Annotated in this window: 87 protein-coding genes, 1 rRNA gene, 1 pseudogene and 1 riboswitch (1 of these 90 running past the window's edge); of the genes and pseudogenes, 26 read left to right on the top strand and 63 right to left on the bottom strand. The window is 54.2% G+C overall.

Annotated features, from left to right (window positions below):
• From BN2591_RS22295 to soxR, 4 genes are all read right to left on the bottom strand, one after another.
• Positions 1-1,032 carry the 5' portion of a Na+/H+ antiporter gene (locus tag BN2591_RS22295; protein WP_065369873.1) on the bottom strand. It extends 615 nt beyond the left edge of the window, so the window shows 1,032 of its 1,647 coding nt (coding positions 1-1,032); the start codon lies at positions 1,030-1,032; the stop codon falls past the left edge of the window.
• A gap of 172 nt (positions 1,033-1,204) precedes the next feature.
• Positions 1,205-2,554, bottom strand: a complete 1,350-nt coding sequence (gene ghxP, locus BN2591_RS22290; RefSeq protein WP_086873947.1) for a guanine/hypoxanthine transporter GhxP — start codon at positions 2,552-2,554, stop codon at positions 1,205-1,207.
• A 299-nt stretch (positions 2,555-2,853) separates the two neighbouring features.
• Positions 2,854-3,522, bottom strand: coding sequence for a glutathione S-transferase family protein (locus BN2591_RS22280; RefSeq protein WP_086873946.1), 669 nt, complete (start codon positions 3,520-3,522; stop codon positions 2,854-2,856).
• A 267-nt stretch (positions 3,523-3,789) separates the two neighbouring features.
• Complete coding sequence (gene soxR, locus BN2591_RS22275) at positions 3,790-4,248, bottom strand: redox-sensitive transcriptional activator SoxR (protein WP_017459479.1); 459 nt, start codon at positions 4,246-4,248, stop codon at positions 3,790-3,792.
• Between the two features lie 81 nt (positions 4,249-4,329).
• Between soxR and soxS the strand changes: the two genes are divergently transcribed.
• Positions 4,330-4,653, top strand: a complete 324-nt coding sequence (gene soxS / locus BN2591_RS22270) for a superoxide response transcriptional regulator SoxS (protein WP_017459478.1) — start codon at positions 4,330-4,332, stop codon at positions 4,651-4,653.
• Positions 4,654-4,660: 7 nt separating this feature from the next.
• Here soxS and BN2591_RS22265 read toward each other — a convergent pair whose 3' ends face one another.
• On the bottom strand, positions 4,661-6,232 hold the full coding sequence (locus BN2591_RS22265) for an EAL domain-containing protein (protein WP_086873945.1): 1,572 nt from the start codon (positions 6,230-6,232) through the stop codon (positions 4,661-4,663).
• A gap of 346 nt (positions 6,233-6,578) precedes the next feature.
• On the bottom strand, positions 6,579-7,979 hold the full coding sequence (locus tag BN2591_RS22260; protein ID WP_086873944.1) for a GGDEF domain-containing protein: 1,401 nt from the start codon (positions 7,977-7,979) through the stop codon (positions 6,579-6,581).
• Positions 7,980-8,506: 527 nt separating this feature from the next.
• Between BN2591_RS22260 and BN2591_RS22255 the strand changes: the two genes are divergently transcribed.
• Positions 8,507-8,788: a YjcB family protein gene (locus BN2591_RS22255; RefSeq protein ID WP_086873943.1), complete on the top strand. Its 282-nt coding sequence runs from the start codon at positions 8,507-8,509 to the stop codon at positions 8,786-8,788.
• Between the two features lie 304 nt (positions 8,789-9,092).
• On the opposite strand, the gene BN2591_RS22250 is transcribed toward BN2591_RS22255, so the two are convergent.
• The 5 genes from BN2591_RS22250 to BN2591_RS22230 form a co-directional block, all read right to left on the bottom strand.
• On the bottom strand, positions 9,093-10,214 hold the full coding sequence (locus BN2591_RS22250; protein WP_086873942.1) for a hypothetical protein: 1,122 nt from the start codon (positions 10,212-10,214) through the stop codon (positions 9,093-9,095).
• 85 nt (positions 10,215-10,299) lie between these two features.
• Positions 10,300-11,121, bottom strand: coding sequence for an ABC transporter permease (locus BN2591_RS22245; protein ID WP_086873941.1), 822 nt, complete (start codon positions 11,119-11,121; stop codon positions 10,300-10,302).
• Positions 11,121-11,951, bottom strand: a complete 831-nt coding sequence (locus tag BN2591_RS22240; RefSeq protein WP_086873940.1) for an ABC transporter permease — start codon at positions 11,949-11,951, stop codon at positions 11,121-11,123. Before BN2591_RS22240 ends, BN2591_RS22245 begins: the two co-directional genes overlap by 1 nt.
• 62 nt (positions 11,952-12,013) lie before the next feature.
• Positions 12,014-13,162, bottom strand: coding sequence for an ABC transporter substrate-binding protein (locus BN2591_RS22235; RefSeq protein WP_244173050.1), 1,149 nt, complete (start codon positions 13,160-13,162; stop codon positions 12,014-12,016).
• Complete coding sequence (locus BN2591_RS22230) at positions 13,153-14,184, bottom strand: ABC transporter ATP-binding protein (RefSeq protein ID WP_086873939.1); 1,032 nt, start codon at positions 14,182-14,184, stop codon at positions 13,153-13,155. Before BN2591_RS22230 ends, BN2591_RS22235 begins: the two co-directional genes overlap by 10 nt.
• A 152-nt stretch (positions 14,185-14,336) precedes the next feature.
• On the opposite strand from BN2591_RS22230, the gene BN2591_RS22225 reads away from it, so the two are divergent.
• The 3 genes from BN2591_RS22225 to BN2591_RS22215 are packed head-to-tail and all read left to right on the top strand — an operon-like array spanning position 14,337 to position 16,892.
• The gene (locus tag BN2591_RS22225) at positions 14,337-15,095 is read left to right on the top strand and encodes an MBL fold metallo-hydrolase (protein ID WP_086873938.1); all 759 of its coding nucleotides are present in this window, start codon (positions 14,337-14,339) and stop codon (positions 15,093-15,095) included.
• Positions 15,092-16,114 (top strand): LacI family DNA-binding transcriptional regulator, encoded by a 1,023-nt coding sequence (locus tag BN2591_RS22220; RefSeq protein ID WP_086873937.1) that lies wholly within the window; start codon positions 15,092-15,094, stop codon positions 16,112-16,114. Before BN2591_RS22225 ends, BN2591_RS22220 begins: the two co-directional genes overlap by 4 nt.
• A 10-nt stretch (positions 16,115-16,124) precedes the next feature.
• Entirely contained in the window at positions 16,125-16,892 is a 768-nt protein-coding gene (locus tag BN2591_RS22215; protein ID WP_086873936.1) for an inositol monophosphatase family protein, read from the top strand.
• Positions 16,893-16,915: 23 nt separating this feature from the next.
• On the opposite strand, the gene BN2591_RS22210 is transcribed toward BN2591_RS22215, so the two are convergent.
• From BN2591_RS22210 to BN2591_RS22175, 8 genes are all read right to left on the bottom strand, one after another.
• Positions 16,916-17,263: a cupin domain-containing protein gene (locus tag BN2591_RS22210; protein ID WP_086873935.1), complete on the bottom strand. Its 348-nt coding sequence runs from the start codon at positions 17,261-17,263 to the stop codon at positions 16,916-16,918.
• Between the two features lie 206 nt (positions 17,264-17,469).
• Positions 17,470-26,037, bottom strand: coding sequence for an invasin domain 3-containing protein (locus BN2591_RS24940; protein WP_086873934.1), 8,568 nt, complete (start codon positions 26,035-26,037; stop codon positions 17,470-17,472).
• A gap of 50 nt (positions 26,038-26,087) precedes the next feature.
• Positions 26,088-33,629 carry a Tc toxin subunit A-related protein gene (locus BN2591_RS22200; RefSeq protein WP_086873933.1) on the bottom strand — a complete coding sequence of 2,514 codons (7,542 nt, stop codon included), beginning with the start codon at positions 33,627-33,629 and terminating at the stop codon, positions 26,088-26,090.
• 1,169 nt (positions 33,630-34,798) lie between these two features.
• Positions 34,799-35,224, bottom strand: coding sequence for an immunity 26/phosphotriesterase HocA family protein (locus BN2591_RS22195; RefSeq protein WP_086873932.1), 426 nt, complete (start codon positions 35,222-35,224; stop codon positions 34,799-34,801).
• Positions 35,221-39,363, bottom strand: coding sequence for an RHS repeat-associated core domain-containing protein (locus tag BN2591_RS22190; RefSeq protein ID WP_143468278.1), 4,143 nt, complete (start codon positions 39,361-39,363; stop codon positions 35,221-35,223). The genes BN2591_RS22195 and BN2591_RS22190 overlap by 4 nt, the downstream gene beginning before the upstream one ends.
• 10 nt (positions 39,364-39,373) lie before the next feature.
• Positions 39,374-39,502, bottom strand: coding sequence for a hypothetical protein (locus tag BN2591_RS24895; protein ID WP_020456137.1), 129 nt, complete (start codon positions 39,500-39,502; stop codon positions 39,374-39,376).
• Entirely contained in the window at positions 39,499-41,052 is a 1,554-nt protein-coding gene (locus BN2591_RS22180) for a hypothetical protein (protein WP_086873931.1), read from the bottom strand. The genes BN2591_RS24895 and BN2591_RS22180 overlap by 4 nt, the downstream gene beginning before the upstream one ends.
• A 12-nt stretch (positions 41,053-41,064) precedes the next feature.
• Positions 41,065-43,284, bottom strand: a complete 2,220-nt coding sequence (locus BN2591_RS22175) for a type VI secretion system Vgr family protein (protein WP_086873930.1) — start codon at positions 43,282-43,284, stop codon at positions 41,065-41,067.
• A 621-nt stretch (positions 43,285-43,905) separates the two neighbouring features.
• Here BN2591_RS22175 and BN2591_RS22170 point away from each other — a divergent pair.
• Genes BN2591_RS22170 through BN2591_RS22160 form a run of 3 tightly spaced genes read left to right on the top strand, consistent with a single transcriptional unit; the run spans position 43,906 to position 46,145 of the window.
• Positions 43,906-44,601: an amino acid ABC transporter permease gene (locus tag BN2591_RS22170; protein WP_086873929.1), complete on the top strand. Its 696-nt coding sequence runs from the start codon at positions 43,906-43,908 to the stop codon at positions 44,599-44,601.
• Complete coding sequence (locus tag BN2591_RS22165; protein ID WP_086873928.1) at positions 44,579-45,349, top strand: amino acid ABC transporter ATP-binding protein; 771 nt, start codon at positions 44,579-44,581, stop codon at positions 45,347-45,349. The genes BN2591_RS22170 and BN2591_RS22165 overlap by 23 nt, the downstream gene beginning before the upstream one ends.
• 22 nt (positions 45,350-45,371) lie before the next feature.
• Positions 45,372-46,145, top strand: a complete 774-nt coding sequence (locus BN2591_RS22160; protein ID WP_086873927.1) for an amino acid ABC transporter substrate-binding protein — start codon at positions 45,372-45,374, stop codon at positions 46,143-46,145.
• 327 nt (positions 46,146-46,472) lie between these two features.
• Here the strand turns inward: BN2591_RS22160 and ssb1 are convergent, their stop codons facing one another.
• Complete coding sequence (gene ssb1 / locus BN2591_RS22155) at positions 46,473-46,997, bottom strand: single-stranded DNA-binding protein SSB1 (RefSeq protein ID WP_061498794.1); 525 nt, start codon at positions 46,995-46,997, stop codon at positions 46,473-46,475.
• A 261-nt stretch (positions 46,998-47,258) separates the two neighbouring features.
• Between ssb1 and uvrA the strand changes: the two genes are divergently transcribed.
• A complete protein-coding gene (uvrA, locus tag BN2591_RS22150; RefSeq protein WP_086873926.1) occupies positions 47,259-50,084 on the top strand; it encodes an excinuclease ABC subunit UvrA in 2,826 nt (941 codons plus the stop codon).
• On the opposite strand, the gene BN2591_RS22145 is transcribed toward uvrA, so the two are convergent.
• Complete coding sequence (locus tag BN2591_RS22145; protein ID WP_086873925.1) at positions 50,085-50,438, bottom strand: MmcQ/YjbR family DNA-binding protein; 354 nt, start codon at positions 50,436-50,438, stop codon at positions 50,085-50,087.
• 234 nt (positions 50,439-50,672) lie between these two features.
• Between BN2591_RS22145 and BN2591_RS22140 the strand changes: the two genes are divergently transcribed.
• Complete coding sequence (locus BN2591_RS22140) at positions 50,673-51,428, top strand: response regulator (protein ID WP_244173049.1); 756 nt, start codon at positions 50,673-50,675, stop codon at positions 51,426-51,428.
• A 50-nt stretch (positions 51,429-51,478) separates the two neighbouring features.
• Here the strand turns inward: BN2591_RS22140 and BN2591_RS22135 are convergent, their stop codons facing one another.
• The 8 genes from BN2591_RS22135 to dnaB form a co-directional block, all read right to left on the bottom strand.
• Positions 51,479-52,369, bottom strand: a complete 891-nt coding sequence (locus tag BN2591_RS22135; RefSeq protein WP_086873923.1) for a GNAT family protein — start codon at positions 52,367-52,369, stop codon at positions 51,479-51,481.
• An 80-nt stretch (positions 52,370-52,449) separates the two neighbouring features.
• Positions 52,450-52,866: a secondary thiamine-phosphate synthase enzyme YjbQ gene (locus tag BN2591_RS22130; protein ID WP_086873922.1), complete on the bottom strand. Its 417-nt coding sequence runs from the start codon at positions 52,864-52,866 to the stop codon at positions 52,450-52,452.
• A gap of 69 nt (positions 52,867-52,935) precedes the next feature.
• Positions 52,936-53,643: an acid phosphatase AphA gene (gene aphA / locus BN2591_RS22125; RefSeq protein WP_086873921.1), complete on the bottom strand. Its 708-nt coding sequence runs from the start codon at positions 53,641-53,643 to the stop codon at positions 52,936-52,938.
• A 188-nt stretch (positions 53,644-53,831) separates the two neighbouring features.
• Complete coding sequence (gene tyrB / locus BN2591_RS22120; protein WP_086873920.1) at positions 53,832-55,025, bottom strand: aromatic amino acid transaminase; 1,194 nt, start codon at positions 55,023-55,025, stop codon at positions 53,832-53,834.
• 99 nt (positions 55,026-55,124) lie between these two features.
• Complete coding sequence (locus BN2591_RS22115) at positions 55,125-56,129, bottom strand: AAA family ATPase (RefSeq protein ID WP_086873983.1); 1,005 nt, start codon at positions 56,127-56,129, stop codon at positions 55,125-55,127.
• Entirely contained in the window at positions 56,126-56,683 is a 558-nt protein-coding gene (pnuC, locus tag BN2591_RS22110) for a nicotinamide riboside transporter PnuC (protein ID WP_208616158.1), read from the bottom strand. The genes BN2591_RS22115 and pnuC overlap by 4 nt, the downstream gene beginning before the upstream one ends.
• A gap of 12 nt (positions 56,684-56,695) precedes the next feature.
• Positions 56,696-57,775, bottom strand: a complete 1,080-nt coding sequence (gene alr / locus BN2591_RS22105) for an alanine racemase (protein ID WP_086873918.1) — start codon at positions 57,773-57,775, stop codon at positions 56,696-56,698.
• A gap of 142 nt (positions 57,776-57,917) precedes the next feature.
• Entirely contained in the window at positions 57,918-59,324 is a 1,407-nt protein-coding gene (gene dnaB / locus BN2591_RS22100; RefSeq protein ID WP_086873917.1) for a replicative DNA helicase, read from the bottom strand.
• A gap of 59 nt (positions 59,325-59,383) precedes the next feature.
• Between dnaB and BN2591_RS22095 the strand changes: the two genes are divergently transcribed.
• A complete protein-coding gene (locus BN2591_RS22095; protein ID WP_086873916.1) occupies positions 59,384-60,367 on the top strand; it encodes a quinone oxidoreductase in 984 nt (327 codons plus the stop codon).
• Between the two features lie 188 nt (positions 60,368-60,555).
• Here the strand turns inward: BN2591_RS22095 and pspG are convergent, their stop codons facing one another.
• Positions 60,556-60,798, bottom strand: coding sequence for an envelope stress response protein PspG (gene pspG / locus BN2591_RS22090; RefSeq protein WP_086873915.1), 243 nt, complete (start codon positions 60,796-60,798; stop codon positions 60,556-60,558).
• A gap of 133 nt (positions 60,799-60,931) precedes the next feature.
• A complete protein-coding gene (gene dusA, locus BN2591_RS22085; protein ID WP_086873914.1) occupies positions 60,932-61,969 on the bottom strand; it encodes a tRNA dihydrouridine(20/20a) synthase DusA in 1,038 nt (345 codons plus the stop codon).
• 270 nt (positions 61,970-62,239) lie between these two features.
• Here dusA and ycaC point away from each other — a divergent pair, with 270 nt between their 5' ends.
• Positions 62,240-62,863, top strand: coding sequence for an isochorismate family cysteine hydrolase YcaC (gene ycaC, locus BN2591_RS22080; RefSeq protein WP_086873913.1), 624 nt, complete (start codon positions 62,240-62,242; stop codon positions 62,861-62,863).
• Between the two features lie 77 nt (positions 62,864-62,940).
• On the opposite strand, the gene BN2591_RS22075 is transcribed toward ycaC, so the two are convergent.
• Positions 62,941-64,257 carry a conjugal transfer protein TraF gene (locus BN2591_RS22075; protein WP_086873912.1) on the bottom strand — a complete coding sequence of 439 codons (1,317 nt, stop codon included), beginning with the start codon at positions 64,255-64,257 and terminating at the stop codon, positions 62,941-62,943.
• 281 nt (positions 64,258-64,538) lie between these two features.
• Here BN2591_RS22075 and zur point away from each other — a divergent pair, with 281 nt between their 5' ends.
• Positions 64,539-65,054 carry a zinc uptake transcriptional repressor Zur gene (zur, locus tag BN2591_RS22070; RefSeq protein WP_020456115.1) on the top strand — a complete coding sequence of 172 codons (516 nt, stop codon included), beginning with the start codon at positions 64,539-64,541 and terminating at the stop codon, positions 65,052-65,054.
• Positions 65,055-65,364: 310 nt separating this feature from the next.
• Here the strand turns inward: zur and BN2591_RS22065 are convergent, their stop codons facing one another.
• The 4 genes from BN2591_RS22065 to BN2591_RS22050 all read right to left on the bottom strand — a co-directional run bounded on the left by BN2591_RS22065 (position 65,365) and on the right by BN2591_RS22050 (position 68,263).
• Positions 65,365-65,574, bottom strand: coding sequence for a CsbD family protein (locus tag BN2591_RS22065; protein ID WP_007372427.1), 210 nt, complete (start codon positions 65,572-65,574; stop codon positions 65,365-65,367).
• A 178-nt stretch (positions 65,575-65,752) separates the two neighbouring features.
• Entirely contained in the window at positions 65,753-67,087 is a 1,335-nt protein-coding gene (dinF, locus tag BN2591_RS22060) for an MATE family efflux transporter DinF (protein ID WP_086873982.1), read from the bottom strand.
• A gap of 81 nt (positions 67,088-67,168) precedes the next feature.
• On the bottom strand, positions 67,169-67,786 hold the full coding sequence (lexA, locus tag BN2591_RS22055) for a transcriptional repressor LexA (RefSeq protein ID WP_017459437.1): 618 nt from the start codon (positions 67,784-67,786) through the stop codon (positions 67,169-67,171).
• 108 nt (positions 67,787-67,894) lie between these two features.
• Complete coding sequence (locus BN2591_RS22050; RefSeq protein ID WP_086873911.1) at positions 67,895-68,263, bottom strand: diacylglycerol kinase; 369 nt, start codon at positions 68,261-68,263, stop codon at positions 67,895-67,897.
• A gap of 129 nt (positions 68,264-68,392) precedes the next feature.
• Between BN2591_RS22050 and plsB the strand changes: the two genes are divergently transcribed.
• Positions 68,393-70,816: a glycerol-3-phosphate 1-O-acyltransferase PlsB gene (gene plsB / locus BN2591_RS22045; RefSeq protein WP_086873910.1), complete on the top strand. Its 2,424-nt coding sequence runs from the start codon at positions 68,393-68,395 to the stop codon at positions 70,814-70,816.
• Positions 70,817-70,856: 40 nt separating this feature from the next.
• Here plsB and ubiA read toward each other — a convergent pair whose 3' ends face one another.
• The 5 genes from ubiA to malK all read right to left on the bottom strand — a co-directional run bounded on the left by ubiA (position 70,857) and on the right by malK (position 76,086).
• A complete protein-coding gene (ubiA, locus tag BN2591_RS22040) occupies positions 70,857-71,732 on the bottom strand; it encodes a 4-hydroxybenzoate octaprenyltransferase (RefSeq protein WP_086873909.1) in 876 nt (291 codons plus the stop codon).
• A gap of 12 nt (positions 71,733-71,744) precedes the next feature.
• A complete protein-coding gene (gene ubiC, locus BN2591_RS22035) occupies positions 71,745-72,242 on the bottom strand; it encodes a chorismate lyase (RefSeq protein WP_086873908.1) in 498 nt (165 codons plus the stop codon).
• Positions 72,243-72,422: 180 nt separating this feature from the next.
• On the bottom strand, positions 72,423-73,367 hold the full coding sequence (malM, locus tag BN2591_RS22030) for a maltose operon protein MalM (protein WP_086873907.1): 945 nt from the start codon (positions 73,365-73,367) through the stop codon (positions 72,423-72,425).
• A 108-nt stretch (positions 73,368-73,475) separates the two neighbouring features.
• Positions 73,476-74,801, bottom strand: coding sequence for a maltoporin (locus tag BN2591_RS22025; protein ID WP_086873906.1), 1,326 nt, complete (start codon positions 74,799-74,801; stop codon positions 73,476-73,478).
• 175 nt (positions 74,802-74,976) lie between these two features.
• Positions 74,977-76,086 carry a maltose/maltodextrin ABC transporter ATP-binding protein MalK gene (gene malK, locus BN2591_RS22020; RefSeq protein WP_086873905.1) on the bottom strand — a complete coding sequence of 370 codons (1,110 nt, stop codon included), beginning with the start codon at positions 76,084-76,086 and terminating at the stop codon, positions 74,977-74,979.
• 370 nt (positions 76,087-76,456) lie between these two features.
• On the opposite strand from malK, the gene malE reads away from it, so the two are divergent.
• From malE to malG, 3 genes are all read left to right on the top strand, one after another.
• Positions 76,457-77,647: a maltose/maltodextrin ABC transporter substrate-binding protein MalE gene (gene malE, locus BN2591_RS22010; protein ID WP_086873904.1), complete on the top strand. Its 1,191-nt coding sequence runs from the start codon at positions 76,457-76,459 to the stop codon at positions 77,645-77,647.
• 189 nt (positions 77,648-77,836) lie between these two features.
• Positions 77,837-79,381, top strand: coding sequence for a maltose ABC transporter permease MalF (gene malF / locus BN2591_RS22005; protein WP_086873903.1), 1,545 nt, complete (start codon positions 77,837-77,839; stop codon positions 79,379-79,381).
• 14 nt (positions 79,382-79,395) lie between these two features.
• Positions 79,396-80,286, top strand: coding sequence for a maltose ABC transporter permease MalG (gene malG / locus BN2591_RS22000; protein ID WP_086873902.1), 891 nt, complete (start codon positions 79,396-79,398; stop codon positions 80,284-80,286).
• 338 nt (positions 80,287-80,624) lie between these two features.
• Here malG and psiE read toward each other — a convergent pair whose 3' ends face one another.
• On the bottom strand, positions 80,625-81,035 hold the full coding sequence (psiE, locus tag BN2591_RS21995; protein WP_017459426.1) for a phosphate-starvation-inducible protein PsiE: 411 nt from the start codon (positions 81,033-81,035) through the stop codon (positions 80,625-80,627).
• A gap of 136 nt (positions 81,036-81,171) precedes the next feature.
• Here psiE and BN2591_RS21990 point away from each other — a divergent pair, with 136 nt between their 5' ends.
• A complete protein-coding gene (locus tag BN2591_RS21990; protein ID WP_086873901.1) occupies positions 81,172-81,687 on the top strand; it encodes a GNAT family N-acetyltransferase in 516 nt (171 codons plus the stop codon).
• Between the two features lie 9 nt (positions 81,688-81,696).
• A complete protein-coding gene (locus BN2591_RS21985) occupies positions 81,697-82,158 on the top strand; it encodes an acyltransferase (RefSeq protein ID WP_086873900.1) in 462 nt (153 codons plus the stop codon).
• Between the two features lie 221 nt (positions 82,159-82,379).
• Here the strand turns inward: BN2591_RS21985 and BN2591_RS21980 are convergent, their stop codons facing one another.
• The 5 genes from BN2591_RS21980 to pgi all read right to left on the bottom strand — a co-directional run bounded on the left by BN2591_RS21980 (position 82,380) and on the right by pgi (position 88,248).
• Positions 82,380-84,476: a YjbH domain-containing protein gene (locus BN2591_RS21980; RefSeq protein WP_086873899.1), complete on the bottom strand. Its 2,097-nt coding sequence runs from the start codon at positions 84,474-84,476 to the stop codon at positions 82,380-82,382.
• Between the two features lie 2 nt (positions 84,477-84,478).
• On the bottom strand, positions 84,479-85,216 hold the full coding sequence (locus BN2591_RS21975) for a capsule biosynthesis GfcC family protein (protein WP_086873898.1): 738 nt from the start codon (positions 85,214-85,216) through the stop codon (positions 84,479-84,481).
• On the bottom strand, positions 85,216-85,851 hold the full coding sequence (locus BN2591_RS21970; RefSeq protein ID WP_086873897.1) for a YjbF family lipoprotein: 636 nt from the start codon (positions 85,849-85,851) through the stop codon (positions 85,216-85,218). Before BN2591_RS21970 ends, BN2591_RS21975 begins: the two co-directional genes overlap by 1 nt.
• 64 nt (positions 85,852-85,915) lie before the next feature.
• Entirely contained in the window at positions 85,916-86,158 is a 243-nt protein-coding gene (gene yjbE / locus BN2591_RS21965) for an exopolysaccharide production protein YjbE (RefSeq protein ID WP_007372406.1), read from the bottom strand.
• 440 nt (positions 86,159-86,598) lie between these two features.
• Positions 86,599-88,248 carry a glucose-6-phosphate isomerase gene (gene pgi, locus BN2591_RS21960; RefSeq protein ID WP_086873896.1) on the bottom strand — a complete coding sequence of 550 codons (1,650 nt, stop codon included), beginning with the start codon at positions 88,246-88,248 and terminating at the stop codon, positions 86,599-86,601.
• A 362-nt stretch (positions 88,249-88,610) separates the two neighbouring features.
• Positions 88,611-88,836, top strand: a riboswitch (Lysine riboswitch).
• 91 nt (positions 88,837-88,927) lie between these two features.
• Here pgi and lysC point away from each other — a divergent pair.
• The gene (lysC, locus tag BN2591_RS21955; RefSeq protein ID WP_017459419.1) at positions 88,928-90,277 is read left to right on the top strand and encodes a lysine-sensitive aspartokinase 3; all 1,350 of its coding nucleotides are present in this window, start codon (positions 88,928-88,930) and stop codon (positions 90,275-90,277) included.
• 221 nt (positions 90,278-90,498) lie between these two features.
• Here lysC and BN2591_RS21950 read toward each other — a convergent pair whose 3' ends face one another.
• The 3 genes from BN2591_RS21950 to BN2591_RS21940 are packed head-to-tail and all read right to left on the bottom strand — an operon-like array spanning position 90,499 to position 93,657.
• Positions 90,499-91,284 (bottom strand): nucleotidyltransferase domain-containing protein, encoded by a 786-nt coding sequence (locus BN2591_RS21950; RefSeq protein WP_086873895.1) that lies wholly within the window; start codon positions 91,282-91,284, stop codon positions 90,499-90,501.
• A 14-nt stretch (positions 91,285-91,298) separates the two neighbouring features.
• On the bottom strand, positions 91,299-92,525 hold the full coding sequence (locus BN2591_RS21945; RefSeq protein WP_086873894.1) for an RtcB family protein: 1,227 nt from the start codon (positions 92,523-92,525) through the stop codon (positions 91,299-91,301).
• On the bottom strand, positions 92,515-93,657 hold the full coding sequence (locus BN2591_RS21940; RefSeq protein ID WP_086873893.1) for a slipin family protein: 1,143 nt from the start codon (positions 93,655-93,657) through the stop codon (positions 92,515-92,517). The genes BN2591_RS21945 and BN2591_RS21940 overlap by 11 nt, the downstream gene beginning before the upstream one ends.
• A gap of 472 nt (positions 93,658-94,129) precedes the next feature.
• On the opposite strand from BN2591_RS21940, the gene rtcR reads away from it, so the two are divergent.
• Entirely contained in the window at positions 94,130-95,716 is a 1,587-nt protein-coding gene (gene rtcR, locus BN2591_RS21930) for an RNA repair transcriptional activator RtcR (protein ID WP_086873891.1), read from the top strand.
• Positions 95,717-95,973: 257 nt separating this feature from the next.
• Positions 95,974-96,915, top strand: a complete 942-nt coding sequence (panS, locus tag BN2591_RS21925; RefSeq protein WP_086873890.1) for a ketopantoate/pantoate/pantothenate transporter PanS — start codon at positions 95,974-95,976, stop codon at positions 96,913-96,915.
• Positions 96,916-96,963: 48 nt separating this feature from the next.
• Here the strand turns inward: panS and BN2591_RS21920 are convergent, their stop codons facing one another.
• Together BN2591_RS21920 and BN2591_RS21915 are read right to left on the bottom strand one after the other, a co-directional pair.
• Positions 96,964-97,302, bottom strand: a complete 339-nt coding sequence (locus tag BN2591_RS21920; RefSeq protein ID WP_086873889.1) for a helix-turn-helix domain-containing protein — start codon at positions 97,300-97,302, stop codon at positions 96,964-96,966.
• A complete protein-coding gene (locus BN2591_RS21915; protein WP_086873888.1) occupies positions 97,299-97,655 on the bottom strand; it encodes a type II toxin-antitoxin system RelE/ParE family toxin in 357 nt (118 codons plus the stop codon). Before BN2591_RS21915 ends, BN2591_RS21920 begins: the two co-directional genes overlap by 4 nt.
• 177 nt (positions 97,656-97,832) lie before the next feature.
• Here BN2591_RS21915 and BN2591_RS21910 point away from each other — a divergent pair, with 177 nt between their 5' ends.
• On the top strand, positions 97,833-98,105 hold the full coding sequence (locus BN2591_RS21910; protein ID WP_086873887.1) for a YjbD family protein: 273 nt from the start codon (positions 97,833-97,835) through the stop codon (positions 98,103-98,105).
• Here the strand turns inward: BN2591_RS21910 and rluF are convergent, their stop codons facing one another.
• The 5 genes from rluF to metH form a co-directional block, all read right to left on the bottom strand.
• Positions 98,106-98,969: a 23S rRNA pseudouridine(2604) synthase RluF gene (rluF, locus tag BN2591_RS21905; protein ID WP_086873886.1), complete on the bottom strand. Its 864-nt coding sequence runs from the start codon at positions 98,967-98,969 to the stop codon at positions 98,106-98,108.
• Positions 98,970-99,106: 137 nt separating this feature from the next.
• A complete protein-coding gene (locus BN2591_RS21900; RefSeq protein ID WP_086873885.1) occupies positions 99,107-100,738 on the bottom strand; it encodes a Na/Pi cotransporter family protein in 1,632 nt (543 codons plus the stop codon).
• Positions 100,739-100,909: 171 nt separating this feature from the next.
• Entirely contained in the window at positions 100,910-101,377 is a 468-nt protein-coding gene (locus tag BN2591_RS21895) for a hypothetical protein (RefSeq protein WP_086873884.1), read from the bottom strand.
• Positions 101,361-102,170 carry a DUF8093 domain-containing protein gene (locus BN2591_RS21890; RefSeq protein WP_482793318.1) on the bottom strand — a complete coding sequence of 270 codons (810 nt, stop codon included), beginning with the start codon at positions 102,168-102,170 and terminating at the stop codon, positions 101,361-101,363. The genes BN2591_RS21895 and BN2591_RS21890 overlap by 17 nt, the downstream gene beginning before the upstream one ends.
• Before the next feature lie 229 nt (positions 102,171-102,399).
• On the bottom strand, positions 102,400-106,086 hold the full coding sequence (gene metH / locus BN2591_RS21885) for a methionine synthase (protein WP_086873882.1): 3,687 nt from the start codon (positions 106,084-106,086) through the stop codon (positions 102,400-102,402).
• A gap of 243 nt (positions 106,087-106,329) precedes the next feature.
• Between metH and BN2591_RS21880 the strand changes: the two genes are divergently transcribed.
• The 3 genes and pseudogenes from BN2591_RS21880 to BN2591_RS21870 form a co-directional block, all read left to right on the top strand.
• A complete protein-coding gene (locus BN2591_RS21880) occupies positions 106,330-106,992 on the top strand; it encodes a hypothetical protein (protein ID WP_086873881.1) in 663 nt (220 codons plus the stop codon).
• A gap of 123 nt (positions 106,993-107,115) precedes the next feature.
• Positions 107,116-107,940 (top strand): glyoxylate bypass operon transcriptional repressor IclR, encoded by an 825-nt coding sequence (gene iclR / locus BN2591_RS21875; protein ID WP_086873880.1) that lies wholly within the window; start codon positions 107,116-107,118, stop codon positions 107,938-107,940.
• A 25-nt stretch (positions 107,941-107,965) separates the two neighbouring features.
• Positions 107,966-108,169: pseudogene (locus BN2591_RS21870) on the top strand (phosphatidate cytidylyltransferase); the annotation flags it as partial.
• A gap of 1 nt (position 108,170) precedes the next feature.
• Here BN2591_RS21870 and aceK read toward each other — a convergent pair.
• The 6 genes from aceK to rrf all read right to left on the bottom strand — a co-directional run bounded on the left by aceK (position 108,171) and on the right by rrf (position 115,226).
• Positions 108,171-109,919 (bottom strand): bifunctional isocitrate dehydrogenase kinase/phosphatase, encoded by a 1,749-nt coding sequence (aceK, locus tag BN2591_RS21865; RefSeq protein WP_086873879.1) that lies wholly within the window; start codon positions 109,917-109,919, stop codon positions 108,171-108,173.
• A 54-nt stretch (positions 109,920-109,973) separates the two neighbouring features.
• On the bottom strand, positions 109,974-111,278 hold the full coding sequence (aceA, locus tag BN2591_RS21860; protein WP_025263767.1) for an isocitrate lyase: 1,305 nt from the start codon (positions 111,276-111,278) through the stop codon (positions 109,974-109,976).
• A 154-nt stretch (positions 111,279-111,432) separates the two neighbouring features.
• Complete coding sequence (gene aceB / locus BN2591_RS21855) at positions 111,433-113,034, bottom strand: malate synthase A (RefSeq protein ID WP_065369827.1); 1,602 nt, start codon at positions 113,032-113,034, stop codon at positions 111,433-111,435.
• 246 nt (positions 113,035-113,280) lie between these two features.
• Positions 113,281-114,210, bottom strand: a complete 930-nt coding sequence (gene metA, locus BN2591_RS21850; protein WP_086873878.1) for a homoserine O-acetyltransferase MetA — start codon at positions 114,208-114,210, stop codon at positions 113,281-113,283.
• 134 nt (positions 114,211-114,344) lie between these two features.
• On the bottom strand, positions 114,345-114,773 hold the full coding sequence (locus BN2591_RS21845) for a YjaA family stress response protein (protein ID WP_086873877.1): 429 nt from the start codon (positions 114,771-114,773) through the stop codon (positions 114,345-114,347).
• A gap of 337 nt (positions 114,774-115,110) precedes the next feature.
• Positions 115,111-115,226: ribosomal RNA gene (rrf, locus tag BN2591_RS21840) — 5S ribosomal RNA — on the bottom strand.
• Positions 115,227-115,343: the final 117 nt, after the last annotated feature.

Genomic DNA, 115,343 nt, shown 5'->3' with positions numbered 1-115,343 from the left:
ACGCTGGCTGAATCTCTTCATCGTCCACAGCCAGCCAAAGCGCACCAGCATCAGCGCGGCGTAAATCAGCACAATATCGGTAAAGAGCATCCAGGTTTCGACGTTCGGATCGGCTTCTGCCGCCACCAGCGAAGACTCCAGAATGCCCGGCAACTGCAAGCCTAACAGCAAGAACACCATGCCGTTAAAGACGAACTCCAGCATCGCCCAGGTGCTGTTGGCGCGCAGACGCATCGCCAGCGGCGCGGTGCGCATCACGCCGGAACGGGTAATGGTCATCCCTGCCGCGACCGCCGCGAGGATGCCGGAAAAACCGATATGTTCCGCAATCAAATAGGAAGCAAACGGCAGCAGAAACAGCAATACGATTTGCGTTGCCGGTTCATCGCCGCCCCAGCGGCTGAGAAAACGCAGCGAGCGGCCATACAGCCAGCTCACCACAAACCCGGCGAGCAAACCACCAATCGCTACTTTGAAAAATTCAAACGTCGCGCCGCCCACGGTAAACACCATGGTGCCCATCACGACCGCCACGGCGAATTTCAGCGACACCAGGCCCGAAGCGTCATTCATCAGCGCCTCGCCCTGCAAAATGCCCATGATTTTCTTCGGAATGCGCCCTTCCCCGACAATGCCGGAAAGCGCGACTGCATCGGTTGGCGACAGCACCGCCGCCAGCGCAAAGGCGGGCACCAGCGGAATGCCAGGCACCATCCAGTAAATTAAGAAGCCGATCCCGACCACGGTGACCACCACCAGCGCCAGCGCCAGGCCAAAGATTTCGCGGCCATGTTCGAGGAACTCACGCGTGGGCGTTTTCCAGCCATCGGCGAACAGCAGCGGCGGAATAAACAAAACCAGGAACAGTTCCGGGTCGAATTCCACATGCAGGCCAAAGGTGGGAAAGGCCAGCAGAGCGCCGATGGCGATCTGCATCAGCGGAAGCGGGATTTGAAATGGAAGAACACGAGTCACGACGCCAGAAAGCGAGACGACAAGGGTCATGATGAGAATGGTAAAAAATATTTCCATGCGTTCCCTGTTTGCGATGTGTTGTTATAAAAGGCCTCAGACCTTGATGCCAGAGCCTTCAGCTTAACGCAAAGAAACCGGGCTGTGGGCAAAAAAATGGGCAACCGAAGTCGCCCATTGTGTAAAGGTTTACGCTCAACGTCCTCTGCCCACAGGAAGAGGAAACGCGATGTCAGATTGCCCAGCCGCCCGCATAGAAAGCCACCAGCGCGATGGCAATCACCACGGTGCCGATGTTCAGCTTGCGCCACTCACCGGACACCACGCGGCCAATCACCAGCGACGCAAAACCGATCATGATGCCGGTTACGATGTTGCAGGTCAGCACGATAAACACGGCAGTAATCAGGCCTGCCATCGCGTCGACAAAGTCGGCAAAATCGATTTTCGCCACGTTGCTCAGCATCAACAGGCCAACGTACATCAGCGCCGGTGCCGTTGCGTAAGCCGGAACCAGGTAAGAGAGCGGAGAGAGGAACAGGATCAGCAGGAACAGCACGCCCACGGTGATCGCCGTCAGGCCGGTTTTACCGCCTGCAGCCGTACCTGCCGCAGACTCGATATAGACCGCCGCTGGCGCCGCGCCAACTAAACCGGAGAAAACGCTGCTCAGGGAGTCGGTGGTCAGCGCTTTGCCGCCATCGATAATCTGGCCATCTTTGCCCAGCAAGTTTGCCTGGCCCGCGACCGCACGGATAGTGCCAGTAGCGTCAAACACCGCCGTCATCACCAGCGCCAGCACGCTTGGCAGCACGACCGGGTTCAGCGCGCCAACGATATCCAGGCTGCCGATCAGCGAGTTGCCTTTGTCATCGCTCAGCGACGGCATGGCGAAAATGCCAGAAAAGTGTACGCTCGGGTCGAAAATCAGACCGACAATCGACACGCCGATAATGGTCAGCAGAATGCCACCCGGCACTTTCAGTTTTTCCAGGCCGATAATCACCGCCAGACCAATCAGCGACATGATCACCGGGAAGCTGGCAAAGTGTCCAAGCGTAACCGGCAGGCCGTCCAGCGGATTCTTGATAACCAGACCCACGCCGTTCGCGGCGATCAGCAGCAGAAACAGACCAATACCGATACCGGTGCCGTGCGCAACGCCCTGCGGCAGGTTGCGCAGGATCCAGCTACGGATGCCGGTGGCAGAGATAACCGTGAACAGCACACCCATCAGGAACACCGCGCCAAGCGCGACCGGCACGCTGATGTGTTGGCCCAGCACCAGGCTGAACGCGGTAAAGGCGGTCAGAGAGATAGCGCAACCGATAGCCAGCGGCAGATTCGCCCACAGGCCCATCACGATAGAACCGACACCGGCCACCAGGCAGGTGGCGACAAACACCGCCGCAGGTGGAAACCCGGCTTTACCCAGCATGCCAGGTACGACGATGACCGAATAGACCATCGCCAGGAAGGTGGTTAAACCGGCAACGATTTCCTGACGAACCGTGCTGCCACGGGCAGAAATTTTAAACAGTGCGTCAAGCGAACCGCCGGTACGCGCAGAAGGCGTAGACATAGAAACATCCCCTGAGAATTTTATTGTGCGTTGGTGTGCGTGGTGGACAGTCCACTGCCGGTTAAACGTCATCTCCCTGTGCTGCGTTGTGACAAGGGGCCACAAAAAAGCAAACGTTTAACTCCGCGCATACAACGGTTGGTCGAAAAAAGGCAAACGATTATCCAGCGTTTATATGGCGCTTTTCAACTGAACTTTGCCGCTTTTCGCTAAATTTCGCGCGAAGCGGCGAAGAAGTGGACGGCGGATGCGCAAACGTTATCGTCGATGCGCAACTTTGCAACATTTGCCGATCAATTTTAGCTGCCTGGCAGATCAAATGGCCCGCCCTGCACAATGGCCCGTTGCCAGGCCGGGCGCATCTCTACCCGTTTTTTCCACGCGCGTAAGTTGGGTAAATTCTCCACGCCGCCGCGAGCCAGCAACGCGAACACCGGGAAACTCATCTGAATATCGGCCATGCTCAATTGGTTCCCGGCAAACCAGCTTTTCTGCGCCAGTTCGCCTTCGATAAAGCGCGCATGGTTTTCAATTTGCTGTTTCAGGAACGCTTTATCGACACCCTTCGCGAGGAGTTTGCCGACACTGCGTATCCCGAACGGCACCGGGGGTTTACCCAGGCTGTTCATCACCAGTTTCATGAGTAGCACGGGCATGAGCGAGCCTTCGGCATAGTGCAGCCAGAAGCGGTAATCCCGCTTCTGTTTGGTCTCCTGCGGTTTAAAGCGCTGCTCAGGGTCGTACGTTTCCTGCAAATATTCGAGGATCGCTCCGGATTCGGCGAGGATCAGTCCTTCATCCTCCACGACGGGTGACTTGCCGAGCGGGTGCACTTTTTTCAGGGATTCCGGCGCCAGCATCGATTTTTCCCGCTGGTAACGGACAATTTGATACGGCACGCCCAGTTCTTCTAACGCCCAGAGTACGCGCTGGGAGCGCGACTGATTAAGGTGATGCACCGTAAGCATGTTTTTCTCCAGAAAATTCAGACACATTAACTATAGAAAACCCCTACTTACAGCGGTGAAAAAAAAGACAAAAATAATTGCTCAAAAAAGTAGCAATTATGCGGCGGTGGCCTACACTAAAAGTGTCGGTACAACCCGGAACCTGTAACATACGCAGGGGTGCCGATGTCGGGGGAAACCCTCCCGTAACCGAGCGGGATAGAGAGAAAGACAAAGACCGGAAAACGACTAAAGCGCCCCAACGGGCGCTTTAGTTTTTTGTACGTTTCAATCGTCTTCCAGCAAGCGCGCGCCGGTGCCCTGCTGCCCAAGCTGATCGCCGGGGTTACGCAGTGGACAATCGCTGCGTGACAGGCAGCCACAACCGATACAGCCATCCAGTTCATCACGCAGAGCCACCAGCGTATGGATACGCCGGTCCAGTTCTTCGCGCCACTGTGACGACAGCTGTTTCCACTCTTTCTTGCTTAGCGTATGCCCTTCCGGCAGCACACCAAACGCGTCGCCGATGGTCGCCAGCGGAATACCAATGCGCTGAGCAATCTTGATGATCGCCACATAGCGCAGCACATCACGCGTATAGCGCCGTTGATTGCCGGTGTTACGGGTACTTTTGATTAAGCCTTTACTCTCATAAAAGTGCAGCGCGGAGACGGCAACCCCGCTGCGCTTCGCCACTTCACCGGGGCTGAGTAAGGCTTTAATACGTGGTGTTTTCTTTTCCATAAAACCTCTTTACCTCAAGTTAACTTGAGGAATTATACTCGCTTCCAGACAAAACGACGAATCGGGAAATGAGGAAGCCATATGTCCCATCAGCAAATTATTCAGACACTTATTGAATGGATTGATGAACATATCGACCAACCAATGAACATTGATGTAGTCGCCAGAAAGTCAGGTTATTCGAAGTGGTATCTACAGAGGATGTTCCGCACCGTGATGCATCAAACGCTGGGTGACTACATTCGCCAGCGCCGTTTACTGCTGGCAGCGGAAGCGCTGCGAACCACGCAGCGACCTATTTTTGATATCGCGATGGATTTGGGATATGTCTCGCAGCAGACGTTTTCACGCGTCTTTCGCAGGGAGTTTGATCGCACCCCCAGCGATTACCGGCACCAGGCGTGATGCCCTTTCACTTTAATGAAGGCGGCTGCTGTACCCAGCGTTTAAATTCCTGTGACGGCAGCGCCTTTGCAAAGTACCACCCCTGACAGAACTGCACGCCGCGTTTTAACAGCCACGTGACCTGCTCCGCGGTCTCAACGCCTTCCGCAATAATCTTCAGACGCAGGCTCTGCGCCATCTCAATGATGTGTTCAGCAATCAGATGGCTGGTGCTGTTGGTCGTCAAGGTATCAATAAACGATTTGTCAATTTTCAGGATATCGACGTTCAGCGAGTACAGGTTGTGCAAATTGGAATAACCGGTACCGAAATCATCAATCGCCACCTCATAACCCGCCTGGCGAAACGCCTGAATAACCGGCGTGGTTTTCGGCACATCAATAAACCCGCGCTCGGTCACTTCAATCTTAATCTGCTCGGCACGCACCGCATGCATCTTGGCTTTATTGGCAATCAATGAAATCAGGCGCGAGGAGTGGAAATCTGCAGCGGAGAGGTTAATCGAGATATAAAGTTGCGGCGCCATTGCCAGGAAATCGCCCAGATCGCTGAACAATTCGTCGACGACATAATCGGTAATACGCTCAATCATGCCCTCTTTTTCTGCCAGCGGAATAAACTCCGCCGGGCTCATGACCGGTCCATTAAACCCCGGCCATCGCAACAGCGCTTCCGCGCCAACGCAAGTGCCATTTTTGATATCGATAATAGGTTGATAATGAAGGCGAAGCTGGCGTCGGGTTAACGCCCGGTGGAGCATACGGCGTGGAGAGTTAAACTCCTGCCGTGTTCGCGACCATATTAATAGCAAAATAACGCTACCAATCACGCCCAGCGGCAACGTTAATGTGACCTGGTGATAAAGCGCCTGAAAATAGTGGTCACTCGATGTCGAAACAATAATCGCGATCGGACGATTATTCGAACGTGCAATGGTATAAAAGCGCTGGTCCTGCTGGAATGTTAAATCATCTGTGCGTAACAGCTTAGCTAACTTATCAACGCGGGCATTCTGGCTAACAGAAAAAAACTGGTGCGTCACGGTGTCGTAAATACCGTAAGCCAGATCAGTATTGTCTGATGCCACATCGCTGTAAGTGAGCGGATTAATCACCGCGACATAATTTCCACGCTGCATGTACACCATCTTGTAGCCCGCGTAAAAAGGCGTATCCCGATAGTAATAAATAGCGATATCGGGCGCGCGTTTATAATCCGCTGGTGAAATAGCATACGATTGCGCGGGCGTTATTACGCTCGAACATAAAAAGTGGTCGCCACGGGCATAAATTAAATCCGAAACATACATGCTGCCGCGGACGATATTGAGCATGGCCGTTCGATGTTCCGGCGCGCAAATTTGTCCGCGGTATTTTTCCGCCGCGCTGCGAACCGTATCCACTTGCTGGATAACGCGCTCCGTTTTATTTAGCGCTAATTGGGCAAACGATTGAAGCTGGGCACTCGTTTCTTTCACCGCACGAATATGCGCAAACCATAGCGACAACATCAGCGGCAGAAGAACTACCGTGATGAGCACGACGACGCTGAGCATCTTGCGACGCACGCTATGATTCATATCCGCCTATATCCATGCATTTAAAGTGCCTTTTTTAATGTTTGGCAGGATGCTTTGATAAACAGGTGATTACGTTGCATGAATCAAACGACATTAGCAACTGACTTTTCTCATTAAAAACCTAATATTTGGTTATGACCGAAATACGCGACCATAAAGCAAACTCAGAGTGTGCCCAATGTTTATATTAAGGAAAATATTAATCCATTCGCATGGGGGTGTTTTAACTTAATACAACAGAGTATCGCTGATTAAGCCAAACTGGCCGCAGGATAAAAAAATGGCGCGCCATTCGGGTATTTTTTCATCTGTAGCCGAGCCGCTTTCATCATTTCTTCATTATTTATTAAAAAGCGCCAACCACCACGGTTTGGCTGCGTCCTGCGCGTTTCGCATCGTACAAGGCGTTATCCGCAAGCGTTAGTAAAACTGAAGTATCAGACTCTTCGCCGGTGACGAATACTAAACCAGCGCTAAAGGATAAGGCTATCTTTTCACCATTGCTAAACAATGGATTTCGCGCCAGCGACGCGCGAACCTTTTGGCTAAAACGCAGCGCCATCTTACTGTCGGTATGCGGCATTAAAATCAGAAATTCCTCACCGCCTAAACGACCAAAAATATAGGACGGATCGCAATGTTCACGGATCTGATCGCAAAAGTTGATCAGTGCGGCGTCACCCGTTAAATGCCCCCAGCGATCGTTAATATTTTTAAAATAATCAAGATCCAGCATCAGAAGGCTAAAGTGGCTGCGCGGCTCGTCTGGCCGACACGCCACCAGCGCCTCTTTTAACTTCCGCAGCATAGCAAAACGATTATAGCAGCCGGTCAGATCGTCAATGGTGGCTTTCATTTCCAGCTGCCGCTCCGCTTTTTTACGCTCGGTGATATCAAGCCCAATACTGAGCACCGAGTGATCCGGCAGTTGAATATTCGACCAGAGCACCGTCAGCACCTGACCATCACGGCGTACCGGGTGCCATTCGTGCATGTCGACGGCTGGCGATGTATTAACCGAAGCGCGAACTTTTTGCCGAACCTCGGGATCGGGGAAAAATAATGCTAATGGATCGGCCTGCTGATTGAGCTCATTAATGCTCCAGCCAAATACACGTTCGCACTCCCCGTTCCATAATATGCAGCGATTGGTTTTGTCAAAAGCGTTCATTAAAACCGGTGCGCGTTCAAATAACGCTTTATATTGCGTGACAATGCGCTGCATCTCTTTCGCAGTACGTTCTCTGGCGACAATTTCAGCAAGATAATTTTTTAATTTTTCGACCAAAACAATAACGACATTTTTCACGATGGATAAAGCGTGCAAGGATTGCGGAAATGCCAAAAAGAAATAACCTTCGAGCCCAGACTCTTTATAATTTAATTTACACAAAATGCCGCTGCGTAATTTACTGGCTGCTATTTGCTGATGAGGAAATAATAAATCACCAGCATGTCGCCGCCAGCAAATGACTCGCCAGGCGCGCTGATGTCGTTGCAGTTGAGACTGTTCAAGAAAAGCGTGCACATCCTGCAATGTGCAGCCCGGCGTACCTGCGCTGACGAGCTGCCACGCATCGTCCTGCCGGATAACCACCCACGCAAGCGTGGAGCCGAGTGCTGTATTGATCGCGCGTAATATCTCTTCCATTGAGCGTTGCGCGGTGAGCCAGGGCATCAGCCTGGCCAGAACCGACAACGCCGCATCAGCGTCCTCAGGCGGCACGGCGGAATTTTCTATTTTCATATTTTTTCATTCGCAGGTTATAAGACGCGAAACCAGCTTAAAATGACGTTATCAGGAAAAAAGAAGAGGCGGCCATCAATTCAGTTAGCGCAACTGCACGCACAAATATCTTCCTCACGCATAAAGAACGTGATGAAAAAAATATATCGATAAAGATCAAAACCCTGAATCATCATTCACAGGCTAATAAGATTTTCCTTAAAAGCATAATATATGCGACACAACCTGTAAACGTTGTGGCAATTAGGATGCTAAATATCACTCAAATGTATTAGATAGAAAAAGCATTAATTCCCCCGGCACATAGAAATATATTGGCGATATATTTTCGTGTGAAACAGCACCAACACGCTGCAAAAAGCACGATTTTTGTACTGGCGAATAAATCAGCAAATGTGATATAGTTCACACATTCTTGAAACGGGAAACACCGTTTCAATTCGTTGTGTTATTCGCGGATCTTCAGCATTGCCACTCGCGCAGCGTGCTTATCCGCCTGGTATTCGGTTCTTTCTGAGGATGGTTTGATGGCTACCTTTACCGCCAGCGTCGTGCTTCTCCGCTGGCAGTTACTGAGTGCAGTGTTGATGTTTATGGCCAGTACGCTGAACATTCGTTTCCGTCGTGCTGATTATATTGGCCTGGCGGTGATCAGCAGCGGCATGGGCTTAGCGGCGGCGTGCTGGTTCGCTACCGGGTTGTTGGGCATTACAGTGATGGATCTCGCCACGACCTGGCACAACCTGGTCGTCGTGATGGAAGAGATCGCGCAAAAAGCGCCACCCGAGTGGCCGATGATCGTAACGTGATTGCTTAAAGCGCCTGCGGGCGCTTTTTTATTTCCTCGGGTGCTCGCTTTTCTACGCCACGCACCTTCGCATAAATATAAACAACAGATCGGCGCCAACCGCCGATCTTTCCCGCCCGCGGTAGCCGCGTAAAGAGACTAGCAGCCTTTCGCTGACAACACTGTTCGGGCGGAGAAGCCGCATTTGATTACCTGCGGGCTCGCTAAGCGGGAACGCCCACTTACCGAGCCAGGGCGTAAAAAATGCAGATGCCCGAAAAGATCCGGCTTAGCGGGCATCGGTGTTTTACGTCAGCACAACGATTTTACTCAAGAATGCGGGCTTCCCATGGTCGCCAGAGCGGGTGGAATTTCTGTGGCTGATAGTGCGTCGTTTCGCGTTCGCCGAAATGGAACAGTGCATCCATCTCATTTTTGATGACGACAATATTGGAGCCATCCGCGCGCCCGCCAATGGTCACCGAACCGTGATAGCCCTTTACCGGCACGCCGGTATAATTCGCCAGTTTTTGTGCGAAAGCATCAATCCCGCCTTCGCCACTGTGGCAGCTTAAGCAGCGGATATTTTTAAACTTCACCTCCCCGGCAAGTTCCAGCGTATCCATTGCCACATCAAACGGCGCTTTAACGCCACCGGCGACTTGCAGACCCGTGGTGCTGTCACCCTTTGGCGTAAACACACCGTGGCCGATGATATTCAACCGCGGTTCACCTTTATACGTATCCGTGAAAAACAGGTACAAATTTTCGTTATTCAACCCCGCATCCCGGCGAACAATATTGATCTCACCCGACAACGTCACCGCGCCCATTTCTCTCTCGCCGACATCCATGCCGACTTGATAAACCTCCGCTAACCTGGCGCTGTCTGTTTTTGCCGTTGTAGATGTAGCAACCCCCCCTTTCCCTTCCGGCAGAACAACGTGTATCGCATCCGGCCCGGAAACATCAGCAGCGGCATGGCTTAATGACCGTATACCTGGCGTATTTTCCTGCACAAGGGAGGTGAAGGATTTCGCTGCCGCGCTTGCCGGTTCAGCCAGCGCGGTTTTGTTTTGCAGATGCGCATTTTCAAGCGCGCTGGCGGGTCGTTCTGCAAGACGCCCGGCACCAGCACCGGCAAAGGCACGCGACGCACCGGGGAATTCCGGCAGCGGCCCGCCCAACACCGCGCCGAGGAAAATCTCCTGCAAACTTTCGCCCAGCGTGGGCAACGGTATTTTGCCTTCATCTTTGGGTACGCGGGAAAGATCGGCCTGTTTATCACCGGTTCGCCATGAGTAATGCCGCTGCTGAAACGCCTGGAAAGTCTCTTTTGCTGGCGTATAGGCAGGCTCCAGCTGCACCGCTCTTAGCGTTTTGTCTGCATAAGGCGAAATATCATAGGGTTTAAATACATCAATTGCTGCCGGTCCTTTAATGTCCATGCGCGCTCCTTTAATAGCGGTTATCTGACTTCATTGCCGTTGATTAAGTGGCTCGATGGACGACTTTCGCGGCGTTAAGGCGCAATTATTTCCCCAGTTTCGACAACATTTCCGGGCGCATAAATTTATGGATAACCAGCATAAACAGTACCGATGGCACCAGCAGGATCAGCGCGGTGATGGACGACACCTGGTAGTTGCCCGACATACTGGCGGTATAGAGCAAAATGGGCAGCGTGGTGATATCCGGCGCGCCAACAAAAAAGGTGGCGGTAAACTCGTCTAATGATTCCAGAAATACAAAAATGCTGGCGGCAATCAGCCCAGGCGCGGCCTGCGGCAAAATGATATGGAAAAATGTATAGACCGGCCCGGCACCCAGATTGCGCGAAGCGCGCGCCAGCAACGGATCAAGCGCCGAGAACGCCGCCACGCTAATCCAGATCGAGTACATCAGGCCATGAACGCTATGCACCAGTACCACGCCCGCAATCGTGCCGTTTAGCCCCCACTGATAAAAGAGCCGCGCCACGTTCATATACACCGTCAGGTTGGGAAACGCTTGCGGGATAAGAAACAGCAGCATAAAAAAGGCGCGACAGGGCATGGATCGGTGCGACAGCGCGTAACCCGCCGGAATGGAGATCAGCAGACAGACAATGACCGACAACACCGCAATGAATACGCTGATTGAGAGCGAACCGGAAACATCACTGTAGGGGCTAAACACCTGGCTCCAGTATTTTAATCCCCACTGGCTCGGCAAGGTGTGCGGGAAAAACCAGCTCTCCGCCACCGTCCAGATAATCAGGTTCAACAGCGGGCCAAACAGCGCCAGCACCAGAAAAGTGAGCAACAGGGTTTGCAGCAGAAAACTGCCGTGGAGTTTTTGGCGAAACGAGGTCATCACTGCGCTCCTTTGGCATGCAGGCTGTGACGTAAATAGAACCAGGAGAGCGCCGCGCAAATCAGCCAGGAGATCACCCCCATCGCGTTCGCCACCGGGTAATCGCCGTACGAATTCACGCGAAACGCCATATCGACGGTCATCATGGTTGGCGTGCCGGTGCCAATCATCAGCGGTACGGAGAGCACCGACATCATCGTTACCGTGGAGAGCACCATCGCCACGCCAATCGTCGGCAGCACCTGCGGCAAAATAATGTCGAACAGGATACGTAAACGCGACGCACCGAGGTTTTTCGCCGCCAGTATATGCGACGGATCCACCGCCGACATCGCGCCGCAAATCAGTAATGTCGAGAACGCCATCTGCTTCCAGACGAAAGTGATGATGATGCCGCTCCAGCCCAAAAGCGAGGTGGTGTCCATCGGTGTTAACAGCCCGCTCGCCACCAGCACATTGTTCATCAGGCCATTTTTGGCGAGGAAGGTGCGCATCATCTGCGCGGTAACAATAAAGGGAATAAACAGCGGCAGACGGTATAAAAAGGCCAGCGTCTTAACGATGCGGCGAAACGGCGACAGCACGATAATGGCGGAAATCGTTATCGACAGCAGCGCGAGGATCACCAGTGAAACCAGCACGATAAGCACGGTGAAGAGAATATCGTTCGAGTAAAGCGCAAAGACTTTCGCAAAATGCGCAAGTGTAAAAGGCTGCGTATCGCTGGTGAACGCCGAGATCAGCGAAAAGCCCAGCGGCCAGAGAAAAAAGACGGCTATCAGCAGCGTCGCCGGGCCAACCAGTAAGCAGTATTTAAAGGCGTGTCGCATGGTGAACCTGAATAATCACAGCAAAAAAATGCCCGGGCGAAATGCCCAGGCATATCCGTTAATCAGTTAGAAACCTGGCTCTCATAGCCCTCTTTGATATCGTCAAAGTACGGCGTGATCGGGAAACTTTTGCCATAGTTGGCTAAATCATCCGGCGAGATTTCCGCAAACAGCTTCTGCCAGGTGGCCGCGTCCAGCTTCGCTTTCACATATTTCGCGTCAATGCCCGGATACCAGTTGAACTGCTTCACAATGCCCTGCGCCTGCACCTCCGGGCTGGTCGCCAGCGCGATAAACTCCTGCGCCAGTTTGCCCTGCGCGGCGTGTGCCGGAACGACGTAATACATCGGCTGGCCCGGCATCCCCGGAGAGATTAACGCCAGTTTGATCGACGGCGGCACTTTGCCCTGATCTTTCCAGCTATAGAACATATCGACCCACACCGGTCCCATGGTGATTTCGCCCCGGCTCAGCATATCCAGCGTGCCAGCGTTACCCGGCGTGGAGGTGACGTTTTTGTTGAATTCCTTCAATTTGGCGAACGCCTGGCTCCAGCTTTTTTCCACGCCTTTGTCATACGGCAGCGCGGAAAGACGCGCCGCGTCGGTGCCGTAAGCGTAGATCCAGCCGACCACAAAGCTGACGCCGGACATGCCGTTTTTAATGCCGTTATAGCCAAAGGCTTGCGGGTTTTTCGCCGACCACTGCACCAGTTCGTCGTAGGATTTCGGCGGGGTTTTAATCAGATCGCTGTTATACGCGATAGCGGTCTGGCTTAAAAACATCGGCATCACGTAGCCGTCAACGTTCACGCCAAGCGCGTTTTTGGCGTTCCCGGCCGTCACCATCGAACCGGTGTTTATAGCGTGGCGATATTTCTCCAGCAGCCCTTTTTCCACCAGTTGACCACCGGCCGCCTGGTGCACTACCGCAACGTCGATATCCCAGCTTTTCGCGCCGCTCTGCTGTTGCGCCGTCAGTTTCTCGACAATCTTGTTGGAACCCGCATCACCCGGCCCGGTGCCGACCACCTGCACTTTCACGCCCGGATGGGCGGCTTCAAACTTTGGCCCCAGCCAGGTTTTAACGTAGTCGACCATATTTTGATCGCCCGCCGTCGCCACATTGAGCACCGTTTCGGCACTGGCGGTCTGGACGCCATAACCCAAACAGAGTGCGGCTATCACAGCAAGTTTCGTGTTTACGGACATGATGTTTCCCCAGAAAAAGAGTGTGTTGGTTGGCTTGATGCAAAAGAGGCAAAAACATGCAGCGCCGTTTCCGGCACATGCAAAATCACCGGCGTTCGGGCGGGCCAGAACTGAGTGGAATCCGCGAGAAAAATCTGCCCATCGCAGCGCACGCTGTGACGATACTGATGGCCGAGAAACGCGCTCTCTTCCACCACGCCATTCAGCACCAGGCCCGGCTGCTCCGGCTGCGTTAACGGGCGGTGCATGTTGACGTCCGAACTGCGGAAATAGAGCGTTTCCCCGCCCGCATCAGCACGCGTTATGCAGTTATCCGCGCCCATAAAATCGGCGACAAACGGCGTTGCCGGGCGGTGATAAATATCTTCCGGCGTGCCCATTTGTTCGATACGCCCGTTGTTCAGCACTGCAATTCTGTCGGCCATCACCAGCGCCTCTTGCTGATCGTGCGTAACGATTAACGAGGTAAACCCAAGTTTTTTCTGTAGCGCTTTGATCTCATGGCGCACATTGAGGCGCACTTTGGCGTCCAGGTTCGACAGCGGCTCATCCAGCACCAGCACATCCGGCTCAATGGCTAATGCGCGCGCCAGCGCCACGCGCTGACGCTGGCCGCCGGAAAGCGCGGTGACTTTAATATCCGCATAATTCTCAAGATTGACGATTTTTAATAATTCCTGCACCCGCTGCGCGATCGCCTCTTTTTTAACGCGGCGGACTTTTAAGCCATAACCAATATTTTGCGCGACGGTAAAATGCGGCCATAAAGCATAACTCTGAAACACCATGGTAATATTTCGCTGCTCCGGCGTGCTGTGCGTAATATCCCGACCATTCACGGCAATAACGCCGGATCGCACCGGAATAAAACCGCATAACGCGTTGAGTAGCGTGGTTTTTCCGCAGCCAGACGGCCCAAGCAGCGCAATCATTTCGCCCTTTTCCACGGCAAGATGAATATCGTGAAGAACGATATTTTCGCCATAGCCAATTTTCAGTTTTTCAATCTGTAAATAACTCACGGGCGTTCCTTTCTTCAGCGTTTCTTTCTTCGATGAACACGTGTTCATTTATTTGTAAAAAAAATGCAACGTTGCACCGACATTATGTGAGCCTACTTTGTCGGCTATTTGTGACAATTTGATTAAGTCCGCGATAATTTTGGTGAAGCGAAATGAAAATAGATGTTCTGGGCTGTGGTAGCGCGTTCTCGATGCAGCAAAACACCTCGGCAATTCGCGTTATCGACAAGGAAAACCGCCAGCTGCTGATCGACTGTGGCCCGACAATCCCGCGCGCACTGTGGCAGCACGGCGGCGACGTAAACGACATCGACGCCATTTACTTCACTCACGTCCACCCGGATCACTGCACCGGGCTCACTGCGCTGCTGAATCACTGGAAAAGTTTTCAGCGCCGTAAACCGCTTATTATCTGGTCGCAGCGCGAACAGCGCCCGGTACTGATAAAACTGGCGAGCCTCGCTAACTGGCCGGAAAACGATCTCTGCTTCGACATTGACTGGCGCGACAGCGAACCCGCCTGGCAGTGGCATGGCTGGCAGATGCGCACCGCGTTTACCCATCATGAACTCGCCAATCTCGCCCTGCGAATCGAAGCAGACGGCCACACCCTTTTCTACAGCGGCGACGGACGCCCGACGCCGGAAAGCATCGCGCTGATGCACAATGCCTGCCTGGCGTTTCAGGAGTGCGCTTCGGCAACCGCGCTACCTAATGACGCCTCGCATGGCGATTTTCCCGGTTGCCTGGCGCTGTTTGAGCAACTGTGCTTACCGCGCCTGGGTTTGTACCACTGCAACGACGCCGCGCTGCCCGTGCTTGAACAGGCTTGCGCGCCCTATCCGGGCTTGTTTCTCAGCCACGATGGTTTCGCCACCGATCTCAGCCGTCGTGCGGAGAGGAAAGGGTGAGCCAGAGTTTACGCAAACAAGCGGTGACCGCCGAAGATGTGGCCAAACGCGCGGGCGTTTCCCGTGCCGTGGTGTCACGTGCGCTCAGCAGCAACGGCAGCATTTCGCCGGCGACCAAAGAGAAAGTGCTGCGTGCCGCGCAGGAGCTCGGCTACCAGGTCAATTTCCTCGCCCAGGGGCTTAATCGCCAGCGCAGCCACTTGATTGGCGTGATTGTCGCGCGTATTGGCGACCCGTTTCGCAGCAGCCTGCTGGAAAGTTTGCTGCATGAAATCCAGCGCCGGGGCTACCAGGCGCTGGTCACCGAAATCACCGGCGAACAGGATCTGGTCGCCACCCTGCGCCGATTTACCCAGTTTCGCGTCTCCGGCGTGATCGTCACCTCAGGCCAACCGCCAGAAGCGATTGTTAACGAGTGCGTCAGCCAGCGCATTCCGGTGGTCGGGATCAACCGCCACCCGGATATCCCGTTTGTCGATTTTGTCTGCTCCGACAACGTATCTGGCGCGCGCCAGGCCGCCGAACAGCTTTATGACTCCGGCTGCCGCCGTTTTGGCTGGCTCAATAACTGCGGATCGACCTGGGCGGGCATTCAGCGCGGCGAGGCGTTTTTTCAGGCGTTGCAACAACTTGGCGTTGATACTCAGCAGCAAGTTCGTTGGTTTGATGCGCGTGAAGAGGGTTACGACGGTGGTTTTCAGGCAGCGCTGGCCTGCGACGACACATTGCCGGAAGGGATTTTCTGCGCCAATGCGCAGTTAGCCTGCGGTTTTCTCGACGGTATGCGAAAACGCGGCAAATCCGCGCCAGCCGATTTTCACTTGATAGGCTTTGATAACACGCCGCAGAGCGGCCAGTTCAGCTACCAGTTGACCACGCTGCATCAGGATGTGGCGGAAATCGCGAACCGGGCGCTGACGCGCTTGCTGGAGCGGGCGAAAAATCCTTTACAGCCTTCCCGCGTTGAGTGGGTTAAGGTGGCACTGATTCACCGACAAACCTCGCCACAGATTGGCTAAGAGTCCAGATATGAGAGAAGAGTTTACCCAGGCGCTGTGCGCGCTGATTCGTCGTCTCGGTCAGCAGGCGAAACAGCTCCGTGACAACGGGCTGACCATCGAACAAAAAGGCCGCCAGGATTTTGTCTCCCAGGCGGATGTGTATGTTGAAACCGAATTACGCGCCTGGCTGAAAGCCGAACGCCCGCAGGACGGCCTGCTGGGTGAAGAGCGCGGGCTGGAGCCGGGCAGCGACGGCATATGGGTGATCGACCCGATTGATGGCACCACCAATTTTATTCTCGGCATGGATTACTGGTGCATTTCGGTTGCTTACGTGCGCGATGAAGCCATTAAGCTGGGGGTGATTTACGCCCCGGATCGCGACGAATTTTTCTTCGCCGAAAGCGGTAAGGGCACGTTCTTAAATGATAAACGCTTAACCCTCACCGAACCCGCCGCCGACGCGGTGGTGCTCGGCATTGGTCGCTCCAGCCGCAGACCGCCACGCGAATACACGCACACCATCGAAACTCTGTTTGAACACGGCGTGGAGCATCGCCGTTTCGGCGCGGGGGCATTAATGCTGGCGCACGTTGCCGCCGGCCTGGTGCATGGTTATTTCGAAGCACACCTGCACAGCTGGGATGCGCTGGCGGGGCTGATCCTTATTAAAGAGGCGGGCGGGATGCATAACGATTTTCTCGCCAACAATGGGCTAACGCAGGGCAATAACGCCTGGGCGGCAACGCCGCACGTGTGGCAGCGTCTGCAACCGATTTTGCTGCCAAAGGGTTAAACTCGGTGGCTAAGGGAAACGACTCATTCGGGCAGTTCTCCGTCCGGGTATTCGTAGTGAACCGCTAACCAGATGGTCGGCGGTTCCGCACGTGTCCAGTTCACCCGGTGACGGCAATGCGCGGGAATATTTACAAAATCCCCCACCTGCAATACCCGCTCTTGCGCTTCGCCTTCAAGTTGTAAACCGGCGGCCCCCTGCAGTATCAGTACCCATTCGCTCTGCGGCTGGCAGTACCAAAAGTCAGGCGGGCTGGCCTGCCCGGTAGAGACAATACGCTCGATTTTCACATCCGGGCGCAATAGCACAGCTTCGAACGTTTCCGCGTCATTTGCGCTGGCGGGGAGATCGCGCAGCAAGTTGCTTAGCATCGATTCTGCTCCATTCGGTCGAAAATTGTCGCCAGCATGGCAGGGCGTGCTCGCTGGCGCGAGCGCGGGGAAATAATACTTAACAAATGGCGCTCACAGGACACCGCATTTTCAGCAAACGCGCACAATATGACATTTTTACCCTGCTCAACATTGCGGTGGGAACAGTAAACAGCTCAAATGAGCTGTTTACTGAAGGGTGAAAATTACTCCGGCGTAATCGTCAATATAGCAGGCCATATTGCAAGAATATTACCGTCTAAAAATGCAGTTATCTGAACGGTTCCAGAGGTCGTAGAGCTCACATTACGGACGTAGATACCGTCATTGTTATCTAAAGGCACAAAGATCGTCGTCTTACCGTCCAAAACCCATGAGTATCGCACGTTTCTCCCGGTGAGCGGATTGCCATATTGATCCTTCAATGTGAGCGTAATAGTTGCTTCATCTGCGCCGTTTGCAGGAATAGTGTCTGGCGACACAGTCAGCGATGACAATCTGGGCGATGGCGTGCCAGAAGGGAGCACCTCCTCAAAGACCACCGTGACAGGTTCGATATAAAAACCAATGCCATAAATAACAATGCCAACCTGTACACTTCCGGCAACAGCGCTTGTCAGCTCGAAGGTGTAAGTCCCGTCTCCTCTATCCGTAGGTTCACCTGTTTCTCTCGTAGAAGGAGATTCGCCGTTATCCGTAACGACATTTCTTAATCTATCAAAAGAGAATGTCACGGGCAGCTCAGGAACCGGCGTTCCGTTTTTATCCTTCACTGTCAGCGTAATGATCGATACGTCCTTATCATCTGCTATAACGATATCTGACGAGGCAGTCAGGGTGGATGATGCAGGGTCTGGCGCACCGGGCACCACCTTGATGGTCACGACGATATGATGCACAGCAAAATCAGAACCATTCACCATTGCCGAGATCTCAGCCTGCCCGGCGATGGTGCTGCTCATCTGCGAGACGTAAGTCCCATTATGTTTATCTACCGCATTGCCACTCAGCGTAACGCCTGGCAGGCTACTGCTAAATGCCACAGTCTGCCCGGTCATCAAGTCGCCATCTTCATCCTTCAGTGTCAATGTGATGGTCGTTGTATCGGTGCCATTTGCCTTAATAGTGAGGTTCGACACATTCAGTGTTGATAATGTTGGACTTGGCGCACTGGGATAAACCGACTCGCTGACTTTCACCGTGACAGGCGTTAAAGCAAAATCAACACCGTTCACGATCACCTTGACTTCAGCATTTCCGGTCACAATGCTGCTCAGCGTCGCGACGTACGTCCCGTCATTGTTATCGACTACGCTACTCAGCGTCGCACCCGACATAGTACATATGAAATCCACGTACTGCCCGGGTCTCAGCACTTCATCACCATCTTTCAGCGTCAGCGTAATGGTCGATGTGTCCGTGCCATTTGCCGTAATGGTGTCTGTCGACGCACTGAACGTTGACAATGCAGGGCTGAGCTCGCCTAAATTCGACGTATTGACGAGCGTGACAACCGCAGGCGTTACTGCAAAAGCAGCACCATTCAACGTTACGCTAACTTTATTGTTGCCGGAAATATGGCTGCTCAGTTGTGCAAAGTAAGTCCCGTTACCATTGTCCACAACCTTACTGATCGTAATACCACCGCCGTAGAGGCTGTTGGTAAATACCACGGATTGGCCCGGCGTCAAATTACCGCGAATATCCCTGAGCGAGAAGTTGATCATCGCCGTTTCGATGCCATTCGCCAGAATGGTTTGTGGCACAATAGCCAATGTTGATAATGTCGGGCTTAGATGAGCAAGATCCACCGCGAAAGTCGTTGTCAACGAGCTTGTAACCCCACCCGCTGACACCATCACCGTATGCCGCCCCGCAACCTCACTGCTAAACGCCACAATACTTTCGCCAATGAGATTCGTCACATCAGACGTGGTATCGAATATCACACTCTCGTCACTGCTGTATTCCACATAGATGCCTGGCATCAGGTCACCAAACTGATCATGAACGAATACTTTGGCATAGTTGATAGCCAGGCCGTCAGAGAGCACATTATCCTGTTCCAGGATGAACTCTATCGATGAAACGACGCGAGGTTCTGCCAGGTACTGCAAGCCGACAACGTAATAGGTGTTATACGGTGCATCGGGAGTGGCATCATACTTGTTTCCACCCGAATTAAGACTCACATTCAAATGCAAGCCGCGAGGATCCAAATCTGTCACCCAGCAGTAATAATCAGACGTAACGCCGGTTCCGGGGTTGCGGGATAGATCACCCCATTCCGACCACAAGTACAACCCTGCCTTGCGGTACCTATTTGCCAAACCAGGATATGTGATATCGGACACCGCTGGCATCTGTAACCCATTTTCTTCGCACCAGGTAACGGCGCTCTGCCAATCGGTTTTCAGTGTCCCGGCCGTGATAAACCATTTTTTCAAGGTGAAGGTGAAGGCATACATCGGCGTACCTGTATCGATAGGGATTGCCGAAATCGTGGCGGTATTATTGGTGGTATCCGGCGTACCGATAAACTCCACATTGCCTGCACTGTCAACGCTCATCCAGGGCTGATCGGATCCCCACTGGTAGAGGCTGTTATTCGAGGCGGAGCCTTCAAACAACACCTGGAATTGCGCACCAAGAATGCCCGTATTTGGGAAACCGTTGGCTGGCCGGAAGAAAGGATAATCGTTAGGGTTGAAAATCGTCGTATTTGGCATCGTCTGTCTGATCGGTGTCATATTCACCACAAAGGTGATACCGTCCAGGACAGTGCCATTCGCACTCACCGTCAGGGTGGTTGTGCCAAGCACATTGCTGGTGAGTTTACAGGTGTAAGAACCGTCACCGTTATCCACCACTTCCGACAGGGTTACGTCTGTTACGCTGCTAAGAATGGACACACTCTGACCCGGAGCCGGGTTGCCGTGGATATCCTTCAGAATGAAGGTGACCGTCGCAGCATCGGTGCCAATCGCCTGAATACTTTTCGGCGTAGCCGTCAATGTTGATAACGTCGGGCTTAAATGCGCAAAGTCGACAACAAAGGTGGTCGTCAATGAGCGACTAATTTGACCCGCAGTGATGGTAATAGTATGTGCTCCTGCAACCTTACTTCTAAACGCAATAATACTTTTGCCATCGGGATTCGTCACATCTGACGCAGACTCTAATACGACGCTATCGTCACTGCTGTATTCCACAATCTGATCGCGCATAAGATTACCGAACTGGTCATAAATGATGGCCTTGGTATAGTTGACATCCTGTCCATCAGCGACCGCATTATCTCTTTCAAGGGTAAACGTCACCAACGAAGGAACAGGTTCCTCTACCAACTGAAGTTTGCCCACAACGTAATATGTGCGATACGGTGCATCGGCGGTGAGATCAAGGCTGTTTCCGCCTGAATCAAGCGCCACATTCTGATGTAAGCCGCGCGCATCCAGATCCGTTACCCAGCAGTAATAATCAGACGTAATGCCGGTTCCAGGGTTGCGGGATAGATCACCCCATTCGGACCACAGATACCGCCCTGCATGGCGTTGCCTTTCCGACAAGTTAGGGTAATCAATATCCGTTATTGCCGGTATTGATAACCTACGCTCCCGGCACCAGATAACGGCATTTTCATAGTTGGCCTTTTGCGATCCAGCGGTGATAAACCATTTTTTCAAGGTGAAGGTGTAGGCATACATCGGCGTTCCCGTATCAATGGGGATTGCCCAAATCGTGCCAGTATTATTCGTGGTATCAGGCGTACCAATAAACTCCACAGTGCCTGTACTATCGACACTCATCCAGGGTTGATCGGATCCCCACAGATAGCGACTGTTATTCGAAGCGGAGCCCTCAAACAGCACCTGGAATTGTGCACCAAGAATGCCCGTATTTGGGAAACCGTCGGACGGCCCGAAAGGATAATCGTTAGGGTTGAAAATCGTCGTATCTGGCATGGCCTGTCTTTGCGGCGTCATATATACCGTAAAGGCGATGCCATCCATGATATTGCCATTCACGCTCACCGTCAGAGTGGTTGTGCCGACAACATTGCTGGTGAGTTGACAGGTGTAAGAGCCGTCACCGTTATCCACCATTTCCGACAGAGTTACGCCTGCGACACTGCTAAGGATGGACACACTCTGACCCGGAGCCAGGTTGCCGTGGATATCCTTCAGAATGAAGGTGACCGTTGCCGCATCGGTACCAATCGCCTGGATATTTTTTGGCACAACCGCCAATGTTGACAATGTCGGGCTCAAATGTTCAGTATCGGCCGTGAAGATTACCGTTATCGTACGGCTTCGCCCGCTGCAAGATACGGTCAACGTATGCTGTCCTGCTATAACACTCGTTAAAACAGCCGTAACACTGCCATCGGCGTCGGTGTTCCCACTGGCTTGTTCAAGGGTTACATCGCTATCAGCGCTGAATGTCACGAGTTGATCGGCCATCGGCACACCATACTGATCATAAACCGTGGCTCTTACACTATTAGAAGAGGTGTTATCCGCCATAGCACTGTTAGTAACCGCGACCAGTTCAATCGACCACACAAGCCTGAACTCCGTCAAATCGTTTTCATCTTCGCTGACCACAAACCACGGCGTATAGAGTGTCCGGCGCAAATACCCTTTTGCCGTTAAGACCTGTATATCACGCCCGATAGGATCGTAATAATGGGTGTCGGCATATAAATCTTCACGCGCGCTGTCATCCACCACCCACTGCCAGCTATTCAGAAAATAGGGTTGATACGTGCGAATCGCCTGTCCTTTATTGTCATATTCTGTGCGCCCGCTTACTGCCCAGCGTGTCGTCGTCTGCACCACATCGGTAATAAGCGTGCCATCATCTGTACGTTGCCAGGCCTCCCCGGCTTCGAAACGGACAGCAGTTTGTAGCTGCCGCCCAAAACCATCACTAAAAAGCACCGACTGGCGGATCTGCTGTTCATCACTGTCGTCATAGCGATCGGTAACCAGCGTCACTACATGCGGCGGTATCCCCGCACCATTTTGCCAACTGTCAGTCACATAAACCTGACACTGGGCGACGGGTAACGGCGCCGTCAACGCCAGAGCCTCTTCCGCACCAGCAGGCTGGTTGAATACAGTATTGCTATACCCGGCAGCCACCCCGTTCTCGGTACCACTAAAACGTTGGCTGGTCACTCGACCTAAGGCATCAAGCGTTACCTGATGAATATTGTTGTTCACATCGATAATTTTAACGGGGGTTAAGAACCGCCAGTCATATTCCGCCTGCGTGGTAAGCCCTGCGGCATCAATAACTTTCGTGATCACGCAGTTGTACACGTCGCGAATCAGGATTGTCGCTCCCGTTAATTCCGAATCACGCACCATTTGTGGCAACCAAAAATACTCTGCCGTGCCATAGGTGGTGAGATTACGATGCACGACCCACGCCCCGAGGAACGAGAGCCAGACATATCCGGCCTGTTGCAGCACACTGTCGGTCAGATCCTCTTTCAGCTCGGCGACCATCTCGTCGTCAAGTACCGCCGTTTCAGTAAAGCCGATACGTGGCGGAAAAGCTGGCAGCTCTGAAGTGGGGCTGTCATTGCCATCCAGATACCATGGCTGATACCAGCCCGCGAACGCCTGGCTGGCTGGCGTACCCAGCGGCGCGCCAGAGTGTGTGAGATCCTCCAACGTTAAGCCTGTATCCGGTGCAGAAGAGTAGAGATAAACGTCACTTCTCACCGCATCAACCAGGCCGTTTACCCACCTTCCTGAGGCCATGTCATCAATGCTATACCAATGGTTTTCCTGCCGGGTTACCACCAGTTGCTGCTGCTGGTCGTCGTAACTGGAATCAAATAGCGTCTCCGGTAGCGTATCCGGGTAGGGGCTAGTCGCCGGTTTCGCACGGCGTGGATAATTTAGCGTGAAGGCAAATAACGGTTGACCATACTGATCGCTGGTCAACGTCACCTGCTGGCTGCATTGCGGATCGTTGCTTACCCGCTCATAGGTATAAGTACGTGTTTCTGCCGTAAGGGGCAAAACAATCGGATACCCTCCCTCACCCGCTGCTGCTACCAGACGCACCTGAGGCCGGGATTCGCTGACTTGATACGGCACGATTTGTTGTTTGCTAGTGTCTTGACCATAGAGTTCACTGCGCAACAACATGCCTTTTGTGCCACGGCGTAGCCAGAAGACTTCACTATCGTCCGGAATATAAGGCTGTTCATTGTCCGCGTACCCCGAGGTGAAGCGGGGAGAGAAATGCGCAAACGCTGCACTATCGCCAGTCCACCAGTTCGCCGCCAGTTGATCATCTATGGCGGGTAAACCCGTGGAAAACCACTGCCGCGAAATTGATGGCTGGCTAATTTCTGTAGTGGTTCCCTCACTTTCCTGCGTATCGGTATCCTGGATTTCGACAAAACCAAAGCCACGAAACTCGCGCTCTTTCCCATCCCAGGCACCATAACGGTAACGGGCGGTACTCACCAGACGATTACCGGTAATTTCGTCAGTAATATCCGTACGCGATAATAAATGAAGAACGAAGGGCAAATAGCTGACCGGAACCGGCGCACCCGCTGCCGCTGCATCTTGCTTTTCATCCAGCCAGAACTGCGCGGAGCTGCGGTAGGTGAAGTTATGTCTTTGCCCCATATTGTTGCGCATTTGGTTCAACAACCAGGGTTTGATACTTGATAAATGGCAGACATAGTGGCGGGGCTCAGGATGAGGCACGGTCAGTACCAGACTGGCAATGCCCAACCCCTGAATGTCTGCAACCTGGAGATCACAGGTATTGTCATAACGCACGCCTTCCGGCAACAGAACTTCAAAAGGCTCCGAGAAACTGTTCCCGCTTTGATTGATATATACCAGGAATTTTTTACTGAGCGCATATACCACATCCGTGGTGCCTGAGCCGTCGATATCCGCCAGATAGAGTTGCTGCGGGTTAAAAATACCGCCCGGCGCTGTCCAGCCGGACATGACTACGGGCGTGCCAAACTCCCCGTGACCTTTATTAGGCCAGTAACGTACTTGATCCTCTTTAATCTCTACCAGATGTTGTTGCCCGCTCCCTGCCATATCGCTGAAAGCCACCAGCACATTACCATCTGAGCCAGCAACTGGCAGCGTGACGCCATCGGGTTGTATCACATTGCGGGCCTTTTCCCAGCCTTCGCCGGTGCCGATATACAGACGAACGCTTTTCGGACCAATTAACACTAAATCAGCTAAGCCTGATCCTGATGCATCCGCAAGCTGAGCGCGAGGGTGCTGATATTCGACAGGAAAGGCGGATAGCGGAGAAAAATTCAACCAGCCCCGTTCCGGCGTACGTGCATATACACCATTTACACCGGCTGAAGAGACGACCCATTCCATATAACCATCGCCGTTAATATCGATCAGCATCCCTCTGTCGCGCAAAGCAGGAATGGCGGGTAATGGCGCGGGTTTATCCCAGATGACGGCATCCGCATCTTTGCCTGGCTTACGCACAGGAGCACGGTACCACCACGCTCCACTATCCTGATACAGAACCCCAGCCAGCCCTTCACCGTTCAGATCCACCAGTTGGTAGGGCTGCCAGGCATTCAGATTGGCTAAATCTTCCCGTTCCTGCCAGGAGGTTTCTGGCTTCGTGATAAACGTATTCCAGTCAAACACCATCGGAGGAAGCGAGGTCAGCGTACCGTCCGGCTCCAGCCCCACCTGCTGAATGGATGCCAGCGTCGTGACAGCTGGAGAATCGTTATAGGTCAGAATAAGACGGGAAACTTGTTCTGGCGCACTCTCTGACGCACCTGCCAATGCCTGCGTAAAATGATAACCCAGCACCTGGCGGCAGAATCGGCGTGTGCGCATTTCAAAACCGTACTCCCAACTGGAAAAGCAATCCTGGCGGCACAGCCAGTCGCCTGAACCGGGAGCCACCCAGGCCGGAGTGGTCATAAGATCAACGCTGCGCTCACCATAATCCAGCACCACCAAAAACAGCCACTCACTGATGGCTGTCTCCGTCATCAGACCAGGGAGCGTTCTCCCTGCTACGCGGTTACCGTAGTAGACAGCCGTCAGATAGCGCTGTGCGGTCGCATGCGGATGGGCTGTTGTTTCGGCGGTTTCGCAGCCTGTATTATCTTCCGCACGATACAGCCAGTACATCTGCTCACCCGTTGCCGATACTGACGACTCCAGCAGCCAGATAGCCGTATTATCCGGGTTTTCTGGGTTACTCACCCGCGCCTGCGCAGTGCTGCCGAACAACAGCACTTGTCCGTCTGGATTGTAATACAGCCAAAAATCACGCGCTCCAGTGCCGGTTGAAGACCAATACTCCAGCCGACTAAAATCACTTTCCACACGCGAACGATAACGGTGAACGGTAAAGCTGTTACCCAGGTTCACACCAAGCAGCGACGTGGCTGTGCGGGTGTCGCCCGAACTCAGTACCAACACTTCGCCATTTGGCCCAACGTATTCATCCTGGTCGTCGTAGTTTGGCGTCCCCTTTTTCGTCCGGCGACGGATAGCCGGTGTATCCACACTCCAGCCCATTCCAAAGGGGCCATTGCCTGAGCGACTGCTATAGCTAAGCGCCAACGAAGGCGCATAACCTCTCCCTGAATTGATGGGTAACGGAATAACCAGAGTATTTGCCCCATCTGGCCCTGCGCTTGCAACATCGCCTTTTAAGCCACTGATCGCACCGCCACCTTTCGGTAAAGAAGGCGTTTCAGGTCTGACATTATCTGTATTTTGCATCGTAGCGCTCCCACGGGCGCCCACCGGGCGCCCGAAACAGATACATAGTGTTAGCCGGTAATGGTGTAGCGGATATGCAAAATGATATCCGTCAGCCCGATCAGCAGATCTTTTTGCTCGCCAGCAATGTCTGGAAAACTCAGCGTCAGCGTACCGCTGTCATCCACTGGGATCCCTTCAAACGGCAACGCGCGTTCATCATTAAAATCGAGCTGGAACTGGCCGCTGTCATTCATTCCGTGTGAAACAGCCAGTGCGTTGCACCCCTGCGGAAGCACCACGCTGCCGCCATAACTGAGCACCGCCCGGATATCCTGATAGGGTTCAACTTGCAACGGTAGCGTGACACTGACCTGCTTGATGCGCCGGATTGCCCCCAGCGACGCCGGATAGTCAGAAAGAATGTTCAGATCGGCAAGCTTAATACTCGCCTGTAGTTCTCCGTTGGCCACAGACAGTGTGTTACCCCCGCTGCCCGCGCTGCCCGTCCCGCTACTCACCAGAGAGGCTGCCTGGTCCGCCAGGGTAAAGGCTCCCGTCGATAACCCGCTGTAGACCTCTTTGAGTGAAACAGTTCTACTGATCTCAGCCATGCGTGAATCTTGATTAATCCACGCCTGCTCCATACTCGCCAGGCTCAGCAACAGCGTTTCGCCGCTCATAAAACCCAGCCAGTTCGCCTGCCAGGCTCCCGGCTTGATAAACGTGGTGGCATCATCATTGAAGCGCCATTGCCAGGCGCGTTGCGCCTGAAGACACCGGGCGATGGCCACGTCATAGAACTGATAGTAAATCGAGGCCAGTGTGCCGCGCAGCCAGCTGTACAGCGCCGGCCCGGTGAACTTGCCCTGCAGCCAGTCAAGCTGTGCCTGCGTCTGCGCCAGTTGCGTCTCCACCTGCGCTTTCTGTAGCACCACGCCCTCACGGCGCACGCCCAGTGACGCCAGTTGCGCATCTATCTGCTTCATTTCCGCTTCCGCACTGTTGCGCTGGATCTCCCACTCCTGGCGGCGGCGGCGATAAATTTCCGACTGGGCGATTTTAGTACCTGAAAGTTGCACACGGTCGGCAGCAATCTGAACGCCAAATCCTACGGCTGACAGAATAGCGCCATAGCGGGATCCACCACTCGCCAGACCATAAACATTGGGCAACATATCCAGCGCCGCAGCGCCCATATTGAGCGCAGTGGCCGCTTCAGAGACCACTGATGCAACGGATAGTAAATCCATCACCTGGGCTTCACCGGCATTGACATTTTCATCGTACAGTTTCTTGTAGCTGTTGCGCCTCTCCTCCGCGCCCTGTCGGCTGGCCGTCAGCGCATCTTTGTCTGCATCCAGCTCGGTCAGGGCATGCTCCTGTACCGCAATGCTCTGGCGCAGCAGCGCCAGACCCTGGTTCTGCAACAGCAGGGACAGTGCTTCCGCATCCTGACGTTCGGTAATTGACAGCATGGTGTTACCAAACTGGGTGAGCTGGAATACCAGACCCCGCGCACTCTCCAGCAGCGCCGGGAAGCGCAGCAGTGGCAGGGCGACCGCAGGCAGGGAATCCCCGCCGCTGGCGGATATCGCCGCCGCACTCAGCAGCGCCGACGGGCTGGCCGCAGCGGCATACACCGGCAGGTAAAGTGGCTGGCCGTCAATCGACAGGTTATGCCGCAGGTTGTACAGCCGCTGGCGCAGCGTCTGCCAGTAACCGCTCAGTCTGTCGTTCATCTGCGGGTAGAACAGCCCCAGCAGTGAGTTCGCCGTGCGGGTCTCTGCATCCGTTACCGTCGCTTCGCGGATGTTTATCATCTCCAGCTGGAAGGACTCTTTCAGTGTCAGGCTGGCGGCATCTCCCAGTACCGGGTTCGACCAGCCGCCGTTGACCAGCGAGTCGGCAGGCTCATCGCCCAGCAGGTTCAGCGCCTGCACGTACCACATTTTGGCTTCGTTAAGGGTATCGCGCTCCAGCAGCCGGTAGGCCGCGTCGCCGCGGGCAATCAGCAAATCCAGCACCCGCATAAAAAAGGCGACTTTGTAGTGCATCGGGTCAGACTGCGCCACCGCGTCCGGGTCGACGGAATCGAGCGGATCCGGGTTCCATGAGGTGTCCTCCTCCAGCGGGCGCACGTTCCACGTCCACGGCGCGGGTGTGCCGTCAGTGTTGTAGTACCCTGCCGGGTCCCAGATGTATTTCATCCACGTGGTGGCGTCATCGAACTTGCTTTCGTGCAGCAGGCGCTGGAACACCATTGAGGGTACGTAGAAGAACATCTCCCAGAAGTAGAGCGCGTTGGCACCGGCGAAATCCATCGGTTCGGTGTCATTGCTCAGAATATCGACGCTCTCGAACATGCTCAGATCCGATTTAGGATTCATCACCACTGTCGAGTTGTAATCATTACTATCGCTGTAAATGAAATGCGCGCCCCTGAAGCCTTCGTTAGCATGCTCAACCGGCATGTTAGCGTAAGCCATAAATATCTGTGCTATAGAACCGGGGCTAAACGGCACATCAGAAAAGGGTACAAACACCCTGACAGTGGTGGATGTATCGGCAAATGTTCCCGAATAGTAGGGGAATTTAGTCCAGTCATCGACAACAAGCGTAAGGTAGAAAGAAAATGCGCGGCTATTACCATGCACACTGGCATTGTAGGGGGGGATCACAAAGTCGCAATATAAGCCTTTGCCCAGTTTCGGCTCCTGCAGTTGCTGGGTTTCCATTGATAACACCGCATCCAGCCCCAGGTTCGCGCGAGCCACTAACTGCCGGGCAAACAGCGTATTAATACGTACCCGGTAAACATCACGCTGTAGATACTGAGCTCCTGTATCGGTACGCGAGAACGTTAATTTCCGCACATCCTCCCGCTGGGAAATGGTCATGGTGGCAGTCTCTCTTCCCAGGGATTGCCCCAGTGAATTTTTTGCATAAAAACTAATCGTCAGTTCCAGTATTCCGTTCCTGAACTCAGATACCGGGAAGGTTAACGTTTTATTTGTAAAGCTGTAGGTGGTTTCCCAACCCGGCGTGGTCATATCGGATGAACCTTGACCAGAAACAGAATATCCACTGGCGGCTGTTACAGAGTAACCGACATCTTCCGGCTTAACGATAGTGGAATATTCAACAGGTGAGCCGAAAAGCTGTAATAAATGAAAATCATCGTCGGCATAGAGACTTACAACATTATCAAGTTGACCATGATCATCGGAAAAGTAATACCAGTCCGTCCCCCATAGACCCAACGGATTATTTAGGCCATACATCTTAATCTTGGTTCCATCTTTCATTTCAGCGCCAAGCGTTGCCGTACCGCGTTCAGTTTTCAGCAAGCTTCTAATCGGATTCCCATTATAATTAAGAATGTCGATAGCAATTCCTTTATTTTCCGTTTCGCCATAAGCGTATATAAACGGCTGTCTATAAATAACATACTGACAATTCAAATCGCCTGAGAATCTAATTAAATCCATCCAATTCCTTCTGTTATTACCAAAGCTACCGCCGTTATAACCATTAAATACATAGCGAACGTTCATATTGCAGTTAATATGAATAACACCTTCATCTGCATCCAAAGTAACACTACTGATTTTATAACTGCCACCACTCATAATGGATAGATCTTCATAGCCCCAGCCATAATCCAGACCGCCAGCGGTAAACGCTAGCTCCGCCATAAATAAGAAACTAACCTGTTGTTCACTTTGCGTGTCATATTGCCGCCAGCAAAAAGAGTGGTAATAGTCTATTTTGGTTGAGGCGGATATTTCATGTTCGACTGAAATGATTAATCCTGATACTGTCTGGTTCTGATTAGCCGCCTCGCTGGCGGCGGGCGTATAAAAGATCGCCACAATCTCCGGATCGCCTTCATTACTGTTGGTACAGTAAAAATGTTTCGATGACATCGCACTGATATCTTCTGACGGCAGAAATCCCGACAGTTTTGCGCTCAAAGGCGAGCTCCAGCTACCGTCATGACGCATGTAAGCGAAGCTCAGAAAATAATCCGTCGATTGTGCCACCGTGCCGCCGTCGTCCGTCGTCGCCACAGGCTGCTCCGTCACCCACACCACATACAGCCGGTCATTAAACACCACCGGCCGCACCATGTTGTTGTACGCCGCGATACCCGAGCCGATTTCCAGCCACTCGCTCCACGCCGTCGCCGGGTATTTTCCGTCTGTCAGCATGTTCTGCTGCAGCGAACGCCAGTAATACCGCTCGCCGTCCACCAGCGATTTGCCGATAAACCAGGTTCGCCCTTCTCCCGTGCTCACGTTGTCATGGTAGGCGCTGACGATGTCCAGGTTCGCCACCTTCTCAAACTGCGTCATGTACCCACGGAACGCATCCCCCACCGTGTCAGCACTCAGCGCGCTCTGCCCGATGGTGTTCAGCATGTCGTCCATCATGCTCGTCTGCCCCGTCCGCACCGTCGGGTCAATATAGTTTTCCGGGTAGTACGCCAGCTGCGACACCCCCGCCCAGGTGCTGTAGCGCTTGTTGTACCGGTCCCAGTCCGTGAAGAACTGCCGCGTCAGCACCGGGCGCAGTATCTCCGCTTCCAGACCGTTCTGGCTGCGGTTCACGTACAGCTGCAGACTCGCTATCGCTTCCGCCACCCGCGTGGTGGTCACCTGCGAGGACACCTGCCCGTCCACCAGCAGCCAGACATACAGCTGCTCGCGGTTTGTCACCTCCGCGTTGCCCGAGGTCTGGATGTAGTACGTGCTCAGCGCCGCGCTGGTCCGCTCCTCCAGATGCTGCTGCAGCTTCCTGGTCTGCTCCGGACTCAGCCCCGCCTGCAGCAGGTTACTCACACCCACCCAGTCCGCGTACGCCGGTGAATTGCCCGCCGTGATATTGATGTATTTCAGCGCCACCAGCGACGCCACCGTCTGCGGTGAACAGTTCAGCGCCGCAGAGAAATCCAGCCACTGCAGCGTCACATCCAGCGTTTTCAGCGTGGTTATCGTGTTCCCGGGCCCCGACAGCGCCAGCGCCTGGCTGACCGACAGGCTGCTTTCACCCAGCGCCTGCGCCAGCAGCGCCGGGCTCAGCCCCCCCTCCACCAGCGCCGTCAGTATCTGCTGCGCGTAGCTCCCGGTCTGCATGATGCGACGGTTCACCCGGCTCAGCCGCTGTACCGTGTCCAGTGTCAGCACCGCGACTGTTGTCCCGCTGGCCACCAGCGCCGGGTTCGCCACCAGCGCCGACAGCAGGTAATCGCTGATACCCGTTTTACGCACCAGCAGCGTCAGCTGCCCCAGTATCTGGCAGAACGTCACCAGGCTTACCGTCTCGGCCTCCGTACGGTTATCTTTCAGTACCAGCGTGGCAAAGCCCTTCACATCGGTGCCACCCGGTTTTAACTGGTCAAGCCAGAGCAGGATACTCTGCGCCTGGCCGGAATGACCCAACTGGCAGGCCGCCGCGACGGCGGGCGCCAGCCGGGCAATCAGCGCGGCAGAAGAGAGGCTGGTCAGGTTATCCGCACTGACGGCACCGCGCAGGGTGGTCATCAGGGTCTCAATTTCCGGTGTCATCGCCGTGCTGTAACTCGTCGTCACCATCAGGTACAGCTCACTCACCGTCCAGTCCAGCGCTTTCAGCCAGCGGGTCATGCCGTGAAGCCAGGTCACCAGCGTGGCAAAATCGCCGGCATCCAGGGAGCCGAGCGGCGCCTGGCTCCAGGCCGAGACGGAGAGCAGCATCCGCAGTTCACTGGCCGTGAGCTGGTGCACCTCCGCCAGCAGTTGTGTGCGGTACAGCAGCGCCAGATTCTCTGCCGTCGCGGTGAATACCGTGCTGCCCGCCGCCAGCTGCCACAGGGTATCCAGCCCCGAACGACTCACCCGGCAGCCACGCTTGATGACGCTGGTACGGAACACGCTGTCTGCATCCGTGGCATTCCAGTCCACCGTGGCCCCGTCAGCAAAGAATTCGCGGTTATTGAGTAGCGGCGTGTTGAACAGGGTAGTGAAGTAGGTAACCTGCCCTTCCACGCTGATATTGCTGATATGCCCGCCCGCCAGCACCAGCGCGTCCTCAAAACGCAGGCTGTAGTGCTGCTGATAGAAGAGACTGAGAAAACTCAGTTGCAATATGTTGGCATCAAATAAAAACGAATGGGGGTCGTTATACATCAGCAGATACATCTGCTCCGCCGTCAGTCCGGTGGCTTTATACAGACGGATGATTTTATTGAGGTACAGCAGGTACTGCTCTGATGGCAGGTTGAATTGCCGAAATTTGGCATTAGCAAAATAATAGGCTCCCGTATCGAGCCTGATCCTTGATATACCAATCTCGACACCTTGTTGTACTTTCTCTGCCGGGATGGTGACCGGGATACTGTAATGCTGATTTGACTGCGGGGCGAGCATCCCGGTATAGAGATCAGAAGAATACCCGCTTTGTGTGCCGATATAGAGTTTTTCCCCCGGGGCCCACACGGACTTGAAGTTAAAATTGACCAGATAGCTGTCACCACCCAGCGGCAATAGCTCCAGATAATTGAGTTGAGAGCTGATACTTTGGCGGTAAATGTCAACGACTTGTCCCACTGAGCTACCATCGGTCGAAACCAGCGTGGTCAGCGAACCACCACGGTAATACTGAATCGGCTCGGAATAATCACGGTGCCCCAGCAGACTAGTCAGGATAAATATGTCATCAGCGGGAATATCATAATACCCGGCAAGCTGGTAAGCATTGAGCAAACTGCCTGTACTCCGCGAGCCAAAATTTCTCGTGTATAACGTCGAAGCATTGGATTCAGTGATAGTCTCGGTCAGAATGGCATACAGTTCCGGCGAGATATCTGCGACGATAGCCAGCAACGAAGACAAATCAATTTGCTGAGCGATATCCGGGTTCGACTCAAGCGCCGCCAGCATCGGATCTTGCAATAATATTGCCTGCCGCGCGCCTTCATAAGGCAGATGGTACGGCGTATTACCGGACAGCCGCCAGGTGGAAAGTTTCTCCATTATCGTATCGCTGTCCGTTCCCTCGATGCTGACAAGGTTGCTGAGCACAATGTCATTGGCTATCGACAGTGTGCTGACCTCTGCATCCATATTGTCCTGGCTCAGCGCCAGCCGGGTTAGATCCGGGCGACGCTTATCCAGATGACGCGCATTGTCGGTGGCGTGCAGATCACGGGCTTCACGATAGAGTTCAGTCAGGTAACCGGCCGGCGAGAACATTGAGGCCACCGAGCCCGGCGCAACATACTGCTGTGCCCGGTTACCGAACTGTGCATCATAATCCCGTAGGTTCTGGCTCTGGGTTAGGGTCGTATTCTGAGAAATACCCAATTGGATAGCGCGGGTCAGTTGCGGGTTGGCGCGGCTCAGAATTCGTGCCTCGGTTTCTTTATTTTTTTTCTGTGCGTCGCGGACAGCCCGGCTGAGGTACTTCGCCTCGCCCCAGGTTAACACGTCCTGATAGCCGGCCCAGATCTCGGCGAAGGAGTTAGGCATCAGCGAGGCAAGCAGGGAATTGGCGTCCACCACCGTCGAGCGGGTGCCGGAGGAATTGATTTTGCTTAAGATCGTCTCGATATCGTAATAGGAGTCGTACATAAAGGTATCCCCTCAACTTTTTAAATAGAGAAGTTGGTTTGAGACAGACGAAATTCTTTAAACAGCAGATAACCGCGCCATCATTAAAAAATGCTGGCGGAGTAAACCTCAGGAAAAACATGCTTTTTCACAACATGCCGGGAAAGACAGACGCGTTGTTTAACCGCTTTAACACTGGATTAGTTTCATTACCTCATAAATAAGGCGGGCAGCGAAACAGCCCGAAAGAGGAAGTTGAAATAGAGCGTAGAAGATCCTTTTACATCACTCCAACCAGAAATTCTGCGGTGCGAAATAGGGAAAAAATGTAATAACAAAGGCGATTTCAAAAGGATAGGGGAAGGAATAGCCAGAAATAAAAAGTTCCTTCAGAACTTTATTCTGGATTTATTAAATAAAAAAAGCGTTACAAACCGCATGTGAAATTTAATTTCCCATAATTATCTAGGATTCTTCATAAATAGAAAAAAAAGATAAATAAGATTAATCATGAAAAAAAATAAATCCCCAGGATTATTCATGATCTTTTTGTGCGTAGATATATCTTCTGAAGTTCAAAAAAAGTTAAAAAAATAAAAAGAGGTTAACGAAGGATATATATTATTCATGGATTGAGGGTTATTTAGCGAAGCGCTGATGGATCGTTTCGTTAGGGTGGGAGGATTGTCTTTATGGGGTAAAAGCCCACTGGTGGCAGTGTGTCAGATTTCTACTATAGTTCCCTATCCTCGCCGGTTAAGTAACAGAATTTAATATTTTTTAGCGTCCTATGACCGGTAAAAACGCAGCGGAATTAACACCTGCGATGCACAACTCTTCAATGCTGCGATTTTTCTCAAGGAAAGCGAAACCCCGTAGCGCTTTACGCTTTTCAATATCGATCTTCTAATTTCTCAATAATGAGAACCTCTTATTTACCACCCGCTTTTGTGATCTATAAAAGTTGCGATTTTTTGGCCACATTAAATTCAAGAATCATTTTTAAACAGAGTATGGTTATTTTTTAACTTCGCCATTATGTAACGCGGTGAAAGATCGCCACCGTCCAGCGCCACATGGAAAAAAGAGATATGCAAAAGCGGCAATACAAATAAAAAGAGGTAAGACACGCCTGATGAGATAATGAAATTAAAAAGAAGTGAAGCGCAGCGTCTTCACTTCTTCAGGGATTAATGTTGCGCCAGATATTGCTGCACCAGCTCGTTACCGGCCACGCCCATCACATTGAATTGCTTGTATTCGCTCTTATCAAGCACTCTGACGTATTCATCGCCATTGTATAAATGGCCGGCACTGTGGAATATTTGCAGCTCTTTTTTCCAGTCCGTCAGCGGGATATTACCGATAATTTCCCACTCACCACTTTTGAGGCTATCCACCGCCGCAAAGATCACCTTAGTGATGCCTCGTGAGTTTTTAAATTGCAGAAACTCATCGTGTTGCGGAATGCTTTTATCAGACTGAATGCTTAGCACGCCAAATGCGAAAGCCTTTTTAAAACGCCCTTTTAACGCACAGACGATCTGACACACAGCAAACCGACCATCGGCGGTTGGGATCAGAAAGATATCACCTTCCTGGTATTTTTGACTCATATGCTACCCCTTATGATAGACAGCGCGTCTTGTAAGATTTCTTTACCCCATGCTGAGCTATCGCCAGCGATTTTATACGTGGGTGCGTTTTTATTTCCGGGGCGGTAAGACCGGATATCGTTCAATAAATTCGTTAATGGATTCATCGACTTAGCACCACCATGCATACCTATAAGTTTTTCTTCCAGAAATTTAGCTTCAGCTTTGGTTAAGTTATTGTCAAAAATGATCAGCTGTTCCAGATGCGATTTACCCGGCGTTTTGGCATGGGCGTTTAAACGAGTTGGCGCATCACCGCGCCCAACGTAACGGATTTTGCCATTCTCATGCAGAATATATAACCCTTGCCCTTTGGCGCGGTTGTATTTCTTCCTTGAGCCACCGGGCGGGCGCGTAGAAGGCAGCCCAAGGCAGCGCTGCAAGCCGAGCGGATCGCTCCATGCCAGCGGATTTGGCGCGTACTGATACACGCTAACTCCCGCCACCATCCCCACGGGATCCTGGCTGATATAAGCCGCTATGTTCGGGTCGTAATAGCGGTAGCGGTTGTAGTGCAACCCGGTTTCCGCGTCGTAATACTGCCCCTGAAAACGCAGCGGGTTATCAATGCGGCTGGCGTAAACCTGCCCTTTCTCGCCCCAGATGCCGCTTTTCTCCGACCAGACAATCTCCCCTTCTGGCGAGGTCAATCTTACCGGCGCGCCGTTGGGATCGCAGTGGTAGTGCCAGCTCTGTTTTACGCCGTCCTCTTGCGTCAGTAGCGCCAGCGGCCAGAAACTGTCCGGGTAGTAGATATATTCCCGCATCTCACTGAACAGTTTGGCCTGCGCTTTCTGCCGTTTTAACCTGCCGCCGGTATCGAAAATACTGAGCGCGGCCAGGGGCTCCTGTCGCGCGGTGACTGTTTCACCCGCCAGCACCTCATCCTGCCAGTAGAACCAGCGTGTTTCGCTCGCCGTCTGCTTGAATACCCGTCGCCCCAGGCCGTCATAACCATAGCGCACCAGACTGTCGCCTTTACGCACAGCGATCAGTTGCCGGTTGTCATCCCAGACAAAATCCTCTTTTTCGCCTTCGCACTGGCTATCCCGCCGCTGGCGTAGCTCACCGGCGCGGTCAAACACATAGCGCACGCCGTGATGAATGCCTTCGCGAAACCATCCCCCTGCGCTGTCATTCACCTCGCGCGTTTGCGTCTGCAACTGATTACCGGCGGCATCCTGCACAAATTGACGGAGCGCGCCATCGGGTGCCGTGTGCGCCATCAATCGTCCCACCGGATCGTAGCTGTAGCGATCGCTGCCCCACTGGCTATCTTCCCGTAACGTCAGATTCCCGGCGCGATCGTAAGCAAACCCGCAGGCGAAGAGCGGTAAATCCTGTTGCAGCACCTGCTGGGAACTTAGCCGCCCAAGCCTGTCGAAACGAAAGGTACGCAGGACATCATTGGAGAGCTGTTCGCTCACACATCGTCCGGCCTCGTCGTAGGTAAACAGAATGGGCGCATCGTCGTTAAGCTGTATCTGGCTCAGCCGTTCATGCGCATCAAGGTGATAACGCACCTGGTGACCACTGTCGCTTTCGCGTTTGATCAACACACCGCGTTCGTTGTAACCGTAGCGCAGTTGAAAACCATCCTGCTCTTCCAGCAGCACACGCCCGGCATCATCGTAGCGCCAGCTCAGCCGCCGCCACGGGTTTTCACACAGCACCAGCCGCCCGCAGGGATCGTAGTGGTATTTCACCTGTAACGTGTCGCCGCTGCGCCGCTCAGTCAGCCGTCCCCTTTTGTCATAGCCATAGCGCACTTCACGCCCCAGCGGATCCTCACGACGTATCAACCGGCTGGCCTTATCCCAACCGTAACGCGTCACTTGCCCCCAATAATCATGCTCTTCCGTCACTCGCCCGAGCGCATCGCGCGTCAGTTGCCAGCGTTGACCATTTTGATTTTCCACCGTCACCAGCCGATCTTCCGCATCATAAAGGAAGCTCAGCGTCGCGCCGTCCGGGGTTGCGCACGACGTCAACATGCCGCTGCCGTTATAGCGAAGCTGCGTCGTTCGCCCCAGCTCATCGGTGTAACTAAGCGGGTCATCTTCGCGATCGTAGACAACGCGTATTTCACCGCCGGCCGGATCGGTGGTCGCCACCAGACGGTCTTTCATATCCCAGTGAAAGCGAGTCGTCCCCCCGCTTTCGTCAATACGCTCCAGCAGCGTTCCCCGTACCGAGTGGCGAAGTTGGATCGCGCCTGCGCCCGCCTGTTCAATACGTTGCGGAAAGCCATACCGATCATAGAAATAGCGAGTGGGCGAAATGCCGGGCACATTCGCCGCGCAAAGCTGGCCAAAAGCGTCGTACTGATACGCCGTGGCGACACCGGTGGGATCGATTTCGCGGGTAAGATTGCCAGCCTCACTGTATTCCGATCGCCAGACCGCGCCTTTCTCATCAGTCAGCGCCAGTAATTGCCCGTCATCGTCATAAACCGCCTGAATCACGCCACCATCGGGCAGTTTTTCGGCGGTCATGCGCCCCTGTTCGTCATACTCCCAGCGATGGGTACTGCCATCTGGTTCGGTCACTTCAACCGTGCGGCCAAAATCGTCATAGCGGAACACGGTATTGCCGCCTAACGGATCGATTTCTGAGACGGGCAGGCCATTTTCGTCAAAGGTGATACGCGAAATCGCGCCCTGCGAGTCGGTGACTTCCACTTCGTTGAGCAGCGCGTGGTATGCAAAGTGATAATCCCAGACTCCGCCGTCACCCCACGCGTGGATCACCTGCCAGGCCTCGTTGTACTGGTAGTGAAACCCCTGTCCGTTGCGATCAATATGGCTGACCATACGGCGCTGCTGATAAACAAAACGGCGCGGATGCGACAGCGCATCGATCTCGGCGCTCAACTGGCGGTGGGTGTCATACTCGTAGCGGGTAAGCGGTGTAATTTCGCCGTCCAGCGCATTATGCAGACGCAGCGTGTGCAGACGGTTTCGCTCCTGCGTGACGAGGATGTCGCGCCCGGTCATCCCCGCATGGGTGAACTCGCGAATTTGCCGTAGTTCGCCCGCTTCCCGCTCAAATCGCCAGCCGTTACCGCTACGATCGACAATCTCGCCAATCGGCAGGGCACCCTGTTTACCGTTAAAGTGCAGCAGTGGGCCACTTTCCTGGTCTACTCGCCACAGCACCTCGCCATCACGGGTTTCCCGCCACAGGCAGCTGCCCTCAGGCAAACCGCTAATGGCATGTTCGCGCCCGTCGCTCTGCGGCAGTGCGGCAAACAGTGTCATCCCTTCCGGCTGCGTCAGCATCGCGACGCCCTCTTCCGCCAGCACATCCAGGCGGATATCGGCCGGCGTCGACCAGCCAAAGCCGCACAGCCCTTCGATCTCAATATCTGCCGACGAATAGGTTCGCACCCACGCCAGCGGCAGACGGCCCGCTAACAGGAAATCCTGCTGTTCCAGGCTGACGCTGCCGTCGCGAATATCCACTGGTTCAGCGCGTAGCACGCGGCACTTGAGGAAGCCGGAGTCCATATTGCGAAACAGCTTCTGGCGCAGCTTGCGAAAGCGGCGCATAAACAGCCGCCACTTCGGCGTTTTCTTCAGTTTCTTAAAGCCCTTGCCCAGCCCGCTTAATCCGGCGCGCATCAACAGCGCCATCAGGTTGATGGTCGGCGGGCCGCCAACGACGACGTTATTGGGAATGGCGAGGTTAAAGGTGAGCGGCAGGGTGAGAGAGAGCGGTTTTGGCTTGGCGGCGCGCTTGAGACGAAACGGCGGCACCAGACCAATAATGTTGCAGCTCAACACCGGCATGCCGATGCGCGAGAACGGTTCGCCGTCCACCGAGACGGTTTTGCTGCCCATAAACAGCTCGTCTTCAATTTGTGGGCCGCCCGGCGCGCGCAGCGGCGGCACCCAGACGCCGCCGACCGGAATATGTACCGCGATGCCGCCCGTTCCGGCACTCGCGCGTTTGATGCTGTTGACGTGCACCGTGGTGCCAATCAGCGGCAGATAATCGAACACGTCAAAAACAATGCCGATATGCGGCGTTGGCAGCGGCCACGGGTAGGTATGAATATCCAGCCCGAGCTGCGGATCGAAGTGCGCGCCGGAGTGCATAAGTCTGGCCTCAGAACATGGCGCGCAACAGCGCGCGCAAGAACGTTCGAACCTCTGTCGCCAGCTCGCTATCAGACAGGCTTAAAAACAGCAGCGCGAGCAGCGTGACGACAACAATAATGATGATGCGATTTTTCATAGCGGGTTGCTTCCTGCAGTGTCAGATAACGATGCGTCATGGTTTCCCCACTCGGGCAGGGTTTGCCACTCGCCGGGGGGCGCATCAAAGGGGTGAGCGATCTCCGGCAGGCCATTCCAGTGCGGGTGTAATTTTTCCCGCGCCAGCCGGATAACGCGGCGAAAACTCTCATCACCGCGACGAATCAGATTTTCCCGCTCCTCACGGATCACGGTAAACATTGCCTCAAGTTGTAACTGCAAGCGGCTCTCGGTCTGCTTAACTTGCGTAACGGTCGGCTCGGCGGGCAGCGCCGCTTCGGCCTGCTGGATCAGCCGCTGTTTTTCACGTTGCCAGCGCGCGGCGCAGGCTTCGAGCGCCTCGGTACGCCGCTTATCGTGTATACGCAATAAATCCTGAAACACCAGCGACAGCGTGGTCTGGCTGCGTTCTGGCAGCGGCACGCTTTCCGCCGCCTGCACGGCACGCGCGTACTCCTCCATCGCCGTCGGTCGATGCCCGGCGAGCCACAAACAAAAACCGGACATGCGCCAGCCTTCCATTTCAAATACCGGATGGGGAATGGCCTGCGCTTCCAGCGCCGCCTGGCGATAGCCTTTCGCCGCTTGCAGGTGATCTTTTTTCGCGAACCACGCGCCCGCTTCACCGAAGGTGCTTTGCGTGCGCAACTGCCCTTTCAGCGCCGGATCCGGGATCTCGCCAGAGAGATGTTGTGCCTGCCGGTAGTGGGTGACGGCCTGCGCGTGATCGCCCCCTTTTAACCAGCCACCGGCTATCAGGTTGTGCATCATCGCTTGTTGATCCGCCCAGCCGCGCCGCTGCGCAATGCCCAGCGCCAGCTCGCCGCGCGCGGCGACTTGTGCGCTACTGCCTTTTTCCAGCAGCAGCATCGCATCCGCCAGATAACGGCGAAACAGCAACCGGTCAGCATCGGTATCCGTCTGCTGCTGCGCGGTCTGGTGCATCACCCGCATACCATCCACCTCGTCGACAATGAGCTGCACCACGCGCGGATGCGCCTCATATAACGGCTGCCAGATCGGTTGTTCCAGCGTATCAATGAGCAGCAATCGCGCAGCGTCCGCGCCCTGTTCCAGCCAGCCTTGCAACCAGCGCGTCAGCGCGCTTTCATCGCTGACGCCGGAGGGTTTAAGCACCAGCACCAGGTAACGGAGATCCCCGGCAAACGCCTGCGCGAAGCTCTGCAACAACGTGTGCAGTTGCGCCGGGGAGTAACAGGGCAACCAGGGTTCCGCGTCCCAGGCGGCGGCATTTTCGGTGGCTTCGTACTGTTCGACAAACTCGCGCCCCAGCGCCTCGCTGTAGCCATAACCGGTTTCGAAAGGGGTATTCAGACCAAGAAACAGATCCGGCAGTGTGCGGCCTTCAGGATGTTGTTGCAGGGCAATAAAGGCATCCAGCAGTGATTCGCCGCCCGCCGGAACGCGCCAGATAAACAGGCGGGTACGCGCGGCGTTCTCGCTGGCGTCCAGCCAGCTTAGCTCCAGCTCGCTCATCACTTTCTCTGTGGGGTTCTTTGCCACGCTCATTGCATGTCCTTATCAGGCGTTAAGCTCAATTTTCTTGCCGTTGACCATCACGCCTGCGGCGTTAATGGTGATGGTCGAGCCGCCCGCTGAAATCTCCACGCTGCCGTTGCTAATCAGAATGCCGCTTTCACCGACGTTGATCTGGAAGGTATCCGTTGCGCTGTCCGCCACGCTGCCCTGGGTAAAACGGGTGTCGCCGCCGGTAATGCTCAGCGTGCGCCCGGCACCGATATTCACCTCTTGCTTTTGCACCACCGTGCGCACTTCACTGCTGCTGACGGTGACATTGCGGTTGCCGGTCACTTCCAGCGTCTGGTCGCCGGTCACCTGTACGGTGCGGTTTTGCTGCACGCTCACCTTTTCGTTACCCTGCACGGTGCGGGTTCGGTCCTGCACCACGGTCAGCGTCTGGTTGCCTTGCACGGTGCCTGTGTTGTTGCTCTTCACCGTGGTGGTGTGGTTGCCGGTAATGGTCTCGTCGCGGTTTTGCTCGACAGTGAGGGTTTCATTGCCTTTCACGCTTTCCGTGCGGTTCTGCTGCACGGTGGTGGTTTCGTTACCGTTGATGGTTTTGCTGCGATCCTGGCCGATGGTGACAGTCTCATTGCCGTCCACCGTGCGGGTGCGGTTCTGTTTGATATGGCTGGTTTCGTCTTTGCCAACGGTTTTGGTGCGGTTGCTGCCGACATCATGGGTTTCGTCGTTTTCGACTTCGGTATCCATGTTGCGCTCAGCATGCAGCCAGAGCTGCTCTTCTCCGGGTTTATCTTCAAAGCGCAGGGCGTTGGCGTTATCCGGCGAGCCATCTTTCGAGCGGCTCATAAAGCCCATCTGCGTCGCCGCCGCCGGCAGCGCCCACGGCGGCATACTGGCTTCGTTATAGACGCGGCCAATGATTATCGGTCTGTCCGGCTCGCCGTTAATAAAATCGACCACCACCTCATCGCCCACGCGCGGGATCTGCACACCGCCGTAGCCCTGGCCCGCCCACGCGCTGGAGACGCGCACCCAGCAAGAGCTGTTTTCATCGCCCTGGCTTTGCCGATCCCAGTGGAACTTCACCTTCACGCGGCCATATTTGTCCGTCCAGATCGACTCGCCTTGCGGCCCGACCACGCGCGCGGTTTGCGGGCCATAGGTTCGCGGCCAGTCGGTGACCATCGTCGGGCGGAAAGGCGTCGCCGCCGGGATAACCGTAAAGGCGATATTGTGCTGCGACGTGAATGAACCGCCGGAGGCGTACTGATTCTCTTCAAACGCATACAGTGCGCCAATCACCAGCCACTGGGCGTTATCGGCGAAGTTGGGCGCACTGGTAAGCCGAAAAAGATAGCCGGGCGCGATACCGGTCGCGGTGCCGGAACCTTGCATTTGCTGCTGCTCCGCCTGCCAGGCCTGCTGGCGAATACGCGCGTACGATTCACCGTCGCCATGCTCAACAAAGCGACCTGGCCAGTCATAGACATCAATTTTCCCCGGGCTTGGCGAAACGGGGTTTTGCAGGGTTTGCAGCATCCAGGCGTGCGGTTTACGGAAATCGTAATCGTCGGTGCTGTAAAGACCCGGCGTAACAACATGACGCGCCAGTAACTGGCTGACGCCCTCTTCGTTGACCGCGCCGCCGCCGGTTTGCGCATGCCAGGGAATGGTGTCGTAACCGGGAAACGCCTCGGCCTGCGAGTAGTCGTCCATCAGCACCAGCGTGTGGCCCTCTTTGCTGTGGCGAAACAGGTAGCTGATGCCTTCCAGTTCCAGCAAACGGCTGATGAAGTGGAAGCTGCTTTCGCCATACTGCACGCTGTAATCCCACTGGCGGTAGCTGCGCGTCAGTTTGTCTTCAATTTTGACGTTGTATTCGGAAAACAGCGTTTTGGCGATATCCGGCACGCGCTGCTGCTGGAAAATGCGGAAGTTACGATCGCGCATCATCGGCCAGAAATCGGGTTCCAGCGTTGCCTGGTACGCCGCGTACTGCGTGCCGTCCAGCTCTTCGGTACGTACCGAAACAGCGGTCACTTTCCCGGAAAGATAGCGTTCGCTGCCCGGCATCTGGCACGGGATCACCACTGTCATCTCTTGGCCGAGCAGTTTTTGTCGGTCAAGGGTGAAGTCTTTACTCAGCAGGTCGACCTGAAAACGAAAAGGCGCGGAAAGATGCTCTTCGCCTGTCAATTTCCAGAACAGAAGTGAATCACTGCCAACGGATGACAGGACGGTTATCCGGTTAACCATACGTATTCCTTGGTAGCGGCGGCGGATATTTCGGGAGAAAACGATTTATACGAAATCATTCAAATGCAACTTATACGCGCGCGTATTATTTATTAACAGCCAATGCTTACGATTAATATTATCGTCAGTTCATAAAAACGACAGGCAAATACATCTCAGAATCGTCTTATTTTATAATTAAAATAATAACTTATTTAAAATCAAACCAATGCAAATTACCATAATAAAATAATGGACTTCAGGTTATTCGATTCAGCTAACAATAAATAACAACGCAGCATATATCCTCTTATTTTTGATAATATCTCCTTAAGTAAAATTAGCGTATTTCAAATTAAAAACAGCGTCAGTTAGCCTGCATTTTTATCCCCGGCGTGCACCATGGCATCCCCATTGCCGATTTCGCTTTCACAACACTGCACCTCGCCTTGTGCTGCCCGCTGCCCGGCAGCACAAGGCCTTTAGCACATTTGCGTATATTCTTATCCGGATATATTGGTTTTCGCCGCAGGCGCAAAGCCTATAATCCGCTTGCATACGGTAGCAGAATGAAAAACTGAAATAGTAAGATAGCATTCTGCCAGCTTTTTCTGGCAATCAGCAATGTGCGGAAGGTGTGTAGTGCCGACATGGTTACCCTTAGCGATAGACTCATTTTTGCCAATGCTTTCCGCCGGGCTGAAATTTACCATTCCCTTAACGTTAAGCGCATTTATTCTTGGTTTGACGCTCGGTTTTATTGTGGCGTTATTGCGTTTATATGGTCCTGCTTTTTTAAAACCGATAGTCAGATTTTACGTCTGGTTAATTCGCGGTACGCCGTTATTAGTACAGCTTTTTTTAATTTTTTACGCGTTACCCAGCGCAGGAATTACTATCGATGCATTTCCGGCGGCGGTGATTGGTTTTACGGTAAATATTGGTGCTTATACCTCGGAAGTCATCCGTGCCACGCTGCTCGCCGTGCCTAAAAGCCAGTGGGAAGCCGCGCATGCCATCAGCATGACCTGGGCACAGTCGCTACGGCGCATTATTCTGCCGCAGGCCGCGCGCATCGCCGTGCCACCGTTATCCAATACCTTTATCTCGCTGGTAAAAGACACCTCGCTGGCCTCGGTGATCACCGTACCGGAGATGTTTCTCGCCGCACAGCAAATTGCGGCGGTGACTTACGAGCCGTTAATTTTATATAGCGAGGCTGCGGTGATTTATCTCTTATTCAGTTCTGTCTTATCGCATTTACAAGAGAGACTGGAGCGGAAATTAGCCGGCACCACCGTTAAGGAGCGAGCCAATGATAACGCTCTCCAGCATTGAAAAAAGTTTCGATGGTCATCAGGTGTTGCGGGATATTCATTTAACGGTGGCAGAAGGCACCGTTACCGCCTTAATTGGCCCCTCCGGCAGCGGAAAAAGTACGTTATTACGCTGCATTAATTTGCTGGAAATTCCGCAGGCCGGGGAATTAATAATTGGCAAAGAGAAGATGTTATTTACACCGGGCGCACGCATTAACGGTGAGGATATTCGCCGGATGAGCCGCCAGACCGGAATGGTATTTCAGAACTTCGCGCTGTTTCCGCATATGACTGCCCTTGAGAACATTACTGAAGGGCTAATTACGGTGCATAAATGGGACCGCGATCGCGCCCGGCAACGCGGCGAAGCGCTGCTGGAGAAGGTTGGCATGCTGCATAAGCGTAACGCACTGCCGAATACGCTTTCCGGCGGCCAGCAACAGCGTGTGGCGATTGCCCGCGCGCTGGCGCCTTCGCCTGCGGTGTTGCTGTGCGATGAGCCAACATCGGCGCTCGACCCGGAGCTTTCCGGCGAAGTGGTTGCCGTTCTTCGCCAGTTGGCGCATGAGGGCACCACGATGATTATGGCTACCCACGATCTGCGCTTAGCAGCCCATATCGCAAGCCAGGTGGTATTTCTCGAAGGCGGAGAGATTGTCGAATCGGGCAGCGCCAGCACCCTTTTTTCACAGGCGAAGAAACCGCGAACCACGGAATTCATCGCCTCTTTAAGCACAGCGTTTTCGGCTATCGAAGCGCACCAATAACAATATTTAAGGGGTAACGCAGATGAAGGCATTCGCAACACTGGTGATAGCTGGCGTGATGCAGCTGGGCTTTGCTCACGCGGCGCTGGCGCAGGATGATCTGGCAAAAATTCAATCCGCCGGAGTGTTAAAGATTGGCACCGAAGGGACTTATCCGCCGTTCACTTTTCATAATGCCTCCGGCAAGCTGGAAGGGTTTGATGTCGAAATCGGCCAGGAGATTGCCAAACGCCTGAAAGTGAATGCCCAGTTTGTTGAAGGCAAATGGGATGGCCTGATCGCCGGTATTGATGCTAACCGCTACGACGCGGTAATAAATCAGGTGGGCATTACGCCGGAACGCCAGAAAAAATATGACTTCTCCGAGCCGTATATCGCCTCCAAAGCGGTGCTGATCGTTAACAGCAAAAACACGGCAATTACCCGTTTTGAAGATTTAAAAGGCAAAAAATCCGCCCATACGCTGACCAGCAACTATGCGCAGATCGCCCGTAAATATGGCGCGGAGATCGTTGCCACCGACGGCTTTAACCAGTCTGTCGATTTGGTGGTGCAGGGCCGCGCGGATGCGACCATCAATGACAACCTGTCATTCCTGGATTTCAAAAAACATAAACCAGACGCGCCGGTGAAAATCGTTGCCACACAGTCGGACGCGGAGAAATCCGGCGTGTTGTTCCGCAAAGGCAACCCGCAATTGAAAGCCGCTATTGATAAAGCACTGGAAGAGATCAAAGCCGACGGCACTTATCAACGCATTTCGCAGAAATACTTCGGCGCGGATGTGTCGAAGTAATGCGTCACCGCTGAATGATAAGCCCCCGCAACGCGCGGTTTTTTATGCCGCTGGTTGCTTGCGCACGGGCACCCGTTTTATTTGCGCGCGTGTTCGACAATATGTAAGTTCGACACTATGCAAATCCTGGGTGCTGCGTTTGTGCTGCTTGCCACAGGCGGCGTTGCGCCCACTGTTGCGGTGTGACTACTGCATCAGTTCAGCGGACGCGGCACATAATAGCTGGCTTAAAGTTGAAAGCTTTCCGGAACCCCGAACCTGGTTGGGGTTTTCTATAGACAAAAAACCCCGCAACGCGGGGTTTTTAAATTCGCGGCGTAACGCCAATCAGAACGGAATGTCGTCGTCGAAATCCATCGGCGGCTCGTTAGACGGTGCCGGTGCGGACTGCTGCTGCGGGCGAGACTGCGCGCCGCCGCTGAACTGATTGCCACCCTGCGGCTGCTGAGGCTGGCCCCAACCGCCCTGCTGCTGACCGCCACCTGCCGGTGCGCCACCACCCTGACGGCCACCCAGCATCTGCATGGTGCCGCCAACGTTAACAACGACTTCAGTGGTGTATTTTTCCTGACCGGATTGATCGGTCCATTTGCGGGTACGCAGCTGGCCTTCGATGTAAACCTGAGAGCCTTTACGCAGGTATTCACCGGCGACTTCCGCCAGCTTGCCAAACAGCACCACGCGGTGCCATTCGGTCTGCTCTTTCATTTCGCCGGTCTGCTTGTCACGCCAGGATTCGGAAGTAGCCAGCGTAATGTTGGCAACTGCGCCACCACTCGGCATATAGCGTACTTCCGGGTCCTGGCCCAGATTACCGACGAGAATCACCTTGTTTACGCCTCTGCTGGCCATATTGTGTCTCCTGAAAACGTTGCTTGATTCTTAGTAGTGTAAACGCGCGATTGTAGCATTACAAAGCCACACTTAGATAGCTGCGAGGAGGATTCCAGATAATCGCCGCGCGCCATAGTTTGACATACCCGAAGCGAAGATGCATGCGAATACTGTATATTCATTCAGGTTAAATTGTGTCATAATTAGCCGTTTCTGACCGCTGGTTGTCCTTCAAACACACCAGGCAAAAAGTGTTCCTCCGGGTAAAAGGTGAATGGATTGGATAAGATAGAAGTACGGGGCGCCCGCACCCATAATCTCAAAAACATCAACCTCGTCATCCCCCGCGACAAACTGATTGTCGTTACCGGGCTGTCGGGTTCTGGTAAGTCCTCACTGGCTTTCGACACACTCTATGCCGAAGGGCAGCGTCGTTACGTTGAATCACTCTCCGCGTATGCGCGTCAGTTTCTGTCGCTGATGGAAAAACCGGACGTTGACCACATTGAAGGTTTATCGCCCGCCATTTCTATTGAACAAAAATCGACATCCCACAACCCGCGTTCCACCGTTGGTACGATCACGGAAATTCACGATTACCTGCGTCTGCTGTTCGCCCGCGTTGGCGAGCCGCGTTGCCCGGATCACGACGTTCCGCTGGCGGCGCAAACCGTGAGCCAGATGGTGGATAACGTGTTGTCGCAGCCAGAAGGCAAACGCCTGATGCTGCTGGCGCCGGTGATCAAAGAGCGCAAAGGCGAGCACACCAAAACGCTGGAAAACCTTGCAAGCCAGGGTTATATCCGTGCGCGTATTGATGGCGAAGTGTGCGATCTTTCCGATCCGCCGAAGCTCGAGCTACAAAAGAAACACACCATTGAAGTGGTGATTGATCGCTTTAAAGTCCGCGACGATCTCGCCCAGCGGCTGGCGGAATCCTTTGAAACCGCGCTGGAGCTTTCCGGCGGCACGGCCGTGGTTGCCGATATGGACGAGCCGACCGCCGAAGAGCTGCTGTTCTCCGCCAACTTCGCCTGTCCGATTTGTGGCTACAGCATGCGCGAGCTGGAACCGCGTCTGTTCTCATTCAACAACCCGGCTGGCGCCTGCCCGACCTGCGACGGTCTGGGCGTACAGCAATATTTCGATCCGGATCGCGTGATCCAGAACCCGGAGCTGTCGCTGGCCGGTGGCGCGATCCGCGGTTGGGATCGCCGCAACTTCTACTATTTTCAGATGCTGAAATCGCTGGCGGAACACTACAAATTCGATGTGGAAGCGCCGTGGGAAAGCCTGAGCGCCAACGTGCAGAAAGTGGTGCTGTCTGGTTCCGGTAAAGAGTCGATTGAGTTCAAATATATGAACGATCGCGGCGATACTTCCGTGCGTCGTCACCCCTTTGAAGGCGTGCTGCACAACATGGAGCGCCGTTACAAAGAGACGGAATCCAGCGCGGTACGTGAAGAGCTGGCGAAATTTATCAGCAATCGCCCGTGCGCCTCTTGTGAAGGGACGCGTCTGCGTCGCGAAGCGCGCCACGTTTTTGTTGAAAACACCCCGCTGCCGACCATTTCCGATATGAGCATCGGCCATGCGATGGACTTCTTCAACAATCTGAAACTTTCCGGCCAGCGGGCAAAAATCGCCGAAAAAGTGCTGAAAGAGATTGGCGATCGCCTGAAGTTCCTGGTGAACGTCGGCCTGAACTACCTGACGCTCTCGCGCTCGGCGGAAACGCTCTCCGGCGGCGAAGCGCAGCGCATTCGTCTGGCAAGCCAGATTGGCGCGGGTCTGGTAGGTGTTATGTACGTGCTGGATGAGCCGTCAATCGGCCTGCATCAGCGCGATAACGAACGTCTGCTCGGCACGCTTATCCATCTGCGTAATCTCGGTAACACGGTGATTGTCGTCGAACACGACGAAGACGCCATTCGCGCCGCCGACCATGTAATCGACATCGGCCCTGGTGCGGGCGTACACGGTGGTCAGGTGGTGGCCGAAGGGACGCTGGATGCCATCATGGCGGTACCGGAATCCCTTACCGGGCAGTACATGAGCGGCAAACGTAAAATTGAGCTGCCGAAACAGCGCGTGAAAGCCGATCCAGAAAAAGTGCTGAAGCTGACCGGCGCGCGCGGTAACAACCTGAAAGATGTGACGCTGACGCTACCGGTGGGCCTGTTCACCTGTATCACCGGCGTTTCCGGTTCCGGTAAATCGACGCTGATCAACGATACGCTGTTCCCGATCGCCCAACGTCAGTTGAACGGCGCGACCATCGCCGAACCGGCTCCGTATCGCGATGTGCAGGGGCTGGAGCATTTCGACAAAGTCATTGATATCGACCAGAGCCCGATTGGGCGCACGCCGCGCTCCAACCCGGCCACTTATACCGGTGTCTTTACGCCGGTGCGCGAGCTGTTTGCCGGCGTGCCGGAGTCCCGCTCGCGCGGTTACACGCCGGGGCGCTTCAGCTTTAACGTGCGCGGCGGTCGCTGCGAAGCGTGTCAGGGTGACGGCGTAATCAAGGTTGAGATGCACTTTCTGCCGGATATTTACGTGCCGTGCGACCAGTGCAAAGGCAAGCGCTACAACCGCGAAACGCTGGAGATCAAATACAAAGGCAAGACCATCCATGAAGTGCTGGATATGACTATCGAAGAAGCACGCGAGTTCTTCGATGCGGTTCCGGCGCTGGCGCGTAAGCTGCAAACGCTGATGGATGTTGGCCTGACCTATATTCGTCTTGGACAGTCGGCTACGACGCTTTCCGGCGGTGAGGCCCAGCGCGTGAAACTGGCGCGCGAGCTGTCGAAACGCGGCACCGGGCAGACGCTCTATATCCTCGACGAACCGACCACCGGCCTGCACTTTGCGGATATCCAGCAGTTGCTGGATGTGTTGCATCAGTTACGGGATCAGGGCAACACCATTGTGGTGATTGAGCACAACCTGGACGTGATTAAAACGGCGGACTGGATTGTCGACCTCGGCCCGGAAGGCGGTAGCGGCGGCGGCGAGATTCTGGTCTCCGGCACGCCGGAAACGGTCGCCGAATGCGAAGCCTCTCACACGGCGCGCTTCCTCAAACCGATGCTGAAGTAATTACACGGAGAGTTGCTGCCGGACCTGTTCCGGCACCAACTCAATCGCCTGTTGATACGACGCATCCACCAGATAGTAAATCTGCGAATCCGGTAGCGAACCATCAAGATAAACGGTGCTCCAGTGCGCTTTATTCAAATGGCGGCTGGGGCGCACATCTTCATGCTGCTGGCGCAGTAAATCCGTCAGTTCGGGGCTTGCTTTCAGCGACGCGGCCGGCCGCCCTTCCACCTCTTTCACCATCGCAAACAGCACATCCGCAACTTTGATTTGTGTTGCTTTCCAGTCGCTGTGCACGCTCTGTTCAGCGCCGGGCTTCGCCATGCAATATTGCAATAACTCGGAAATTGTCACTTTTGCTTCTCCTTGTCATGTCGTGGTGGGGATCGCGATCGGCATAAATACGTCATTAAAGCGTAGTGTATGGATAAAAAAATCGTGGGTCGTTACAAAACCTGACGATTAACACAACCTAAACAGAACAGAGAACGCTGGAACCTTTTGTGTTTTAGAGTGACAAATAGTTACAAGTAGAAAGTAACCGTTATTTTTTCATTTTTTTCAATAAGATAAAAACAGCACATTGATGTGCAATTGATTGCGGATAAAAGAGAAAACTCCCGGAGATGCCTGATGAGCATATTACATGGCGAGAAGAAAACCGTTCTTGTCGCTGAAGATGATAGTGATATTGCCGGTGTGATTATTGCTTACCTTGAACGCGACAAGTTCGCGGTGATTCATGCCGCTGATGGCGAAAAAGCAATCAGGATGGCAGAACAATATCAGCCTGATTTTATTATTCTGGATATCAAAATGCCGAAAAAGGATGGCTGGCAAGTGCTGATGGAGCTACGCCAGACCACCGATGTCCCGATTATGATGCTGACGGCGATGGACACCGACGCGGATAAGATCCAGGCCTTGAAAACGGGCGCTGATGATTTTCTGGTGAAACCGTTCAACCCGGAGGAATTAGTCGCCAGGGTGCATGTTATTTTAAAAAGAAGCCAGCAATATCATGCCCGGGAAAACCTGAAACTGTATAAAACCAGAAATATTGAAATTAATAAAATCACGCACCAGGTTTACGTTGGTCCGATGAAAATGGATTTATCTACAGACTTAACCTCAACAGAGTTTAAGATATTGATGCATTTAATTCGCTACCCGCAACGTGTCTTTACGCGCGAAGAGATTATGAATTCTTGCATGCCAGAGGGTAATGCCTGCGATCGTACTGTGGATAGCCATGTCAGCAAATTAAGAAAGAAGATCCAGCAGGCGGGCATTGTCAATGTGCCGGAGTGCGTTCGCGGCTTCGGCTATCGGCTGGGAGATTAATCTAACAAAACAGGCTTCCGGCGGGGGATAACCACCGCCGGAAGCGTCCATTAAAACAGCGTCCTGCCCAACGGCAGAATGTCGCACCACTGTTTTTTATAGTGCCAGTAATCTTTATAGACCCCGAGAGAAAATTTGAATTCTTTACCTTTAGCGGTACATAATTCTTTCGCCTTGCAAATATTTACCCACAATAAAATACTGCCTAAATTAAATTCAGGGTAGTCCTGCGAATATCCACCATTAATATCATCGAAATAAAAATAGCCATCACATTCGGCCATAAAAATAATATCAAAGGCGCAGAGTCGACCATGGATAAATAATACTGCACCAAAGAGTAAATGCCGCAATGCGGCAAATGTTTTGATTAAGTCATCACGCGCAAAACAGTAAATTTTACCCTGCCAGCGCTGTTTGAACACGTCGATGTAAATGTCAGCCAGCTCACTATCTGAAAAGTCATCAACCCAGCGAACCTCACCGCCACAGGCAAGAAACTTTTTCATTTCGCCGTTGCGCTTTTTCTGTGACGCTTTCGAGAGGCTCTCTTTGACGTAGCAGATCTTATTTTTTAAATAACAGCTGAATAAAACATTGAGAAAATTTGTTCGATGGTGCGGCGACAACCGTTTGGTAATAGCGGGTAAATACCCCACTTTTGTCGTTTGCAGCGGCAGTATGATGTCATCGAAAACAAAGGGGTAACGCCGATCCTGTAGCGATAACGCCCCATTTACTGCGTAACACGCGCCCACATAAACCTGCTTGCGACGAATAGCGTAAAAAGCCAGCGTCGCCCCCGTTTCAGCACTTAAAAATTGCAACACATCCGGATGTGTACAGACCGAACCGCCACGTTGTTGCCAGACCATTTTGTAGGTGGCGAAATCGCACGGTTCCCAACCGTACAGCCACGCGAAAACATTCCGTAAAACCATAACTACCCCGTGTTATCAGACGCACCCACACGTCTTTATGCAGGCTTATAACCGGGGTATATGGAGGTTTGATGGAGCGGTTACTCTCCTTGCAGCGTGGCGATGATTTTGCGCGAGCCACCATGAATACGGTGCTCGCCAAGCCAAATTCCCTGCCATGTGCCAAGCACCACGCGCCCTTTTTGCACGGGCAGCAGCAGCGAAACACCAAGCGTAGAGGATTTAATGTGCGACGGCATATCATCCGGCCCTTCGTAATCATGCTCATACGGCGCGTTGTCCGGCACGGCCTGCAGAAAATGCTGCTCCATATCGTGGCGCACGGTGGGATCGCAATTCTCGTTCAGGGTGAGCGAAGCAGAGGTGTGCTGCAACAACAAATGCAGCAAACCAACGTTAATGCGGGAGATATCGCGAAGTTGCCCAAGCACCTCGTCCGTCACCAGATGAAACCCGCGCGGCTTCGCGCCAAGCGTAAGCGTTTGTTGATACCACATGCACATCTCCTGTCAGCAAAATGAACTCTTGCCAGTGTGGCAGCAGGCGGCGAAACAGGAAAGCTCAGGCTAATACTCGGAGTTCACAATCACTTCCTCACCCAGTGCGCCCGCCTGCGGTAAAGGGCGATAGGTTGAATTTGAAGCGCGTAACACGCGAATTGGCCGGGCTTCGCTTTCACGCGCGGCGGTGATATCGCTGTCAGAATCGCCATAGAAAATGCGGATTTTATTCGCTTTCAGCCACTGGGTTTTGCTGTTCTGACCGGGCTTATCGCCGGCGAAAATCACCGGGTTCATATTGGCCGCAGGAATTAGAAAATCGTCCTGTAGCGTTTTACTCACCGTTTCAGTTTTTGTCGGGCTGCGTCCGGTGATGAAAAAGATGCTGTCACCGCGCTTTACATGCATCGCAATCAGACGGCGGGCCACTTCTTTCGGAATACTGAAGTCGTCCCAGCCGTTGTTCATCTTTTCCCAAAACGCCGGGTTTTGTAGATAGGCTTCGCTCTCCGGCGACCAGGTTCTTTTACCGCGCCAGAAACCGGGGCTGGAAAACAGCACCGTGTCGTCAATATCAAATCCGACCGCCATTGGTGGGCGTTCGATCAGAGAATTTTCAATTTGCGCCACAGAAACCCAGTGAACAGGCGCTTGTTCGGCCAGTTTGGCAACATTGGTGCCTTCAGATACCGGCGTGGGCGCCGAAGCGTAAACCGCGCTGCCAAACGTCATCCACAGGCAGACCGCGCCGAGCGCGCGTATGAACTTTCGCATATTTATCCCTAAATGATCAGTTCGTTATATTTTATTAATGGTGCGAATGGTCAAAATGTTACCAGACCATACCTTGTGAGGCCGATGAAAAAAAGGATTTTTTGCAGATTATTCAGAGAATAAGCGAATACTGAGGCATAAATAATCCCCTGCCAGAACGCAGGGGACAGGAAAAAGTAAGTGGATGCTTACATTACTGCGGCGAATGCTTTCGCCACGCGGTGCACATTGCGGCTATTCAGACCGGCGACGCACATCCGTCCGCTGGCGATGAGATAAACGCCAAACTCTTCACGCAGACGATCAACCTGCGCCGCGCTCAGGCCGGTATAACTGAACATTCCGCGCTGTTTAAGCAGATAATCGAAATTACCGCCCGGTACTGCCTCTTTCAGCACGGTGACCAGTTCCTGGCGCATCGCCAGAATGCGCGTACGCATGGCTTCCACTTCCGCCAGCCAGGAGGCTTTCAGGCCTGCGTCGCCAAGCACTGTCGCCACCAGCTGTGCGCCAAAATTCGGCGGGCTGGAGTAGTTACGGCGCACGGTGGCTTTGAGCTGCCCCAGCACACGGCTGGCAGCGTCCGCATCGTCACACACCACGGAAAGCCCGCCCACGCGCTCGCCATACAGCGAGAAAATTTTCGAAAATGAGTTGCTGACCAGCGCAGGCAGCCCGGCGTGGGCAACCGCGCGGATAGCATAAGCATCGTCTTCCATACCGGCACCAAAACCCTGGTAGGCGATGTCGAGGAACGGGATCAGGTTGCGCGCTTTCAACACCTCAACCACCTGATCCCACTGCGCATGGGTAAGATCCGCGCCGGTCGGGTTATGGCAGCACGGATGCAGCAGCACAATGCTTTGCGCCGGAAGCGTATTCAATTTTTCCAGAAAGGCAGCAAAACGCACGCCGTTAGTGGTGCTGTCGTACCAGGGGTAAGTACTCACTACAAACCCGGCGCCTTCAAATATCGCAATATGGTTTTCCCAGGTCGGGTCGCTAACCCACACACCGGAATCTGGAAAGTAACGTTTCAGAAAATCTGCGCCAACTTTCAGCGCACCGGAACCGCCTAATGTCTGGATGGTGGCAACGCGTTTTTGCGCCAGTACCGGGTGCTCTGCACCGAACAGCAGCGGAGCGATGGCGTTGCGATAGCTGTTTAGCCCTTCCATCGGCAGATAGATCGACGCACCGTGCGGCTGCGCATTCAGGCGCGCTTCGGCCTCGGCTACCGCCTGCAAACGTGGGATGATCCCGTCTTCGTTGTAATACAGCCCGATACTGAGATTGACCTTGTCGCTGCGGGGATCCTCTTTAAAGCGCTCCATCAACGACAGGATAGGGTCGCCGGCGTAGGCGTCAACTTTCTGAAACACGCGTGTACTCTCCAGGTTTACAGTAGGCAAGAACACCACAATAAACCGGAAGCCGAGGAAGATCGAGAGCAGCAACAACGGTGATAAAAAATAAGCGAGTCAGTTACGCAGCGCGGCAAGGATTTGCGCCACACGCTCGCTTACCGAACCGTATACGCGCAGAAAGGGAATACCGCGTTGCGTCAGTTGTTCGCTGTACCAGGCCTGCTGGCGCTGACGGAAGGTTTCATCCTGGCGGGTGCCGTCCTGCACAAACGGGAAATCGTCCTCGCACAGCACCACGAGATGATAATGCCGCTGCGCCAGGGCATAGAGTTCGTCCGGCGCGCGGCCAAACATCGCCAGCGTATAGAACAGCGTTGTTAGCGGCGACGTGTCGCACACCAGCCACTGCCGGGCGTCGGCGGCATCTTCGCGCTGCACCTGTGTTTGCGCGATCGGCAGCATGTCGTCATAAACCAGTTCACCGCCCTTTTCATCCCAACGCTCACGGCCATATTCCGCCACATACGCCGTCTTCAGCGCCTGGGCCAGCGCGATGCTCAGCGTGCTTTTGCCGGTCGATTCTCCACCCAGCAGGCAGATGCGCTGCACGAAATCCCGGTAAACCACGGGCGCTAACATGTGCCGCCAGCGATGAACATCACGACGAATCAGCGTGCCGGAAGGCGCTTGATCACCTTGCTCACGCTGCAAACGCACATGTACGACGGGGCTGGCGAAGCGTTCACTGAGTACGCGGGCAAAGCCGTCGCCGTACTCTTCGGCGGTAAAAACCGCCTGCGGTTGGCAGTGCAGCACTTGCAAACAGATATCTGCCATGTAGTGCCGGTGCAGATCACCATCGGCGTCGTTATGCGGCGGTGTGCGCAACCCGGCGTCAGCAAGGCGCTTTGGTGTTAACACCAGAATGTCACACTGCGGGAAACGCGCACGCAGCCAGCGCTCGCGTTTTTCAGACTCGCAGCCGGGCAACTCCGGACGGGAATAACTGACTATCCAGACACGCTCACACTGTTCCAGCGCGGCGTTGATCAATCGTTCGTGGCCGCAGTGCAGCGGCGCAAACTTTCCGACAACCAGCCCGCTGGCAAAGCGCTTCATCGCGCGGCCATCGCTTTGCGCCACTGATACAGACCATGCCAGGCGTTACACCAGAAGACAAGGTACAACCCGGCGGTAAGCCAGAGGTCGCGCGCGGCATACAGCGGCACGGCGATGGTGTTGACCAGCAACCAGAAATACCAGCTTTCGAGCCTGCGCCCCATCAGCATAAATTGCGCGAGCACACTGAAAACCATAATGGCGGAGTCCAGCCACGGCGACCACGCGTTGGTAAAACGGTGCAACAGCCAGGCGTAACACCCGGCGACAATCAGCGCGCCCGCTAACATCAGCAACAAATGGTTAAGCGGCGTTTTGCGCACCGCCAGTTCGCTGCCGTGGTTGCCTTTCAGCCAGTTGATCCACCCGGCAATACTGCTGGCAATAAAGAACAGTTGCAGCGTGACATCGGCATAGAGCTGTACAGAATAGAACACCCAGCCATACAGCACACAGCCGATAATCCCCGTCCACCAGGTGTGCACATTATTGCGCGCGGCGAGCCACACAGAGAGGGCATAAGCCAGGCAAGCAGCGATTTCCATTGGCGACAAGGCGCAATCCTTTTAGTCGATGTATTTTAACGTCGCCCGCGAAGTCAGGCGTGTGATAAGTTCGTAAGCACTTACTTTTGTTGCTTCAGCAATGCGTTCAACAGGCAAACCTTCACCCCACAGCACCACTTCATCACCGGCTTTGTCTTGTGCATCCGGGCCGAGATCGACGCAAATCATATCCATCGCCACACGCCCGACTATCGGTACTTCGCGGCCATTAACCAGCACCGGTGTGCCGGAAGGTGCAGCGCGTGGATAGCCATCGCCGTAACCCATTGCCACTACGCCTAAACGCGTGTCGCGCGTACTTTGCCACGTACCACCGTAACCGACCGCATCACCCGCTTTATGCTCGCGCACGGCGATCAGTTGCGAAGTGAGCGTCATGACGGGCTGAAAACCGAAATCCGCGCCCCACGGTTTATGATCGAGCGGCGAAACACCGTACAGAATAATGCCAGGGCGAACCCAGTCGAAGTGCGATTGCGGCCACAGCAGCGTACCACCGGAAGCGGCAATGGAACGCAGGCCGGGTTTGCCATCGGTAAACGTGGTGAAGAGATCAAGCTGGCGCTCTGTTGCACCGCATTCAGGCTCGTCGGCGCGGGCAAAATGGCTGGCAACGTTGACCGGCTGACGCACATTTTTGCACTGTGACAAACGCGCATAAAAGGCCTCCGCTTCGTGCGGATGTACGCCAAGGCGGTGCATACCGGTATCGAGCTTCATCCACACGGTTACCGGCGATGTCAGCGTTGCCGTTTCCAGCGCTTCCAGTTGTTCAACGCTGTGAATAACCGTATGCAGCTGGTGTTCAGCGACCAGTGGCAGGTCACTGGCGGCGAAGAAACCTTCCAGTAGCAAAATCGGTTGTGTGATGCCGCCCGCGCGTAATTGCAGGGCTTCTTCAAGACGGGAGACACCGAAAGCATCGGCATCGGGGAGCGTTCGCGCGGTCTCGAGAAGACCGTGTCCATAGGCGTTCGCTTTCACGACCGCAACCACACGGCTGGCGGGAGCCAGTTCGCGCAGACGTTGCAGATTGTGTCGCAGAGCGCGGCGGTTAACTACTACGGTTGCCGCTTGCATTTACATTACCCTTAAAGCAATCGTCAACATCATTCATCTACAGGAAGACGACAAGCCCGTGGCTCCCGGCGGTGTAGTAAACCAGACGACCGGGATCAGCGAACGCCGTTAACGCTCCTGTAATGCGAAGGATGAAGAGGATTTATTCGTCGTCGTATTGTGGCCCGGCATAATTATCAAAGCGCGACCACTGCCCGTTAAATGTCAGACGCACGGTACCGATCGGCCCGTTACGCTGCTTACCAATAATGATTTCTGCAATGCCTTTTAAGTCACTGTTTTCGTGATAAACCTCGTCACGATAAATAAACATGATCAGGTCGGCGTCCTGCTCGATGGAACCAGATTCACGGAGATCCGAGTTCACCGGGCGCTTATCGGCGCGCTGCTCAAGGGAGCGGTTAAGCTGCGACAGCGCCACCACCGGCACCTGTAACTCTTTCGCCAGCGCTTTGAGCGAGCGGGAGATTTCAGCGATTTCCAGCGTACGGTTATCCGACAACGACGGTACACGCATCAGTTGCAGGTAGTCGATCATGATAAGCCCAATGCCGCCATGTTCGCGGGCGATGCGCCGCGCACGGGAGCGGACTTCCGTCGGCGTCAGGCCGGAAGAGTCATCAATATAGATATTGCGTTTTTCCAGCAGGATGCCCATGGTGCCGGAGATGCGCGCCCAGTCTTCATCGTCCAGTTGGCCGGTACGAATGCGCGTCTGATCGACACGCGAAAGGGAGGCCAGCGAACGCATCATGATCTGTTCGGAGGGCATCTCAAGGCTGAAGATTAATACCGGTTTATCCTGCAACATCGCCGCGTTTTCGACGAGGTTCATTGCAAATGTTGTTTTACCCATCGACGGACGCGCGGCGACGATAATCAAATCTGACGGCTGCAAACCGGCGGTTTTCTTGTTCAGATCATCATAACCGGTGTTAACGCCGGTCACGCCATCATGCGGTTGCTGGAAAAGCTGTTCGATGCGCGAAACGGTCGCTTCAAGTACATCGGCGATGTTTTTCGGGCCTTCGTCTTTATTCGCGCGGCTTTCGGCAATTTTAAAAACGCGGGATTCGGCAAGGTCGAGCAGATCTTCGCTGGTGCGCCCCTGCGGATCAAAACCGGCGTTGGCGATTTCATTCGCGACAGAAATCATTTCGCGCACTACCGCGCGTTCGCGCACGATATCGGCATAAGCGCTGATATTTGCCGCACTTGGCGTATTTTTGGAGAGCTCCGCCAGATAAGCAAAACCGCCAACAATGTCCAGTTGCCCCTGGCGCTCCAGCGATTCCGCGAGCGTTATCAGATCGATGGGTTTGCCCATCTCCTGCAAGCGGTGCATCTCGGTAAAAATGTGGCGGTGCGGACGGGTATAAAAATCATCCGCCACGACCCGTTCAGCGACATCATCCCAGCGCTCGTTATCCAGCATTAAACCGCCCAACACCGACTGCTCCGCTTCAATAGAATGCGGAGGCACTTTCATCCCCTCGAGTTGTACATCGCGGGTTTCAGTCTGTTTGTTGAAGGGTTTATTTCCTGCCATAGTGAATGGAGCTATCCGGGTTATGAATGGGTTGAGAGATTATCACATCAGGAGGAAGCATGGCGACGAGAATAGAATTTCAAAAGCATGGTGGGCCTGAGGTGCTTAAAGCGGTTGAGTTCACCCCCGCCGCGCCAGCGGAAAACGAAGTGCAGGTAGAAAATAAAGCCATTGGCATTAACTATATCGATACCTATATCCGTAGCGGGTTATATCCGCCGCCGGCATTACCAAGCGGGCTGGGCACCGAAGCGGCAGGCGTGGTAAGCAAGGTGGGCAGCGGCGTCACGCAGGTGAAAGTGGGCGATCGCGTGGTATATGCGCAATCGGGTCTGGGCGCGTACAGCTCGGTACACAACGTTCTGGCGGATAAAGTCGCGGTGTTGCCAAACGCTATCTCCTTTGAACAAGCGGCGGCGTCATTCCTGAAAGGGCTGACGGTGTTTTATCTGCTGCGTAAAACCTACGAAATCAAGCCAGATGAAATGTTCCTGTTCCATGCTGCCGCCGGTGGTGTCGGGCTGATTGCCTGCCAGTGGGCAAAAGCGCTCGGCGCGAAGCTGATTGGCACCGTGGGTTCCGCGCAAAAAGCGCAGCGCGCATTACAGGCGGGCGCCTGGCAGGTGATCAACTACAGCGAAGAGAATGTGGTGGAACGTGTCAAAGAACTCACCGGTGGGAAAAAGGTGGCGGTGGTGTACGACTCGGTAGGAAAAGACACCTGGGAAACGTCGCTTGATTGTCTGCGCCGTCGCGGATTAATGGTGAGCTTTGGCAACTCTTCCGGCCCGGTTACTGGCGTGAATCTGGGCATTCTTAACCAGAAAGGCTCGCTCTACGCCACACGTCCTTCCCTCAATGGCTATGTCACTAACCGGGAAGAGTTGCAGGAAGCCAGTAATGAGCTGTTTTCGCTGATTGCCAGTGGGGTTATCAAAGTGGATGTGGCCGACAGCCAGAAGTTCGCGCTGCAAGATGCGCAGCGGGCGCATGAAGTGCTGGAGAGCCGGGCGACGCAAGGCTCAAGCCTGCTGATCCCTTAAGCTAATCGCCTGAAAGAATTAGGGCTTCCCGTGGGAAGCCCTTTCTTTTTTAGTTCGGCTGCATTGTAGGGTACAGCGCGATGAATTCGTTAACGTCGCGATAGTGACAGATTTAATAAGTAAATCCTATTCGGTTCTAAGCAATGTTGCGGGAAAAGTCTTCGGTATGTGACGAACCACGCAATACTTTAGTAACGCCAACGGTTATTGCGTTGATAACGTGGAACCTTCGGTTCTTTTACGGCACGGATAATCCAGACAACGGCGACGGCCAGCAGCAGCCAGGGCAATAGCTTGATCATCAACGCGAAAAGCCCGCCGAGGAACATGACAGCCGTTGCCACCAGCAGCGCCGCGATGATGCCCAGCAGTGAAACGCCGGTCACCAGCAACATAATAAAAAAGCCCACAATAAACAGTAATTCCAGCATGATGGATCTCCCAAAGAGGTAACTTCCCGGTTATTACAAGAACCATGCCAGGAAAAATTAACTTATTTATCAATAAAAAAGCTCCGCGACAGAAGGCGGAGCTTAGTGAATTTGACTACCTTTTGGTGAAATTTTAACGCTTAGACGCCACCAGGTTGAGCGCGTGTTCCACCACTGCGATATCCGCTCCAGCTTTATGCGCGTTTTCACTCAGATAACGACGCCACTGGCGCGCGCCAGGAACGCCCTGAAACAGCCCCAGCATATGGCGCGTGATATGTCCGAGATACGCGCCCTGGCTCAGTTCACGCTCAATGTAGGGATACATAGCACGTACCACGGCGACCGGATCGGCATCCGCCACGTCTGCGCCAAAGATCTCCCGGTCAACAGACGCCAGAATACCTGGGTTCTGATACGCTTCGCGCCCGACCATCACGCCATCCACATGCTCCAGATGCGCTTTGGCTTCTTCCAGCGATTTGATCCCGCCGTTAATGGCCATTGTCAGGTGCGGAAAATCACGTTTTAACTGATAAACGCGCGGGTAATCCAGCGGTGGGATTTCCCGGTTCTCTTTCGGGCTTAACCCCGAAAGCCACGCTTTGCGCGCATGGATGATAAAACTTTCACACTCGCCTTTTCCGGCCACGGTGCCAATAAAGTCGCAGAGAAATTCGTAGCTGTCCTGATCGTCAATGCCAATACGCGTTTTGACCGTCACCGGAATCGACACCACATCACGCATCGCTTTGATGCAATCCGCCACCAGTTGCGCTTCGCCCATCAGGCACGCGCCGAAACGACCATTCTGCACGCGATCGGACGGGCAGCCGACGTTGAGGTTAATTTCATCATACCCGCGCGCTTCGGCCAGCTTCGCACAATGGGCAAGCTGCGCCGGATCGCTACCGCCGAGCTGCAACGCTACCGGATGTTCTTCTTCGCTGTACGCCAGGTAATCGCCCTTGCCATGAATGATGGCACCGGTGGTGACCATTTCGGTGTAGAGCAACGTCTGGCGCGACAGCAGGCGCAAGAAGTAGCGGCAATGTCTGTCCGTCCAGTCGAGCATCGGCGCCACGCTAAACCGGCCATTCCAGTGTTGAGAGGAATGGAGCGGCATTGCGTTGGTTTGATGGGGGTTTGTCATTTCAGGGTTACCGTGCATTTTGGACAGTTTTAAATAGGTTTGTCGTATCTGATTTCCGCTCAGGTCCGGCCATCGCCGACGCCTGAAATAGCGGGGGCATTATTCTAGCATAGAGAAAGTGCGTTAACCTGCTGAGACAACGTATGACCTACATTCCCTGTGGATATATGCCCGGGGTCGCCTTGCGCAAAACGGAACCACTACCTAACATTTTTGGTAGGCATAGGAAATGTTCATTAATAGCGAAAGCTATTTATCACCGTAATGGGTCAAAGGGAGTTCAAGGAAATGACTAAACCGTATGTACGTCTTGATAAAAACAATGCCGCTGTGTTGCTCGTCGATCACCAAACGGGCTTGCTGTCATTGGTCAGGGATATCGATCCAGATAAATTCAAAAATAACGTGCTGGCGCTGGCCGACCTCGCTACGTATTTTAAACTACCCACTATTCTGACAACCAGCTTCGAGACAGGCCCGAATGGCCCTCTTGTACCGGAGCTGAAAGCGCAGTTTCCCGATGCCCCCTATATTGCTCGCCCAGGTAATATCAACGCCTGGGATAACGAGGATTTTGTGAAGGCAGTAAAAGCAACGGGTAAGAAACAGTTGATTATTGCGGGAGTGGTGACGGAAGTTTGCGTGGCATTTCCGGCGTTATCCGCGCTGGAAGAGGGCTTCGAGGTGTTTGTTGTCACCGATGCGTCAGGTACATTTAATGAAATTACCCGCCATTCAGCATGGGACCGTATGTCGCAGGCCGGAGCGCAATTGATGACCTGGTTTGGTGTTGCCTGTGAATTACATCGCGACTGGCGTAACGACATTGAAGGATTGGGCAACCTGTTCTCTAACCACATCCCTGACTACCGCAATCTGATGACCAGCTTCAACAAGATGAGTAGCAAATAACCCCACCACCTGGCTTACTTATCTGATTTATAAGCATAAAGGAGAACCGGAGGCATTAAGCCTCCGGTGAGAACATCTTAGAATGTGACGCTCAGCTGTGCGCCTGCGCCCCAGGTTTCATCTTCGCCGACCAGCCCCATCAAATCGACATGGACGCGGTTAAACGGTGCAAAACCGACACCGCCAGTGAATACGTTTTTATCGTCACCTTTCACATCCGCACGGTAACCGGCACGCACCGCCAGCCAGCTAAGCGGGCGAACTTCCGCACCGACGCCAACGTACTGGGAGTTTTTCTCGCTCTTAAAGCCTTTGGTTTCGGTTAAATCCCCATCAGCGCTTAAGGTCACCAGATCATTGTGCCAGGCCGCACCAGCCGTCACTACCGGGCTAATCTGGTAAGTATCTTTGTAATTGGTGACGTTGCCGGTTCTACCGTTGCGAATACGCACATCCTGGGTATCAATATCGCGGGAGATCAGGTTGGTTCCGGTTAAGCCCACGGTAATGTTTTCGCCAAAGTCAGCTGCCGCACCAACATCAATGTTAAAGCCCGTGTCATCAGTGCGATAGCGGCTGCTATTCCAGTCGCTGCTCTTGTAGTCATAAATGGAGGCGGTGTAGTTGTAGACCCAGGTTTTTTGCAGTTTCGGCGTTACACCAAGGGAAAGCGGTATGCCGCCGACCTCAAACTGGCGCGCCATCGCGATACCAAAGTCAGAAACAATGGCCGCGCGGCCTGCGGCGGTGGAGTTAAGGTTTTTGGTGATCTCTTCACTGCCATTTGGCGAGACAACCGCCCGCAGCGCTTCGCCCAAAGCAATACCGTCGTTGTTCTGAATGCTACGCAGATAATCAATATCTTGTTGATCGACATTCGAACTTACGCGAGCGTGTGCATACGCTTTGGTAACAAAGGCCAGAGAAAGCACATCATTGGGAATGCTCACGGCAAGGCCGGCAGCGGCTTTGGCCTGTGCGGTTTTGCCTTTCAGGAACACCAGTTCGTCAGCCAGATCTTTCGCCGCTCCCTGGAACTGATTCAATGTACCAATCGGGTTAGCAATGACCTGTGCGGCGGTCAGGTTATCGATCACATCCTTGTAACCATCAATTTTGTCATTGATGTTATCGATTTCATCGCGAAGGTTATCTTTGTCGGTAATTTGCGCCTGCACGCTCGGCAGGATAATCGTGATGTCATCTTCCGGCTTGGCTTTTGCCAGCAATGCAGGGTTGATTAATGCTCCACTGCCATAATTAGCTGATGCAACACCGGTTCCCCCCATTGCATCGTTACGTGCTTCTGCCCAGGTATTGGCTGCTCCTGCTTGATTTGCCGCAAAGAAGGAGACAGCGATAGCGACCACTGAAAGTTTACGTTTTTTATTCACAATATGTGTCTCGTAGCCAGATGAGTTTTTTTAAGCCTGCTTATTTTGTAACAAACAGGAATTCACTATTGCTGCGAACAACGACCAAAAAGAAGCTAAATCAAGTGAACGTACAGGATATATGAACGCTATAGTTATTGAGGAAACTCTCACTATTTATAGAAGAGGATATTCATTTCGGGAAGGAAAGCGAGAAAAGGAGTTTACGGGCGGCGATCTCGGCGTTTTGGGCAGGACATGGTAAAGTGTGGCCTTCTATTCCCACTGACCAGAGAGCGCCAATGGATAAGACCACTTCGCAAGAGATGTTAGTGCAGGCTGAAAAGCTGTGCGCGCAGCGCAATGTGCGCCTGACTCCCCAGCGCCTTGAAGTATTGCGATTACTGAGCCTGCAACAAGGGGCGATCAGCGCATATGATTTGCTTGATCTGCTGCGCGAAAGCGAGCCGCAAGCAAAGCCGCCTACCGTTTATCGCGCGCTTGATTTCCTGCTGGAGCAAGGATTTGTCCACAAGGTTGAGTCCACGAACAGCTATGTGCTGTGTCATCTTTTTGATCAGCCGACTCATACTTCTGCGATGTTCATTTGCGACCGCTGTGGTTCGGTGAAAGAAGAGCAGGCCGAAGGTGTGGAAGATATTATGCATGCACTGGCGGCGAAAATGGGTTTTGCCCTGCGCCATAATGTTATTGAAGCCCACGGCCTGTGCGCAGCCTGCGTCGAAGTGGAAGCCTGTCGCCATCACGATCACTGCCACCACGACCATAGCGTCCCGCTAAAGAAAAAACCGCGCTAGCGCTGTCCCGCTGTTATTGGTTATTCGATTCACGGCCCCAGCCAGGCGTCGTGTTTTAGTCTGGCGTTAGCCAAACAAATTCAGCAAGAACATAAATACACATGTGAGTTAACGCAGCCAGAAATAGCATGTGAAAGATGAAGTGATACTGCAAAACTTGTGTGCCGCAGGCAGAGGATGCAAACAGGTATACAACTAAGTGGGATACTGCTGGTGCTGAAAAGACGGGAAAAATACAGGGGTGGTACATCCTTGTACCATCGGGCAGGGTAGCCTTCAGAGGGTTAACACATTTGAGGGGATGTGTTGGCTACCAGCGGTAATCATTACGCGTTTCCCAGTCCGTCACTTCTTTTTCCGCCTGATCTTTCGCGTAACCGTAACGTTCCTGGATTTTACCCACCAACTGATCACGTTTACCTTCAATGATCGTCATATCGTCATCGGTGAGTTTGCCCCATTTCTCTTTCACAGTGCCTTTAAACTGTTTCCAGTTACCGCCGACTTCGTCTTTATTCATCATGGACTCCTTATCGTTCGGTTTAAAATGACGTTCTCGCTGTGCTGAACGTACTGATTATTGTAGTCAGGGATTCGGCATTATGAATTTTATTCGGAATCTTTAACCATCTAACAGGATAAAAACAGCGTAAACGAGGCGCAAAAATCGGAGCGCTAACTCAGGGAATAAAGCGCTATCAGGAAGGATCGCTGGCAGCAAACCAACTGTTGTTACGCCAGTGACGACGCCATATCAGCGCCAACGTCAGCCCACGCAGAGCAAGGAACACCGCGAGCGACAACCACAAACCGTGGTTACCCAAAACAGGCACAGTGAGTAATGTAACGGCAAACCCGGCCGCCGCCACCGCCATACTGTTACGCATTTCGGCCGCACGCGTCGCACCAACAAACATACCGTCCAGCAGATAACACCACACTCCCACTAACGGTAAGATGACCTGCCAAATCAGATAATGCCCGGCAAGCTGTTGTAGCGCGGGGAGCGACGTTAACAACGCGATAATTTGCTGACCCGCCAGTGCATAGACAATGGCAAAGAACAGCGCTACCAGACCGGCCTGCCGGCAAGCAGCCCGCCAGATATGCATCAATTGGCTGCCATCTCTGGCACCATAAGCCTGCCCGGAATGCGCTTCAACCGCATACGCGAAACCATCCAGCGCATAGGCGGTAAAGGTCAAAAACATCATCAGTACCGCGTTTGCCGCCACGGTCTCATCCCCGAGGCGGGCGCCAAACACCGTTATCGAACCAAAGCAGAGTTGCAGCAGCAGCGAACGCAACATGATATCGCGGTTCAGCGCCAGCAAACGCCGCACGCCGCCGCGCCAGGCATTTTTCAGCGTCAGCAATGGAATGCCGCGCATCACCAGTACGTGTCGCACCATCCATAAGCCAATGGCGAAAGTGGCATATTCCGCGATGACCGTGGCAAGTGCCGCGCCTTGCACATTCATATGCAGCCCCATGACCAACCACAGATCGAGCACGATATTGAGCAGATTCCCTACCACCAGCAATATCACCGGTGCGCGCGCATACTGTACGCCGAGCAGCCAACCGAGCAATACCAGATTGCCCAGCGAAGCGGGTGCACTCAACCAGCGAATATCAAGGAACCGCCGCGCCTGTTCCAGTACCGCCTCGCTACCGCCGGTGATATGCAGCGCCAGGTCGATAAGCGGCGTGCGCAGCAGCGCAATCAACACACCGGCTCCAAGCGCCAGCAGTAAAGGCTGGACTAACGCACGCGCCAGCGCGGGCGCATTTTTCGCGCCGAATGCCTGAGCTGTCAGGCCGGTGGTGCTCATACGCAAAAAGAGCAGCAGCATAAAGAGGAAACTGGTCGCCGTTGCGCCAATCGCCACACCGCCCAGGTAAACCGGGCTATCCAGATGCCCCACCACAGCCGTATCCACCAGACCCAGCAATGGGACGGTGATATTCGAGAAGATCATCGGCAGCGCAAGTCGCCAGAGCGCTTTATCGGACGCGGTTAGCAGTGGCATGGTATGCATGTAAAAGTGAGTGAGGGAAAAGAAGAGATCGCTGCGGAACCTGAATCAGCCCCGCAGCAGAACGAATGTGCGTTACAGCCACGCGCCATTACGAATGACACCGACCGCTAACCCTTCGATGGTGAAGTTTTGATCGCGCAGATCGACGACGATCGGAGAGAACTCGCTGTTTTCCGGCAACAGTTCGACGGTGTTACCCTGTTTTTTCAAACGCTTGACCGTTACTTCGTCTTCAATACGCGCAACAACAACCTGGCCGTTACGCACATCCTGCGTTTTGTGCACCGCCAGCAGATCGCCATCCATAATGCCAATGTCACGCATCGACATGCCGCTAACGCGCAACAGGAAATCTGCATGAGGTTTAAAGAGGCTCGGATCGACTTGGTAATGACCTTCGATATGCTGCTGCGCCAGCAGCGGCTCACCCGCAGCGACGCGACCAATCAGCGGTAAGCCAATATCGTCCTCTTCTTCTTCAAGCAGCAGGCGAAGGCCGCGTGATGCGCCCGAAACGATTTCGATAACCCCTTTGCGCGCCAGCGCTTTGAGGTGTTCTTCCGCCGCATTTGGGGAACGGAACCCCAATTGCTGTGCGATTTCCGCACGCGTTGGTGGCATACCGGTTTGAGTGATGCGATCGCGAATAAGATCGAACACCTCTTGCTGCCTGGCCGTTAATGCTTTCATCCCGCCCCCTGGGTGTATATACAGTTATGCTGTGAGTATATACAGCTAAAGGCGATTTTGGAACCAAATTTAAGCAAAAAACCAGGGCGTTATCGAATTCTGGAAGCGTTATCCAAAATGTGACCAGAGTAATGCGATCCAGGTAAATAGCGCCAGCAGGATGGACATCAGCACCGCCGCCGACCCCATATCCTTCGCCCGCCCGGAAAGTTCATGGAATTCCGAACCAATACGGTCTACCACAGCTTCGATGGCGCTGTTCAGAATTTCGACAATCATCACCAGCGTCACAGAACCAATCAGCAGTACGCGCGTCATTGTGTCAATATCGAGCCAGCAAGCGATTATAATTGCCAGGATAACCGCAACGGATTCCTGACGAAATGCCGCTTCATTAATCCAGGCGGCGCGAACGCCTTTCCAGGAATATCCAGCGGCTTTAATGATCCGGGTGAAACCGGTGGTATTATTAGCCATTTAAAGAACCTTTTTATTAAATTGGCGTCAATGTCTCAGCAAGCGCGCAGCGGTACAACAGAAATTATGTGCGCTTTCTGATATTCTTGCGGCGCAATGGCACTATTAACCAGAGGCTTTACATCCTTTATGTCCGGCTGGCCACGAATTTACTACAAATTACTGAATTTACCATTAAGCGTGCTGGTAAAAAGTAAATCGATCCCCGCAGAACCTGCACAGGAACTGGGTCTCGATACATCACGCCCCATCATGTACGTGCTGCCTTATAACTCAAAGGCAGATTTACTGACTTTACGCGCGCAGTGTCTGGCGCATGAGCTGCCCGATCCCCTGGAACCGCTGGAAATCGACGGCGCGTTGCTGCCGCGTTTCGTGTTTATCCACGGCGGCCCGCGCGTGTTCACCTATTACGCGCCGAAAGAAGAGTCGATCAAGCTGTTCCACGACTACCTGGATTTACATCGCAGCCATCCCGATTTGGATGTGCAAATGGTGCCGGTGTCGGTGATGTTTGGTCGTTCGCCAGGGCGTGAAAAAGGCGAAATTAACCCGCCGCTGCGCATGCTGAATGGCATCCAGAAATTCTTTGCGGTTTCCTGGCTTGGCCGCGACAGCTTTGTGCGTTTTTCACCACCGGTTTCGCTGCGCCGGATGGCGACCGAGCACGGCACCGATAAAATTATCGCGCAGAAACTGGCGCGCGTGGCGCGTATGCACTTTGCCCGCCAGCGTCTGGCTGCGGTAGGCCCACGACTGCCGGCTCGCCAGGATTTGTTTAACAAATTACTCTCGTCCAAAGCGATTGCCCGCGCCGTTGAAGATGAAGCGCGCAGCAAAAAAATCTCCCATGATAAGGCGCAGCAAAACGCCATCGCGCTGATGGAAGAGATTGCCGCGAACTTCTCCTACGAGATGATTCGCCTGACTGACCGCATTCTGGGTTTTACCTGGAACCGTCTCTATCAGGGCATCAACGTGCATAATGCAGAGCGCGTACGCCAGCTGGCGCATGACGGCCACGAAATTGTCTATGTGCCCTGCCACCGTAGCCATATGGACTACCTGCTGCTCTCCTATGTGCTCTATCACCAGGGGCTGGTGCCGCCGCATATCGCTGCCGGTATCAACCTGAATTTCTGGCCCGCCGGGCCGATTTTCCGCCGGCTGGGCGCTTTCTTCATTCGCCGCACCTTTAAAGGCAACAAGCTCTATTCCACCGTGTTCCGCGAATATCTGGGCGAGCTGTTCAGCCGCGGGTATTCGGTGGAGTACTTCGTTGAGGGCGGACGTTCGCGCACCGGGCGTTTGCTGGATCCGAAAACCGGTACGTTGTCGATGACCATCCAGGCGATGCTGCGCGGCGGTACGCGCCCAATCACGCTGGTGCCAATTTACATCGGGTATGAACACGTGATGGAAGTGGGCACTTACGCCAAAGAGCTGCGTGGCGCGACGAAAGAGAAAGAGAGCCTGTTGCAGATGGTGCGGGGTTTAAGCAAGCTGCGTAACCTCGGTCAGGGCTATGTGAACTTCGGCGAGCCTATCCCGCTGATGAACTACCTGAACCACCATGTTCCGGAGTGGCGCGAAGCCATCGATCCCATTGAATCCATCCGTCCGGCGTGGTTAACACCAACGGTGAACGCCATTGCCGCTGACCTGATGGTGCGCATCAACAACGCGGGTGCGGCTAACGCCATGAACCTGTGCTGTACGGCGCTGCTGGCCTCCCGCCAGCGTTCACTGACGCGTGAGCAGCTGACCGAGCAGTTAAGCTGTTATCTCGAGCTGATGCGCAACGTGCCTTATTCGCCGGATTCGACCACACCTTCGGCCAGCGCCAGCGAGCTTATCGATCACGCGCTGCAGATGAATAAGTTCGAAGTCGAGAAAGACACCATCGGCGATATCATCATTCTGCCGCGTGAGCAGGCGGTGTTGATGACGTACTACCGCAACAACATTGCGCATATGCTGATGCTGCCGTCGCTGCTGGCGGCCATTGTCACCCAGCACCGTGCGATCTCCCGTAGCGAGATCCTGCGCCACGTCGAGCTACTCTACCCGATGCTGAAAGCCGAGCTGTTCCTGCGCTGGGAAAAAGAGGAGCTGGGACAAGTGCTGGAGAATCTGACGCAAGAACTACTGCGCCAGGGCTTGTTGACGGTGAAAGACGATCGTCTGAGCATCAATCCGGCGCACTCCCGCACTTTGCAACTGCTGGCGGCAGGCGCGCGTGAAACCTTACAGCGTTACGCCATTACTTTCTGGCTGCTGAGCGCCAACCCGGCGATGAACCGCAGCACGCTGGAAAAAGAGAGCCGCACGCTGGCGCAGCGTCTGTCGGTGCTGCACGGCATTAACGCGCCGGAGTTCTTTGATAAAGCAGTATTCAGTACGCTGGTGCTGACGCTGCGCGATGAAGGTTATATCAGCGATACCGGCGATGCGGATCCGGCACGCACCTTAAATGTGTACCAGATGCTGGCGGACTTGATAACGTCGGATGTGCGTCTGACGATTGAGAGCGCGACGCAAGCGGAAGCGTGATGGTAAATTGTCCCCTCTCTTCCCGGAGAGGGGAAAAAACTCAAGGCAAATGCAGGTAACTCAACGCCAGCCCTAAAAACAGCACCAGCCCCACATAGTTATTGTTCATAAACGCTTTAAAACAGGCATCCCGGTCGCGACCGGCAATCAATTTTTGCTGGTAAACAAACAGCGCACCGGCGATCAGCACTGTCCCGTAGTACGTCCAGCCCAGCCCATTCAGCCAGCCAATCGACGCCATCAGCGCCAGCACAGCCACCTGCAAAATCCCGATAATCAGCTTGTCGAAACGACCAAACAAAATCGCCGTCGACTTGATACCAATCTTCACATCGTCGTCACGATCAACCATCGCATACTGCGTGTCGTACGCCACCGCCCACAGGATATTGGCGAGGAACATAATCCAGCAGCTCAGCGGTACAGATTCACTCACGGCGGCAAAAGCCATCGGAATCGACCAGCCGAACGCCGCGCCGAGTACCACCTGCGGCAGATGCGTATAGCGCTTCATAAACGGGTAAACCCACGCCAGCGCCAGCGCAGCGACGGAGAGCAGAATGGTCATCACATTCAGTGTCAGCACCAGCGCGAAGGCCAGCAGCACCAGCACCACAAACAGCACGCGCGCTTCATTTTCCGTCACCGCGCCGCTTGGCAACGGGCGATTCGCCGTGCGTTTAACATGACCATCAAATTTACGATCCGCATAGTCATTGACCACACAACCGGCAGCGCGCATCAGCCAGACACCCGCGACAAAAACCAGCAAAATCCACAGCGGCGGCACGCCCGGCGTCGCCACCCACAGCGCCCACAGCGTTGGCCACAGCAGCAGCAAAGCGCCAATTGGTTTGTCCGTACGCATAAGCCTGTGAAAGGCCAACAGCTTATTCTGCGTGAGACTCCACTCCATTTTCTTTTCCTCTTAGTACAGCGGCGATGCAGGCAAAAACAGTTCGGTCAGCATCAGCGGTTTTCCGCCCAGACGCAGACGGGAACGGCGTCCCCAGAGCTGCTCATGACGACCAATTTCAATAAAGTCACGCGTAAGCGTAGATGAGGTAAAGAGATATCGCCCAAGCGGCGTTTTACCCAGGGTTTGCAGCGCCAGTTCCGGGCCGCTCAGCGTAGATTCCGGCACCACGGTGCGTCCGGCGAGCCAGGGTTCCCCGTCGGCGCAGAGAATAATTTCCCGCAACCAGTAACGATCCTCCTTCGGCAGACTGTCGCGCTCTTCGGCGATCTCATCTTCCGTCACAAAGCCTTCCCGAATCAGCGTCACGCTGACCGTCTTGCCTTGTTGCTCAAAACGTTTGGTCATCGAATCTTCCAGCAGCAGCCACTCGAGCAGTTGCGGGTCAAGCGCGGGGATTGCGTCTACGTAGCGCAGCGCACGCAGTTGCGTAAGCGCAGGGTGTGACATGCCTAACTCTCCGGTACATAACGTAGCGTTATTGTATCGCAGAACCGGCGCACGGGGCGGGGAAACTTCATTCAGTTTTCATCAGCGCAACAGATGCGCAACAGCGCGCATCTGCGCCGGAAAAAAAGGTGCGTCAGGCGACGCACCAGTTGCTGCAAATATCAGCATTGTGGGGAGAGATTACCCCTTGCCTTTTACACTGCTGATAAAAGTGGCACGGGCGGATTTCGACCCGAGGCGTTCTGCTTCATTCAATAATTTCAGCGCCTTATCAATATCACCTTTAGCAGCGGCTTGTTTGATGGCCTGGTTAAAGTAGCTCTCTGTATCGTTGAGCATCGGCTCGCTTTTCGCCACTGGCGCAGGAGCCGCAGCGGGCGCGGCGGCCGGAGCTGGTTGCGTGTTGTAAGCCGGTGCGGCAGTGTTGCCCACGGTAACGGAAGCCGGGCCAGAAGAGCCAAACAGCGGGCCGACTAATATGCTGGAAGAGGAGGAAGTGCTGGCTTTCAGCGCCAGTGAACCTGTCACGCCATGGCGGGCAATCGGATCGGGAATATCCGGTACGGCGTTGCCGTTACCTTTGGCATAGGCTTTAGCCGGATCCACCATCTGCGTGGTTTTTTGCAGATCTTTTTGCGTGGTAAATACCAGCAGATAAAGTTTCTGCTGACCCAACGCCGGGGTCAGTTTCATCGTGCCTTCTAAACGGTTATCCGACATCACGCCCGGCTCCTGGTATGCAAAGAAGCTGGACGGGAAAAATGCTGCAGGTGTGAAGTTCTGATCAAGTACCAGCACGTTTGGCGCATAAACGCTCTCGTTGTTCACTTTGCTGGTCAATGTAATGTTCAACTCGCCGATATTCGCCGGAACGCTATAGGCCATCACCGGGCCAGTAATATCGCCGGCATTCAGCGTCTGCCCGGCGGCAGAAATATCACTACTCAGCGTTTGTGAAGGTGACACCGGCGTCCAGTGCAGTTGTTGCAGCGTTGACGTTGGGATAGATGGCGCAGCAGAGATATCCTGCGGCACGATATTCACAGCAGCCAGGCTCACAGCGGGAGCCGCAGCCAGCAGCCCTGCGGATAAGCAGAGTGCGACGAGACTTTTTTTCATTTTCATTATGATCACCTTGATTGCGCGGTGAGCGTTGGCCAGGCAATAGCGCGCGTCACCTAAGATTGAGGGGCTTGCGCCCCTCATTTGGTCATTACAGCGGGTGTTTAAGCCTTACCACCAGATTTCCATCTGGGCACCGAAGGTCCACTCGTCGTCGTTACCACGACTATTGGTGCCAAAGCCAAACGGTGTGGAGGCGCCATTGCTCGCAGCCAGGGAAGAGGTGTTGCCATCGGCGTCCGTTTTCACGTAACCCCATTTCTCATCCCACTTGGCGTAGGTAGCGAAAACGCGGATTGCCGGACGGGACCAGATGCTGTCGCCCGCCTGCCACTGTTGCGCCAGGGTGATTTTGTACTGGCTGTTGCGATCGCCCGTTTGCTGGGATTTGACGTTGTCGTAACCCACTTCCATCAAGGTGCTCATGATCGGCGTCCATTTGTACATCGGACGGACACCCACGGTGTACCAGGTATTACCGCGCTTGTTATCACGATCGGTGTCCTGATACATACCGACGTACATCAAATCCCATTTTTCAGCGAGGTTGATAGCACCATGATCGAGTAAGCGGATCAGATGACCGTCGTTATCCACAGCGCCGCCGCGAGCCTGGCCTTTACCCTGAGAGATCATCGCGTCGGTAGCGTACTGAACCACGAACTTGTTGTAACCCTTCATCATGCTTTGGGTATGTTCAGCGGTGAACATCCAGCCATCTTTCGATGCGCCCGGCTCCAGGTAATAGTCGTCAGGAATGTTGGTGTGACCGTAGTCAACGCCCAGTTCCAGCACACCGTTCGGGTTGGTCGCCAACTGCGCTAAACGCACATCGAAGACATCGTTCGGCACGGCATGGTTGTAAGTGCGCAGACCGGTGGTCGAGTCGCGATCGCCAAAGGCAGAAGAACCACCCAGCTCAGAAGAACGCGTTGCGGCCAGAGAGAGTTTACCGATGCCAACGTCAATATTTTCAATACCTGCACCCGGGCCGGAAATATCCCAGTAGTAGAAGTCGATCATATGTACGTCATGGCGCTGATAAAAACGCTTACCGGCCCAGATGTTGGCGCCTGGCAGGGAGTCGATCAGGTTTTTACCCACTACGTTAAATTCGCGAACCGCTGGTACGTTGTCGTTTTCCCAGTCGTTCAGTTGTGCGGTTTTATAGGCGATGTTAGAGTCGAAATAGAAGCTTTTATCCGCTTCTTTCCAGACTTCCTGGCCTAATTTAATTTCCGCATAAGTTTCGCATTCGTTACCGAGACGGTATTTGGCATCCGCACCGGTAGCCTGGAAGCATTGCTGCTCACCGCCGCTGCCGGTCCAGCCAATCCCCGAACGGGCATAACCTTTGAAATCAACAGCACCCGCCTGTGCAGACAGTACGCCTGCCGCGATGGCGAGAGCCAGTGGAAGTTTGCGCAGAGTAATCATCGTTCTATCTCCTGAGCTTGCTTTTCTTTTTTTTACACATCCCCCTTCGCGCTATCTCTTTATTGGCTGCCTTCTTTCACTCCGGTCGCGTACTTGGGTACGAAACGGGAAGTTCAGTCAGTTGCCGCCTCGACATAATGCGAATGGCTTTGTGTAAACGCTTTGTGGGGTACGCTTAAACGCCCGGTTCTTTATGTAACCGGCGGCAGGCGCTGCCATCTTCACGGAACAGATGGCAACGCTCCGGCGGTAAGCCGATGGCGAATGTGGCACCCTCTTCTACCAGCACCACGTCAGTCTGGCGGTAGACCAGGTTCTGACGTATTGCAGGGATCTGGATATGAATTTGTGTTTCGTGACCAAGCTGTTCGACGACTTGAACTTCGCCCTCCAGCGTGACATCGGCGATGTCGCTGGGCAGTAGATGTTCCGGGCGGATGCCCAACGACATATTCGCGCCGACCGGCACATTGGCGCTGTCCACCGGCAGCCAGACGCGCTGGCGGTTGGGCAGCTCAACCTGTACTTGTTCAATGGCGGTAGCGGTCACTTTTACCGGCAGGAAGTTCATCTTCGGCGAGCCGATAAAACCGGCGACAAAGCGGTCTGCCGGGTAGTGATACAGCTCCAGCGGTTTACCCACCTGCGCCACGCGCCCGGCGTCGAGCACCACAATTTTGTCGGCGAGCGTCATCGCTTCCACCTGATCGTGAGTGACGTAAATCATCGTGCGGCCAAGGCGTTTGTGCAGACGGGAGATCTCAATACGCATCTGCACACGCAGGGCGGCATCAAGGTTGGAGAGAGGTTCATCGAGCAAGAAGACGCTGGGCTCAGCCACCAGAGTACGACCAATCGCCACGCGCTGGCGCTGGCCACCGGAGAGCGCTTTCGGTTTGCGATCCAGTAGATGCGCCAGTTGCAACACTTCCGCTACCTGCGTGACGCGCGATTTGATCATCTCTTTTTTCGCGCCCGCGAGCTTCAGGCCGAAAGACATATTTTCCGCCACCGACAAATGCGGATAGAGCGCGTAGGACTGAAACACCATGCCAACGCCGCGTTCGGCGGGCGGAACCTCATTCATGCGGGTATCGCCAATCAGCAAATCCCCGCTGGTGATAGTTTCCAGCCCGGCAATCATGCGCAGCAGCGTCGACTTACCACAGCCTGACGGGCCGACAAACACCACGAATTCTCCTTCGTGGATGTCGAGACTGATGTCTTTCGACACCACCACATCGCCCCAGGCTTTCGTTACATTACGCAGCTGTACGCTCGCCATGCCCTTCTCCCTTCGTTACAACCTGTCACCAACAGAAACATTCAACGTGGGCTGACTATGGAGCATCGATTCAGCGGGCGAATCCTCCACCCCCCTGGTTTTTTGTGGGGGAGGAGGCGGGAGGATGAGAACAACGGCTCTGCCCCCCGGATGGGCGGGCTGCGGGCATTTTCGTGATGGGCTCTGCAAAAATCGGCGCTTTTTTATGTGCGCCAACACACATAATGCAAATCTCTGTAACAGAGATCACACAAATCGCCCCAGGGGCGTAGGGTTAAGGAGGATGAGAAGCGCTTGTCAAAAAAGGAGACTAATCCCGTCGAACTACCTTGAGCGTATCCACGAGCACATCACCTAAAGGACGGGATATATGAAAATCAAAACAGGCGCACGCATCCTCGCTTTGTCCGCAGTGGCGACGATGATGTTTTCCGCCTCTGCCCTCGCCAAAATCGAAGAAGGTAAGCTGGTCATTTGGATTAACGGCGACAAAGGCTATAACGGCCTGGCCGAAGTGGGTAAGAAATTTGAGAAAGACACCGGCATTAAAGTCACCGTAGAACACCCGGATAAGCTGGAAGAGAAATTCCCGCAGGTTGCCGCGACTGGCGACGGCCCGGACATTATTTTCTGGGCACACGATCGCTTTGGCGGCTATGCGCAATCCGGTCTGCTGGCGGAAGTCACCCCGGATAAAGCCTTCCAGGACAAGCTGTTCCCCTTCACCTGGGACGCCGTACGCTACAACGGTAAGCTGATTGCCTATCCGATTGCTGTCGAATCCTTATCGCTGATTTACAACAAAGATCTCGTGCCGAACCCGCCGAAAACCTGGGAAGAGATCCCGGCGCTGGATAAACAACTGAAAGCGAAAGGTAAGAGCGCGCTGATGTTCAACCTGCAAGAGCCGTACTTCACCTGGCCGCTGATTGCCGCCGATGGCGGTTACGCCTTCAAGTTTGAAAACGGCAAATATGACGTGAAAGATGTCGGCGTCGACAACGCAGGCGCGAAAGCGGGTCTCGGCTTCCTCGTGAAGCTGATTAAAGACAAGCACATGAATGCCGACACGGATTACTCCATTGCGGAAGCGGCGTTCAACAAAGGTGAAACCGCGATGACTATCAATGGGCCGTGGGCATGGGCCAACATTGATAAGAGCAAAATCAACTACGGCGTCGCGCTGCTGCCAACCTTTAAAGGTAAGCCTTCTAAACCGTTCGTTGGCGTGCTGAGCGCAGGCATCAACGCCGCCAGCCCGAACAAAGAGCTGGCGAAAGAGTTCCTCGAAAACTACCTGCTGACCGATCAAGGCCTGGCAGACGTCAACAAGGACAAACCGCTGGGTGCGGTCGCGCTGAAATCTTACCAGGATGAACTGGCGAAAGATCCACGCATCGCCGCGACCATGGATAACGCGAAAACCGGCGAAATCATGCCGAACATCCCGCAGATGGCCGCCTTCTGGTACGCCACACGTACCGCGGTTATCAACGCCGTTAGCGATCGCCAGACCGTCGACGCCGCGCTGAAAGACGCCCAGGGTCGTATTACCAAGTAAAAATGTGAATGCCTTATCCCCGGACGGGGATAAGGCGAATTGGACATGTTGTATACGCGGCATCCTTCGCGCGCATCACGGCGGCAGCGTTGTGTATCCCGGAGCGCTTACAAAAGTAAGCATCAAGTGTGCGCAACCGCAACCAACAACGCGGCAGCGTGAAGGGTGTCGAGTAGAGAGGAAATCCCCATGGATGTAAGAAGAAAACGCCACTGGTGGCAAAGCCCGCAACTCGCATGGGCGGCCATCACCGTTGTTGGCCTGTTGGTGGCTTACCTTGTCGTTATGATGTATGCCCAGGGGGAATACCTTTTCGCCATTACCACGCTCGTGCTTAGTTCGGCGGGCCTCTATATTTTCGCCAACCGTAAAGCCTATGCCTGGCGCTATGTTTATCCCGGCGTGGCGGGCATGGGGCTGTTTGTCCTGTTCCCGCTGATTTGTACCATCGCCATCGCGTTTACCAACTACAGCAGCACTAACCAGCTCACCCAGGAGCGCGCGCAGCAGGTGCTGCTTGATCGTTCCTACCAGGCAGGTAAAGCATATAACTTTGGGCTCTACCCGGAAGGTGACGCATGGCGACTGGCGCTGACCGACGGCGACAGCGGTAAAAACTACGTTTCCGATGCGTTCAAACCCGGCGGCGAGCAGCAACTGACGCTAAAAGAGGCTGATGCCCTGCCCGCTGGCGAGCGCGCCAATCTGCGCATCATCACGCAAAATCGCCAGGCGCTAAACCAACTCACCGCCCTCCTGCCGGATGGCAGCAAAGTGGCGATGAGTTCGCTGCGCCAGTTCTCCGGTACGCGCCCGCTGTATCAGCTTGAACAGGACGGTACGCTGACCAACAACCAGAGCGGCGTGAAATACCGGGCGAACAACGATATCGGCTACTTCCAGGCAATTAACGCCGACGGCAGTTGGGGCAGCGAAAAGCTCAGCCCCGGCTATACCGTGACCATCGGCTGGGATAACTTCACGCGTGTCTTTACCGATGAAGGCATTCAAAAACCGTTTATTGAGATCTTTATCTGGACGGTGGTGTTCTCGGTGCTAACCGTGGTGCTGACCGTTGCTGTCGGCATGGTGCTGGCCTGCGTGGTGCAGTGGGAATCGCTAAAAGGCAAAGCGATTTATCGCGTGCTGTTGATTCTGCCGTATGCGGTGCCGTCGTTTATCTCGATTTTGATCTTCAAAGGGCTGTTTAACCAGAGCTTTGGTGAGATCAACATGATGCTGAGCGCGCTGTTTGGCATTAAACCGGCGTGGTTTAGCGATCCCGCAACCGCGCGCTCGATGATCGTGATCGTCAACACCTGGCTCGGTTATCCGTACATGATGATCTTGTGCATGGGGTTGTTGAAAGCGATCCCTGACGATCTGTATGAGGCCTCGGCGATGGATGGTGCCGGGCCGCTGCAAAACTTTTTCCGCATCACCTTTCCGCTGCTGATCAAGCCGCTAACGCCGCTGATGATCGCCAGCTTCGCGTTTAACTTTAACAACTTCGTGCTGATCCAACTGCTGACCAATGGCGGGCCGGATCGCATTGGCACCACCACACCAGCCGGTTATACCGACCTGCTGGTGAGCTACACCTATCGCATCGCCTTTGAAGGCGGCGGTGGTCAGGACTTTGGGCTCGCCGCCGCCATCGCCACGCTGATTTTCCTGCTGGTGGGTGCGTTGGCTATCGTCAACCTGAAAGCTACGCGCATGAAATTCGATTAAGGAGGACGAAAATTATGGCTATGGTGCAGGCGAAATCGCAAAAGCTGCGGCTGTTTATCACCCATTTGTTATTGCTGGTGTTTATTGCCGCCATTATGTTCCCGCTGCTGATGGTGGTCGCCATTTCGCTGCGTGAAGGTAACTTCGCCACCGGCAGTTTGATTCCGGAAAACATTTCGTGGGAGCACTGGCGTCTCGCGCTGGGCTTTAGCGTCGAACACGCCGATGGCCGCGTCACACCGCCACCGTTCCCGGTGCTGCTGTGGCTGTGGAACTCGGTAAAAATCGCCAGTATCACCGCTGTCGGCATTGTCGCGCTCTCCACGACGTGTGCGTATGCCTTTGCCCGTATGCGTTTTCGCGGCAAAGCGACATTGCTGAAAGGGATGCTTATTTTCCAGATGTTCCCGGCTGTGCTGTCGCTGGTGGCGCTGTACGCGTTGTTTGACCGGCTCGGCCAGTACGTGCCGTTTATCGGTCTGAATACGCACGGCGGGGTGATCTTCGCTTACATGGGCGGGATCGCGCTGCATGTGTGGACGATCAAAGGTTATTTCGAAACGATCGACGGTTCGCTGGAAGAAGCGGCGTCGCTGGATGGCGCAACACCGTGGCAGGCGTTCCGCCTGGTGCTGCTGCCGCTGTCGGTGCCGATTCTGGCGGTGGTGTTTATTCTGTCATTCATCGCCGCCATTACCGAAGTACCGGTTGCCTCGCTGCTGCTGCGCGATGTTAACAGTTACACGCTGGCGGTCGGGATGCAGCAATATCTCAACCCGCAAAACTACCTGTGGGGCGATTTTGCCGCGGCGGCGGTGCTGTCCGCGATCCCAATTACGGTTGTCTTCCTGCTTGCGCAGCGCTGGCTGGTTAACGGCCTGACCGCAGGCGGTGTGAAAGGTTAATTTTCATTGTTGTTATTACGCCTTAAATGTTTCGGGTTAGCGCAAGGCGGCGACTGCACGAATCCCCGGGAGCTGACTGAAGTCAGTGACCGGGGTGAGTAAAGGAAGCCAACATAGCTATCACCCGAAAGATGACCGGCGTTGCCACTGCACCCTCAACTTGTATCACCCGAAACTCTCAATAATTCAGGTTGCAGGAAGGCGGCAAGTGAGATCATCCCCAGGAGCTTACATAAGTAATTGACTGGAGTGGACGAACGCAGCCAACGCCCCCTGCAGACTGAAGAATGACGAGTAACTTGTGAAGTCGTTGGCGGCCCTCGAAGGCCGCCTTTTTTTTATTCGCGCCTCAGCCGTTGCGAGTTACACAACCACAGGGTGATCACCAGCAACAGGATCGCCGCCGAGTAGATCAACACATCCATCGGCGACTGGTGATCGACGATGATCAACCGCACAATCGCGGTAATACCAATGTAAATAAAATAGCGCAACGGGAAGTGAAACCCGGACTGAAAGTACTTCACAATCAGGGCGATAAATTCGAAATAGAGAAAATAAACCACCAGCCCTTCCACCAGCTCATATTTGCTGGTTTGCACTGGCGCGAACAGGACATCCGCCAGATGCAGTGTCTCTTTGCCCAGAAAGACAATCAGAATCAGACCGAGGCTCAACAGACCAAGATTCAGCACGGTCTGCAAGATGGTCGAAATAAACTCAACGCGTGGACGAGTTAGCGATGTCATAGCGGCACCTCATTGCTGTGAACAACACTTTGTATATCGCAAAAATGTGATCTGGATCTACATTATTTGCTTATATTTTGTGACACCGCGTGATGACATGTTGCACAGACATGTCCACGCAGGAGACAAAAAGAGCATGCTTACCATACGTAAGGCTGAAATCGCGGACGCCGCGTTACTGAGTGAAATGGGCTACGCCAGTTATCGCCATCATTTTGCCCCTCTGTGGCGCGAACCGGCCGAACTGGAAGATTTTCTTACGCAGGAGTATGCCGTACCCGCGCTCCAGCAGAGCCTGCAAAGCACAACGGGCAACTGGTTTATCGCCGAGGATGTTGCGCCTGTCGGCTTCGCCAAAGTTAGCTGGCACCGCGCCGTTGATGAACAGGGCCCGGCGGGCACGCTACTGCATAAACTCTATCTGTTACCGGGCGAAACGCGTAAAGGCTACGGCGAGCAACTGCTGGCAGAAGTAGAACGCCTGGCGCAACAGCGTGGTGAGCGGTTTATCTGGCTGGAAGTGCTGGACGCCAACCCGAACGCGCAGCGTTTTTACCAGCGGCTGGGATTCACGCATCTTAAAGACACCCAATTTAGTACCGCGTCGCAGCAAAGTACGCTGCATATTCTGGGCAAACCGCTTTCGCTTTAAGGAGGGATGATGACAAGCGCCTCTTTGCGCCAAACCGCCGTAAGCAATGTCACCTGCGGCGAAAATGTGGTGATTTATGAACCCGTCAATTTATACGGCTGCACGCTGGCGGACGATGTGTTTGTCGGCCCATTTGTCGAAATCCAGGGGCATACGCAGGTCGGCAAAGGCTCGAAAATCCAGTCGCATAGCTTTATTTGCGAATATGTCACCATTGGTGAGCGCTGCTTTATCGGTCATGGCGTGATGTTCGCCAACGATATGTTTCGCGAGGGTAAACCGAACCCCGACCGGGAAAGCTGGGGGAGAATTGTGATTGGCAATGATGTGTCGATAGGCAGCGGCGCAACCATTCTGGCGGTGACCATTGCCGATGGCTGTGTGATTGGCGCGGGCAGCGTGGTGACCAAATCGCTCAGCGAGAAAGGGGTGTATGCCGGCAATCCGGCGCGGCTGTTGCGTCGGTTGTGAATGCCATTTTCTCTCCTGTGATGGGGAGAGAAATATGGCTGGCGATGGAGAAAGAGAGAGCTTGCGGCACTTCTCCCCTGACGGGGAGAGAAGTGTGGTTGGCAATGAAGAAAGGCAGAACTTGCCGCATTTCTCTCCCCTGGCGGGGAGAGAAGTGTGGTCGGCAATGAAGAAAGGCAGTGCTTGCCGCATTTCTCTCCCCGAACGGGGAGAGAACACGTTTACTGGAAGTTGACCGTCTTATCGTTGGTCATGTTGTAAAGCTCGAACTTACGACCCAGCATCTGACCACCGTCACGCGTCAGCGGCGTCCAGCCAATGCCAGCGCGGCTGCGGGTCGGGCCGGTGCTGAAGAGATCCAGCGGAACCGAAATGTAGACCCCTTTGGTGAAGTCCCCTTCCCCGTACTGCGCGGCTGAAACGTTGGTTTTGGTGGCATAGGCACCCACAACAATGCCGCTGTCGAAGTGCTTCGACACATCCAGCGTGACGCCTTTATCGCCCGCCAGATATTGACCGACGCTGGCTTTTACCAGCACATTTTCGGCAAACCACGGCGTCCAGTAAGCGGTGAAGTGGCCAGTTTTCACGCTGTAATCGGTGAACTTCATCATGTCCTGCGCACTGCGCCAGTCACGCTGTTTTACATAGTTGCCGTCGATACCAAACGCCCAGTGGCTATCAACCGGACGCCACAGCAGTTCGGCACCCGCACCGCCATACATGGTTTCCAGATACCCGGCATATACCTGGCCATAAAAGTTATTGCCCAGGTACTGGAAGTAGTTCGCCTGCATGTTGTTGATGTAAACATCGTTCTGCACATATTCACGCACGCGGGTACGCACACGCGGCAGCGCCGAATCTCTCGGCGGGTTGGTGTAGTTAAACTTGTCGTAGTTATTGGTCAGGTTGCCAAACAGACTACCGGTGGTCAGAAGGTGATCTGTTAACCACCAGTCGGCGGTGGCCATCACGCCAAGCTGGTACATGTAGAAAGCTTCCGGGCCGCCGAACGACTGGTTAAGCACCGGATCGATGTGGAAATCGAACGAGGATTTATCGATATACCAACCCTGCTCCGGTTTGTCCGGCACGATCGGCGTTTCGCGTTTTTGTACCAGTTCCGTATCCTGCCCCAGCGGTTCACCTTCAAGGTGGCGCTTCAGGCTGGCAACATCCGTCTCGGTGGTGACAACCGGCATGTTGAGGCGGTTTTCCGTCACGCGAATAGTGCGTATACCATCCGGCAAGTCATTCATGATGATGCGATTCGCGCGCTCCACGCCTTCCTGGGTGTGGCGGTATTTCACCTGCTCGCCGGTGACATACAGCGTGTCACCTTTCACCTGAATTTGCGGATCGGTAAGCCCGGCGTTGTATTTCAGTAAGGTCAACTGATTCGCCACCACCGAATGCTGGAGGATCGCATCTTGCGGCTGCGGCTGATATTTCGGCCGGGCGTTGTCGATATAGGATGGGCGCAGGTTGTTGAAGTTGTTACGCAGGGTAAAGCCGAACATCCAGGTATTCCCGCGCTCATAGCTCAGGTTGATGTCCGCCCAGTCGGTGACGCGATAAATCGCGCCGACGTTGACCTTGCTGCGCTGCGGCAGTTTACCGGCAAAGTCCTGCTGGTAGTTATTTCCTTCATACTCCAGTTTTAAGCGCAGCGGGTTCCATGGCGTTTGGTACTCCACCCCGCCAAACAGCGCGGTCGGGCCACGGAACATCTGGCTGGTATCCGTGGATCCAGCGGCTTTGTAACGGGTATCGCGCGTACAATATTTCTCGTCATAGGAGCAGAGCGGGTTTTTGATGTTGCCGCTGGTGCCAAGGTAGCCCCAACCGAGACCCAGCGAGAAATCAAACGGCCCCCAGGCTTTGCTCGCCACCAGATATTCGCCATCGAACAGACCCGTACCGCCAATATCGCGCGCGCCCACGGAAACTTCCGGCAGCCAGTAACCTTCTTGCCACAGGCGCAGTTTCACATCGAAAGCTTTATCTTTGTAGGATTGATTGCCAGAGAAGGCTTCTACCGTACTGTATTTGCGCGTCCGCACATCGGTGTAGCGCAGCGTGGTTTCCAGCCACGGGAAGAGCTGCACCGAGCCGGAGTAGTAGCGATATTGATGGTTGTCGCGGTAGTTAAAACTCAATTCGCCTTCAGGCGCCATACGCGCAGTGGGCGTTTGCAGCAGACCGACGCCACCGAAGTCCGACTGCGAGGGGCCAATCGGGTCCGGGTACGATTCTGCGTGACAGGCGGCGCTAATCCCCAGCGCCAACAGGCTAATGACAAACGATTTTTTCATTATTATTCCGGTATCCGATGCGTCAGGGACTGAAGAATGTCGGCATTCAGCTCGTCATACTCGTTACTCCACAAACCCGGTGCGAAACCGACAAAAATCACGCTGCCGGGCATCGGCTCCACGTGGCGTCGGTTCCAGTAGCCCACCGGTACCTTTTGCGTTTTGCCGTTCGGGTACACCACCCAGGCGTAGCTGCGATCCGCGCCGCTCAGCAGGCTCATCTCATCCAGATAGCTCACCACATCCCGTTCGGGTGTAAACACTTTTTTGCCCGGGCTGCTGATAAGCCCAACCACGGTGATGGTGGTTGGCTGCGAGCCAACCCATAAGGTGTATTGCCCCTGTAAAGGGCGGTTGGCGAGGCGATGGGTACGCAGGTAATCAGGATCCAGTTCGACAATTTGCCGCCCGGTCACTTTCATGGCCTGCAACTGCTGACGCAGCGCGTTAATGGCAGCGGCGCTGTCGCCACTCTCGTCGGCGGCAAGGGCGCTAAGTCGCGCAAGCAGTGCCTGATGGCGCGCCTGCTCGGCAACTGTCGCCTGGCGTTCACTCACCACCGCTCCGGGCCACCAGCTATTCGCCAGACGCGGTTGCCCTACCAGATCCACCAGATACTCGGCGTTGGTGAGGGTTTTCGGTTTGCTGTCGCCTTCCATATAGACATCCACCGTGCCGACAGCGAACGCCAGCGGGGAAGCAAGGCTGGCTAACAGCGGAAGAAGAGCGCGTTTTTTCATTATTTCGCCGCCTTAATCAGGGTGGTTTTCACCGGGAACCAGTCCGCGCCAAGGTACTGCTCGGATTGCCGGATAACCCCTTGATCATCCACCCAATAGCGGTTGCGCCAGCGTTTCTGGTCGGTCGTTACCTCTTCTTCAAGAATGCGCACGGCCGTTACGTCGCTCGCCAGTTTCACCGTGTCGGTGCCATTCCAGTGGAAGACAGAACGGGCGGTGGCGTAGCGCACCTGCTTGTGTTCCGTCCAGCCCATTAAGCGTGTCCAGCTCGCGCCGTCAACAACCTGGTTCGGTTTCGCCAGCGGATCCGCCGCCAGGTTATTCACATCCAGCAGGTTGTCGCCAGGCAGATGCGTTTTCACGATGCGATAGTTTTGCGTGACGATCGTGGACTGATCCTGCGTCACCCATTTCTGCTGCCCGTTTTCGGCGAAAGCGAGCACCACAAACAGTTGTGGGCCGTTGTTGAGCTGCATGTACTGGCTGGCGTACGGCATATTGAGGATTTCTTCATCCGTGAGCTGTACGCCCGGCGTGCCAAATACGCTATTCCAGAGTGAATTCCCGAGGCCCTTGATGGGGCCTGAACATGCCTGAAGGAGCAGGCAAATCAAGATGATACCAGGTCGCTTCACGACTCTTCTCCGAAAGGGGCGGAATAACCACACCGAAGTGTGGTTATAGTTAATGTACCCGCTATTACTGGGTACTTGTGGTCGTGGTGGTCGTGGTTCCCGTGTTGGAGCCATCACCGCCACCGGTTGCCGCCAGCGCGACACCCACCGCGGACCCTACGGTGCTAACACTCGTTGCTGCGGAGCTACCCGCAGAAACAGAGGTCGCTGCCGACCCTGCCGCTTCACCGATTTGCACCGGTGCCGCAAAAGCAGAAGTCGCCGCAAGCGCGGATATGGCAAAAATGCCATACAGGACTTTTTTCATATCAATTTCCCTTCATTGAATGAATGGAGATTTACCTGAAAGAATTCAGGCGATATCGAGTATACACAACTACAGCAGAGGGTTTACGCATCGGGAAATAGCGGGGAACGTTTTCGGAAAATTGGTATCGGGCATTTAAAAAAAGAAGAGCAAAAAATAAAATAGCAAAACTTTCAATCAGTTAAATAATGACAAAATATTGACACAATAAGGCTAGTCCTAAAATTTATAGCTATGGCTGGCAGGCTTGCTCCCTTTTTCAGATAAACCTGATCATCAATATACAAACGACACGCCAGGAATAATCCCCATAATTTAGCTTTAAAATATCGATATCGGAATTGCTTATATATATCGGGCGAAATCCTCGCACAATATAACCATGCAGGGATAAATATAATCGGTAAAAAAAAGCGCCGCCGAAGCGACGCTTATGTGGCTTAACCGCGCCAGGATTTGTAGCGGTTGATCAGACCATTGGTTGAACTGTCGTGGCTGGAGATGGATTTGTCATCGCCCAGCTCAGGCAGAATGCGGTTCGCCAGTTGTTTACCCAGCTCCACACCCCACTGATCGAAAGTGAAGATATTGAGGATTGCCCCCTGGGTGAAGATTTTGTGCTCGTACAGCGCAATCAGCGCACCCAGGCTAAACGGGGTGATTTCACGCAGCAGAATAGAGTTAGTCGGGCGGTTGCCTTCAAACACTTTGAACGGCACGACGTGATTGAGCGTTGCCGGATCTTTACCCTGATCGCGATATTCCTGCTCAACCACCTCGCGGGATTTACCGAACGCCAGCGCTTCGGTCTGCGCAAAGAAGTTGGACAGCAGTTTCTGGTGATGATCGGAAAGCGCGTTATGGGTAATAGCCGGCGCGATGAAATCACACGGAACCATTTTGGTGCCCTGGTGAATCAGCTGATAGAACGCGTGCTGACCATTGGTGCCCGGCTCACCCCAGATGATCGGCCCAGTCTGGTAATCCACCGCGTTGCCGTTACGGTCAACGTATTTACCGTTGGACTCCATGTTGCCTTGCTGGAAGTAAGCGGCAAAACGGTGCATGTACTGGTCGTACGGCAGAATCGCTTCGGTTTCAGCGCCGAAGAAGTTGTTGTACCAGATACCAATCAGCGCCAGCAGCACCGGCAGGTTTTTATCAAGCTCAGTGGTGGAGAAGTGCTTGTCCATCGCGTGCGCGCCGGAGAGCAGTTCAACAAAGTTGTCGTAACCCACGGAGAGGATGATAGACAGACCAATCGCCGACCACAGAGAGTAGCGACCACCGACCCAATCCCAGAATTCAAACATGTTAGCGGTGTCGATGCCAAACTCGCCAACCGCTTTCGCGTTGGTGGAGAGCGCCGCGAAGTGTTTCGCTACGTGTTTGTTGTCACCGGCGGTTTTCAGGAACCAGTCGCGCGCGCTGTGGGCGTTGGTCATGGTTTCCTGGGTGGTGAAGGTTTTAGACGCCACGAGGAACAGCGTGGTTTCCGGGTTCACTTTTTTCAGCACTTCGGCGATGTGCGTACCATCGACGTTGGAGACGAAATGCATGTTCAGATGGTTTTTGTACGGACGCAGCGCTTCGGTCACCATGAACGGGCCGAGGTCGGAACCGCCGATACCGATGTTCACCACGTCGGTGATCGGTTTGCCGGTGTAACCTTTCCAGCTACCTGAAATGATCGCTTCAGAGAAGGCTTTCATCTTCTCCAGCACCGCGTTCACTTCCGGCATCACATCTTTGCCATCTACCACAATCGGCGTATTGCTACGGTTACGCAGCGCGACATGCAGCACGGCGCGATCTTCGGTGCGGTTGATTTTCTCACCGGAGAACATGGATTTGATCGCACCCGCCAGATCGGTCTCTTTGGCCAGTGCCAGCAGCTTGTCCAGCGTCTCTTGCGTGATGCGGTTTTTGGAGAAATCCACCAGCATCAGGTCATCAAAGGTTGCGGAAAATTTGCTAAAGCGGTCGCCCTCTTTCGCGAACAGTTCCGCGATGGTGACGTCCTTCATGTCAGCGTAGTGTTTCTGTAATGCCTGCCAGGCAGATGTCTGCGTTGGATTGATGTTTTTCATAGCAATACTCTTCTGATTTGAGAATTGTGACTGCCGTCGATTGTAGCGCCTGCCGGGGAAAATTGTGATGGTTTTTGTGCCGGCTCGCCGTACACGCGGGCGAATAACGACCAAAAATCGCCGAATTTGAGCACAACATAAGTCATTTTACTGACGCCCCATGCAGCATGAAAAATCCGCATAATCCCGGCGTTGACAGCATGCCTGCTAACCCTTTATTTATAAACGCACAACCCGCGCATGCGCGGGTTTGCATTACCAGAACTTTTCGCGTTAGCGCATCCCCGGGAGCTTACAAAAGTCAAGTGACCGGGGTAAGTGAAGGCGGCTAACGCCGCTGCGGCGTGAAAGGCGAAGGTAAAAATGCCAGAAGAGGCGCGTTACCCAGGCACACGGTGTTCGAAGCGCCAGGCTGATGAAAACACCTGAGGGGGAGTAACGCCGAGATAACAAAACGCCTGGCAGCGTGCGTTATCGGCTACAGGGGCTGAATCCCCTGGGTTGTCACCAGAAGCGTTCGCAGTCGAACGTTTCATGTCCGCAGACGTTACGGAAAGCGGGCAGACAAGGTGGAGCACTTCTGGGGAAATCGTAGCTGTTTATCGCTCTGCGCCCACCCCGTTTTTCGCTCTTTCCTTGTGCCATGGCTGAATAGAGAATCCCCTGACACGAGGTTGTTATGACTAGTTTCGTTGTCGCCAAATTTGGCGGCACCAGCGTTGCCGATTTTGATGCCATGAACCGCAGTGCGGACGTGGTGCTTTCCGACACCAGCGTTCGTCTGGTGGTACTTTCCGCTTCCGCAGGCGTAACCAATCTGCTGGTGGCGCTGGCCGAAGGGCTGGAAGCCAGCGAGCGTTTCGTCAAGCTCGACGCTATCCGCAAAATTCAGTTCGATATTCTGGAACGCCTGGCGAACCCGGCGGTTATCCGCGAAGAGATTGAGCGCCTGCTGGAAAATATCACCACGCTTGCCGAAGCCGCATCGCTGGCGACATCCACCGCGCTGACCGACGAATTAGTCAGCCACGGCGAACTGATGTCGACGCTGCTGTTTGTCGAAGTGCTGCGCGAACGCAGCGTACAGGCGCAGTGGTTTGATGTGCGCAAAGTGATGCGCACCAGCGACCGGTTTGGTCGCGCTGAGCCGGATGTCGCCGCCCTGGCGGAACTTGCCGGGCAGCAACTCGCGCCGCGCCTGAATGAAGGGCTGGTGATCACCCAGGGCTTTATCGGTAGCGAAGCCAAAGGCCGTACCACCACGCTTGGCCGCGGCGGCAGCGATTATACCGCCGCGCTGTTAGGTGAAGCACTGCACGCCTCACGCGTGGATATCTGGACCGATGTACCGGGCATTTACACCACCGACCCGCGCGTAGTGCCCGCCGCGAAACGCATTGATGAGATAGCCTTTGAAGAAGCGGCAGAGATGGCGACATTCGGTGCGAAAGTGCTGCACCCCGCCACGCTGTTGCCCGCCGTACGCAGCGACATTCCGGTTTTTGTCGGTTCAAGCAGAGATCCGAAAGCCGGTGGCACACTGGTGTGCAACAACACCAGTAATCCACCGCTGTTCCGCGCACTGGCGCTGCGCCGCAAGCAGACCCTGCTCACGCTGCACAGCCTGAATATGCTGCACTCACGCGGTTTTCTTGCGGAAGTGTTTGGCATCCTGGCGCGTCACAATATCTCGGTTGATTTGATCACCACCTCAGAAGTGAGCGTGGCGCTGACGCTGGACACCACCGGTTCAACGTCAACCGGCGACACCTTATTAACCCAGGCGCTGCTGACCGAGCTTTCTTCTCTGTGCCGGGTGGAAGTGGAAGAAGATTTAGCGCTGGTGGCGATTATCGGCAACGATTTGTCGAAAGCCTGTGGCGTGGGTAAAGAGGTGTTTGGCGTGCTGGACCCGTTTAATATCCGCATGATTTGTTATGGCGCATCCAGCCATAACCTCTGCTTCCTGGTACCGGGAAAAGAGGCCGAGCAGGTGGTGCAAAAACTGCATCACAACTTGTTTGAGTAATTCCTCCCGTGTGCGGATGAGAGCAAAAAGCCCGGTAAATTACCGGGCTTTTTTTATCCTTGCATGAACACCACCTCCTATGGAGGTGGTCAGCAAGAGATTTTGGCTTTGCCTTATTATCCTTGGAGTTAAATCGTTCAGAACAGGCAGGGACTAATTGTAGGGTTTTTAGTACGCCCCTCTGGGGCGAAATCAATGCCACCTGCTAAGCAGGTGGTTTTTTATGCCATCACCGTCTGGTACAGCAACGCGTCGAGATCCCTGACTTTGCCGCTGCGGCTTTCCGGCAACGCATCGGCGATTTCGCCACGCGCCAGTTCATCGTGGATAAACGCATGTAGCAGCGGACGTTGCGCGCCGTACTGTGCTTCGCCTGCCCGCTGTTTTAACGCCAGCAGTTCATCGATTTCTGCCCGTAATGGCGCGTCGAGGCAGCTACCTGCCAGCAACGTCGCGAAACGCATTGGCGGCATCCCTTTGCCCGCTTCTATCCAGCGCACCGCCAGCAGCGGACGCAGCACGTAAAAGTACTTTTTCAGCCGTACCTGTTCACTCTGCAAATAGCCGCGAAAGTTCTTTTTCGCCATCGAATAGTAGTGCCAGCGCGCTCTGACTGGTGAAAACCAGTGCGGCACCTGCGCGCGCAACGCAGCGAGTGTGGCGTCATCCTGCTGGTAGACGATCGGCGAATCTAACCATTCGATTAAGGCCGGGTTAGCGCTTTTCAGCAACCCCAGCGCTTTGCGCCACTCCCACCCGCAAACGTCCAGCTCATCGTCTATCGGCAGTTCTATCACGTCACGCTGCGGCTCGACGCGCAGGTACCAGTCCGGTTGATGCACATATAAAAAGCGCACATCGTAATCGCTGTCCGGTGAAGCGAAGCCCCAGCCGCGGCTGCCGGATTCACAGGCGTAGAGCACTTTCACGCCGTAAGTGTGTTCCACATCGTGTAACACCTGCCGCACACGCCCGCGCATGGCGACATCAACGCCTAAAGGTTCCATGATTATTGTCCTTCTTATCCTTTCACACACACCACCTGCCGCAGGGTATGCACCACTTCGACCAGCGAGTCCTGCGCGGCCATCACCGCGTCGATATCTTTGTAAGCCATCGGGATCTCGTCGATCACCTCGCTGTCTTTACGGCACTCCACATGCGCGGTCGCGCGAATGTGATCTTCCACGGTAAAGCGTTTTTTTGCCGCCGTACGGCTCATGGTTCGCCCTGCTCCGTGGCTGCATGAACAGAAGCTCTCTTCATTTCCCAGCCCGCGCACGATAAAACTTTTCGCGCCCATCGAACCGGGAATAATCCCCATCTGCCCTTTCTGCGCGGAAACCGCACCTTTACGCGTCACCAGCACCTCCTCACCAAAGTGCGTCTCTTTTTGCACATAGTTATGGTGGCAATTCACCGCTTCCTGCTGCGTGATAAACGGTTTGGTCACCATACGCGACAGCGCCGCCAGCACGCGCGACATCATCACTTCCCGGTTATGGCGGGCGAAATCCTGCGCCCATTCGACCGCTTCCAGATAGTCCTCGTAGTGCTTGCTCCCTTCCTGGAAATAGGCCAGGTTCCGGTCCGGCAAATTGGCGATATGCTGCTGCATATCCTGCTGCGCCAGGGCGATAAACACGTTACCGATGGCGTTACCCACTCCGCGCGACCCGCTGTGCAACATCACCCACACGCGCTGCTGCTCATCCAGGCACACTTCGATAAAGTGGTTGCCGGTTCCCAGCGTTCCCAAATGTTGATGGTTGTTGGTTTGCCGCAAGCGCGGGTATTTATCCGTCAGGCGCTTAAAGCGCGGCGCAAGCAACGCCCAGTGGCTATCCACCTCTTGCGGCGGATTTTCCCACGCGCCTTTATCACGTTTCGACCGGTTCACCGAACGTCCGTGCGGCACCGCCTGCTCAATGGCGCTGCGCAACCCGCCGAGGTTATCCGGCAGATCCGCCGCCAGCAGCGAGGTGCGCACGGCAATCATGCCGCAGCCGATGTCCACGCCAACCGCCGCCGGGATAATCGCCCCTTTGGTTGGGATCACGCTGCCGATGGTCGAGCCTTTTCCCAGGTGCACATCTGGCATCACGGCCAGATGTTTGAAGATAAAAGGCATTTTTGCCGTATTGAGCAACTGCTCCCGCGCTTCGGGTTCCACCGGCACACCGTGGGTCCACATTTTCACTGGCGCGCTGTTCGCCTGCGCCAGCAGTTGATAGTCGTTATGCTGCATCATGACTTCCTTTGATGTTAACAAGGCCGTGCAATACCTGGTCGAGGCCACCAAAGACCGAGATCTTATCGATGCGCTCCGCCACACGCTCCAGCGTTTCTAACTCTTTAAGCCGCAACGCCACCGGGTTGCTCTCCATCACTTTTGCTGTGTTCAGCAACGAACGGGTCGCGGCGGTCTCTTCCCGGCGGCGGATAACATTGGCCTGTGCCGATTTTTCCGCTTCCACTAAGCGCGACAGGATCGTTTTCATCTCACCCGGCAAAATGATGTCTTTCACCCCCAGCGACGCCACTTCAATACCAAACGCCGCCATGCGATTTGCCACCTGCGTACTCACTAACGCATCAATAACCTGCTTATCTTCCAGCAGCTCATCCAGCGTGCGCGTGCCCACCGCTTCGCGCAGCGCAAACTGCAACTCGCGATAGAGGTGATCCAGCGGTTTACTCAATTGGGCAAAGGCGCTTAACACATCGGTGTAACGCCAGTTCGCCGCCAGGTTCAGCCGCAAGGTGACTTTATCTTTGGTCAGGATCTCCTGGCCGCTCACTTCCAGCACTTGCAGGCGCAAATCCACCACCTCGGCTTCCACCAGATGGTTTACTTTCCAGTAGCCGCTCAATCCCGCCGGTAACAGCGCCTGCGTCACGCCATCGACTTTTAAAACGCCCGCATGCCAGGCCGGAACCTGCACTGCCAGAATCGTGTCGCGGCCTTTTACCGCCACACCGCGTGCGGGTTGCGCCACGGCGGTAAGGATCTCCGTGGGAACCCGCACATCACGAGTGTCCATGCGTACCAGTTTCAGCGCGTCATCCGCTTGCCAGTAAAGACGGCGCGTTGAAGGCGGCAGGATCTCCAGCAGCATGCCGTTGAGATAAAGCGCACCGGCTTCGTTATCTGACATATCGGCCACCAGACAGTAACGCTCCACCCACTCTGGCTGGAAACGGCGCAAATACTCCGCCAGACCCGCGGCCACTTCGCTGCCATCGGTATTCACCACCAGCACGTCGGGTTTGTTAAACCACGGCAGACGGTGCTCACCGGTTTCCAGAACCTGGTAGTAGTCACCCTCTTTTGCCAGTAAACCTAATTGACCTTTACGTATTGTGATTTTGTTGGTCATCACGTTCTCCTTAAATCGTTAGCCTTAACGACCGCGAATGCAGGGGCGAAGCCGCAGGGGAAACAACGTTTTGCCTGTGGCCCGGCGCCGTTACCGGCGGTCGTTGGGGGTAATCGTCCAAAGCCCGACTACCGGGGTACTACCTGTTTATCTTCATAGATAAGGTGGCGAATCCGGGATTCGAACCCGAAAAAGAACCGACTTTTCGCAAATGTCTTTCCACTGACGGAACGCCCCCCTGGAAAACGTCTCGTGCCGTTCCTGGTGCGCCGGCGGGGTGCGTACCCCCTGCTAACTCAGCGTGCTGACGTACTGGTTATTGCCAGAAGCGTGCCAGAATCAAGAACAAGCAAATAAAATTTTTATTCGATTGAAAAATAAGGGTTTTATTTCACACCCGGTTTGATGATGTTGAAGTGAATAAGATATTTTTTTATCTTTTAATATCGATTTTTATCTTATGGGATAAACAATGAAGCGTCGGGTGGTGATTGGTGTACTGGGAACGGTGCTAGATAAACGGGGTAAACGGCAAAACCGCTTTCGTAAATGGCGGCCCACCGTGGGGTTGTGCCAACAGCCGGATTTCGCTGTCGACCGGCTTGAACTGCTGCACCAGCCACGCGATGAAGGTCTGGCGCAACAGACGGCGGAAGATATTGCCCTCGTCTCTCCGCATACCGAAGTGCGCAAACATGCGGTGATGATTAACGATCCGTGGGATTTTGAAGAGGTGTATGCCGCGTTTCTCGATTTCGCCACCCGTTACCCGTTCGATACGGAAAATGAAGAGTACCTGGTGCATATCACCACCGGGACGCACGTCGCGCAGATTTGCTGGTTCCTGCTGACCGAAGCCCGTTATCTCCCTGCCAGCCTGTTGCAGACCGGTCCGGCGGCGAAAGGCGCAACTGACGAGGCGATAGCCGCTGGTGTCTGTTCGGTTATCGATCTGGATTTAAGCCGTTACGCCACGTTGACCAGCCGTTTTCAGCGCGAACAGCAGCAGTCGGTGTCGTTTCTGAAATCCGGGATTGATACGCGTAATGCCACCTTTAACCGCTTAATCGAGCAAATCGAACGCGTATCGCTGCGCTCGACTGCGCCCATTCTGTTGACCGGGCCAACCGGTGCGGGGAAATCATTTCTGGCAAAACGCATCTTTCAGTTACGCCAGTCCCGCCATCTGGTACAGGGGCGACTGGTGGCGGTGAACTGCGCCACGCTGCGCGGCGATAATGCCATGTCGACGCTATTCGGCCATGTGAAAGGCGCGTTCACCGGCGCACAACAGGCGCGTACCGGGTTACTCCGCGAAGCCGATGGCGGCGTGCTGTTCCTTGATGAGATCGCCGAACTGGGGCTGGATGAGCAGGCGATGCTGCTGAAAGCGATTGAAGAAAAAACTTTTTTCCCCTTTGGTTCCGATAAAGAAGTGCACAGTGATTTTCAACTGATTGCGGGCACGCACCGGAATATGCAGCAGTGGGTGGCGGAAGGACGTTTCAGGGAAGATCTCTTTGCACGTATCAATATGTGGACGTTCGCACTGCCGGGCCTGGCGGAGCGGCGGGAAGATATCGCCCCGAACATCGAATATGAACTCCAGCGTTTTTCCCGGCAGCAGCAGACGCAAATCCGCTTTGATAAGGACGCACGTGAACGCTATCTGGCCTTCGCTTGTTCTCCTCACGCGGCGTGGCGCGGTAATTTTCGCGAACTGAGCACGTCAATCGCGCGAATGGCAACGCTGGCGGAACAGGGGCGGATTAACGACGTGTTAGTCGAGGAAGAGGTGCAGCGTTTAGCGCAGCACTGGCGTGGAGAATCAGCACTGCCGAATCTCCCCGTGGATATCAGCACGCTGGATCTGTTCGATCAACGTCAACTGGAAACGGTGATTGCCGTCTGTCGGCGCAGCCAGACGCTTTCAGAAGCGGGACGTGAATTGTTCGCCATTTCCCGGCAGAAAAAGGCCAACCCGAATGATGCGGATCGCCTGCGCAAATATCTGGCCCGCTTCGGGCTGAGCTGGGAAAACGTTCGCAGCGCAACATAAACGATCTTCATCATAATTTGTTTGAATAATATTCCTTAGCACGATAAACAATACCAATGGTCGGGCTCGATCCCTTCCTTAAATACCCTCATTCATTCGGGTTGCAGAACCGTTGCGAACAGCGCTCATCCCCGGGGTGAGACTGCCGGGTTACCGGCGCAGAAATTTCTGACGCTATTGGCTTCGTCAGCGCACCTGTAGCCTGAAGAGTGAAGGGTAATAAAAAATACAACACAACAATCGCAAGGAATTCCCACATGCTCGCAACGTTCACGCGGCTGTTCCCGTTATGGGCACTGCTGCTCTCGGTATTCGCCTATTATTTTCCACCCATCTTTATCGCCATTGGCCCGTGGGTCACCACGCTACTGATGCTGATTATGTTTGGTATGGGCGTGCACTTAAAAATTGACGATTTCAAACGTGTCCTGTCGCGCCCGGCTCCGGTTGCCGCCGGCATTTTCCTGCACTATCTGGTGATGCCGCTGGCGGCATGGCTACTGGCGCTGATTTTTAAGATGCCGCCGGATCTCTCCGCCGGGATGGTACTGGTCGGCAGCGTCGCCAGTGGAACGGCATCAAACGTAATGATTTATCTGGCAAAAGGTGATGTCGCGCTATCGGTTACCATCTCCTCGGTTTCAACACTGGTGGGCGTTATCGCCACGCCGCTGCTGACGCGCCTGTATGTCGATGCGCATATTCAGGTAGATGTGATGGGCATGCTACTGAGCATCCTGCAGATTGTGGTGATCCCGATTGCATTAGGGCTGATTGTGCATCACTTGTTCCCGCGCGTAGTTAACGCGCTGGAGCCTTATCTGCCGGCGTTTTCCATGGTCTGCATTCTGGCGATCATTAGCGCCGTGGTCGCCGGTTCCGCGAACTATATCGCCTCTGTTGGGCTGGTGGTGGTAGTCGCGGTGATCCTGCATAACAGCATTGGCCTGCTCGGCGGTTACTGGGGCGGCCGTCTGTTCGGCTTTGATGAATCCACCTGCCGTACGCTGGCGATTGAAGTGGGGATGCAGAACTCCGGCCTTGCTGCGGCATTAGGTAAAATCTACTTCTCACCGCTCGCCGCGCTGCCTGGCGCGCTGTTCTCCGTGTGGCACAATCTTTCCGGCTCGCTGCTGGCGGGCTACTGGTCGGGCAAACCGGTCGACAGACGTAAAACGGAAGCGGTGAAAGAGGGTTAGTCGATAGCGGCCGGATAACGTTATCAGCTATCCGGCCGTTTACAACGCTTAACCAATTGTAATGGTAACTGGCTTGCCGAGTTTAGCCAGCATGGTGACAAGTGCATCAATAGTGAATTTGCTGGCTTTTTGGTTGACCACATCGGAGACGCGAGGGCGAGAAATATTGAGTTTTGCCGCCGCCTCAGTCTGCTTGAGATGGTTTTCTGCTATCCAGCCAGAAATTTCCTGCATCAGTTGCCGTTTTATGTTCAACAGCTGGATCACTTCTCTTTCTGCATCCTGCGCAAGCGCGTTAGCCTCTTCGGCTTCAAAACCCAGTTCAGTAAAAATGTTGGCATCTGCTGGGGTTACATGGCCAATCAGGCCATCTTGTATCGTTCTCATTTTTGGCTCCTGTGGTGCTCAACCAAAGCGCGATAACGCGTCCGGGCAATCGTTTTATCCTTAAATGGCGTGCGCTGTGACTTTTTATGAAAACAGTGCAAAACGTATAGTGCATCTTCAAACCTGGCCAAATAAAAAATACGAAACGCTCCTGCGCGATCGCGAAGACGGATTTCTGCAACGCCTGCACCAATTTCCATCATCGGTTTCCAATCTGTAGCTTCCAGACCAGCTTGAATTTTATGTAGCTGATAACCAGCATCCTTGCGGACACATTCAGGGAAAGCGCGTAAGTCATCGTATGACGAGCCTATCCAGATGATGGGCTTTAAAGTAGGCCGTGAAGGGAGCATACCACATCCTTGTATAAAATTTTATACCGAAAATCCCTACCAGCTTAGACCAGCAGCAGATGAAGTCACCCGTCCCAAAATAGATCTGCGAAGCGCTTTCCAGGGTTTATGCATCACCACGCAGACATGCCCTCTTACATCGCGTAGACTCGATGCACTTCCCAAGGAGAACGCTTTATGGCCCTGACCAGACTGACGCAAAAAGAGATGACGGAGAGTGAACAGCGGGAGCTGAAAACGCTGCTGGATCGCGCCCGCATCGCACACGGACGCCCACTCAGCAACGCTGAAGCTAATCATGTGAAAAAGGAGTACATCGATAAACTGATGGCGCAGCGCGAAGCGGCAGCGAAGAAAGCCCGCCAGTTGAAGAAACAGCAGGCTTATAAACCCGATGAGAACGCCACATTTTCCTGGTCGGCAAACACCTCAACGCGCGGCAAGCGCTAACTAGCGCCCTTTCTTTTTCCTGCCCGGCTGGGTAAAGCGTTTTCCCGCCGGTTTCGCCCGGCTTTTCTCTTCGGGCTTCACCATTTTTACTGCGGGTTTTTTCGCCGCCTGCGGTTTTGCTTTTGCTTTTGGCTTCGCTTCTGAGGATGAGTTCTCAATTAGCTTAAACAGCGCGATCAGCTCGTCATCCGTCAGGTCACGCCACTCTCCCGACGGCAAGCCAGTGAGACTGACGTTCATAATGCGCGTGCGTTCAAGTTTGGTGACTTCATAACCAAAGTATTCGCACATGCGGCGGATCTGGCGGTTCAGCCCCTGAACCAGGGTAATGCGGAAGGTAAACGGCGCTTCTTTTTTAACCTTACATTTTTTGGTTTTGGTGCCGAGGATCGGCACCCCCGCGCTCATCCCCTGCACAAATTCGTCGGTGACGGGCTTATTGACAGTCACCAGATACTCTTTCTCGTGATCGTTGCCCGCACGCAGGATTTTATTTACTAAATCGCCATGGTTAGTGAGAAAAATCAGCCCCTGCGAATCTTTGTCCAGACGGCCGATGGGGAAGATACGGCTGCTGTGGTTAACGAAATCAACAATATTGTCTTTTTCGCCGTCTTCAGTGGTACTGACAATACCAACGGGTTTATTCAACGCGATAAACACCAGATCTTCGTCGTTTCTCGGCTCGATAAGTTGACCGTTTACTTTCACAACGTCGCCGGCTACCACCTGATCGCCGATCCCGGCGCGCTTGCCGTTGATAAAGACATTGCCTTGCTCGATGTAACGGTCAGCCTCGCGGCGTGAGCAAATCCCGCTTTCGCTGATGTATTTGTTTAAACGTGTTGATTGGGTTGGCAGCATAAATTCTCCTGTAAAAGCGGAATATAACTGGCTTCGCCGGGAGATAAAACCGGATTTTCGCCGCGCCAAATCGAATTTGTGCAGTTACGCAGTAAAAGTGGGGGTTTTAGCTACCGTGCCCGCAGGCACGGTACGGGTTATGCATCGTCGCGCTCGTCGTCTTCATCCGGCTGTTCCAGCACGCTATAGGCCACCGAGCAGAACAGAGAGTTAAGACGCTTCATGTCGCCCAGCAAACCGAGGTGCAGGGAGCTGGTTTCAATACTTTGCACATTTTGTTGATGTAATCGATCAACGTGGGCATGTGAATAACGGCGGTTCATAATGCGAAAACGGTGTTTGCTGCGGCGTAAGCGCCGGGCGCTGGTCACATCGCTGGAGAAGAATACCGACATCGCCAGCTTCAGATTCCCCACCAGCCGTTCATGCAGCGCGTCGAGTTCTTGTAAGCCTTCAACAGAGAAAGCGCGCCGTGCCGCCAGCGATTTATCGGCGATTTCGCTGCCCATGCGCTCGACAATATCGGAGGCTTGCTCAAGGTTCAGCGACATCTCGATAATTTCCGCCCAGCGTTTCGACTCCTCTTCCGCCAGTTCCTCTTTCGGCATCCGCGCCAGATAGAGCTTAATCGCCGTGTACAGCACATTGATGTCATCGGCTTGCTTGCGTAGCTCCTTCTCCTGGCGAGGCTGGCCGTGCATCACTTTATGCAGCCCTTCGAGCATCAGTTCCATCGCATCGCCCATGCGCAAGGTTTCCCGCGCCGCATTGGCCAGCGCCAGCGTTGGCGTATCCAGCGCGGAGCTGTCAAGGTGCTTTGGCTTCAGGCGCGCATCCAGCTCGGGCTCTTCACGAATAATGCGCTTACAAAATGCCGCCATGGGTCCGGCGAACGGCACCATCGCCAGGCAGCGGATCAGGTTGTAGAACACATGGAAATAGATAACCAGTTCTGCTTCCGGCAACGGAAGTTTATGTAATGAATCGGCAAGCAGATGGACAAACGGCAGAATAATCAGGCTACCCACCAGCTTGAACAGCAAACTGCCAAGCGCCACGCGGCGGGCGGCAGCGTTAGCGGCGCTGTTATTAAGCATCGCCAGCAAGCCGGAACCGAGGTTGGCACCAATCACCAGACACAGCGCAACCGGGAAAGAGATAATCCCCGCCGTCACCAGCGTCGCCGTCAGCAGCACCGCCGCCAGGCTGGAGTAACTGATAATGGCGAATACCGCGCCAATCAGCGCATCGAGCATAATATCGCCGGTCAGCGAGGCGAAAATCACCTGCACGCCATTGGCCTGGGTGATCGGCGTAACCGCCTGCACAATCAGCTCCAGCGCCAGAAGAATCAACCCAAGACCGATGCTGACTCGCCCAAGCTGGCCTTCGCGCGTCTGTTTACGCCCAAGGAAGAAAATGACGCCAAGAAAAATCAGCAGCGGTGACAGCCAGGAGAGATCGAACGTCAAAATGCGCGCCATCAGTGCTGTCCCGACATCTGCGCCCAGCACAATCACCAACGCCGGGGTGAGCGCCACTAAATCCTGGGCGACAAACGAGGTCACCAGCATGGTGGTGGCGTTACTGCTCTGCACCAGTGCAGTCACGCCGATACCCGCGCAGAAGGCGAGTGGTTTCCTTTCGACGCTACGGCTAAGAACGGTACGCAAACGTGCGCCAAAAACACGCATCACACCGGTACGTACAATGTGTGTGCCCCACACCAGCAGAGCCACGGCAGAAAGCAGATGAAGCAAAGTCAGCACAGAATCTGGTTCTCCTTATCGTTATGCGTTGCTCGTTACCGGGAAGATAACGTCAACATTATGAAGTAAGTATAAGGCGTCAATGCGAAGAAAAGCGCAGGGTGCCGGTTAAGCCCCCTGAGAGTTGTAAACAAAAATGACGGTTTTGTGACAGAAGCGAGGCTTTACCGGTTAGCGGGAAACGGCAGGCGCCGTTTGCGGGTTGCGCTGGCGTTTAGCCCACACAACCGAAGCAATTTTGAGCACTTCCGAGATGACAAACAGCAACATTGCCCCCCACGCAGCGGTAAAGCCAGCAAAATGCATAAACAGTGGAATCAGTGCCACTGAGCATTTTAACGACAGCACGCGGGCTATTTCCTGCGCGATAAAGAAAATAGTATGGATGTCTTTTTTAACGAAAAAAGACCAGGCAGAAAAAACCAGCGAAATAATCAGCGCGATATTAATAAAGAACATCGTCTGAATAATTACCCCCATTAATCCACTCACACCCAGCTGTGAATAATTAGTATAAAAGCCGTTAATGTCGGAATAAAAAGGAACGTTACCGCCTTGCAGCGAAAAAAACAAATAACTGGCCAGCGCCAGCACGTCCATAATACCCCAGAAAGCAAATATCTTATTTCTTAAATTCATAATCCTCATCCCTTACGCCTGGAATCCATTGCCATGATTTCCCCGATTGCGCCCAGGCATCATCACCCTCAAGGTATTTCTGATAAACGGTACGCTTTTCACCATAACGCCGGATCACCGAGCGATTATAGAGGATTTCTCGGGTATCAGATGAGACGCTTTCCGGTATTGGCGTCCACAGCTGAATTTTATCTCGCGAGGTGTTCATATAATCTTTGCCGTCAGAGCCAAATACGCGCCCTTGATCGCCCATACTGGTCGCCCGGTTGAGCATCATTACCGCGGCATTTTTGACGCCGTGAAAGTCTGTTTCGCTGGTTTTCCAGTAACCTGGGCCAAACTCAGGCGTCACCGGTACAAAGGTACTTCGGGTCGGGGCGGGTAGCCCATGCATTGCCACGCTGTCTTTAAACCCGTTCAAAATGGTTCTGATAAACACCGCGTTAAATGACAGGCCTTGCACGCAAAACAGTTCGGCGTTTTCCGCGATAAAGAACGGGTAATAGAAGCGGTTACGCGTACTGACATTCGGGCGAACGACCACCACCACGCCTTTATCCACCAGGCTATCAATATGTTTTTCTTTTTGATGACCAAGCGGATCGTGCGGTAAGCCATATTTAAAACCGTGGTGCTGCTTAATCGTATAACCATCGATACTGCCCAAAATATTATTCGGGCTATTCTCGATGAAATATTCCTTTTTGATAATATTCTTCGCGATATCTGGCGCCAGGATATTCTCGTAATCCTTCGGCAATAGATTTCTTTTTCTTATATCATAAATATCCATTTTATAATACCTAAGTTAAATTTATGACAATTAAATGAACCGCAAAAGAGTAAGCAATCTTGCCGTGTAGTCCGTCCCCATCATACGCATGAAGGGGAAGAAGGGTCTAAGAAAATATCCATTTTTAAGAATGTTCTTAGTTTCAATCGGTATTATGTTTGCTTCACGATAGTTTCGCGAAAATGAAATGGCGAAAAAACAGGGCATTTAAAAAAATGCCCTGTGGTTATTAATCTGCGTCGTAACCTAAATTAGACGCCAGCCAGCGCTCAACTTCCGCCACCGACATGCCTTTACGCCGCGCGTAATCTTCCACCTGGTCGCGCTGAATTTGCGCTACCGCGAAATATTTACTGTCCGGGTGGCTGAAATACCAGCCGGAAACGGATGCTCCTGGCCACATCGCATAGGATTCGGTCAGTTTCATCCCGGTATGTTTTTCAACGTCCAGCAGCTGCCAGATGGTGCCTTTTTCCGTGTGTTCCGGGCAAGCCGGATAGCCCGGCGCCGGGCGAATGCCCTGATAATTTTCGCGGATCAATTCCTCGTTACTGAGGTTCTCGTTCGGCGCGTAGCCCCAGTACACTTTGCGTACCCGCTCATGCAGATATTCCGCAAAGGCTTCTGCCAGGCGGTCGGCCACCGCTTTCACCATGATTTTATTGTAATCATCGTGCGCGGCGTCATACGCTTGTGCTAACGCGTCCTCTTCAAGACCGCCAGTCACTGCGAATGCGCCAATATAGTCCGCTTTGCCGCTCTGTTTGGGGGCGACAAAATCCGCCAGACAGTAGTTGGCAAAACCGACTTTTTCCGTTTGCTGACGCAGATGGCAACCCACCGTCAGCACCTGCGTGCGGGTTTCGTCGCGGTAGATTTCCACATCGTCGCCAACGCGGTTAGCCGGGAAAAGCCCGACCACGCCGCGCGGGTTGAGCAGCTTTTCCGCGCTCAGTTTATCCAGCATCTCGTTAGCATCGGCAAACAGACGTTTCGCCTCCTCACCCACCACCTCATCTTCAAGGATGCGCGGATATTTCCCGGCCAGCGACCACGTCATAAAGAATGGCGTCCAGTCGATGTAATTGCGCAGCGTCTCAATGCTGGCGGTGACTTCCTGCACACCCAGCCGGTGTGCGACCGGCGGCGTATAACTTTCCCAGTCAAACGCGAGATCGTTTTCCCGTGCGGCTTGCAATGTGACTGGCGGCGTACGCGGTTTTTTCCGCGCGTGCTGGATGCGCACGGTTTCATACTCTTTGCGGGTGCGGGCAACGAACTCATCGTGTTGCGTATCCGAAAGCAAAGCTGACACCACCCCCACGGTACGCGAGGCGTTTTGTACATACACCGTCGGCCCGCTGTAGTTCTGCTCGATTTTCACCGCCGTGTGCGCTTTCGATGTGGTTGCACCGCCAATCAGCAGCGGAATGGTGAACCCCTGGCGCTCCATCTCTTTCGCCACGTTGACCATTTCGTCGAGCGACGGCGTAATCAGCCCGGAAAGGCCAATCAAGTCAGCCTTCTCTTCGCGGGCGGTTTTCAGGATCTTGTCGGCGGGCACCATCACGCCGAGGTCGATAATTTCGTAGTTGTTACATTGCAGCACCACGCCCACGATATTTTTACCGATGTCGTGAACATCGCCTTTCACGGTGGCGATCACCATTTTGCCGTTGCTGCTGCCCTTCTCTTTGCTGGCTTCGATATAGGGTTCGAGATAGGCCACGGCCTGTTTCATCACGCGGGCGGATTTCACCACCTGCGGCAGGAACATTTTGCCTTCGCCAAACAGATCGCCCACCACGTTCATGCCGTCCATCAATGGCCCTTCGATCACCTCGATCGGGCGAGCGGCCTGCTGACGCGCCTCTTCGGTATCGAACTCGATAAATTCGGTGATGCCTTTTACCAGCGAATATTCGAGACGTTTTTTCACATCCCAGTTGCGCCACTCCGCCTGCTGCGCGTTTGCCCCTTCATCGGCGGCTTTGCTGCCGCGGTACTTTTCCGCCAGATCCAGCATGCGCTCGGTCGCATCATCGCGGCGGTTAAGGATCACATCCTCAACGCCGTCGCGCAGCTCGGCAGGCAAATCATCGTAAATCGCCAGTTGCCCGGCGTTGACGATGCCCATATCCATGCCGTTACGAATAGCGTAATAGAGGAACACCGCGTGGATCGCCTCACGCACCGGGTCGTTGCCGCGAAACGAGAACGAGACGTTGGAAACACCGCCGGAAATCAGCGCATGCGGCAGTTCACGTTTGATATCTTCACACGCGCCGATAAAGTCCTGCGCATAGTTGTTGTGCTCTTCAATACCCGTTGCCACAGCGAAGATGTTCGGATCGAAGATAATGTCTTCCGGCGGGAAACCCACCTCTTCGGTGAGAATTTTATAAGCGCGACGGCAAATTTCGATTTTGCGCGCGCGCGTATCCGCCTGACCGATTTCGTCAAAGGCCATCACCACCACGGCGGCACCATATCGACGCACCAGTTTCGCGTGGTGAATAAATGGCTCAACGCCCTCTTTCATCGAAATCGAGTTAACGATGCCTTTGCCCTGGATACATTTCAGCCCTTTTTCGATCACCTCCCATTTCGAGGAGTCGATCATGATCGGCACGCGGGCAATGTCCGGCTCACCGGCAATCAGGTTGAGGAAACGCACCATCGCCGCTTCGGCATCCAGCATCCCTTCATCCATGTTGATATCGATGATCTGCGCGCCGCTTTCCACCTGCTGGCGCGCTACGTCCAGCGCTTCGGCGTACTTCTCTTCTTTGATCAGGCGTTTAAATTTGGCGGAACCGGTGACGTTAGTACGTTCGCCGACGTTCACAAACAGACTGTCGTCGCCAATATTGAGCGGCTCCAGGCCCGCGAGGCGGCAAGCAACTGGCACCTCCGGTAGCTGACGAGGCGGCACACCGTCGACCGCGCGGCTCATGGCGGCGATATGCTCTGGTGTGGTACCGCAGCAGCCGCCGACAATATTCAGGAAACCGGCCTGCGCCCATTCGCCGATTTGCACCGCCATCGTGTCGGCATCGAGATCATATTCGCCAAAGGCGTTAGGCAGACCAGCGTTCGGGTGGGCAGTAACATAGCATTCGGCGATTCGGGAAAGTTCCTGCACATACTGGCGCAGTTCATCCGGCCCCAGCGCACAGTTCAGGCCGAAGGTGAGCGCATCGGCGTGGCGCAGGGAGTTGTAAAAGGCTTCGGTTGTCTGCCCGGAGAGCGTACGCCCGGAGGCGTCGGTAATGGTGCCGGAGATCATAATCGGCAGCTCAACGCCGAGCGCGTCAAACTCCGCTTTGACCGCAAAGATCGCGGCTTTAGCGTTCAGCGTATCGAACACGGTTTCGATCAGGATCAGATCAGATCCCCCTTCCACCAGCGCTTTGGTGGATTCGCGATAAGCGGTAACCAACTGATCGAAGGAGATATTACGAAACGCCGGATCGTTAACGTCCGGTGAGATTGAGGCAGTGCGGTTGGTCGGGCCAAGCACCCCGGCGACATAACGCGGTTTATCCGGCGTTTGCGCCGTCCATTTGTCGGCGCTGGCACGCGCCAGTTTGGCAGCAGCAAAGTTGATTTCCGCCGACAGGGATTCCATCTGGTAATCTGCCATGGCGATTGTCGTTGAGTTAAAGGTGTTGGTTTCGATGATATCCGCGCCCGCCGCGAAATAGGCGTCATGAATCGCGCTTATCACCTCTGGCTTGCTGAGCACCAGCAAGTCGTTGTTGCCTTTAAGATCGCAGGGCCAGTCGGCGAAGCGCTCGCCGCGAAAATCCTGCTCACTCAGACGATAGCTCTGGATCATGGTGCCCATGCCCCCATCCAGAACCAGAATTCTTTTGCTTAACTGCTGCTTCAGTTGCTCAACTTTGCTGCTCACACGTGCTCCCGACAATGCTCAACCAGGCCAAAAGGCCAGCAGGACATACTGGCATAAAGTGGCAGAGCGGAAAAGCGACGCGGGGTGAACATGAGAGATGCTCACGTAACGCCCGTAAGCCTGAGTGTTGCGCCAGCCCGTTACCCTTTCAGTGCGATGGCTTGTCAAGTTTTCAGGCTTGATTGCCGATGTATGTTCAAACCTTCTGCCCTCTGACAGGCACACCTACTTACGGAACGGATTATGTCTTTTTTGACGTCTCTTTTTGGCCATAAGAAACCTCGCCTCACCGACCTGCAACTCAACATTGCCGGGTGGCAACTATATGAGAGCGGTGACACCAGCATGGCATGGTCCACACCGGAACAAAGCGCGGTGCGCCTTCAGCTCCACGATCCGGTGCAGTGGCCCTTCGCCTTACACGATATTGCCGCCGCTACACGCTATTGGCAGCAAGAAACAGCAAAAATCGGCGGCGCGTTACTGGAGTTAACAGCGCTCAATATTCAGGATGTCGCCGCGTTGCAGGGCATATTTAAATATCGCGATCCGACGCCGGGTTCACTCGGTATGTATTTTGTCGCCATTATCTGGCTCCCCGTAAAAAACGGGCTCTTTCAGATCAATGCGGAAGCGGTAGAAAAAGGGAACACTGGCTTTCGCGAAGCGGTAGTGATGGATTTACAACTTAAGCAGGGCAACATACCGCCCACTAACGACGAGCCAGAATTTATTGATTCTGCCGACGCGCTCTTCGCCAAATTGCGGCAAAGCGAACTGCGTTGCCTGCCGAGCGACGATCGTCAATATGATGAGATGTTTCCGGAGCATCCACTGAGCCAGGTAAGACGAACCATTACGCTTTGTGCGCAACATATTCAACTGGCGAAACACGTGCGGCAATAAATACCCTGTATCCGCCATTTTCGTGCTGTTTTGCGCGAACTCATCCGATCAGTCTGGCGGGGAGTTGCGTTATACTCCATTAAAACGAAAATGATTTCCACGATACAGAAAAAGGAGCCTGTCATGGCCACGTCCGTTCCCGCTAAACGAGGCAGAAAAGCTACCGCCCCGGCCGCTCCGGCGGGTGGGCAAGTTCAGTCATTGACCCGCGGCCTGAAACTGCTGGAATGGATTGCCGAGTCTCATGGCAGCGTCGCCCTCACCGAACTGGCACAACAGGCCGGTTTGCCGAACTCAACCACCCACCGCTTACTCACGACCATGCAACAGCTCGGGTTTGTTCGCCAGGTGGGCGAGCTGGGGCACTGGTCGGTAGGCGCGCATGCGTTTATCGTTGGCAGCAGTTTTCTGCAAAGCCGTAACCTGATGGCGATTGTTCACCCGATCCTGCGCAACTTAATGGAAGCGTCCGGCGAAACCGTGAATCTGGCGGTGCTGGATAAGAGCGACCATCAGGCGATTATTATCGATCAGGTGCAGTGTACGCAGTTGATGCGCATGTCCGCGCCGATTGGCGGCAAATTGCCGATGCATGCTTCCGGCGCGGGAAAAGCGTTTTTGTCGCGTCTGAGCGATGAGCAAGTGGGTAGCTTGCTGCATCGCCAGGGGCTGCATGCATACACCCATGCCACGCTGGTATCGCCGGTACACCTGAAAGAAGATCTCGCCCAGACGCGTAAACGCGGCTACTCCTTTGACGATGAAGAGCACGCGCTGGGGCTGCGCTGCGTAGCGGCGTGCATTTTTGACGAGCACGGCGAACCCTTCGCCGCGATTTCCATCTCCGGGCCCATCTCTCGCATCACCGATGACCGCGTGACCGAACTGGGCGCGATGGTGATCCGTGGCGCGAAAGAAGTGACGTTGGCGTACGGGGGAATGCGTTAACTTCCAAAAGGTTACAGCACGAAAGTCCCTTTTTATTCACCTTACGGTGCCAGGGACGTTCATGCGCGTGTCTTCTGGCGGCTTGTGTATGTCGGCGATTAAACGCGATCGCGGCGTGAAGGATTTCGGCGCGATGCTCGAAGGGCACGGCGGCATGATGGACAGGATTGATTCTCTCTGCTTTGCCGCGCCCATCTTCTTTCATGTGGTGAGATATTACTTCACCTGATTTACCCCGCCTGCCGCAGCGCGCCTGCGCCAAAGCGTACGCTGAAACGCTGGCGTTTGCGGTAGGCATAAACATCTTCGACATGCCCTTCGCGGATGCGTGCCTGCAATCCGCGCCAGTAATCGGCACGCAGCAGATCGGCATGCATCTCTTCGAACAGCGGGCCGATTTCCGGGTCGGCGCATAACCAGTGGCGAAACTCCTGTGGAAAGACATCCCCTGGCGACACGCTGTACCACGGTTCGGCGCTCAGCTCATCTTCCGGGTAACGCGGCGCGGGAATGTCGCGGAAATTCACTTCGGTCATATAACAAATTTCGTCGTAATCATAGAACACCACGCGTCCGTGGCGGGTGACGCCGAAGTTTTTAAACAGCATGTCGCCGGGGAAAATATTGGCGGCGGCAAGCTGGCGAATGGCGTTGCCATACTCTTCAACCGCGTCGCGCAGTTGCTGACCTTTGACCTGCTCAAACCACAGATTGAGCGGCACCATACGCCGCTCAATATAGAGATGGCTGATGGCGATGCGATCGCCGAGATCGGTGATTTTGCCAGGCGCTTGTTCCAGCAAAAGCGCCATCAACGCCGGGGAAATCTGCCGTTTTTCCAGCACAAAGTTTTCAAACTCTTGTGTGTCGGCCATGCGTCCCACACGGTCATGCTCTTTAACCAGTTGATAGCACGCACGCACGTGCGCGGCACTCATCTCTTTTTGCGGGGGAAAAACGTCTTTGATCACCTTAAATACCCGGTCAAAACCGGGCAGCGTAAACACCAGCATCACCATGCCGCGAATGCCTGGCGCTTCAATAAACTGCTCATTGCTGGCGTTGATGTAATTTAAATATTCGCGGTAGCTTTCCGTTTTGCCATGTTTCTGGCAACCAATTGCCATATACAGTTCAGCGGTGGTTTTACCGGGCAGGATCTCACGCAGCCACTCGACTGTCGCGGCGGGCAACGGGGCGTAAACCATAAAATAGGAGCGGGCAAAACCAAACACGATGCTGGCTTCCGCCGATGTGGTCAGACAGGTATCGACAAACAGCTCGCCTTCATCGGTGCGGTGGATCGGCAACAAGAAAGGCAGCGTAGCCGACGGGGTAATAAGCTTACCAACCAGCCAGGCGGCTTTATTGCGGTAAAACAGCTCGTTCGCCACCTGCAAGTGAGAGTGAGCAAGGGTTTCGCTGCCAAACGCCTCTTGCAGATGCGCGGTGATATAGCCCACATCGCGCGCTTTATCCTGCCACGGCAGACGCAGCGGCAAATCCGACAGCACTTTGGTCAGCAGCGCTTCCCAGCCGCGTTCCGGCCAGAACGCTTTAGCTAACGGCCGCGGGATGGTGCGAAAGCGGCGTTCCGGCTGCGAGCTAAAGATAAACAACCGTTCTGGCGTGAGAGAACGGTGATCGAATAACCGACAATAGACTGAATTAAAGAAGCTTTCGGCAATTTCAAAGCGGGGATAATCCGGCAGCAGTTGCGTGTAGTGCTCTTTGACGCGCAGCAAAAACGCGGCGTCCGGGCTTTGGCTGTCGGTGATGCAACGCAGTTGCTCGACGACCAGGCCAACATGATGATCATAAAGGTGAATGCGCTGCTTCATCGCCTGCTGAACGGCGTGCCAGTCGGCTTGTTCAAAGCGCTGTTGCGCGCCGGACGTTACTTCCAGAAAACGACCATACTGGGCATCAAAGCCTTGCAGGATGGTTTGGGCAATCAGCAGTTCCAGACCACGCGACATCGTATTCCCCAGGCATTAGCCCGGTAGGCAAATTGCTACCGGGCAGGTTGACGATTAGAACTGTGCTTCTTCCGTTGAACCCGTCAACGCCGTTACCGACGAGGCGCCGCCCTGAATGATGGTGGTGACTTTGTCGAAGTAACCGGTACCCACTTCCTGCTGGTGAGAAACGAAGGTGTAGCCCTCTTTGCCAGCGGCAAACTCGGGTTGTTGCACCTTCTCGACATAGTGCTTCATCCCTTCGCCTTGCGCGTACGCGTGGGCTAAATCGAACATGTTGAACCACATGCTGTGGATACCCGCGAGGGTGATGAACTGGAACTTGTACCCCATATCTGACAGCTCCTGCTGGAAGCGGGAGATGGTGTTGTCATCAAGGTTCTTTTTCCAGTTAAACGACGGCGAGCAGTTGTACGCCAGCAGTTTGCCCGGGTATTTCGCGTGGATCGCATCGGCGAAACGGCGCGCCAGGTTCAGGTCTGGCGTGGAGGTTTCACACCACACCAGATCAGCATACGGCGCGTAAGCCAGACCGCGGCTGATCGCCTGTTCAATGCCCGCATGGGTGCGGTAGAACCCTTCGCTGGTACGTTCGCCAGTGATAAACGCGCTGTCATACGGGTCGCAATCTGAGGTAATCAGATCGGCGGCATCGGCATCGGTGCGCGCCACCAACAGTGTCGGAACGCCCAGCACATCAGCTGCCAGACGCGCCGCCACCAGTTTCTGCACCGCTTCTTGCGTTGGTACTAACACTTTGCCGCCCATATGGCCGCATTTTTTCACCGACGCGAGTTGATCTTCGAAATGCACTGCCGCCGCACCGGCTTCAATCATCGATTTCATCAGCTCAAAGGCATTCAATACGCCACCAAAGCCGGCTTCGGCATCTGCGACGATCGGCAGGAAATAGTCGACAAAGCGCGGGTCACCCGGCTCAATACCGGAAGACCACTGAATTTGATCGGCGCGACGGAACGTATTATTGATGCGCTCGACCACCGACGGCACGGAGTTTGCCGGGTAGAGCGACTGGTCCGGGTACATGCTGGCGGCGAGGTTGGCATCCGCCGCTACCTGCCAGCCGGAAAGATACACCGCTTCGATTCCCGCTTTCGCCTGCTGCAACGCCTGCCCACCGGTCAGCGCACCGAGACTATTGATGTACCCTTTTTTTGATTCGCCATGCAGCAAGCGCCACATTTTCGCCGCGCCCAGTTGCGCCAGCGTGCATTCCGGGTTGACCGAGCCGCGTAACTTCACCACATCTTCCGCGCTATAAGGGCGGCGAATGCCTTCCCAGCGCGGCTGCGTCCACTCTTTTTGTAATTCTTCGATTTGTTGGGTACGGGTTTTCATATACAGATGCTCCATATTCTTCTCCTGGCTCGCCAGGCGTTATTGGTGAAGTCAGTTTGGTCATTGTCAGCGAGCAAAACCGCAACGCACTTGTAGAACATGAGGTTTTGCGCACTGGCTGGAGCCAAATTGGCGAACAAAATAGCCCGGGCGATTACGCCAGCAGGCGGTAGCCAGGTAACGTCAAGAAGTCGATCAACTCATCAGAAGTGGTGATCTGCTCCATCAGGCGCGCGGCATCGTTAAAACGCCCGCTGCTGAAACGGTGCTCGCCCAACTCTTCCTGAATAACCAGCATCTCTTCAGCCAGCATCTGGCGGAACAGCGCTTTAGTGACCGGCTTGCCGTTGCTCAGCGTTTTTTCGTGATGGATCCATTGCCAGATTGAGGTACGGGAAATTTCCGCCGTGGCGGCATCTTCCATCAGCCCGTAAATCGGCACGCAGCCATTGCCGGAGATCCACGCTTCGATGTACTGAACCGCGACGCGGATATTGGCGCGCATACCCTCTTCGGTGCGCTCACCTTCACAAGGTGCCAGCAGATCTTCTGCGGTGATCGGCGCATCGTCCTCACGGCTGACAAAGAGTTGGTTTTTGTGTTCGCCCAGTGCCGCGTTAAACACCTCCATCACCGTGTCACCAAGCCCCGGATGCGCAATCCAGGTGCCATCGTGACCGTTATTCGCTTCGAGCTGTTTATCGGCTTTCACTTTGTTCAGCACCCAGTTGTTACGCTCGGTGTCTTTGCTGGGGATAAACGCCGCCATACCGCCCATCGCGAAAGCGCCGCGACGATGGCAGGTTTTGATCAGCAGACGTGAATAAGCACTGAGGAACGGTTTATCCATCGTCACCACCTGGCGGTCAGGCAGCACGCGATCCGGATAGTTTTTCAGCGTCTTGATGTAGCTGAAGATGTAATCCCAGCGTCCGCAGTTCAGGCCAACAATGTGGTCGCGCAGCGCATGCAGGATCTCATCCATCTGGAATACCGCAGGCAAGGTTTCAATCAGCAGCGTGGCTTTGATGGTGCCGCGCGGCAGATTGAAACGATCCTCGGTAAAGCTGAAAACCTCGCTCCACCATGCCGCTTCTTGCCATGACTGTGTTTTCGGCAGGTAGAAATAGGGGCCGCTGCCTTTGGCGAGCAGATTTTTGTGGTTATGGAAAAAGTAGAGCGCGAAATCGAAGAGGCTGCCCGGAATAGCCTCTTCGCGCCAGGTGACGTGTTTTTCCGGCAGGTGTAAACCACGCACACGGCAAACCAGCACCGCCGGGTTTGGCTTCAGTTGGTAGATTTTACCCGCTTCATTGGTGTAGCTGATGGTGCCGTTGACTGCATCGCGAAGGTTGATCTGCCCGTCGATCACTTTGTCCCAGTTTGGAGCCAGCGAATCTTCAAAATCCGCCATGAACACCTTCACGTTGGCATTCAGCGCGTTGATTACCATTTTGCGCTCAACCGGCCCGGTGATCTCAACGCGGCGGTCCAGCAGATCGTCGGGAATTCCCCGGATCGTCCAGTCACTTTCACGAATGGAAGCTGTTTCCGAAATAAAATCAGGCAACGTACCGGCATCGATCTGTTGCTGCTGATGCACACGCGCGGCCAGCAGTTGATTGCGCTTTGGCGTAAAGCGGGTGACCAGCTCGCTCAGGAATTCCACGGCTGCCGGAGTGAGAATCTGCTTCTCTTGTTCACCGTGCGGTCGCGTAAAGGCTAATTCATCGGTTGTTGTTGCCTGTTGTGTCATGGTGCGATTCCTCTTTTTTGCAGCAAAGACATTTCCCAATGCCAACGAAGATCGGGTGTGCAGTTTTCGTTCAGCAGGATCAATCCTGGCTAATAAATTTTCCAAAATCAAAAACAATTTCCATTTTTAAATTAAAATGAAAATAACAGATTGATAACAAAGAGGTTATAGTTTTATTGTGTTGAGAAGTGATTTTCGCAAATAAAAAAGGCACCCGAAGGTGCCTGTAATAAGGGGCTGAAACGCTTAATCCAGCGTGGGATTCATATGACGCAGGTCGTATGGCGTGATCTGGTAGACGTAGTAGTTAAGCCAATTGATGAACAGCAAATTGCCATGGCTACGCCAGGATGCACGCGGTTTATTCTGCGGATCGTCATGGGGAAAATAATTGTGCGGTAGCGCCGGGCTTAGCCCGGCATCCACATCGCGGAAAAACTCGTCCGCCAGTGTGTTGGCATCATATTCAGGATGGCCGGTGACAAAGGCGATACGTTTGTCTTTGCTGGCGAACAGGTAGGCGTCACCCTCTTCCGTTTGGGCAAGGATCTCTAAATCGGTGTAGTCGCGGATCAATGCAGCCGGGAAATCGGCGTAACGCGAGTGCGGCGCCAGAAAAACATCATCAAAACCACGCGTCAGCAACGCGTGAGGATGAAGGATATGGTGTTCGTATACGCCGGAGAGCTTTTCGGTGCGGGTCTGTTTGGGGATGCCATAAAGGATGTTTAACGCGGCTTGTACCGCCCAACAGACAAACAGGGTTGAGGTGACATGATCTTTGGCCCACTCCAGAACCTGCTCGATCTGCGGCCAGTAGGCCACGTCGTTAAATTCAACTAAGCCTAATGGCGCACCAGTGACGATCAAACCATCGTAGTTTTCATCACGGATTTCATCGAAATTACAGTAAAAGGTATTGAGGTGCTCGGCCGGTGTGTTGCGTGATTCACGCGAGTCGATACGCAGCAGGCGCACATCAACTTGTAGCGGTGAGTTTGACAGCAAGCGCAGGAACTGGTTTTCCGTCTCAATCTTCTTTGGCATCAGATTGAGGATCAGCACCTTCAGCGGGCGAATTTCCTGCACTGTTGCGCGCGATGTCGTCATCACAAAGACATTCTCATCACGCAAGAAATTGACGGCTGGCAGCTCGTCCTGCACCCGAATCGGCATATCTTATATCCTCACTGCATACGTTTAAACGTTTAGACATCCAGATAGCCGAAGATACCCAGGAATCGGCAAAATGTCGAGTACGCAAGTGAAAGGTGAGAAAGTTTCACGTCGCGGCCTGTGTAGCATTGATATTAGCTAATGATTTTCGGTTTGTTATCGCGCGAAGAGGGAGGCATTTTCGATTGGCTCAGTGTCGCCAGCACGTGTTGATCGCTTAGCGGTGTCTGGCTGGCAACGACCTGCGGGTAACGGCATCGGCCTTGTGAAGCGCCGAAGGTCATTTCAAGGATGGCGCGCTCTTCGACAGGCGATAAGCCACCTTCATTCATCTCCAGCGCATGCGCGAGGATCGCCAGACGCCCCATGCCCGGAAGGGCGTGCCAGAATGCGCGTGGTGCCACTTGCAGAATCAAATCGCGTAATAGCTTTTCCGCCGGGAAAAAGTCTGCGATGAGTATTCGCTGGTTGCTGAAGGTTTGGCTACCCGAAACCTGCTGCTGAGTCTGGAGGTTACGCACAACCATGCGGTTTTTATAAAGCTGGGCGTAGAGAACGATCATGGAGATGTCCTTTAGCGATAAATGGAGCAGAAACAATAGCAAAAAAGCGCGGGCATACGGGAGAAATGAGGCATACAGGACGGAACCTCACAGGATGTGCGCGGGAAAACAGCCTCCACACGGTGATGTGATCTCCGGCCAGCAGTGGACTTTGAGCAACAGGCTGGCATCTGAGGGGTCCGGCATCCCGGAGGGGAGATGCTGTGGTGTCTGCAGGGGCAAGCAGTAAAATCCGACAGGAGTGACGTACCACCAGGATAAGTGCCTGCTTGTGCTGTTTCGCTGCATAAAAACGTAAAAAGGCCATCCGTCAGGATGGCCTCTTCACTTAATTGATGCCTGGCAGTTCCCTACTCTCGCATGGGGAGACCCCACACTACCATCGGCGCTACGGCGTTTCACTTCTGAGTTCGGCATGGGGTCAGGTGGGACCACCGCGCTGTTGCCGCCAGGCAAATTCTGTCTGTCAGAACGTTCTCACGCCCTGACCTAATCTGTATCACGCTGAAAATCTTTTCTGTCTCTCACGCCAAAACACCTTCGGCGTTGTAAGGTTAAGCCTCACGGTTC

This window comes from Kosakonia pseudosacchari (assembly GCF_900184035.1).
Lineage (GTDB): Bacteria > Pseudomonadota > Gammaproteobacteria > Enterobacterales > Enterobacteriaceae > Kosakonia > Kosakonia pseudosacchari.
Note: the sequence above shows the minus strand (reverse complement) of the source record. Positions and strands in the feature narration are given on the sequence as shown.

Coding starts and splice junctions, on each gene's coding strand:
- ghxP (WP_086873947.1), bottom strand. CDS start 2,554: ATGTCTACGCCTTCTGCGCGTACCGGCGGTTCGCTTGACGCACTGTTT.
- BN2591_RS22280 (WP_086873946.1), bottom strand. CDS start 3,522: ATGCTTACGGTGCATCACCTTAATCAGTCGCGCTCCCAGCGCGTACTC.
- soxR (WP_017459479.1), bottom strand. CDS start 4,248: ATGGAAAAGAAAACACCACGTATTAAAGCCTTACTCAGCCCCGGTGAA.
- soxS (WP_017459478.1), top strand. CDS start 4,330: ATGTCCCATCAGCAAATTATTCAGACACTTATTGAATGGATTGATGAA.
- BN2591_RS22265 (WP_086873945.1), bottom strand. CDS start 6,232: ATGAATCATAGCGTGCGTCGCAAGATGCTCAGCGTCGTCGTGCTCATC.
- BN2591_RS22260 (WP_086873944.1), bottom strand. CDS start 7,979: ATGAAAATAGAAAATTCCGCCGTGCCGCCTGAGGACGCTGATGCGGCG.
- BN2591_RS22255 (WP_086873943.1), top strand. CDS start 8,507: ATGGCTACCTTTACCGCCAGCGTCGTGCTTCTCCGCTGGCAGTTACTG.
- BN2591_RS22250 (WP_086873942.1), bottom strand. CDS start 10,214: ATGGACATTAAAGGACCGGCAGCAATTGATGTATTTAAACCCTATGAT.
- BN2591_RS22245 (WP_086873941.1), bottom strand. CDS start 11,121: ATGACCTCGTTTCGCCAAAAACTCCACGGCAGTTTTCTGCTGCAAACC.
- BN2591_RS22240 (WP_086873940.1), bottom strand. CDS start 11,951: ATGCGACACGCCTTTAAATACTGCTTACTGGTTGGCCCGGCGACGCTG.
- BN2591_RS22235 (WP_244173050.1), bottom strand. CDS start 13,162: ATGTCCGTAAACACGAAACTTGCTGTGATAGCCGCACTCTGTTTGGGT.
- BN2591_RS22225 (WP_086873938.1), top strand. CDS start 14,337: ATGAAAATAGATGTTCTGGGCTGTGGTAGCGCGTTCTCGATGCAGCAA.
- BN2591_RS22215 (WP_086873936.1), top strand. CDS start 16,125: ATGAGAGAAGAGTTTACCCAGGCGCTGTGCGCGCTGATTCGTCGTCTC.
- BN2591_RS22210 (WP_086873935.1), bottom strand. CDS start 17,263: ATGCTAAGCAACTTGCTGCGCGATCTCCCCGCCAGCGCAAATGACGCG.
- BN2591_RS24940 (WP_086873934.1), bottom strand. CDS start 26,037: ATGCAAAATACAGATAATGTCAGACCTGAAACGCCTTCTTTACCGAAA.
- BN2591_RS22200 (WP_086873933.1), bottom strand. CDS start 33,629: ATGTACGACTCCTATTACGATATCGAGACGATCTTAAGCAAAATCAAT.
- BN2591_RS22195 (WP_086873932.1), bottom strand. CDS start 35,224: ATGAGTCAAAAATACCAGGAAGGTGATATCTTTCTGATCCCAACCGCC.
- BN2591_RS22190 (WP_143468278.1), bottom strand. CDS start 39,363: ATGCACTCCGGCGCGCACTTCGATCCGCAGCTCGGGCTGGATATTCAT.
- BN2591_RS24895 (WP_020456137.1), bottom strand. CDS start 39,502: ATGAAAAATCGCATCATCATTATTGTTGTCGTCACGCTGCTCGCGCTG.
- BN2591_RS22180 (WP_086873931.1), bottom strand. CDS start 41,052: ATGAGCGTGGCAAAGAACCCCACAGAGAAAGTGATGAGCGAGCTGGAG.
- BN2591_RS22175 (WP_086873930.1), bottom strand. CDS start 43,284: ATGGTTAACCGGATAACCGTCCTGTCATCCGTTGGCAGTGATTCACTT.
- BN2591_RS22165 (WP_086873928.1), top strand. CDS start 44,579: ATGATAACGCTCTCCAGCATTGAAAAAAGTTTCGATGGTCATCAGGTG.
- BN2591_RS22160 (WP_086873927.1), top strand. CDS start 45,372: ATGAAGGCATTCGCAACACTGGTGATAGCTGGCGTGATGCAGCTGGGC.
- ssb1 (WP_061498794.1), bottom strand. CDS start 46,997: ATGGCCAGCAGAGGCGTAAACAAGGTGATTCTCGTCGGTAATCTGGGC.
- BN2591_RS22135 (WP_086873923.1), bottom strand. CDS start 52,369: ATGGTTTTACGGAATGTTTTCGCGTGGCTGTACGGTTGGGAACCGTGC.
- BN2591_RS22130 (WP_086873922.1), bottom strand. CDS start 52,866: ATGTGGTATCAACAAACGCTTACGCTTGGCGCGAAGCCGCGCGGGTTT.
- aphA (WP_086873921.1), bottom strand. CDS start 53,643: ATGCGAAAGTTCATACGCGCGCTCGGCGCGGTCTGCCTGTGGATGACG.
- BN2591_RS22115 (WP_086873983.1), bottom strand. CDS start 56,129: ATGAAGCGCTTTGCCAGCGGGCTGGTTGTCGGAAAGTTTGCGCCGCTG.
- alr (WP_086873918.1), bottom strand. CDS start 57,775: ATGCAAGCGGCAACCGTAGTAGTTAACCGCCGCGCTCTGCGACACAAT.
- dnaB (WP_086873917.1), bottom strand. CDS start 59,324: ATGGCAGGAAATAAACCCTTCAACAAACAGACTGAAACCCGCGATGTA.
- BN2591_RS22095 (WP_086873916.1), top strand. CDS start 59,384: ATGGCGACGAGAATAGAATTTCAAAAGCATGGTGGGCCTGAGGTGCTT.
- pspG (WP_086873915.1), bottom strand. CDS start 60,798: ATGCTGGAATTACTGTTTATTGTGGGCTTTTTTATTATGTTGCTGGTG.
- dusA (WP_086873914.1), bottom strand. CDS start 61,969: ATGCACGGTAACCCTGAAATGACAAACCCCCATCAAACCAACGCAATG.
- ycaC (WP_086873913.1), top strand. CDS start 62,240: ATGACTAAACCGTATGTACGTCTTGATAAAAACAATGCCGCTGTGTTG.
- zur (WP_020456115.1), top strand. CDS start 64,539: ATGGATAAGACCACTTCGCAAGAGATGTTAGTGCAGGCTGAAAAGCTG.
- BN2591_RS22065 (WP_007372427.1), bottom strand. CDS start 65,574: ATGAATAAAGACGAAGTCGGCGGTAACTGGAAACAGTTTAAAGGCACT.
- dinF (WP_086873982.1), bottom strand. CDS start 67,087: ATGCCACTGCTAACCGCGTCCGATAAAGCGCTCTGGCGACTTGCGCTG.
- lexA (WP_017459437.1), bottom strand. CDS start 67,786: ATGAAAGCATTAACGGCCAGGCAGCAAGAGGTGTTCGATCTTATTCGC.
- BN2591_RS22050 (WP_086873911.1), bottom strand. CDS start 68,263: ATGGCTAATAATACCACCGGTTTCACCCGGATCATTAAAGCCGCTGGA.
- plsB (WP_086873910.1), top strand. CDS start 68,393: ATGTCCGGCTGGCCACGAATTTACTACAAATTACTGAATTTACCATTA.
- ubiA (WP_086873909.1), bottom strand. CDS start 71,732: ATGGAGTGGAGTCTCACGCAGAATAAGCTGTTGGCCTTTCACAGGCTT.
- ubiC (WP_086873908.1), bottom strand. CDS start 72,242: ATGTCACACCCTGCGCTTACGCAACTGCGTGCGCTGCGCTACGTAGAC.
- malM (WP_086873907.1), bottom strand. CDS start 73,367: ATGAAAATGAAAAAAAGTCTCGTCGCACTCTGCTTATCCGCAGGGCTG.
- BN2591_RS22025 (WP_086873906.1), bottom strand. CDS start 74,801: ATGATTACTCTGCGCAAACTTCCACTGGCTCTCGCCATCGCGGCAGGC.
- malK (WP_086873905.1), bottom strand. CDS start 76,086: ATGGCGAGCGTACAGCTGCGTAATGTAACGAAAGCCTGGGGCGATGTG.
- malE (WP_086873904.1), top strand. CDS start 76,457: ATGAAAATCAAAACAGGCGCACGCATCCTCGCTTTGTCCGCAGTGGCG.
- malF (WP_086873903.1), top strand. CDS start 77,837: ATGGATGTAAGAAGAAAACGCCACTGGTGGCAAAGCCCGCAACTCGCA.
- malG (WP_086873902.1), top strand. CDS start 79,396: ATGGCTATGGTGCAGGCGAAATCGCAAAAGCTGCGGCTGTTTATCACC.
- psiE (WP_017459426.1), bottom strand. CDS start 81,035: ATGACATCGCTAACTCGTCCACGCGTTGAGTTTATTTCGACCATCTTG.
- BN2591_RS21990 (WP_086873901.1), top strand. CDS start 81,172: ATGCTTACCATACGTAAGGCTGAAATCGCGGACGCCGCGTTACTGAGT.
- BN2591_RS21985 (WP_086873900.1), top strand. CDS start 81,697: ATGACAAGCGCCTCTTTGCGCCAAACCGCCGTAAGCAATGTCACCTGC.
- BN2591_RS21980 (WP_086873899.1), bottom strand. CDS start 84,476: ATGAAAAAATCGTTTGTCATTAGCCTGTTGGCGCTGGGGATTAGCGCC.
- BN2591_RS21975 (WP_086873898.1), bottom strand. CDS start 85,216: ATGAAAAAACGCGCTCTTCTTCCGCTGTTAGCCAGCCTTGCTTCCCCG.
- yjbE (WP_007372406.1), bottom strand. CDS start 86,158: ATGAAAAAAGTCCTGTATGGCATTTTTGCCATATCCGCGCTTGCGGCG.
- pgi (WP_086873896.1), bottom strand. CDS start 88,248: ATGAAAAACATCAATCCAACGCAGACATCTGCCTGGCAGGCATTACAG.
- lysC (WP_017459419.1), top strand. CDS start 88,928: ATGACTAGTTTCGTTGTCGCCAAATTTGGCGGCACCAGCGTTGCCGAT.
- BN2591_RS21950 (WP_086873895.1), bottom strand. CDS start 91,284: ATGGAACCTTTAGGCGTTGATGTCGCCATGCGCGGGCGTGTGCGGCAG.
- BN2591_RS21945 (WP_086873894.1), bottom strand. CDS start 92,525: ATGCAGCATAACGACTATCAACTGCTGGCGCAGGCGAACAGCGCGCCA.
- BN2591_RS21940 (WP_086873893.1), bottom strand. CDS start 93,657: ATGACCAACAAAATCACAATACGTAAAGGTCAATTAGGTTTACTGGCA.
- rtcR (WP_086873891.1), top strand. CDS start 94,130: ATGAAGCGTCGGGTGGTGATTGGTGTACTGGGAACGGTGCTAGATAAA.
- panS (WP_086873890.1), top strand. CDS start 95,974: ATGCTCGCAACGTTCACGCGGCTGTTCCCGTTATGGGCACTGCTGCTC.
- BN2591_RS21920 (WP_086873889.1), bottom strand. CDS start 97,302: ATGAGAACGATACAAGATGGCCTGATTGGCCATGTAACCCCAGCAGAT.
- BN2591_RS21915 (WP_086873888.1), bottom strand. CDS start 97,655: ATGCTCCCTTCACGGCCTACTTTAAAGCCCATCATCTGGATAGGCTCG.
- BN2591_RS21910 (WP_086873887.1), top strand. CDS start 97,833: ATGGCCCTGACCAGACTGACGCAAAAAGAGATGACGGAGAGTGAACAG.
- rluF (WP_086873886.1), bottom strand. CDS start 98,969: ATGCTGCCAACCCAATCAACACGTTTAAACAAATACATCAGCGAAAGC.
- BN2591_RS21895 (WP_086873884.1), bottom strand. CDS start 101,377: ATGAATTTAAGAAATAAGATATTTGCTTTCTGGGGTATTATGGACGTG.
- BN2591_RS21890 (WP_482793318.1), bottom strand. CDS start 102,170: ATGGATATTTATGATATAAGAAAAAGAAATCTATTGCCGAAGGATTAC.
- BN2591_RS21880 (WP_086873881.1), top strand. CDS start 106,330: ATGTCTTTTTTGACGTCTCTTTTTGGCCATAAGAAACCTCGCCTCACC.
- iclR (WP_086873880.1), top strand. CDS start 107,116: ATGGCCACGTCCGTTCCCGCTAAACGAGGCAGAAAAGCTACCGCCCCG.
- aceK (WP_086873879.1), bottom strand. CDS start 109,919: ATGTCGCGTGGTCTGGAACTGCTGATTGCCCAAACCATCCTGCAAGGC.
- aceA (WP_025263767.1), bottom strand. CDS start 111,278: ATGAAAACCCGTACCCAACAAATCGAAGAATTACAAAAAGAGTGGACG.
- aceB (WP_065369827.1), bottom strand. CDS start 113,034: ATGACACAACAGGCAACAACAACCGATGAATTAGCCTTTACGCGACCG.
- metA (WP_086873878.1), bottom strand. CDS start 114,210: ATGCCGATTCGGGTGCAGGACGAGCTGCCAGCCGTCAATTTCTTGCGT.
- BN2591_RS21845 (WP_086873877.1), bottom strand. CDS start 114,773: ATGATCGTTCTCTACGCCCAGCTTTATAAAAACCGCATGGTTGTGCGT.